The organism is Caloranaerobacter sp. TR13 (assembly GCF_001316435.1).
GTDB lineage: Bacteria > Bacillota > Clostridia > Tissierellales > Thermohalobacteraceae > Caloranaerobacter.
On record NZ_JXLL01000002.1, the window covers coordinates 1 to 115,343 of the forward strand.

The 115,343-nt window shown below is 29.7% G+C and carries 97 protein-coding genes, 2 tRNA genes and 2 riboswitches (1 of these 101 running past the window's edge); of the genes, 86 read left to right on the forward strand and 13 right to left on the reverse strand.

Translation table 11 applies throughout. The annotated features are described in order from the left end of the window. Window positions 1-190 precede the first annotated feature (190 nt). Window positions 191-267: transfer RNA gene (locus TR13x_RS03215), tRNA-Arg, on the forward strand. A 43-nt stretch (window positions 268-310) separates the two neighbouring features. Here TR13x_RS03215 and TR13x_RS03220 read toward each other — a convergent pair. Then, on the reverse strand, window positions 311-1,327 hold the full coding sequence (locus TR13x_RS03220; RefSeq protein ID WP_054870463.1) for an asparaginase: 1,017 nt from the start codon (window positions 1,325-1,327) through the stop codon (window positions 311-313). A 339-nt stretch (window positions 1,328-1,666) separates the two neighbouring features. Between TR13x_RS03220 and TR13x_RS03225 the strand changes: the two genes are divergently transcribed. The 8 genes from TR13x_RS03225 to TR13x_RS03260 all read left to right on the forward strand — a co-directional run bounded on the left by TR13x_RS03225 (window position 1,667) and on the right by TR13x_RS03260 (window position 11,257). After that, the gene (locus TR13x_RS03225; RefSeq protein WP_054870464.1) at window positions 1,667-2,530 is read left to right on the forward strand and encodes a CPBP family intramembrane glutamic endopeptidase; all 864 of its coding nucleotides are present in this window, start codon (window positions 1,667-1,669) and stop codon (window positions 2,528-2,530) included. Window positions 2,531-2,896: 366 nt separating this feature from the next. Beyond that, window positions 2,897-3,604 carry a DNA alkylation repair protein gene (locus TR13x_RS03230; RefSeq protein ID WP_054870465.1) on the forward strand — a complete coding sequence of 236 codons (708 nt, stop codon included), beginning with the start codon at window positions 2,897-2,899 and terminating at the stop codon, window positions 3,602-3,604. A 567-nt stretch (window positions 3,605-4,171) separates the two neighbouring features. Continuing rightward, window positions 4,172-5,341: a class I SAM-dependent rRNA methyltransferase gene (locus TR13x_RS03235; protein ID WP_054870466.1), complete on the forward strand. Its 1,170-nt coding sequence runs from the start codon at window positions 4,172-4,174 to the stop codon at window positions 5,339-5,341. A gap of 425 nt (window positions 5,342-5,766) precedes the next feature. Next, window positions 5,767-7,296 (forward strand): glutathione ABC transporter substrate-binding protein, encoded by a 1,530-nt coding sequence (locus TR13x_RS03240; protein ID WP_054870467.1) that lies wholly within the window; start codon window positions 5,767-5,769, stop codon window positions 7,294-7,296. Between the two features lie 149 nt (window positions 7,297-7,445). Continuing rightward, complete coding sequence (gene nikB, locus TR13x_RS03245) at window positions 7,446-8,372, forward strand: nickel ABC transporter permease (RefSeq protein WP_054870468.1); 927 nt, start codon at window positions 7,446-7,448, stop codon at window positions 8,370-8,372. A gap of 32 nt (window positions 8,373-8,404) precedes the next feature. Next, on the forward strand, window positions 8,405-9,277 hold the full coding sequence (locus TR13x_RS03250; RefSeq protein ID WP_054870469.1) for an ABC transporter permease: 873 nt from the start codon (window positions 8,405-8,407) through the stop codon (window positions 9,275-9,277). A 19-nt stretch (window positions 9,278-9,296) separates the two neighbouring features. Continuing rightward, complete coding sequence (locus TR13x_RS03255) at window positions 9,297-10,292, forward strand: ABC transporter ATP-binding protein (protein ID WP_054870470.1); 996 nt, start codon at window positions 9,297-9,299, stop codon at window positions 10,290-10,292. Beyond that, the gene (locus TR13x_RS03260; RefSeq protein WP_054870471.1) at window positions 10,292-11,257 is read left to right on the forward strand and encodes an ABC transporter ATP-binding protein; all 966 of its coding nucleotides are present in this window, start codon (window positions 10,292-10,294) and stop codon (window positions 11,255-11,257) included. The genes TR13x_RS03255 and TR13x_RS03260 overlap by 1 nt, the downstream gene beginning before the upstream one ends. A 24-nt stretch (window positions 11,258-11,281) precedes the next feature. On the opposite strand, the gene TR13x_RS03265 is transcribed toward TR13x_RS03260, so the two are convergent. Beyond that, the gene (locus tag TR13x_RS03265) at window positions 11,282-13,366 is read right to left on the reverse strand and encodes an ATP-dependent helicase (RefSeq protein WP_152912102.1); all 2,085 of its coding nucleotides are present in this window, start codon (window positions 13,364-13,366) and stop codon (window positions 11,282-11,284) included. A 228-nt stretch (window positions 13,367-13,594) separates the two neighbouring features. After that, a complete protein-coding gene (locus TR13x_RS03270) occupies window positions 13,595-14,815 on the reverse strand; it encodes a NupC/NupG family nucleoside CNT transporter (protein ID WP_054870472.1) in 1,221 nt (406 codons plus the stop codon). A 502-nt stretch (window positions 14,816-15,317) separates the two neighbouring features. On the opposite strand from TR13x_RS03270, the gene TR13x_RS03275 reads away from it, so the two are divergent. The 7 genes from TR13x_RS03275 (at window position 15,318) to yihA (ending at window position 22,785) form a co-directional block, all read left to right on the forward strand. Then, window positions 15,318-15,401, forward strand: a tRNA-Leu gene (locus TR13x_RS03275). A gap of 260 nt (window positions 15,402-15,661) precedes the next feature. Continuing rightward, window positions 15,662-16,948 (forward strand): trigger factor, encoded by a 1,287-nt coding sequence (tig, locus tag TR13x_RS03280; protein ID WP_054870473.1) that lies wholly within the window; start codon window positions 15,662-15,664, stop codon window positions 16,946-16,948. A 24-nt stretch (window positions 16,949-16,972) separates the two neighbouring features. Next, on the forward strand, window positions 16,973-17,557 hold the full coding sequence (gene clpP / locus TR13x_RS03285; RefSeq protein ID WP_054870474.1) for an ATP-dependent Clp endopeptidase proteolytic subunit ClpP: 585 nt from the start codon (window positions 16,973-16,975) through the stop codon (window positions 17,555-17,557). A gap of 19 nt (window positions 17,558-17,576) precedes the next feature. Further along, window positions 17,577-18,854, forward strand: coding sequence for an ATP-dependent Clp protease ATP-binding subunit ClpX (clpX, locus tag TR13x_RS03290; RefSeq protein WP_054870475.1), 1,278 nt, complete (start codon window positions 17,577-17,579; stop codon window positions 18,852-18,854). A gap of 121 nt (window positions 18,855-18,975) precedes the next feature. Beyond that, window positions 18,976-19,803: a CPBP family intramembrane glutamic endopeptidase gene (locus TR13x_RS03295; RefSeq protein ID WP_054870476.1), complete on the forward strand. Its 828-nt coding sequence runs from the start codon at window positions 18,976-18,978 to the stop codon at window positions 19,801-19,803. Window positions 19,804-19,853: 50 nt separating this feature from the next. Continuing rightward, the gene (gene lon, locus TR13x_RS03300) at window positions 19,854-22,208 is read left to right on the forward strand and encodes an endopeptidase La (RefSeq protein WP_054870477.1); all 2,355 of its coding nucleotides are present in this window, start codon (window positions 19,854-19,856) and stop codon (window positions 22,206-22,208) included. Continuing rightward, window positions 22,198-22,785: a ribosome biogenesis GTP-binding protein YihA/YsxC gene (yihA, locus tag TR13x_RS03305; RefSeq protein ID WP_054870478.1), complete on the forward strand. Its 588-nt coding sequence runs from the start codon at window positions 22,198-22,200 to the stop codon at window positions 22,783-22,785. Before lon ends, yihA begins: the two co-directional genes overlap by 11 nt. Window positions 22,786-22,807: 22 nt before the next feature. Here yihA and TR13x_RS03310 read toward each other — a convergent pair whose 3' ends face one another. Next, window positions 22,808-23,665 carry a DMT family transporter gene (locus TR13x_RS03310; protein ID WP_054870479.1) on the reverse strand — a complete coding sequence of 286 codons (858 nt, stop codon included), beginning with the start codon at window positions 23,663-23,665 and terminating at the stop codon, window positions 22,808-22,810. Window positions 23,666-23,735: 70 nt separating this feature from the next. After that, entirely contained in the window at window positions 23,736-23,897 is a 162-nt protein-coding gene (rd, locus tag TR13x_RS10890; protein WP_082394764.1) for a rubredoxin, read from the reverse strand. 248 nt (window positions 23,898-24,145) lie between these two features. On the opposite strand from rd, the gene TR13x_RS03315 reads away from it, so the two are divergent. Then, window positions 24,146-24,532, forward strand: coding sequence for an ATP-binding protein (locus TR13x_RS03315; protein ID WP_054870480.1), 387 nt, complete (start codon window positions 24,146-24,148; stop codon window positions 24,530-24,532). Between the two features lie 51 nt (window positions 24,533-24,583). Here TR13x_RS03315 and TR13x_RS03320 read toward each other — a convergent pair whose 3' ends face one another. Together TR13x_RS03320 and TR13x_RS03325 are read right to left on the reverse strand one after the other, a co-directional pair. Next, window positions 24,584-24,790: an ATP-binding protein gene (locus TR13x_RS03320; RefSeq protein WP_054870481.1), complete on the reverse strand. Its 207-nt coding sequence runs from the start codon at window positions 24,788-24,790 to the stop codon at window positions 24,584-24,586. A 74-nt stretch (window positions 24,791-24,864) separates the two neighbouring features. Then, the gene (locus TR13x_RS03325) at window positions 24,865-25,737 is read right to left on the reverse strand and encodes an AraC family transcriptional regulator (RefSeq protein WP_242851710.1); all 873 of its coding nucleotides are present in this window, start codon (window positions 25,735-25,737) and stop codon (window positions 24,865-24,867) included. Window positions 25,738-25,950: 213 nt separating this feature from the next. Here TR13x_RS03325 and yiaY point away from each other — a divergent pair, with 213 nt between their 5' ends. The 20 genes from yiaY (at window position 25,951) to TR13x_RS03425 (ending at window position 47,753) form a co-directional block, all read left to right on the forward strand. Further along, window positions 25,951-27,105: an L-threonine dehydrogenase gene (gene yiaY, locus TR13x_RS03330; protein WP_054870483.1), complete on the forward strand. Its 1,155-nt coding sequence runs from the start codon at window positions 25,951-25,953 to the stop codon at window positions 27,103-27,105. A gap of 167 nt (window positions 27,106-27,272) precedes the next feature. Further along, the gene (locus TR13x_RS03335; RefSeq protein WP_082394766.1) at window positions 27,273-27,818 is read left to right on the forward strand and encodes an HD domain-containing protein; all 546 of its coding nucleotides are present in this window, start codon (window positions 27,273-27,275) and stop codon (window positions 27,816-27,818) included. Window positions 27,819-27,836: 18 nt separating this feature from the next. Beyond that, complete coding sequence (locus TR13x_RS03340; protein WP_054870485.1) at window positions 27,837-28,235, forward strand: secondary thiamine-phosphate synthase enzyme YjbQ; 399 nt, start codon at window positions 27,837-27,839, stop codon at window positions 28,233-28,235. 59 nt (window positions 28,236-28,294) lie between these two features. Further along, window positions 28,295-29,182 carry a hypothetical protein gene (locus TR13x_RS03345; RefSeq protein ID WP_054870486.1) on the forward strand — a complete coding sequence of 296 codons (888 nt, stop codon included), beginning with the start codon at window positions 28,295-28,297 and terminating at the stop codon, window positions 29,180-29,182. A 144-nt stretch (window positions 29,183-29,326) separates the two neighbouring features. Beyond that, window positions 29,327-31,006: a formate--tetrahydrofolate ligase gene (locus tag TR13x_RS03350; RefSeq protein WP_054870487.1), complete on the forward strand. Its 1,680-nt coding sequence runs from the start codon at window positions 29,327-29,329 to the stop codon at window positions 31,004-31,006. Between the two features lie 15 nt (window positions 31,007-31,021). Next, on the forward strand, window positions 31,022-33,067 hold the full coding sequence (locus tag TR13x_RS03355; RefSeq protein WP_054870488.1) for a urocanate hydratase: 2,046 nt from the start codon (window positions 31,022-31,024) through the stop codon (window positions 33,065-33,067). 79 nt (window positions 33,068-33,146) lie between these two features. Beyond that, a complete protein-coding gene (gene ftcD / locus TR13x_RS03360; protein ID WP_054870684.1) occupies window positions 33,147-34,043 on the forward strand; it encodes a glutamate formimidoyltransferase in 897 nt (298 codons plus the stop codon). Window positions 34,044-34,047: 4 nt separating this feature from the next. Next, on the forward strand, window positions 34,048-35,331 hold the full coding sequence (gene hutI, locus TR13x_RS03365; protein ID WP_054870489.1) for an imidazolonepropionase: 1,284 nt from the start codon (window positions 34,048-34,050) through the stop codon (window positions 35,329-35,331). Then, window positions 35,316-35,933, forward strand: a complete 618-nt coding sequence (locus TR13x_RS03370; RefSeq protein ID WP_054870490.1) for a cyclodeaminase/cyclohydrolase family protein — start codon at window positions 35,316-35,318, stop codon at window positions 35,931-35,933. The genes hutI and TR13x_RS03370 overlap by 16 nt, the downstream gene beginning before the upstream one ends. A 223-nt stretch (window positions 35,934-36,156) precedes the next feature. Next, window positions 36,157-37,419: a nuclease-related domain-containing protein gene (locus tag TR13x_RS03375; protein ID WP_054870491.1), complete on the forward strand. Its 1,263-nt coding sequence runs from the start codon at window positions 36,157-36,159 to the stop codon at window positions 37,417-37,419. 228 nt (window positions 37,420-37,647) lie between these two features. Further along, a complete protein-coding gene (locus TR13x_RS03380) occupies window positions 37,648-40,716 on the forward strand; it encodes an AAA family ATPase (RefSeq protein ID WP_054870492.1) in 3,069 nt (1,022 codons plus the stop codon). 72 nt (window positions 40,717-40,788) lie between these two features. Continuing rightward, entirely contained in the window at window positions 40,789-41,808 is a 1,020-nt protein-coding gene (locus tag TR13x_RS03385) for a molybdopterin-binding protein (protein WP_054870493.1), read from the forward strand. An 8-nt stretch (window positions 41,809-41,816) separates the two neighbouring features. Continuing rightward, on the forward strand, window positions 41,817-42,584 hold the full coding sequence (gene yqeC / locus TR13x_RS03390) for a selenium cofactor biosynthesis protein YqeC (RefSeq protein WP_054870494.1): 768 nt from the start codon (window positions 41,817-41,819) through the stop codon (window positions 42,582-42,584). Continuing rightward, window positions 42,581-43,159 carry a molybdenum cofactor cytidylyltransferase gene (mocA, locus tag TR13x_RS03395; protein ID WP_054870495.1) on the forward strand — a complete coding sequence of 193 codons (579 nt, stop codon included), beginning with the start codon at window positions 42,581-42,583 and terminating at the stop codon, window positions 43,157-43,159. The genes yqeC and mocA overlap by 4 nt, the downstream gene beginning before the upstream one ends. A gap of 5 nt (window positions 43,160-43,164) precedes the next feature. After that, window positions 43,165-43,971, forward strand: coding sequence for a selenium-dependent molybdenum cofactor biosynthesis protein YqeB (gene yqeB, locus TR13x_RS03400; RefSeq protein WP_054870496.1), 807 nt, complete (start codon window positions 43,165-43,167; stop codon window positions 43,969-43,971). Next, on the forward strand, window positions 43,971-44,792 hold the full coding sequence (locus TR13x_RS03405) for an XdhC family protein (RefSeq protein WP_054870497.1): 822 nt from the start codon (window positions 43,971-43,973) through the stop codon (window positions 44,790-44,792). The genes yqeB and TR13x_RS03405 overlap by 1 nt, the downstream gene beginning before the upstream one ends. A 10-nt stretch (window positions 44,793-44,802) precedes the next feature. Beyond that, window positions 44,803-45,678, forward strand: a complete 876-nt coding sequence (locus TR13x_RS03410) for an aminotransferase class IV (protein ID WP_242851711.1) — start codon at window positions 44,803-44,805, stop codon at window positions 45,676-45,678. Continuing rightward, entirely contained in the window at window positions 45,656-46,156 is a 501-nt protein-coding gene (locus TR13x_RS03415; protein ID WP_242851712.1) for an HAD-IIIA family hydrolase, read from the forward strand. Before TR13x_RS03410 ends, TR13x_RS03415 begins: the two co-directional genes overlap by 23 nt. Before the next feature lie 200 nt (window positions 46,157-46,356). Continuing rightward, window positions 46,357-46,443, forward strand: a riboswitch (cyclic di-GMP riboswitch). Window positions 46,444-46,532: 89 nt separating this feature from the next. Beyond that, complete coding sequence (locus tag TR13x_RS03420; protein WP_054870499.1) at window positions 46,533-47,138, forward strand: HD-GYP domain-containing protein; 606 nt, start codon at window positions 46,533-46,535, stop codon at window positions 47,136-47,138. Window positions 47,139-47,246: 108 nt separating this feature from the next. Continuing rightward, window positions 47,247-47,753, forward strand: coding sequence for a flavodoxin (locus tag TR13x_RS03425; RefSeq protein WP_054870500.1), 507 nt, complete (start codon window positions 47,247-47,249; stop codon window positions 47,751-47,753). A 26-nt stretch (window positions 47,754-47,779) separates the two neighbouring features. Here TR13x_RS03425 and pepT read toward each other — a convergent pair whose 3' ends face one another. Then, window positions 47,780-49,006: a peptidase T gene (gene pepT, locus TR13x_RS03430; RefSeq protein WP_054870501.1), complete on the reverse strand. Its 1,227-nt coding sequence runs from the start codon at window positions 49,004-49,006 to the stop codon at window positions 47,780-47,782. 234 nt (window positions 49,007-49,240) lie between these two features. Here pepT and TR13x_RS03435 point away from each other — a divergent pair, with 234 nt between their 5' ends. The 7 genes from TR13x_RS03435 to TR13x_RS03460 all read left to right on the forward strand — a co-directional run bounded on the left by TR13x_RS03435 (window position 49,241) and on the right by TR13x_RS03460 (window position 56,043). Further along, a complete protein-coding gene (locus TR13x_RS03435) occupies window positions 49,241-50,503 on the forward strand; it encodes a DNA polymerase IV (RefSeq protein WP_242851713.1) in 1,263 nt (420 codons plus the stop codon). A gap of 41 nt (window positions 50,504-50,544) precedes the next feature. Further along, entirely contained in the window at window positions 50,545-50,787 is a 243-nt protein-coding gene (locus TR13x_RS03440; RefSeq protein ID WP_054870502.1) for a hypothetical protein, read from the forward strand. A gap of 85 nt (window positions 50,788-50,872) precedes the next feature. Next, the gene (locus TR13x_RS03445) at window positions 50,873-52,591 is read left to right on the forward strand and encodes a glycosyl hydrolase family 18 protein (RefSeq protein ID WP_054870503.1); all 1,719 of its coding nucleotides are present in this window, start codon (window positions 50,873-50,875) and stop codon (window positions 52,589-52,591) included. A gap of 80 nt (window positions 52,592-52,671) precedes the next feature. Continuing rightward, window positions 52,672-52,839: an aspartyl-phosphate phosphatase Spo0E family protein gene (locus tag TR13x_RS10895; protein ID WP_082394769.1), complete on the forward strand. Its 168-nt coding sequence runs from the start codon at window positions 52,672-52,674 to the stop codon at window positions 52,837-52,839. A gap of 125 nt (window positions 52,840-52,964) precedes the next feature. Further along, entirely contained in the window at window positions 52,965-54,005 is a 1,041-nt protein-coding gene (locus TR13x_RS03450) for an acyl-CoA dehydratase activase-related protein (RefSeq protein WP_054870504.1), read from the forward strand. Then, window positions 53,962-55,056, forward strand: coding sequence for an acyl-CoA dehydratase activase-related protein (locus TR13x_RS03455; RefSeq protein WP_054870505.1), 1,095 nt, complete (start codon window positions 53,962-53,964; stop codon window positions 55,054-55,056). Before TR13x_RS03450 ends, TR13x_RS03455 begins: the two co-directional genes overlap by 44 nt. A 15-nt stretch (window positions 55,057-55,071) precedes the next feature. Then, a complete protein-coding gene (locus tag TR13x_RS03460; RefSeq protein ID WP_054870506.1) occupies window positions 55,072-56,043 on the forward strand; it encodes an acyl-CoA dehydratase activase in 972 nt (323 codons plus the stop codon). 176 nt (window positions 56,044-56,219) lie between these two features. On the opposite strand, the gene TR13x_RS03465 is transcribed toward TR13x_RS03460, so the two are convergent. Next, complete coding sequence (locus tag TR13x_RS03465) at window positions 56,220-56,960, reverse strand: CAP domain-containing protein (RefSeq protein WP_054870507.1); 741 nt, start codon at window positions 56,958-56,960, stop codon at window positions 56,220-56,222. Window positions 56,961-57,138: 178 nt separating this feature from the next. Between TR13x_RS03465 and sigI the strand changes: the two genes are divergently transcribed. The 28 genes from sigI to TR13x_RS03605 all read left to right on the forward strand — a co-directional run bounded on the left by sigI (window position 57,139) and on the right by TR13x_RS03605 (window position 95,121). Further along, on the forward strand, window positions 57,139-57,846 hold the full coding sequence (sigI, locus tag TR13x_RS03470) for an RNA polymerase sigma-I factor (protein ID WP_054870508.1): 708 nt from the start codon (window positions 57,139-57,141) through the stop codon (window positions 57,844-57,846). 4 nt (window positions 57,847-57,850) lie between these two features. Next, entirely contained in the window at window positions 57,851-59,113 is a 1,263-nt protein-coding gene (locus TR13x_RS03475) for an anti-sigma factor domain-containing protein (protein ID WP_054870509.1), read from the forward strand. 460 nt (window positions 59,114-59,573) lie between these two features. Beyond that, window positions 59,574-60,851 (forward strand): MFS transporter, encoded by a 1,278-nt coding sequence (locus tag TR13x_RS03480; RefSeq protein ID WP_054870510.1) that lies wholly within the window; start codon window positions 59,574-59,576, stop codon window positions 60,849-60,851. A gap of 139 nt (window positions 60,852-60,990) precedes the next feature. Beyond that, window positions 60,991-61,076: riboswitch (cyclic di-GMP riboswitch) on the forward strand. A 76-nt stretch (window positions 61,077-61,152) separates the two neighbouring features. Further along, on the forward strand, window positions 61,153-62,877 hold the full coding sequence (locus TR13x_RS03485) for an HD-GYP domain-containing protein (RefSeq protein ID WP_054870511.1): 1,725 nt from the start codon (window positions 61,153-61,155) through the stop codon (window positions 62,875-62,877). A gap of 225 nt (window positions 62,878-63,102) precedes the next feature. Further along, window positions 63,103-64,722, forward strand: a complete 1,620-nt coding sequence (locus TR13x_RS03490) for a methyl-accepting chemotaxis protein (protein ID WP_054870512.1) — start codon at window positions 63,103-63,105, stop codon at window positions 64,720-64,722. A 360-nt stretch (window positions 64,723-65,082) separates the two neighbouring features. After that, window positions 65,083-66,816, forward strand: coding sequence for an ABC transporter ATP-binding protein (locus tag TR13x_RS03495; protein ID WP_054870513.1), 1,734 nt, complete (start codon window positions 65,083-65,085; stop codon window positions 66,814-66,816). Continuing rightward, window positions 66,816-68,609: an ABC transporter ATP-binding protein gene (locus TR13x_RS03500; RefSeq protein WP_054870514.1), complete on the forward strand. Its 1,794-nt coding sequence runs from the start codon at window positions 66,816-66,818 to the stop codon at window positions 68,607-68,609. The genes TR13x_RS03495 and TR13x_RS03500 overlap by 1 nt, the downstream gene beginning before the upstream one ends. A gap of 141 nt (window positions 68,610-68,750) precedes the next feature. Continuing rightward, window positions 68,751-69,614: a DegV family protein gene (locus tag TR13x_RS03505; RefSeq protein WP_054870515.1), complete on the forward strand. Its 864-nt coding sequence runs from the start codon at window positions 68,751-68,753 to the stop codon at window positions 69,612-69,614. Between the two features lie 136 nt (window positions 69,615-69,750). Beyond that, entirely contained in the window at window positions 69,751-70,947 is a 1,197-nt protein-coding gene (locus TR13x_RS03510; protein ID WP_054870516.1) for an MFS transporter, read from the forward strand. A gap of 116 nt (window positions 70,948-71,063) precedes the next feature. Further along, window positions 71,064-71,480 (forward strand): hypothetical protein, encoded by a 417-nt coding sequence (locus TR13x_RS03515; protein WP_152912106.1) that lies wholly within the window; start codon window positions 71,064-71,066, stop codon window positions 71,478-71,480. A gap of 137 nt (window positions 71,481-71,617) precedes the next feature. Then, complete coding sequence (locus TR13x_RS03520) at window positions 71,618-73,093, forward strand: TIGR02677 family protein (RefSeq protein WP_054870518.1); 1,476 nt, start codon at window positions 71,618-71,620, stop codon at window positions 73,091-73,093. Window positions 73,094-73,104: 11 nt separating this feature from the next. Beyond that, window positions 73,105-74,262, forward strand: a complete 1,158-nt coding sequence (locus TR13x_RS03525; protein ID WP_054870519.1) for a TIGR02678 family protein — start codon at window positions 73,105-73,107, stop codon at window positions 74,260-74,262. After that, the gene (locus tag TR13x_RS03530; protein WP_054870520.1) at window positions 74,255-78,346 is read left to right on the forward strand and encodes a TIGR02680 family protein; all 4,092 of its coding nucleotides are present in this window, start codon (window positions 74,255-74,257) and stop codon (window positions 78,344-78,346) included. Before TR13x_RS03525 ends, TR13x_RS03530 begins: the two co-directional genes overlap by 8 nt. 2 nt (window positions 78,347-78,348) lie before the next feature. Further along, window positions 78,349-79,659: a TIGR02679 family protein gene (locus TR13x_RS03535; RefSeq protein ID WP_054870521.1), complete on the forward strand. Its 1,311-nt coding sequence runs from the start codon at window positions 78,349-78,351 to the stop codon at window positions 79,657-79,659. A 249-nt stretch (window positions 79,660-79,908) separates the two neighbouring features. Beyond that, entirely contained in the window at window positions 79,909-80,187 is a 279-nt protein-coding gene (locus TR13x_RS03540; protein ID WP_054870522.1) for a cupin domain-containing protein, read from the forward strand. Window positions 80,188-80,394: 207 nt separating this feature from the next. After that, window positions 80,395-81,399: a LacI family DNA-binding transcriptional regulator gene (locus TR13x_RS03545; protein WP_054870523.1), complete on the forward strand. Its 1,005-nt coding sequence runs from the start codon at window positions 80,395-80,397 to the stop codon at window positions 81,397-81,399. 151 nt (window positions 81,400-81,550) lie between these two features. Further along, entirely contained in the window at window positions 81,551-82,804 is a 1,254-nt protein-coding gene (locus TR13x_RS03550; protein WP_054870524.1) for an ABC transporter substrate-binding protein, read from the forward strand. 65 nt (window positions 82,805-82,869) lie between these two features. Beyond that, the gene (locus tag TR13x_RS03555) at window positions 82,870-83,763 is read left to right on the forward strand and encodes a carbohydrate ABC transporter permease (RefSeq protein ID WP_054870525.1); all 894 of its coding nucleotides are present in this window, start codon (window positions 82,870-82,872) and stop codon (window positions 83,761-83,763) included. Window positions 83,764-83,765: 2 nt separating this feature from the next. Beyond that, window positions 83,766-84,827: a carbohydrate ABC transporter permease gene (locus TR13x_RS03560; RefSeq protein WP_054870526.1), complete on the forward strand. Its 1,062-nt coding sequence runs from the start codon at window positions 83,766-83,768 to the stop codon at window positions 84,825-84,827. A gap of 28 nt (window positions 84,828-84,855) precedes the next feature. After that, a complete protein-coding gene (locus TR13x_RS03565; protein WP_054870527.1) occupies window positions 84,856-85,944 on the forward strand; it encodes an ABC transporter ATP-binding protein in 1,089 nt (362 codons plus the stop codon). 35 nt (window positions 85,945-85,979) lie between these two features. Then, window positions 85,980-87,323, forward strand: coding sequence for a glycosyltransferase family 4 protein (locus tag TR13x_RS03570; RefSeq protein WP_054870528.1), 1,344 nt, complete (start codon window positions 85,980-85,982; stop codon window positions 87,321-87,323). A 16-nt stretch (window positions 87,324-87,339) separates the two neighbouring features. Further along, complete coding sequence (locus TR13x_RS03575; protein WP_054870529.1) at window positions 87,340-88,263, forward strand: glycosidase; 924 nt, start codon at window positions 87,340-87,342, stop codon at window positions 88,261-88,263. 5 nt (window positions 88,264-88,268) lie between these two features. Continuing rightward, the gene (locus tag TR13x_RS03580; RefSeq protein ID WP_054870530.1) at window positions 88,269-91,421 is read left to right on the forward strand and encodes an alpha-mannosidase; all 3,153 of its coding nucleotides are present in this window, start codon (window positions 88,269-88,271) and stop codon (window positions 91,419-91,421) included. A gap of 52 nt (window positions 91,422-91,473) precedes the next feature. Then, window positions 91,474-93,156, forward strand: coding sequence for an alpha-glucosidase (locus tag TR13x_RS03585; protein WP_304438587.1), 1,683 nt, complete (start codon window positions 91,474-91,476; stop codon window positions 93,154-93,156). A 4-nt stretch (window positions 93,157-93,160) separates the two neighbouring features. Beyond that, on the forward strand, window positions 93,161-93,346 hold the full coding sequence (locus TR13x_RS03590) for a hypothetical protein (protein WP_054870532.1): 186 nt from the start codon (window positions 93,161-93,163) through the stop codon (window positions 93,344-93,346). Window positions 93,347-93,548: 202 nt separating this feature from the next. Beyond that, complete coding sequence (locus tag TR13x_RS03595; RefSeq protein ID WP_161802923.1) at window positions 93,549-93,785, forward strand: hypothetical protein; 237 nt, start codon at window positions 93,549-93,551, stop codon at window positions 93,783-93,785. 361 nt (window positions 93,786-94,146) lie between these two features. Further along, complete coding sequence (locus TR13x_RS03600; protein ID WP_054870534.1) at window positions 94,147-94,644, forward strand: DUF134 domain-containing protein; 498 nt, start codon at window positions 94,147-94,149, stop codon at window positions 94,642-94,644. A gap of 138 nt (window positions 94,645-94,782) precedes the next feature. Continuing rightward, a complete protein-coding gene (locus TR13x_RS03605) occupies window positions 94,783-95,121 on the forward strand; it encodes a DUF5320 domain-containing protein (RefSeq protein WP_054870535.1) in 339 nt (112 codons plus the stop codon). 29 nt (window positions 95,122-95,150) lie between these two features. Here TR13x_RS03605 and TR13x_RS03610 read toward each other — a convergent pair whose 3' ends face one another. After that, entirely contained in the window at window positions 95,151-96,029 is an 879-nt protein-coding gene (locus TR13x_RS03610; RefSeq protein ID WP_054870536.1) for a DMT family transporter, read from the reverse strand. 205 nt (window positions 96,030-96,234) lie between these two features. Between TR13x_RS03610 and TR13x_RS03615 the strand changes: the two genes are divergently transcribed. Further along, window positions 96,235-97,005: a helix-turn-helix domain-containing protein gene (locus TR13x_RS03615; protein ID WP_054870537.1), complete on the forward strand. Its 771-nt coding sequence runs from the start codon at window positions 96,235-96,237 to the stop codon at window positions 97,003-97,005. 30 nt (window positions 97,006-97,035) lie between these two features. Here TR13x_RS03615 and TR13x_RS03620 read toward each other — a convergent pair whose 3' ends face one another. The 3 genes from TR13x_RS03620 to TR13x_RS03630 form a co-directional block, all read right to left on the reverse strand. Next, complete coding sequence (locus TR13x_RS03620; protein WP_054870538.1) at window positions 97,036-97,389, reverse strand: P-II family nitrogen regulator; 354 nt, start codon at window positions 97,387-97,389, stop codon at window positions 97,036-97,038. 18 nt (window positions 97,390-97,407) lie between these two features. After that, entirely contained in the window at window positions 97,408-98,580 is a 1,173-nt protein-coding gene (locus TR13x_RS03625; protein WP_054870539.1) for a cation:proton antiporter, read from the reverse strand. Window positions 98,581-98,870: 290 nt separating this feature from the next. Continuing rightward, a complete protein-coding gene (locus TR13x_RS03630; RefSeq protein ID WP_054870540.1) occupies window positions 98,871-99,674 on the reverse strand; it encodes a methyl-accepting chemotaxis protein in 804 nt (267 codons plus the stop codon). Between the two features lie 1,156 nt (window positions 99,675-100,830). Here TR13x_RS03630 and TR13x_RS03635 point away from each other — a divergent pair. The 13 genes from TR13x_RS03635 to TR13x_RS03685 all read left to right on the forward strand — a co-directional run. Continuing rightward, complete coding sequence (locus TR13x_RS03635; protein WP_054870541.1) at window positions 100,831-101,868, forward strand: RNA polymerase sigma factor RpoD/SigA; 1,038 nt, start codon at window positions 100,831-100,833, stop codon at window positions 101,866-101,868. A 13-nt stretch (window positions 101,869-101,881) separates the two neighbouring features. Further along, window positions 101,882-105,064, forward strand: a complete 3,183-nt coding sequence (locus TR13x_RS03640; RefSeq protein WP_054870542.1) for a DEAD/DEAH box helicase — start codon at window positions 101,882-101,884, stop codon at window positions 105,062-105,064. A 188-nt stretch (window positions 105,065-105,252) separates the two neighbouring features. After that, window positions 105,253-105,840 carry a restriction endonuclease subunit S gene (locus TR13x_RS03645; RefSeq protein WP_255351307.1) on the forward strand — a complete coding sequence of 196 codons (588 nt, stop codon included), beginning with the start codon at window positions 105,253-105,255 and terminating at the stop codon, window positions 105,838-105,840. 14 nt (window positions 105,841-105,854) lie between these two features. Further along, window positions 105,855-107,390, forward strand: coding sequence for a type I restriction-modification system subunit M (locus TR13x_RS03650; protein WP_054870544.1), 1,536 nt, complete (start codon window positions 105,855-105,857; stop codon window positions 107,388-107,390). A 30-nt stretch (window positions 107,391-107,420) separates the two neighbouring features. Next, the gene (locus tag TR13x_RS03655) at window positions 107,421-108,719 is read left to right on the forward strand and encodes a restriction endonuclease subunit S (protein WP_054870545.1); all 1,299 of its coding nucleotides are present in this window, start codon (window positions 107,421-107,423) and stop codon (window positions 108,717-108,719) included. A gap of 103 nt (window positions 108,720-108,822) precedes the next feature. After that, entirely contained in the window at window positions 108,823-111,984 is a 3,162-nt protein-coding gene (locus TR13x_RS03660; RefSeq protein ID WP_054870546.1) for a type I restriction endonuclease subunit R, read from the forward strand. A gap of 9 nt (window positions 111,985-111,993) precedes the next feature. Beyond that, window positions 111,994-112,725: a M48 family metallopeptidase gene (locus TR13x_RS03665; RefSeq protein WP_054870547.1), complete on the forward strand. Its 732-nt coding sequence runs from the start codon at window positions 111,994-111,996 to the stop codon at window positions 112,723-112,725. Window positions 112,726-112,840: 115 nt separating this feature from the next. After that, a complete protein-coding gene (locus TR13x_RS11405) occupies window positions 112,841-112,951 on the forward strand; it encodes an ATP-binding protein (RefSeq protein ID WP_369813263.1) in 111 nt (36 codons plus the stop codon). Window positions 112,952-113,024: 73 nt separating this feature from the next. Then, window positions 113,025-113,930, forward strand: coding sequence for a hypothetical protein (locus TR13x_RS03670; RefSeq protein WP_054870548.1), 906 nt, complete (start codon window positions 113,025-113,027; stop codon window positions 113,928-113,930). Window positions 113,931-114,053: 123 nt separating this feature from the next. Further along, a complete protein-coding gene (locus TR13x_RS11335) occupies window positions 114,054-114,176 on the forward strand; it encodes a hypothetical protein (protein WP_255351304.1) in 123 nt (40 codons plus the stop codon). 139 nt (window positions 114,177-114,315) lie between these two features. Further along, window positions 114,316-114,540: a hypothetical protein gene (locus tag TR13x_RS03675; protein ID WP_054870549.1), complete on the forward strand. Its 225-nt coding sequence runs from the start codon at window positions 114,316-114,318 to the stop codon at window positions 114,538-114,540. Between the two features lie 109 nt (window positions 114,541-114,649). Continuing rightward, entirely contained in the window at window positions 114,650-114,856 is a 207-nt protein-coding gene (locus tag TR13x_RS03680) for a hypothetical protein (RefSeq protein ID WP_054870550.1), read from the forward strand. Window positions 114,857-114,867: 11 nt separating this feature from the next. Further along, window positions 114,868-115,343, forward strand: the beginning of a protein-coding gene (locus TR13x_RS03685) for a hypothetical protein (protein ID WP_054870551.1). Its footprint extends 1,465 nt past the window's final position; 476 of the gene's 1,941 nt are visible here — the first part of the coding sequence; it begins with the start codon at window positions 114,868-114,870; its stop codon lies beyond the right edge, outside the window.

Genomic DNA, 115,343 nt, shown 5'->3' on the forward strand with positions numbered 1-115,343 from the left:
ATGAAAGTTGGCTTTTTAGCCAACTTTTTTTTATAATCCATAATCTATTCAAATCCAAGATTTTGTTCATATAATTGTACAAATATGGTTAATATATTATTGTAATGCTGTTTAGTTTTTTGTAAAATAATATTTGTTAATAGATTTAAATATTTAACATTTACCATTTAAAATTTAAAATTGGCTTCCTGCGCCCTTAGCTCAATTGGATAGAGTAGTTGGCTTCGAACCAATTGGTTGGGGGTTCGAGTCCCTCAGGGCGCACCAAAAATACTAAAAGCCTGGTTTTATCAGGCTTTTAGTATTTTAATTAGTTTATATTAGTGTATTTTTTCAACTTAAATTCTATCCTTGTTTCACCGACTATTTCTTGTTTATGATTTTTGATTTTTAAGACATAATATTTTTCGAGTTTCTTTAATTCTTCGTTTGTTATAATTCTTAATTGCCTTAATGTTTCTAATACTACTGCTGATAGGATTTTTGAGTTCCCGTCTTCAATTTTAAAAGCTATTCCTATTCCTTTATTTTTTAATCCAATTGCATAGTAAGCAGAAGCTCCTGATTTAGCAAATAACCTGTCTCCACAAACTTTCATTAAATCAGTACAAATTCTATTTGTTCCTCCAACCATTTCAGGATACTGAGTCATTGCATTTATAATTTTTCTAACAACATTTTCTCTATCAGAATTAAAAACTTCAGGTTTAGATAACTTGGCAAAGCCATGAGCAAATTTATATAATGGCATAGCATGAACGACAGCACCACATCCATCCACAGCTGTTACTATTTCATCTTCATCGTATTCACATATTTCAGATATAGTTTTCATTATTCTTTTTTGTACAGGATGTTCTGACTTGTAATATGAACCTAAATCTTCACCATAGTATTTAGCTGTGATAAGCATACCAGCATGTTTGCCTGAACAATTGCAATGTATATTTTCAGGTTTTAATCTATTGCTTTTCAATTCCTCTGCAGCATAATCAGCTATAGGATAGTGTGAACCGCATTGAAGATATTCTTCATTTAAACCTGCTTTTTTTAAAATACTTCTTACTGCATTGACATGAAAGCTTTCACCACTATGAGATGCACAAAATATAGCTATTTCTTTATCTGTTATTCCATATTCTTTGATTGCACCACTTTCTAAAACGGGTATAGCTTGTATGGGTTTAGCAGACGAGCGAGCAAATGTTACTCTTTTAGGATCACCGTAATAGTAAAGTATTTTTCCTGTATAGTCAACTACTGCAATATGGCCTATATGAGTAAGGTCTATTATATTCCCCCTATAAGTTTTTGCTATTATCGACATTTATAGACCCCCTTATAATCAAATATACTTTAATTGTATCATATTATTTTATAATTTATAGGAAATTATAATCAAATCTTTCAATATTAAAATCAAGGTTGATTTTATTGAAACTTTGTCTGACATGTTTACACATGCCAGAGCTGTTATAAACTTTATTAAATTGTGGATAATTTAAATATAATTTCCGTTATAATTTTCAACAAAATCTACATTATAGTTGATTTTAAATCGAAGATTTTGTTTTAAAAAAAGATTGACATTCAGTATACGATTTTAATAAAATATAGATTAAGTTTAAGATTTTACCATTTATTATTGTGTTTGGGGGGCAATTAAATGAAAAAATATTTAAAAATGTTTGGTAGTGTTTTATTATTAATAAGTTTATATGTTATACCTCAATTTATTGCAGGAGCTGTACTAGGGGTAGTTATTGCGCTTAATAATATTGAAAAAGCTCAAGATCCAGCTTTTTTACAACAGATGATTAATACAAATATTCAATATGCAATGCTTTTAGGAATAGTGATTTCTACACTAATATTCTTTATTGGATATAATAAGATGAAAGATAAAATTAGAAACTGTAATTTTACATCAATTAGCTTTAAAAATATTAGTTTTGCTGTGCTTATTGGATTTTTGTTTAATATTTTTATCAGTTTAATACTTATGTTAATTCAAACAAGTAAAACATTTATGAATTCATCAGATATTCAGGAAGTTTTTTCGAATTATGCTGAAAATGTAGGCTTTTTGATGGATGGCAATATTGTAACTGTTCTTTTAATAATTGGGATTTTGGTACCTATTTTTGAAGAAATTCTATATAGAGGATTAATATATAAAAGATTGGCTGAAGATATTAATATATGGGCAGCTATAATTATACAAGCTATTTTGTTTGGATTAACTCATTTTAATTTAATACAAGGATTATATACGTTTGTATTAGGTATTATATTGGCGTTAACTTATCATTGGGTAAAGTCAATATGGGCACCGATTATTATACACATAACTTTTAACTCTGCTAATTATGTTGTGAAATTTATACTATCATTAGTGGAGAATAGTACAGTAGGTATTATTATTACCTCGATAATCAGTTTTGCATTTATTTTAATTATACTATATAAAATCAGAAAAAATTACATTGGGAAATATGATGAAACAAGTGAAGTTACAGCTATTGCTTAAGTTTAAATTAAAATAGAGATGAAGCATTCATCTCTATTTTAATTTCATTTAGCTATAATAGTTACATCTACAACTTTATCCCAATTGTACCGGGGATTATTGTAGAAGTTATCTTAGTTTTGTATGTTATTTTGAAAGTTGATATATATATATAAACTTCATACAGTATAGTTCACTAGAAAATAAAAATCTCCTTATAGCTATACTTTGCTAGTAACTATAATATGTAAGATTTTGTTGATAAGATATACAGAGTTATCATAAATTCTTGAAGGCATTAGATATTAAATCTAGAATATAGATAATATTGAAAATTTGTATTTCGTGTAGATAGACAAATTTATATGTTATAAATAGGAGGGTTATATGGATAAGGTTAAAGCTATTAAAAATGAGTTATCAAAATATATTGATGAAGAAAAAGCAAAGTATCTACCCAATTTTTTTAAAGCTTTCCCTGGGGGGTATGGCGAAGGGGATAAATTTATAGGAGTAGCTGTGCCAAATCAAAGAAAGGTGGCGAAAAAGTTCAAAGATTTATCTTTAAATGAGATACAGAAGCTATTAAATGAAGATATACATGAATATAGATTAACAGCATTATTTATATTAGTTCATAAATTTCAGAAAAGTGATAACATAGGGAAAAAAGAAATAGTGGATTTTTATATAAAAAATATTAATAGAGTAAACAATTGGGATTTAGTTGATTCAACAGCTTATAAAATTTTAGGTCCATATTTAATAGATAAAGATAAGTCTTTACTATATGATTTTGCAAAAACAGATCATCTCTGGAAACAGAGGATTTCGATTGTTACTACTTACTATTTCATTAAGAATGGGAAATATGAAGACACATTAAAAATTTCAAAACTACTATTAGACCATAAGCATGATTTAATTCATAAGGCTGTAGGTTGGATGTTAAGAGAGATAGGTAATAGAGATAAAGAAGTAGAAGTAGAATTTTTAAAAAAATATTATAAAAAAATGCCAAGAACTATGTTGAGATATGCAATAGAAAAATTTGATAAAGAGGAAAGAACTAAATATTTAAAAGGGGAGATATAGCGTTAGAGTTAATAAAGCCAGGTAATCAATCTTTTAATTGATAACCTGGCTTTTTATGAATAGAATCTGAAGTAGCTATAACAACTTTGTAACGACTTTGGTGGAGTTTTTTCAGCCAAACTTTCAACCTACCCTTCTATATAACTTCTAGAGTTTAAAACTTCTTAAAACTTTATTTAAAAAATTTTTTCTTGAAGTTAAAATAGAATCTTACTTAAATTAGATAAAACTTAAACTTTTGTATAAGTTATAAGTTGCTATAAGCTACTAGATTCTATTCTTTAAAGAAGAATATTTAATTATATTCTTCTTATTCTATATATACCAATAAAAACATATCTTAAACATTAATTTAGAATTATTTTAATGAAAATGCAATTTTGAGACAATGAACCAGGTTCGTTGTTTCAGTTCTTTGTTAAATAAAATTAAAAATGGAAGGCAAATGACGAATAGCGAAAGTCGAATGACCAAAATGGCGTTTGGCCATTTTCAAATATATTTACAACTATCGTTAAATAATATATGATAGAAATGTTCTAAATTAAAGTTAATGGAGGACTGAAAATGGCAAAAGTAATTTTGAAAAAACATAGAGATAAGAGAATATTAAATGGTCATTTATGGGTTTTTGATAATGAAATTGAACGAATTGAAGGAGATTACGAACCCGGTGATATTGTAGATGTATACAATAGCATAGATAAATTTTTAGGAAGAGGTTACATTAATCCAAAGTCTAAAATACGAGTGCGTATTATGACACGCAAACAAGAAGAAATAAATAGAGAATTTTTCAAAAAGAGAATTGAAAACGCTTGGGAGTATAGAAAAAGATTGGTTGATACATCTAGCTGTCGTGTCATATTTGGAGAAGCTGATTTTATTCCAGCTCTTATAGTTGATAAGTTTAGTGATTACTTAGTAATTCAAACCCTTGCATTAGGTATAGATAAATATAAAGATATGATTGTTGAACTTCTTGATGAAATTATCAAACCAAAAGGGATATTTGAAAGAAATGATGTTCCAGTAAGGGAACTAGAAGGATTAGATCAGAAAAAGGGATTTTTAAAGGGACCATTTGATACTAAAGTTGAAATCGTTGAAAATGGAATAAAAATGATTGTTGATATAGAAAATGGACAAAAAACTGGATATTTCTTAGATCAAAGAGAAAATAGAGCTGCTATTAAGCTACTAGTTAAGAATGCTAGAGTATTAGATACATTTACACATACAGGAGGATTTGCATTACATGCAGCACACTATGGTGCTAAAGAGGTAATAGCTGTTGATATTTCAGAACATGCAATAGACTATGTACAACAAAACGCAAAATTAAATGGATTTGAAAATAAAATTCAAGGTGTTGTAGGTAATGTTTTTGATGTACTAAGAGATTATCATAAAAATAAAGAAAAATTTGATGTAGTAATATTAGATCCACCAGCATTTTGCAAGTCACGTTCTGCTTTAAAAGGAGCATATCGAGGATACAAAGAAATTAATTTAAGAGCAATGAAGATAATTAAACCAGGCGGATTTTTAGTTACTTGTTCATGTTCTCACTACATGACACCAGAATTATTTATGGAGATGATTCAAGATGCAGCAAAAGATGCTAAAAAGACATTAAGACAGATAGAAGTGCGTACTCAGGCAAAAGACCATCCAATACTATTAGGTTCAGATGAGTCATTATATTTAAAATGTGTAATTGTGCAGGTTATATAGAGCCAACGAATTTAGTTCGTTGGCTCTATATTTTAGCGACCGTTGGTCGCTTTTTATTGTTAATTCAATATTATTGAAATTTTGTGAAAAATTAAATAAAGTTAACAAATTAAATGTTAAATTTTTTTAAAAACAGCTTACAAAGCAGTAAAAATACACATTCTTGCGAAGTGCGCTAAAATACTGGTAAAGAAAACCATTGAAAATCCAATAAGCATATTGTACTATGTTAATTGTCGATTTAATACCAACCTTGCCGAATTTGTTAACTCCTCTATCATTTTAATTGTTTGAAAATTTAGCTTCTTAAAAAAATTAAAGGTTCCAATTTTCATTGTGTCATAACAGAATGTGTTATAAGTTTTGTCTCTAAAGCGAGGGAGCCCTCGATGAAAAATCTATAAAAAATAAAGGAGGAAAACGTTATGCTAAGAAACAAAAAACTGATTTTAGTAGTAACTTCAATTTTAGTATTAGCCCTTGCTTTAGCTGGATGCGGACAAAAACCAGCTGAAGATGCTAAGGTACAAAAAGATACGATAGTAGTTGCACAAAGTGCAGATGCAAAATCATTAGATCCACATGCAACAAACGATTCAACATCAGCAAATGTAATGACTCAAATTTATGACACATTAGTTTATGCTACAGAAGACATGGAATTACAACCAGGATTAGCTGAAAGTTGGAACCAAGTAGATGAGACAACATGGGAATTCAACATTAGAAAAGGTGTTAAATTCCACAATGGTGAGGAATTAAAGGCAAGCGATGTTAAGTTTACATTAGATAGAATGATGCAATCAAGCAAAGTAAGCCATATAATAGAAGCGATTGATTCAGTAGAGGTAGTTGACGATTATAAAGTTGTTATAAAAACTAAAGAACCATTCAGTCCATTGTTAGCACACTTAGCTCACAGTGCAGCATCAATATTAAATGAGAAAGCTGTAAAAGAAGCAGGTGAAAATTACGGACAAAATCCAGTTGGTACTGGTCCATTTAAATTCGTAAGCTGGGAAGCAGGAGATAAAATAACTTTAGAAAGATTTGATGATTACTTCAGAGGACCTGCTAAGATTAAAAACATAGTATTTAGAGTAGTTCCAGAAGGAACAAACAGAACAATAGGATTAGAAACAGGAGAAATTGATATTGCATATGGTATAGAGCCAATCGATAAGGATAGAGTAGCAAATCACGAAAAATTACAATTAATTGAAGCACCATCATTAGCTATGTACTATATCGGATTTAACGTTGAAAAAGCTCCATTTGATAACAAACTTGTAAGACAAGCTATAAGTTACGCTATAAATCCAGATGATATAATTGAAGCCGTTTTAAGTGGTTCAGGATTTAAAGCTAATTCACCAATTGCTCCAGGAGTATTTGGATATAACGATAAATTAAACAGATATCAATACAATCCAGAAAAAGCAAAAGAATTACTTAAAGAAGCAGGGTATGAAAACGGATTTAAAACTAAACTTTGGATAAGTGGTTCATTAGCTAACCAGATAGCACAAATTGTACAAGCTCAATTAAAAGAAGTAGGTATAGATGTAAGTATTGAATCTTTAGAGTGGGGAACTTATATAGATAAAACTGCAAAAGGAGAACAAGAAATGTTCTTCTTAGGATGGGGAACAGTTACTGCAGATGCTGACTACGGTTTATATCCATTATTCCACAGCTCAGCAAAAGGTTCAGCAGGTAACAGATCATTCTATTCAAATCCAGAAGTTGATAAGTTATTAGAACAAGGTAAAGTTACAACAGATGTTGAAAAGAGAGCAGAAATATACAAAAAAGCTCAAGAGTTAATTATGGATGATGCACCAATATTCCCATTATTCTACAAAGTTCAAAATGCTGGAACACAAAAATTCATAAAAGGATTTAAACTTCATCCAGCAGGACACCACAAACTATATAATGTATACTTTGAATAAAAATTAATTTAAATAAAAATTCACAATGAAAAGTAAAAAGTAGGACCAAACTTCGGTCCTGCTTTTACTTTCAAGAGGAATAATACAAAATTTTGTGACAAATCAAATAATAACGACAATTGCAATGATATTTCGGAAGGAGGAATACAATGCATAAGTATATACTTCGTAGATTACTTTTGCTTATACCTGTTATTTTAGGTGTAACTTTTATAGTATTCTCAATAATGTATTTAACACCTGGAGATCCAGCTCAAATTATCCTTGGAGAAAGTGCGCCACCTGAAAAGGTTGCACAATTAAGAGAAGAAATGGGACTTAATGATCCATTTATTATACAATATTTCAGATTTGTAAAAAATGGTTTAAAAGGTGATTTCGGTAGGTCATATTCTACTAGAAGACCTGTTTTTTCAGAGATATTTGCAAGATTCCCAGCGACTTTAAAACTTACTATAGCAGGAGTATTGGTTGCAATAATAATAGGTATTCCTGTAGGTATTATTTCAGCAACCAAACAATACTCGCTATTTGATAATGTTAGTATGATTGGTGCATTACTTGGAGTTTCAATGCCTAACTTTTGGTTTGGATTAATGTTAGTTCTTGTATTCTCAGTTATGTTAGGATGGTTCCCTTCAGGAGGAGACAATGGTTTGGCAAGTTTAGTACTTCCAGCAATAACATTAGGTACAAGTGCAGCGGCATTAATTACTCGTATGACACGTTCTTCAATGCTTGAAGTTATAAGACAAGATTATATAAGAACAGCAAGAGCTAAAGGTGTTTTAGAGAAAAAAGTAATTAACAAACACGCTTTGAAAAACGCATTAATTCCAATTATAACAGTTGTAGGTTTACAGTTTGGTTATTTACTAGGTGGTGCTGTTTTAACAGAGACAGTATTTTCATGGCCTGGAGTAGGTAGATTATTAGTTGATGCAATAAGACAAAAAGATACTCCAATGGTATTGGCTTCAGTTGTTTTCGTATCAGTAACATTCAGTTTTGTAAACTTGATGGTTGATATCCTATATGCATACGTAGATCCAAGAATAAAGTCACAGTATAAATAATTTTCAATTCACAATGTGAAGGAGGTTAAAGGATGGCAGCGGCTAAGAAAAATAAGAAAAGAAGCCAATGGGCAGAAGTTTGGAGAAGGCTTAAGAAAAATAAAATGGCAATGGTAGGACTTGCTATTTTAACAATAATAGTTTTAATGGCTGTGTTTGCTGATGTTATAGCTGATTATGATAATGTTGTTATAAAACAAAACTTAAAAGAAAGATTACAAGGACCTAGTGCAAAACACTGGTTAGGAACTGATGAATTTGGCAGAGATATTTTTGCAAGATTAATACATGGTGCTAGAGTTTCTTTAAAAGTAGGTATTATAGCGGTAGGCATATCTATAATTATCGGAGGTATATTAGGTTCAATAGCAGGTTATTACGGTGGATTAGTTGATAATATCATAATGAGAGCAATGGATATATTTTTAGCTATACCAAGTATATTATTAGCAATTGCTATAGTATCAGCTCTTGGTCCAAGCTTAATGAACTTAATGATTGCTGTTGGTATTTCATCTGTTCCTTCTTACGCAAGAATAGTTAGAGCTTCAGTATTATCAATTCGTGACCAAGAGTTTATAGAAGCTGCAAAGGCTATAGGTGCGAATGACTTAAGAATAATATTAAAGCACATTATTCCTAACGCATTAGCGCCAGTTATAGTACAAGGTACATTAGGGGTTGCAGGTGCTATTCTTTCAACTGCAGGTCTAAGCTTTATCGGTTTAGGTATACAGCCGCCAGCACCAGAATGGGGAGCTATGTTAGCAGGTGGTAGAGCTTATTTAAGATACGCTTGGCACGTAACTACTTTCCCAGGTTTAGCTATAATGATTATAATATTAGCATTAAACTTCTTAGGTGACGGATTAAGAGATGCTTTAGACCCAAGGCTAAAACAGTAGTAAGAAGGGAGTGTTATGGATGAAGGAAAATAGAGAACTATTAAATATAAAGAATTTAGTTATACATTATATAACTGATGATGGAACAGTTAGAGCTGTTAATGGTATAGATATAAAGCTTAATAAAGGTGAAACATTGGGATTAGTTGGTGAAACAGGAGCAGGTAAAACTACTACTGCTTTAGGTATAATGAGATTAGTTCCAAATCCTCCTGGAAAAATACTAGAAGGTGTAATAGAGTTTGAGGGCCGTGATTTATTAAAAATTTCAGAAGAAGAGATGAGAAATATCAGAGGTAACAAAATATCAATGATATTTCAAGACCCAATGACATCTTTAAATCCAGTAATGACAGTTGGAGAGCAGATAGCTGAGGTTATTGAAATACATCAGAATGTTTCAAAACAAGAAGCTATGGAAAAAGCTGGAGAAATGCTTGAGCTAGTTGGAATACCAAAAGCTAGACTTAATGATTATCCACATCAATTCTCAGGTGGTATGAAACAAAGGGTTATCATAGCTATAGCATTAGCTTGTAATCCACAATTACTAATAGCAGATGAGCCTACAACAGCACTTGACGTTACTATTCAAGCTCAAGTATTAGATTTAATGAACAATTTAAAAAATGAATTCAATACAGCAATGATATTGATAACACATGACCTTGGAGTTGTTGCAGAGGTTTGTGATAAAGTAGCTATTATGTATGCAGGCGAAATAGTTGAAACAGCTTCATTAGAACAATTATTTGAAAATCCAAAACATCCTTATACACTTGGATTATTTGGTTCAATTCCAAAATTAGATGAAGAAGTAGATAGATTAAAACCGATAAAAGGATTAATGCCAGACCCAACAAATCTTCCATCAGGATGTAAATTCCATCCAAGATGTCCTTATGCAAAAGATGTTTGTGCAAAGCAAGAACCAAAGATTACAGAAATTGAAAATGGACATAAGGTTAAGTGTTTGATATACGAGGGATTAGTAGATGCTGAGGAGGTGAAATAATGGCAGATAGAATTTTAGAGGTTAAGAATCTTAAGAAACATTTCAAGACTCCTAAAGGATTATTGCACGCTGTTGATGGCGTTAATTTCTATATAGAAAGAGGAAAGACTCTTGGAGTAGTTGGAGAGTCTGGTTGTGGTAAGTCTACAACAGGTAGATTAGTTTTAAGACTATTAGAAGCTACAGACGGAGAAATATTATTTGAAGGTCAAAATATAAGAAACTTCAATAAAAAGCAGCTTAGAAAACTAAGAGAAGAAATGCAAATTATCTTCCAAGACCCGTTTGCGTCACTTAACCCAAGGATGACAGTAAGTGAAATAATAGCAGAACCACTTATTATACACAAAATTACTAAAAACAGAGCTGAATTAGATAAGAAAGTTTCAAAGCTAATGGAAACAGTTGGTCTTGCAGAAAGACTAGTTAATGCATACCCACACGAATTAGATGGTGGTAGAAGACAAAGAATCGGTATAGCAAGAGCGTTAGCGTTAAATCCTAAATTCATAGTTTGTGACGAGCCAGTTTCAGCATTAGACGTTTCAATACAAGCACAGGTTTTAAATCTAATGCAAGATTTACAAGATGAACTTGGGCTTACTTATATGTTCATAACTCATGACTTATCAGTAGTTAAACATTTCTCTGATGATATTGCAGTTATGTATTTAGGTAAGCTAGTTGAAAAAGCAGAATGTAAGGAATTATTTGATAGACCATATCACCCATATACTAAAGCTTTATTATCTGCTATACCAGTACCAAGCATTAAGAAGAAAAGAGAAAGAATCATTCTTAAAGGAGAGGTATCTTCACCAATTAATCCGCCACCAGGATGTAGATTTGCAAAGAGATGTCCTTATGCTAAGGACAAGTGTTTCAATGAAGAGCCTAAATTAGTAGATATAGGCAATGAACATTTTGTTGCATGTCATTATGTAAAAGAGATAAATAATATTTAAAAACATAAAGCGGCATTTGCCGCTTTATGTTTTTAGTAAGTTTTTTTCCATACAAATTCTTGTAGATAACTGTTTTATACCCGCTTTTTCAAAGTCTATTATAATATTCTCATCATCTATAAATTTTATAATTCCTATACCAAATTTTTTATGCACTACAGTAGCACCAACTTTATAATCATGCCTTAATGGTTTACCTATAGCTTCTATTTCTTGAACAAACCTTGAAGGAAGTACTCTTTCTCCATTTTTAAAGTTAATAGTTATCAAATTAAGATTTCTTTTAGCTCTAGTAATTCCTACATAAAATAGTCTGCGTTCTTCTTCGAAAGGCTCAATAACATTTAATTCTAATGCTTCAATACTGCTAGACGAAGGGAATTCACCATCTATTAGATCTATAATATATACATTTTCAAACTCTAATCCTTTTGCTGAATGTATAGTTGAAAGGGTTACTGCATTATTTTTATTAAATTTCGTATGTTGTAACATTTCAGCTAAGCTATTTAATCTTGCTAAAAATTCATTAATAGAATTAGTTTCTTTAGCAATTATTTTTAGTATTGATATTATAGTGTTTGAATATTCGAATGAATTACCATATTTTCTTGAATTATTTATAAGAAATTCTCTGTATTGTAGTTCGTTTTCTATAAAACATATTGCATCATAAGCCTTTAGTTTGGATAAGTATTTGAAGTTAGATTTCAATCTGATGTAATTTCTTTTTTGAAAGTTTTTTAATTCTGGTAGATTTATCAGACTTTCAAAAATATTTTCATTTGGCTTTGCTGATTTTATATATTCAACACTTTTCTTAGTAATATAACCATTCATTTTATAGTAGATTTTTTGAAAAGAATTTATATCAGTATTGTCTAAAGAAAGCTTCAAGAAAGAAATTATGTCCTGACAAACCCAATGTTTAAATACATGTAATTTCTTTGTATCCTTTATATAGAATGAAATATTATTTCTTTCTAGCTTGTCTATTAAGCCTACCGAAGATATATTATTCCTAAAAAGTATAGCAGTAGTAGATAAATCCTCAATTTTTTTTAATTGTCTGATAATGTATTCTATTTGATCAAATTCATCATTTAATTTAATAATTTTTATCGGTTCATTTTCTTCATTTCTGGTATATAAGTTTTTCTTAAATCTAATTTTATTTAATTGTATAAACTTGTTACTGATGTCTACTATAGTTTTAGTTGAACGAAAGTTTTCTTCCATAAAGAACATTTTAGCATCAGGATAATCTATATTTTTAAAATTTAATAGTTCATGAGGTGTAGCTCCTCTAAATCCATAAATAGACTGGTCATCATCAGCCACTACAAATAAATTATTTTTAGGATGTGCAAGTAGTTTGATTAATCTGTTTTGAATTTTTGATGTATCTTGCCCCTCATCTACTTGTATATAAGGATATCTTTTTCTGCATTGAGCTAAAATAACTGGATTATTTTCTAATATATTTAGAGAAAGGGTAAGCATATCGTCAAAATCTATAAACCCTGTCCTTTTTTTATAGTTTTCATATTCTATAAATATATTGTATAGATTTTTTATACCAGAATTATTGAAACTGTTAATGTCTTCTGGTTTAATCATCATGTTTTTTATATAACTTATAGTATTTATCAAATCTTCTAGTTTTTCTTCATTAATTTGTATTTTATTAATTTTATAGTAAATTTCTTTAAGTAATAAACTTTTATTTATTTTAGAATTATTACCTTCTAAAAGTTCATATTTTATTCCTTTTATTTTAGAAAAGTATCTTATGACTGAATAGGAGAAACTGTGTATTGTAGAAAAATTAGGCTTTACATTTGAGACATTGCCGAAAGTTGATACAAATCTATTTTTCATATCTAAAGCAGAGGCTTTACTGAATGTAATAGTTAGAATATTATTTGGATTAACTTTATGATTTAATATTAAGTTCATAGTTCGGCATATAAGGACTGTGGTTTTACCTGCACCGGGAACAGCTAGAACGATTGCTGGTCCTTCTTTATGTAAAACAGCTTCCTTTTGTTGCTTAGTAAGGCATATTCCAAATTTTTTATCAAGAAGCTGAAAAAATCTATTTTGCAACAGAAGTTCCTCCTTAAAATAAGATTACCTTTCATATTTTAACATATTTTATAGGGAACAGAGAACAGGGGACAGTGGACAGGGGAAAAATATAAAATTGAAAATGTAAAATGCAAAATTAGAAATTGGGTACTTGGTACTGGGTAATATGTATGAGCGTTATTTTTTCAATTCATTAATTAATATAAAAAACTAAAGCCCTGGATAACCAGGGCTTTGTATACTATATTAGATTAATATACCTGCAATTGTAGCTGTCATAAATGCAGCAAGTGAACCGCCTATTAAAGCTTTAATACCTAACTTAGCTATATCAGAACGTCTTTCAGGTGCTAATCCACCGATACCACCGATTTGAATTCCGATTGAACTGAAGTTAGCAAAACCACAAAGAGCATATGTTAATATGATAATAGTTCTTTGACTTAATACACCATCTTTGATTAAATTTGATAGATTTGCGTAAGCAAAGAACTCGTTTATAACGATTTTTTGACCTAATAGATTACCTGCTTGAATTACATCGCTCATAGGTACACCCATGATAAATGCTAATGGAGCAAATAATCTACCTAGTATCCATTCTAAGCTTAAGAAATCAAGTCCTATTATGCCACCAAACCAGCTTAATAATGAGTTTAGTAAAGCAACCATAGCTATAAAAGCAAGTAACATAGCTCCAACGTTTAAAGCTAATGATAAACCTTCACTAGCACCTCTTGCAGCAGCGTCTATAACATTTGCATCTAATTCTTCTAATTTAACATCAACTTGTCCTTTAGTTACCGGCGTTTCTGTTTCTGGAATCATTATTTTAGCGATAACAAGGCTGGCAGGTGCAGACATTATACTAGCAGCTATTAAGTGACCTGCATCAACACCCATTGAAACGTATCCTGCCATAACTCCACCTGCAACAGTAGCCATACCACCTGTCATAACTGTTAATAACTCTGATTTAGTCATTGATTTAATGTATGGCTTGATTACAAGAGGAGCTTCTGTTTGTCCAACAAATATATTTGCTGCTGCTGATAAAGATTCAGCACCACTTGTACCCATTAATTTAAGCATTACTTTAGCTAATAATGATACTACAACTTGCATTACGCCTAAGTGATATAAAATAGTCATAAGTGATGAGAAGAAAATTATTGTAGGTAATATTTGTAGAGCAAATATAAAACCAAAACTTTCTATATTTAGTAAATTGCCGAATAGGAAAGCTGTTCCTTCTTTTGTGAAATCAAGTAATTTTGTTACTAAATCGCTTAAGAATGTAAAAGCAACTTGACCAGGCGTCCACTTTAGAACTAAAAGAGCAAAGATAAGTTGAAGAGATGTACCTATTAATACAAGTCTCCAATTGATCTTTTTCTTATTTTCAGATAATAAGTAAGCAATAAAAATCATTACGAAAACACCTAAAAAACTAATTAATTTTTCCATTTGTATCCCCTTTCTAACTTTTATCTTTGGATTTTCCAGAAAATAAGAAACGCTTTCCCATTATAGCATAACCCTAATGGGTTTGCAAAGAAAAAATTTTAAATGTAAAAAAACTTTTTTAAATAAAATTGAAAGCGAAAAATAGCGACAAGCATTATTATAGCAAACGTTTTAACTAAAGGGAATAAGTAATTTATGGAAATGGGTACTTGGTGCTGGGTACTAAATACTTGGTACTGGAATTAGAGAATAGGTGCCAGGGTACAGAGGGCAGGAGAAAACTAAGTAGGGGACAGAGGACAGGAATAAAAAATTGAAAATTGGAAATGCAAAATTATTTGGTTATTCATTTTTCGACAGTCGAATGACGAATAGTGAATTACGAATTAAGAATTAAGAATTAAGAACATCGAATAGTGGGCAACAAAATAGCAAAAAACTATTGACAATGTATATAATAGTATGTATAATTAATTTTGTCGGCAAAACGCTTATGGATTACGCGGGTGTGGCGGAATTGGCAGACGCGCTAGACTTAGGATCTAGTGCCTTTGGCGTGGGGGTTCGAGTCCCTCCACCCGCACCACTGACATAAAGTAAAAAGCCAATGGGTGAACCATTGGTTTTTTTCGTATTTTCAAAAAAAGTATTTTATACAAAATAAGACAATAATAGACATTGAAAAAATTTTTATGATATAATATAGTGGTTCAAGACTGATTTCCTATGGATTAGAACAAATGGATTATAAAAATGGCATCAAAAGGCGATAATTACTAATTAAGGACAGAAAATGAAAACTACATAAAAATATTAAACAACTAAAAGAAATGAGGAGGAGCGAAAATGAATTCAGAAATCATTAAAAAAGAGAATTATAATGTAACTTTAAAAATTGAAGTTGATGAAAAAAAATTTAAAGAGGGAGTTCAAAAAGCATATTTAAAGAACAGACATAAGTTCAATATACCAGGTTTCAGAAAAGGTAAAGCTCCAAGAGCAATTATAGAAGCAAGATATGGAGAAGGAATATTCTATGAAGATGCTATAAACATTGTTTTTCCTGAAGCATATAATGAAGCAATAAAAAAACACAACTTAGAGCCAGTAGATAGACCAGTAATTGACATAGAGCAAATTGAAAGTGGTAAGCCTGTAGTATTTACAGCAGAAGTAATAGTTAAGCCAGAAGTTAAGTTAGGTGACTATAAAGGTATAGAAATTGAAAAGATTGAGTATAATGTTACAGAAAAAGATGTTGAAGATGAATTAAAATCAATGCAAGAAAGAAACGCTAGATTAGTAGAAGTAACAGATAGACCAGCAAAAGAAGGAGATATATTAACAATTGATTATGAAGGATATGTAGATGGAGAGAAATTTGAAGGCGGAACAGCATATAATCAAATATTAGAAATTGGTTCAGGCAGATTTATACCTGGTTTTGAAGAACAATTAGTTGGCAAGAATAAAGATGAAGAATTCGAAATAAATGTGAAGTTTCCAGAAGAATATCATGCAGAAGACCTTGCTGGTAAAGATGCTACATTCAAGATAAAAATACATGAAATTAAACAAAAAGACTTACCTGAATTAGATGATGAATTTGCAAAAGATGTTAGTGAATTTGATACTTTAGATGAATTAAAAGAAGATATTAAGAAAAGATTAGAAAAACAAGCTAAAGAAAGAGAAAAAGCTGAAAAAGAAAATAAAGTAATAGAAAAAGTTGTAGAAGCAGCAGAAGTTGATATACCAGAAGTAATGATTGAAAATGAAGTAGATTATCAAGTAAGAAATTTTGAGTTTACTTTAAGATATCAGGGATTAGATTTAAATAAATACTTAGAATTAACAAATACTAAGATAGAAGATTTAAAAGAAAAGTTCAGACCAGAAGCTGAAAAGACAGTGAAAACAGAATTAGTTTTAGAAGCAATAGCTAAGAAAGAAAACATAAAAGAGACAGAAGAAGATTTAGATGAAGAATTAAAGAAAATTGCTGAACAATACGGACAAGATTTTGAAAAATTCAAGAAAAATATAAGACAAGAAGAGTTAGAATATATTAAAGAGGGTATAATTAAAAGGAAAACAGCTGAATTTTTAGTAGAAAATGCTAAATTTCAGTAGACTTTTAACCAGGAGGGATAGTCTATGGCATTAGTGCCAGTTGTTGTTGAACAGACTAATAGAGGCGAAAGATCATACGATATTTATTCCAGACTATTAAAAGAAAGAATTATTTTCATAACTGATGAAATTAATGATACAACTGCAAGTTTAGTAGTAGCTCAGTTGTTATTCTTAGAAGCAGAGGATCCTGATAAAGATATTCAGCTTTATATAAATAGTCCAGGAGGTTCCATAACTGCAGGTTTTGCAATTTATGATACAATGCAGTATATTAAGCCTGATGTTTCAACAATATGCATAGGAATGGCAGCTAGTATGGGAGCATTTTTACTTGCAGCTGGAGCTAAGGGTAAGAGATTTGCACTTCCTAATGCTGAGGTTATGATACATCAGCCTTTAGGAGGAACTAGAGGTCAGGCTGAAGATATAAGGATACATGCTGAGAGAATAATTAAAATGAGAGAGAAGATAAATAAAATTTTAAGTGAAAGAACAGGTCAATCATACGAAAGAATTTCAAGAGATACAGATAGAGATTTCTTTATGTCAGCACATGAAGCAAAGGAATACGGATTAATAGATGATGTAATAACTTTTAGGAAATAACATTAAGAGAGGTGTCATAATGTCAAGATTTGAACAAAAACAGCTGAAATGTTCTTTTTGCGGAAAAACTCAAGACCAAGTTAGAAGACTAATAGCAGGACCTAATGTATATATTTGTGATGAGTGTATTGAGTTATGCCAAGAAATAATTGATGAAGAATTTGAAGAAATAATGGAATTCGATTTAAATGAGCTTCCTAAACCAAAGGAAATAAAAGAAATATTAGACCAGTATGTAATAAAGCAGGACAGAGCAAAAAGAGCATTAGCTGTTGCAGTGTATAATCATTACAAACGCATAAACCGAAAGATTACTGACCAAGATGTTGAATTACAAAAGAGTAATATTGTATTAATTGGTCCTACAGGTTCAGGTAAGACACTGCTTGCTCAGACTCTTGCTAAAATCTTAAATGTTCCTTTTGCTATAGCTGACGCTACTTCTTTAACTGAAGCAGGATATGTTGGAGAAGATGTTGAAAATATTTTGCTTAAATTAATACAAGCAGCAGATTATGACATTGAAAGGGCAGAAAAAGGTATTATTTATATAGATGAGATTGATAAGATAGCAAGAAAATCTGATAATCCATCAATTACTAGAGATGTTAGTGGTGAAGGCGTTCAGCAAGCACTTCTTAAAATTTTAGAAGGGACAATTGCTAGTGTTCCTCCTCAAGGAGGAAGGAAACACCCTCATCAGGAGTTTATTCAAATAGATACTACTAATATCCTATTTATAGTTGGTGGAGCATTTGATGGTATAGAAAAGATAATACAAAGAAGAATAGGTAAGAAGTCTATGGGCTTTGGAGCTGAAATACAAAGTAAGGAAGTAAAAGATGTAGGAGAGCTGTTAAAACAAATTGAGCCAGGGGATTTATTGAAATACGGACTTATTCCAGAGTTCGTAGGAAGAATACCAGTTATAGTTACATTAGAGCAGCTTGATAAAGAAGCATTGAAAGATATTCTTACTAAGCCTAAAAATGCTATTGTTAAGCAATACAAAGAGCTGTTTAAAATGGATGACGTTGAACTTGAATTTGATGATGAAGCATTAGAAGTAGTGGCTCAAAAAGCTATTGAAAGAAAGACTGGTGCTAGAGGTTTAAGGGGTATCTTAGAAGAAATCATGCTAGATATTATGTATGAAATACCTACTAGAGATGATATTAAAAAATGCATTATCACTAAAGATACTATTTTAAATAAATCTAAACCTACTTTTGTTTTAGCTGAAAAGAAGAAGAGAAGGACTAGAAAAAAGCAAGATAATAAAGAATCTGTGTCATAAAATGTCCGCTTATGCGGGCATTTTTCATATTTTAATCCTCCCTAAGTGATAAAACTTATTTTTAATTGAAAGTTGTATTATTTTTGATAAAATATTATTGTATACCATTGGGGGGATTGATGTGGGAGTATTGTCGTATGTAAAATTTATTTTTACAATATTTTTGATAGTAATTCTTTTAAAGCAGTATGTAGAAATGTGGATTTTTTTAGATAAATTAAATCAAAAACTGCTTAAATATGTACTGCCTATTTGTGAGATTTTTCTTCTACTTTTTTATGATGGACTTTTCTTATTCCCTTCTGTTATTGTATTCTTAATTTTAATATATAGATTTAATATATTGGATAATAAGACATTTAAGACTTTTTATCCTATAAATAAACTTAAGTTTAATATAAATATTAACTTTATTTTACAGGTTGTATTTATATCACCATTTTTATTTTTCATACTTCAAGCAATAACTAGTTTTATTTTAGATAGCAGTGGAAATAATTTGATTTATCAAAAACAATTTATTGACTATTTAATGTTTTTTGTATTAACATCTATAATAGCCCCAGTAGTAGAAGAGTTTACTTTTAGAGTATTGATATATGACAATTGGCTTTCAAGCTTATTTAATAAAAAGATTGTTGCAGTATTACTTTCTTCTGCTATTTTTGCTTTCACTCATTTTGACTATAAAACATATATTTATACGTTTGTAACAGGCATAATATTATGTTTTATTTATGATATTTACGGGTATTTATGTTCAGTAACTTTACATATGCTTTTTAACACATATTCATTTTTAGGAATGTTAGGTATTAATATAGAGTGGAAAAGCCTTTTTATGGTATCTTTAGTTTCGTTATCTATATTAGCTATAAACTATAGTGTGAAAAAGAAAAATAGATTCTTATGGACTAAAAATTTTGCAGAAAAGAAAGAATATAGTTAGATAGATGTAAGTTATATATTACTGATTTGACACCTAAAGGAGTTGATGCTATGGAAGAAAACAAGGTAGTAAACAGAAAAAGAGTAATACCTCTTATACCATTAAGGGGGCTTTCTGTATTTCCATATATGGTAATGCATTTTGATGTTGGTAGAGATAAGTCTATTAATGCTTTAGAACAGGCTATGGTAAATAATTCACTTATTTTCCTTACATCGCAAAAAGAAGCTAAGGTAGATATGCCTTCAACAGAAGATTTTTACCATGTAGGAACAGTATGTAAGATTAAGCAGATGTTAAAACTACCAGGAGATGCTATTAGAGTTTTAGTTGAAGGAATTAATAGAGGCAGAATTACTGAGATTTTAAAAGAAGATCCATATTTCGAGGTAGAGATAGAAGAACTTATTTACGATACTGAAAAAGAAAAGGATATAGAAACAGAGGCTATGATGAGGCTTGTATTAGAAGCCTTTGAGGAATATGTTAAAGTAGGTAATAAGGTTTCTCCAGATGTAGTGATTACAGTTTCTGAAATTGATGAACCAGGAAGATTAGCAGATGTTATAGCGTCTTATATTCAACTAAAACCAGAGGATAAACAAAAAATACTGGAAGCTTTTAACCCTTATGAAAGATTGGAAACTCTTTATATAATTTTGAAAGAAGAAATAGAAGTATTAGAAATCGAAGAGAAAATATATCAAAGAGTGAGAAAGCAAATAAACAAATTGCAGAAGGAATATTACCTTAAAGAACAGTTAAAGGCTATACAAAAGGAATTAGGCGAAGAGGATGGAATAGAAGCTGAAGTTGAAGAGTATAAGAAAAAAATAAATAAAATAAAAATGCCAAAAGAAGTAAAAGAAAAGGCACTAAAGGAAGCAGACCGATTATTAAGATTATCTCCAGCCTCAGCAGAGACTGGTGTTATAAGAAATTATTTAGAGTGGATTATTGAGCTTCCTTGGGACAAGAAGACTAAAGATAGAATTGATATTAAGAAATCTAGAGAAATATTAGATGAAGACCATTATGGTCTTAAAGATGTTAAAGAGAGAATTCTTGAATATCTAGCTATAAGACAGTTAGCAAAAAATATGAAAGGTCCTATTTTGTGTTTAGTTGGGCCTCCTGGAGTTGGAAAGACTTCAATTGCTAAATCTATAGCTAAGTCTTTAAATAGAAAATTTGTCAGAATGTCTCTTGGTGGAGTAAGAGATGAAGCAGAAATCAGAGGGCACAGAAGGACATATGTAGGGGCTATACCAGGTAGGATAATATCTTCAATGAGAAAAGTAGGTTCAAAAAATCCTGTATTTTTATTTGATGAAATAGATAAATTAAGTAGTGATTTTAGAGGAGATCCAGCATCAGCATTATTGGAGGTTTTAGACCCTGAGCAAAACAGTACATTTACTGACCATTATTTAGAAGTACCTTTTGATTTATCAAAGGTTATGTTTATAACAACAGCAAATACAACATCTACAATTCCAAGACCATTGCTTGACAGAATGGAAGTTATAAGAATATCTGGTTATACAGAAGAAGAAAAAGTACAGATAGCAATAAAGTATCTATTGCCTAAACAGATGAAAGAACACGGTTTGAAAAAAGAAAACATAGTAATATCAGAAAATACTATAAGAGATATTATAAATAAATATACAAGAGAAGCTGGTGTTAGAAATCTTGAAAGAAATATAGCGAATATATGCAGAAAAGTTGCTAAAAAGATAGTAGAGGATAATGTAAAAACTGTAAGAATAAATAGTAGTAATCTGCATAAATACTTGGGTATTGCTAAATTTAGATATGAAAAAGTAGCTGATGAGCATCAGGTCGGAATAGCAACAGGTCTAGCTTGGACTGCATTTGGTGGAGAAACTTTATCTATTGAAGTTAATTGTATGAATGGAACGGGTAAATTGCAGCTTACAGGACAGCTTGGAGATGTAATGAAGGAATCAGCAATGGCAGGTATAAGCTATATTAGGTCAAAGGTTAGCGAATTAGGAATAGAAGATGATTTTTATAAAGAAAAGGATATACACATTCATGTTCCAGAAGGAGCTATTCCTAAAGATGGACCATCAGCAGGTATAACAATGGCCACTGCTGTAATATCTGCTTTATCAAATATTCCAGTTAGAAGTGATGTAGCCATGACAGGTGAAATTACCTTAAGAGGTAGAGTATTGCCTGTAGGTGGAATAAAAGAGAAGGTTTTAGCAGCACATAGAGCAGGTATTAAAAAAGTTTTATTGCCTTGGGATAACAAAAAGGATATGGAAGAAATACCTGATAAAGTTAAGAGAAGATTAGAATTTGTATTGGTTAAGAATATGGATGAAGTATTAGAAAATGCTTTAGTGAAAAAGGATGATGGCGATGAAGATTAGAGATGTAAAATTACTAATTACAGCAGTAAATGAGGATCAGTATCCAAGTGAAGGAGTAGCAGAAATAGCTTTAGCTGGAAGGTCTAATGTAGGAAAGTCTTCACTTATTAACGCTTTGATTAATAGAAGAAATTTTGCGAGGACTAGTTCTCAACCTGGAAAAACACAAACAATAAACTTTTACAGTATAAATGATGAGTTTAGATTAGTAGATTTACCTGGATATGGATATGCTAAGGTTTCGGTAAAAGAGAGAGAAAAATGGGGTAAGATGATAGAAAATTATCTAACAAATAGAAAATCATTAAAAGAAGTTTTTCTTCTTTTAGATATTAGACACGCTCCAGGTCAGCACGATAAGATGATGTATAACTGGATAAAATCTTTTGGCTATAAGGGGATAATTATAGCTACTAAAGCAGATAAAATTGCTAAAGGTAAGTGGCAAAAGCACATATCAATAATAGCAAAAGAATTAGGAGTAGAAGATAGAAACTTAATAATACCATTTTCTGCAACTAAGAAGATAAATGTAGAGAAGGTATGGGAGACTATTGAAAGTTTGTTGACAAAGTAAGAGGGACCTAAAGAGTCCCTCTTTAACTTTTATTAAATTTTATTTCGCTAACAATCATCCCTGTAAGAATAAGTATGCTTCCTAAAATTGCTTTAGTTGTCATAACTTCATTAAGAAGTATATAAGCGAATATAGCAGAAAAAACAGGTTCTGCTGTGTATATTAAGGCAGTATGTGTAGGCGATGTAAATCTTTGCATAGTATTTTGAATTATATATGCTCCAGATGTAGCTAGAACACCTGTAATAAATATAGCAATCCATATATCTAAAGATTTAGGGATAATGAAGTTTTCTGTAGACAGAGAAAAAATCAAACTTAACATTCCTACAATTCCTATTTGTATAACGGCTAAAGCTATCGAATCAACTTGGGAAGTATATTTTCCAACCAGTATTATATGAAAAGCAAATGCAAAAGCACATATTAAAGTATAAAAATCACCTATATTGAGAGATAAGTTCGTATTAAGAGTCATAAATCCGAGTCCTAATATCGCTAGTAATACTCCAATTATAGTAGATGTATTTGGTATTTTTTTAAGCAAAATTGCAGAAAAAACTGGGACTAATACAACCGAAAATCCAGTTATAAAACCAGATTTAGATGCTGTTGTATATAATAAACCAACAGTTTGGAATGCATATCCAGCAAATAGAACTATACCAATGATAGAACCTAAAAATATAGTCTTTTTGTTTAAATTTTTTATATTATTGAAGAATATTAGAGAAGAGACTACAAAAGCAAGAATAAATCTGATAGTCAAGAAATTATATGTAGGAATATCTTCAAGAGCATTTTTTGTTATTACAAAAGTAGACCCCCAAACGATTGTAACTAATAAAAGAGCTAAATCAGCTTTAAGTTGTTTAGACATATAAGCCCCCCTTAAAACTTACTTTATAAATTATAACACAAAAAAAGCTTCCAAAAGGAAGCTTTTAGGATTATTCAACCTTTTCAAACATATCTTTACCAACGCCACATATAGGGCACATCCAATCATCTGGTATATTTTCGAAAGTTGTTCCAGCATCAATACCGTTATCAGGGTCTCCTTTTTCAGGATCATATACGTATCCACAAGCTACACATACATATTTATCCATAATAAAAACTCCTTTCAAATATTTTTGATTCAAATATTTTCAATATACTCAATACCCTGATATAATAATATTAAACATGATAATTAAAACTGAAATTGATAAAATCTAAAATACACTTTCCGAAATTTATAATAAATTTTTTTGAAAAATTTTGATTAACTGTTTGTCCAACGGGGTATAATATTTTTTGTGTAAATTCAATAATATTATTATAAAAATATATAATATTAGATGGGTGTGTGATTTTATTGAATTTAATAATCAATGAAGCTATTTCTAGCGACTTGTATAAGGTTAAGAGTATTTTAGACGGAATAATAAGTGAAGTTGACAGAATTATTTGTGATGAAAGTATTATTTTTGATGTAAAACTTATTTTAAATGAACTTATAATAAATAGTATAGTCCATGGGAATAAACAGGATGAATGCAAGATAGTCAATGTTTATTTAGCAATACAGGATGAATTAATTAGGATTGAAGTAACTGATGAAGGTACAGGCATTGACTATAATATAGATGAGTATGATCCTATGGATTTAAAAATTGGTGGAAGAGGACTTGTAATAGTTGATGGATTAAGTGATGAATTATATATTGAAAAAAATAAAGTTATATCTATTAAATATATATAAATTATAAGCGGCCAATGGCCGCTTTTTTCTTCAGATATTTGTGCTATATGTCTATTTTTCAACCATTTCAACTGCTCTATGAGGACAATAGTTTACACACTTGCCACAACCAATACAGATATCAGGATCTACTTCAGGAGTAGATACTTTAAAAAATCCTTCTTTTTTTTGCTTAATAGCATTAACAGGACATGCTCTAACTACAGGGCAAAATGGTGATTGATCACATCTATTTGGGTTAATTACTGCTTTTTTCATATTATAATCCCTCCTTCTATATACCCCTTATGGGTATATTATAACATACGATATAGAATATTTAAAGAGGGAAATCAAAATATATTATTTGAATTAATTAAGTTTTTTTGATAGTAGTTTTTTTTGTATTGTTTTGGTGTCAGACCATATTTACTTTTAAATAATTTTATAAAATGAGAAATATTTTCATATCCTACACTATATGCTACTTCTGTAACATTATACTCTTTTAAAAGTTCTTCTGCTTTGGATAACCTGATGTTTTTCAAATATTCTTTTGGTGAAATTCCTATTATCTTTTTAAAATACAAAGAGAAATTTGATTCAGACATATTTAAATTCCACGCTATATCCTTTATATTTATGGATTTGTTATAGTTTTCTTCCATATATCTAATAGCTTTATAAATGGGATTTTTATATTCTGTGTTTAATATTAGACTAGCGCCTTTTATTTTAAGTAAGTTATAAATAACTTCCTGAGCGTATAAATCTATTAAGAATTCTTTATTTTTATCAGAACTATTGTAAGTTTTTATAATCTTTGATATACAATTTTTTATCTCATTGTCACTTGTAGCAATAAACAAATCATTATAAATTAACCTATCTGTTTCTATTTCTAAATCTAGAGATATTTTATTGCTTATGTTATAAATTAAGTTACTGTTTAGTTCTAAAACTAGTGCTTTGGTAGGAATATTTATTTCCATTTCGACACTAGAGTGGGGAGGTAACAAGATAAATTGGTTACTATTGTATTTAAAAGTGTAATCATCATTAACCTTAACTTTTTTTTCACCTTCAATTATTGTGCAGAGTCTGTTGTATTCATATGATTTGTATTTGCCCTTATATTTTTTAGTAAAATCATAATAAAAAATTCTTAAATAGTCTGTTTCGAATCCATCTAAAATTTCTAAATTCCTATCAAAGCTGTTCAACATGTTATCACCTCTATTGTTACAATTCTGATAAATTAAATTATATCATAAAACAAGCACTATGTTAATTATTTATCAATATATGTTTATTATATATATTTTTTTTAAAATTTAGCTTATTTTTTAAAATTTTGAGTTAGTTTTTTAACAATGAATATTGTATTATCAAATTGTAAAGAATATTTTCAAGATAACGATTTTTAAGGAGGATAAAGGATGGATAAGACTTTCAGATTTTTTATGCCACCTGTAAGTTTAATGGGTCCTGGTTGTCTAAAAGAAGCAGGAAAAGAAATAAAATCTCTAGGACTCAAGAAAGCTTTAATAGTAACTGATAAAGTATTAGTAGAAATTGGTTTAGTAAACAAATTAACAGAAGTATTAGACACAGAGGGAATAGAATACGTTATTTATGATGGTACTCAACCTAACCCAACTGTTAAAAATGTAGAAGATGGTTTAAAATTATTAAAAGAAAATGACTGCGATTTTATTATATCTTTTGGTGGAGGTTCTCCTCATGATTGTGCTAAAGGTATAGGGCTAGTTGCTACAAATGGAGGTTCAATTAAGGACTATGAAGGTGTAAATAAATCAACTAAGCCAATGTTACCTTTAGTAGCTGTAAATACAACCGCTGGAACAGCAAGTGAAATGACAAGATTCTGCATTATAACAGATGAAGAAAGACACATAAAAATGGCTATTGTGGACTGGCGTACAACACCTAACTTAGCAGTGAATGATCCTTTATTAATGTTAGAAATGCCTAAATCATTAACTGCTGCTACAGGAATGGATGCTTTGACACATGCAGTAGAAGCTTATGTATCAACTGAAGCTACTCCTGTAACTGATGCTTGTGCGTTAAAGGCCGTTGAACTAATTTCTCAATACTTGAGAAAAGCAGTTGAAAATGGTCAAGACCGTGAAGCAAGAGATAAAATGGCTTATGCTGAATTTTTAGCTGGTATGGCTTTTAATAATGCAAGTTTAGGTTATGTTCACGCTATGGCTCACCAGCTAGGAGGTTTTTATGACTTACCACACGGAGTATGTAATGCGGTATTATTACCTCACGTACAAGAATATAATGCTAAGGTAGTACCTGAAAGATTAGCAGATATAGCTAAGGCTATGGGAGAAAATATAGAAGGTCTTTCAGCAAAAGAAGCAGCTGAAAAAGCTATAGAAGCAATCAAAAAATTATCTGCTGATGTAGGTATTCCATCAGGATTAGAGGAATTAGGAGCTAAAGAAGAAGATATAAAAACACTTTCAGAAAATGCATTAAAAGATGCATGTGGATTTACAAATCCAAAGCAGGCAAGTTTAGAAGAAATTATGGAAATATATAAAAGAGCAATGTAATAAGAGAATAAAAACTGAGGCAATGAACCACTAAGACAATGGATTAGGTTCATTGCCTTATTTTTTTGGTTCTTTTTTCTTCTAACTAAGGGCAATAAATTTGCATTTTAATAGTTGGTATGGGTATTATTTATATATAAATACGCAATGAAGGAGCGATAATTATTATGATTGAAAGAGCTATTGAAGTAGCAGCTAAGGCCCATAAAAATCAAACTAGGAAATGTACAGATATTCCATATATTACTCACCCATATACAGTAGGTATGATGCTTTTAAAAGAGGGATTATCTGAAGAGATAGTTGCTGCTGGTATTTTACATGATACTGTAGAAGACACATCTATTACATTAGAGTTTATACAGAGCGAATTCGGTGAAAAAGTGGCTAAAATTGTAAAAGGATGTTCAGAACCTGATAAAACATTACCATGGGAAGATAGGAAAAAGCATACTATTGAATATCTAAAAACTGCTTCATTTGAAGAACAAGTTGTTTCATGTGCAGATAAATTACATAATATTAGTACTATGTACGAAGCATATAAAAAAATGGGTGAAAAAGTATGGCAGCGATTTAAAAGAGGAAGAGATAAACAAGAGTGGTATTATAGAAGTTTAGTAGATGTGTTGTGTACAGAAGAAAATCTAAATAGGGGTATAATTCTTTTTAAGGAGTTTAAGAATATGGTTGACAAGATGTTTAGTAAATAACTTAAAGGAGTGGTTTGTTTGATAAAAACTTTACAGATAAAAACAGAAAAGCATACAGAGTTTATAGATATAACAAGAAAAGTACAAGAAATAGTAAAGAATTCAAAAGTTAAAAGTGGAGTTTGTTATATTTTTATACCACACACAACAGCTGGAATGACAATAAATGAAAATGCTGACCCTGATGTAAAGTTTGATATGCTGATGGAGCTTAATAAAATAATACCATTTGATGATAACTATAAGCATATTGAAGGAAACTCTTCAGCACATATAAAAGCTAGTTTATTAGGTTTTTCAGAAACAGTTTTTATAGAAGATGGGAGGTTGCTTTTAGGTACATGGCAGGGTATATATTTGTGTGAGTTTGACGGACCAAGATTCAGAAAGGTTTACGTAAAAATTATTGAAGATTAATTAAGAAAAAACATTAAAAATATAAAGATTGGGATATACTAACCTTGAGGTGATTTAAGTTGAGAAAGACAGTAAAGTTTAAAAGAGTATTTTTTGTTTTAATACTTATTCTGATAATTTTACCAGTTAGTATATCCTGTAGTAAACAACAAGAAAAACCGTCGCCCAAGACAAATAAAGATGAAATACCTACTTCATTGAAGGGAATGGTAGAAGATGTAGAAAATATATTTAAAGAAATAGAAAAGATAAAAGAGGAGAAAGAGAAGGCAGCAGAATCTAAAAAAGAAGATAAAAAGAAGGAAGACGAAAAAGATAAACAGCAGAAAGATAAAAAGCAAGATGAATCAAAAGACAAGATGGGACAATCAGAGAAAAAATCTGAGGAAGGAAAAAAAGAGACAGATATAGAAGAGAAAATAAAAAAAGCGTGGGAAGCTGTAAATAAAGTAATTGTTAATGTTCATAAAAAATGGAATGATTATGAGTTAGATGTTGTAAAAGATGGTATAAGAGAAGAAGACATAAGGAAATTTGAAGAAGCTCTTGATAATTTGACAATATCAGCAGATGTTAAAAATGAAATTAACTCTTTATTTAATACGAATAGTGTAACTTTGCGTCTTTCGAACTTTTTAAATATGTATAAAGGAAATCCTGATGGCGAGATTGAAAAATTAAAATACAATATTAGGCAGATACATTTATATGGAGAAATTAATGAATGGGCTAAGGCTATGGATATGTCAAAATATCTAGAACCTATTTTTGAAAGACTTAGCCAAAAAATAAAATTAGACAAAAAAGATGAAAAGCTTAAAGAAAAACTAAAAGCTTCTATACAGGATTTAAAAAGTGTTATAGATAAGAAGAATGTTGAATTATTAAAAATCAAAAGAGATATAGCACTTCAAAATTTAGATGCATTAAAAGAAGCAGCTAAGTAAAAGCCAAAGACTATTTTGTCTTTGGTTGTATTTTTTGTACTAAAATATCAGAAAATTTGAAATAAAGATTAAAATTAGACGAATTAGCGACGACAAAATATTATAATTACAATTAGAGTTAAAAAAAAGGAGAGGGTGGGAAAAATGGTTAAAGTACCGAGTGATATTGAAATCGCACAAAATGCTAAAATGCAGCCAATTACAGAGGTTGCAAAAAAATGTGATATTTTAGAGGATGAATTGGAGCTATACGGAAAGTATAAGGCAAAAGTATCATTAGATGTATTAAAAAGACTAGAAAATGAACCAGATGGAAAGCTTATTTTAGTTACAGCAATAAATCCAACTCCAGCAGGAGAAGGAAAAACTACAACAAACATAGGTTTAAGCATGGGATTAAATAAGATAGGTAAAAAAGCTATAACAACACTTAGAGAGCCTTCATTAGGTCCTTGTTTTGGTGTAAAGGGAGGAGCAGCAGGTGGAGGATATTCTCAGGTTGTTCCTATGGAAGATATAAACTTACATTTTACAGGAGATATTCATGCAATAACTACAGCACATAACTTATTAGCAGCATTACTTGATAACCATCTACATCAAGGAAATAAATTAAATATAGACCCTAGAAGAATTGTTTGGAAAAGGGTACTTGATATGAATGACCGTGCTTTAAGAAATATTGTAGTAGGACTAGGTGGAAGAGCAAACGGAGTTCCTAGAGAGGATGGATTTGATATAACTGTTGCTTCTGAAATTATGGCAATCCTTTGTTTAGCAACTAGCTTAGAAGATTTAAAAGAAAGAATAGGCAATATGATAGTAGCATATACATATGATAACAAACCAGTAACTGCAAATGATTTAGATGCAACAGGAGCATTAACAATATTACTTAAAGATGCTATAAAACCAAACTTGGTACAAACATTAGAAAATACACCTGCATTTATACATGGAGGGCCATTTGCAAATATTGCACACGGATGTAACAGCATTATGGCTACAAAACTTGCATTAAAATTAGCAGACTACGTTGTAACAGAAGCAGGATTTGGTGCTGATTTAGGTGCAGAAAAATTCTTTAATATTAAGTGTAGATTTGCAGGGTTAAAACCAGATTGTGCTGTAATAGTAGCTACTGTAAGAGCACTTAAGAATCACGGAGGAGTACCAAAGGATAAATTAAATGAAGAAAACCTTGAAGCTTTAGAAAAAGGTTTTGGAAACCTTGAAAAACATATAGAAAATGTTCAAAAATTCGGTGTTCCAGTTGTAGTAGCTATTAATGAGTTCCCATCAGATACAGAAAAAGAATTAAACTTATTATTCGATAAGTGTAAAGATGCTGGAGCAGAAGTAGTATTATCAAAAGTATGGGCAAAAGGTGGAGAAGGTGGAATTAAGCTTGCTAAGAAAGTTGTAGAAACTATAGAAAATAAACCTTCTAATTTCAAACCTTTATATGATGTTAATTTACCAATAAAAGAAAAAATTGAAATAATAGCTAAAGAAGTTTATGGTGCAGATGGAGTTGACTTTACTAAGAAGTGTGAAAAACAAATTAAACAGATAGAAGAGTTAGGCTTAGATAAGATGCCTATATGTATGGCAAAAACTCAGTATTCATTATCAGATGACCCAACATTAAAGGGAAGACCTACAGGCTTTAGAGTAACTGTTAGAGAAATAAAAGTATCTGCTGGAGCTAAGTTTTTAGTAGCTTTAACAGGAGATATTATGACAATGCCAGGATTACCTAAAGTACCTGCAGCTAACAACATGGATATATCTAAAGATGGTGAAATAACAGGACTATTCTAATTAAGGGGTGTTAGTATGATATCAAATATTGATATTTCCAAGGCAATGACTATTAAACTAGAAGATATGTTTGAGAAATTGCCAGAAATGCCAAAATTCGTTGAAGGTATAAGAAGAGCACCTAAAAGAGAGTTTGTTTTATCACAAAAAGAAACCGAGTTAGCATTAAAAAATGCATTAAGATATATACCTGAAAAGTGGCATGAAAAACTTGCGCCAGAGTTTTTAGAAGAACTTTTGACTAGAGGTAGGATTTACGGTTATAGATTTAGACCTGAAGGAAATATAAAAGCAAAGCCAATAGATGAATATAAAGGTAATTGTATAGAAGGAAAAGCGTTTCAAGTTATGATAGACAACAATCTTGATTTTGATATAGCTCTTTATCCTTATGAGCTTGTTACCTATGGAGAAACAGGACAGGTTTGTCAGAATTGGATGCAGTATAGACTTATCAAAAAATATCTTGAAGTAATGACAGAAGATCAAACATTAGTAATAGAGTCAGGACATCCTTTAGGTCTTTTTAAATCATCACCAGAGGCGCCAAGAGTAATAATTACAAATGCTTTAATGATAGGTATGTTTGATGACCAAGAAAATTGGCATAGAGCAGCTGCGTTAGGAGTTGCAAACTATGGTCAAATGACTGCTGGTGGATGGATGTATATAGGACCTCAAGGTATTGTTCATGGTACTTATAATACAATACTTAATGCAGGTAGAATAAAATTTGGTTTATCAAACGATGCAGATTTAAGAGGACGTTTGTTTGTAACTTCTGGTTTAGGTGGTATGAGTGGAGCTCAAGGTAAGGCAGCTCAGATAGCTAATGGTGTAGGAATTATTGCTGAAGTTGACTATTCAAGAATACAGACTAGATTTAGCCAAGGATGGGTAAGTAAAATAGTAGACAAACCAGAAGAAGCATTCAAATTAGCTAAAGAATATATGGATAGAAAAGAAGGTATTGCAATAGCTTTTTATGGTAATGTTGTAGATTTATTAGAATATGCAGTTGAAAATAATATAGATATAGATCTTCTTTCTGACCAGACATCATGTCATGCAGTATATGATGGAGGATACTGTCCACAAGGGCTAACATTTGAAGAGAGAACAGAGCTTCTTAAGACCAATAAAGCTAAATTTAGAGAATTAGTAGACAAATCTTTAAGACGTCATTTTGAATTAATAAAGACTTTAGTTGATAGAGGAACATATTTCTTTGACTATGGCAACAGTTTTATGAAAGCTGTATATGATGCAGGAGTTAAAGAAATATGTAAAAATGGTGTGGATGAAAGAGATGGATTTATATTCCCATCATATGTAGAGGACATAATGGGACCACTTCTATTTGACTATGGATATGGCCCGTTCAGATGGGTTTGCTTAAGTGGTAAGCGTGAAGACTTACTTAAAACAGATAAAGCTGCTATGGAATGTATAGATCCAAACAGAAGATTCCAAGATAGAGATAATTATATATGGGTAAGAGATGCAGATAAGAATAATTTAGTTGTAGGTACTCAAGCTAGAATATTATATCAAGATGCAATGGGAAGAATGAAAATAGCTCTTAAATTTAATGAGATGGTAAGAAAAGGTGAAATTGGACCTGTAATGATTGGTAGAGACCACCACGATACTGGAGGAACAGATTCACCATTCAGAGAAACTGCTAACATAAAAGATGGTAGTAACATAATGGCTGATATGGCTACACAATGTTTTGCAGGAAATGCCGCAAGAGGTATGAGCCTTGTAGCACTTCATAATGGTGGTGGAGTAGGAATAGGTAAAGCTATTAATGGCGGTTTTGGATTAGTTCTAGATGGTAGCCAAAGAGTAGATAATATAATTAAAAGAGCAATGCCATGGGATGTTATGGGTGGAGTAGCAAGACGTGCATGGGCTAGAAATGAAAATTCTATTGAAACTTGTATAGAATACAACAAAATGAATGAAGGAACAGATCATATTACAATACCATATATTCCTGATGAAGATTTAGTAAAAGGTCTTGTTGACGAAGCGTTTAAGAAAATGAATAAATAATCTGTATGAGGGGCGTTAAGTCCCTCATACTACTGATAAGAATTGAACTGAACTTAAGGAGGAGATAGGTTTGGCAGCAATGAAAAAGATAATAGAATGTGTACCCAATTTTAGTGAAGGTAGAGATTTAGAAAAGATAGAGAAAATAGTAAATCCGTTCAGAGGAAAAGATGGAGTTAAACTTTTAGATTATCAAAGGGATGAAGATCATAATAGATTAGTTGTAACAGTAGTTGGTGAGCCAGAGCCTTTAAAAGAAGCAGTTATTGAAGCTATCGGAGTTGCTACTCGTCTAATTGATATGACAAAGCATGAAGGACAACATCCAAGAATGGGAGCTGTAGATGTTGTACCTTTTATACCTGTTAAGAATGTTAGTATGACAGAAGCTATCGAATTGTCGAAAGAAGTGGCTAAGGAAGCTGCCCAAAAGTATAATTTACCTATATTCTTATATGAAAAATCAGCTACAAGACCAGAAAGACAAAATCTTGCTAAAATAAGAAAAGGCGAATTTGAGGGTATGGAAGAAAAACTTAAGGACCCAGATTGGAAACCAGATTTTGGTCCAGATAAAATTCATCCAACAGCTGGAGTAACTGCTGTAGGAGCAAGGATGCCTTTAGTTGCATTTAATGTTAATTTATCTACAGATAATTTAGAAATAGCTAATCAAATAGCTAGAAGAGTTAGACATATAAGCGGCGGATTAAGATATTGCAAGGCTATAGGAATAGAACTTAAAGACAGAGGAATTGTTCAAGTTTCAATGAACATGACAGATTATACTAAGACAGCACTTTATAGAGTTTTTGAACTTATAAGAATAGAAGCGAGAAGATACGGTGTAAATATAGTTGGAAGTGAGATTATAGGTCTTGTACCAATGGAAGCGTTAATTGATACTGCTGTATATTACCTTGGCATAGAAGACTTCTCTATGGAGCAAGTTTTAGAAGCTAGGATAATGGAGTGATTACATGAAAGGTAATATTATTATAAAGAATGCCAACGAGCTTATTACTTGTAGTGGTTTTAAAGCTAAGCAAGGTAAAGAGATGTCTGATTTAAAGATAATTAATGACGGGGCAGTAGTAATAGAAGATGGAATAATTAAAGCTGTAGGAAAGACAGAAGAAATACTTAGACAATATAATGAAAAAGACTATGAAGTAATAGATGCGATTGGAAAAGCTGTGTTACCTGGTTTTGTAGATTCTCATACTCATTTTGTATTTGGAGGATATAGAGCTGAAGAATTTTCTTGGAGGCTTCGAGGAGATAGCTACATGGAAATAATGAAAAGAGGTGGCGGAATTGTAAGTACAGTTAAAGCTACTAAAGAAGCTTCTGAAGAAGAATTATTCAAGTCGGGATTAAAGAGACTAGATTCAATGCTTTCTTTTGGAGTGACAACAGTAGAAGGAAAAAGTGGTTATGGATTAGACTATAAAACAGAGATTAAGCAGTTAGAAGTAATGGCTAAGCTTGATAATGTACATCCTATTGATATAGCAAAAACTTTTTTAGGCCCTCATGCAGTACCAAAGGATTATAAAGGAAGAGAAGATGAATTTATAGATTTTATGATAGATGAAGTACTGCCTGTTGTTGCTGAAAGAAAATTAGCTGAATTCTGTGATATTTTTTGCGAAAAGAATGTATTTTCTGTTGAACAGTCTAGAAGGTATCTTAAAAAAGCTAAAGAATATGGATTTAAACTAAAAATTCATGCAGATGAAATTGTGCAGCTAGGAGGAGCTGAATTAGCAGCTGAATTAGGATCCGTTTCAGCAGATCACCTACTGCAGGCATCAGATGAAGGAATAAGACAGATGGCTGAAAAAGGAGTTGTTGCTACGCTTTTACCTGGCACTGCATTTAGCTTAAAAGAGCCTTATGCTAGAGCTAGATACATGATAGACCAGAATTTAGCTATTGCATTAGCTACTGATATGAATCCTGGTAGCTGTCATACAGAGTCAATACCTCTAATTTTTGCATTAGCAACACTTTATATGAATATGACTACTGAAGAAGCTATTACAGCACTTACTATTAATGGAGCTGCTGCAATAGACAGGGCTGATAGCATAGGAAGTATAGATGTAGGTAAAAAAGGAGACATTATAATTCTTGAGTTTCCATCATATAAATATATACCATATCATATTGGTGTAAGTACTGTTGAAAAAGTAATTAAAAACGGCGTTTTAGTTTTTAATAAAGAAGATAGGGGGACAGTATTATGTTACAAGATTTAAACCTTAAGGAATTTTTAGAAAAAACAGCTTCTAAATCACCTGTTCCAGGTGGAGGAAGTGTAGCGGCTTTAAGTGCTTCTTTATCAGCTAGTTTGATTGAAATGGTTGGTAATTTGACTATAGGTAAAAAGGGTTATGAAGATGTAGAAGATGAGATGAAAGAGATAGTTAGTATTTGTTTTAAATACAGAGAAAAATTTGTTAACGATATAGATAGAGATTCAGATGCTTTCAATAAAGTAATGGCTGCTTTCAAATTACCTAAGGATACAGAGGAAGAAAAGGCGGCTAGAAAAAAGGCTATACAAGAAAGCTTTAAAACTGCTGCATTAGTACCTCTTGAAGTAGCTGAAGATGCTTTTAAATTATTAGAGTTTGCAGCAAAGGTTGTAGAAAAGGGTAATAAAAATGCAGTTACAGATGGAGCTGTTGCAGCTATGATGGCAAGGACTGCAGTCCTTTCAGCTTTATATAATGTAAAAATAAATTTAGGTTCTATAAAAGATGAGGAATTTGTATCTAAAGTATCAAAACAGGTTGAAAGTTTAGAATCTCAAGTAAATAATATAGAAAATGAAATACTTTCAAAAGTTGAGTTATAAAATAAATTATTTATTTACAGTCTGACTTCGGGCATATAAGCTCGAAGTTTTTTGTGTTAAAAGAAATAAATAAGAAAATAAATAAGATGAAAAAAGAGACTACCGATAAAAGTAGGTAATTACATAATATAAAATTTTAATTTTATAGATGTATAGTTTATGATATAATTTTTTCATTGGTAAATATAAAAAGGGAAAATACAATATAGTAAGAGGTGAAAAAATGATTTGGAAAATAATAGAACTTTTGATTTTGGTAGTTTTTGTTGTAATTAATTATCTACGTCTTTTACCATTACTGTTTTATGCTTTAATGTTTGCTATTTTTATTAGTTTTTTGGATCCTGAAGAAGGAAAAGGAATATTTATATTAATTGTGGAATTGAGTGTTATTAAGCTTATTATTGATTTAGTTATTAAGAAAATTTTAGCTGCGTTAACCAGAAAAAGGAAAAAAATGAAAACTGTTAATCTTATAAAAAGAGAATTGACAAGATTAAATGAAGAATTTAGTAACATATTATCTCATAAAGTACTCAAAGATGACTTTTCAGAAGTGAATGAAGTTATGATTAAAATTGATCAGCAGGTAGATTTTATGGAAAAAGAAAAAGAAGTTATGGATATGCTTTTTAGTACTCCAAATAACATTAAAACAGCGATTGATATTAATAAGTTAGATGAAATTTCAAATAGTGTAGAAAATCTAAGAGATGTCCCAGAAATAGAAAGACTTTATGAACTTATTGAAAAGATTAAAGAGAAAGCAAATAAATTTACTGATTTTGCAAAAGAGGCCTATGAATATATTAATAAGATGTATTTTGCAAGCCGATCAGGGTTAGCTGGAGAAAAAAGGTTAAATGAAGAACTTTTTCTTTATAGGGATGTAATTAAAAACTTAGGAAGTATTCGATTAGAAGTAGAGAATACAACTGTTGAATCCGATAGCATCATTATATCTGAAAATGGCGTGTTTTGTATTGAGGTTAAAAATTATGGAGACAATTCAAATTCAGGAAAAATTGTAATATCAAAGGATGGGGCATGGAAAAGATATAATGCTTCAGGTAAGGAAGTTCCAATACATAATGTAACAGCACAAATCTATAGACATATAGGAATACAGCAAAGGTTTTTAAATGAAGAATTAAAGAAAATTAATGCCGAAGATGTACCATATGTTCACTTTAGACCAATCGTTGTAATTGCTAATGATAATATTGAGATCGAAAACAATTCAGATATTCCAGTTTTGAGGATATCAAACGTATATCATTATATTTTAAATTATAAGGCTGAAGAAAAATTAGATAAAAAATATTGGGATGCTATTGAAAAAATACTTGTAGAAAATAACAAAGGATTAAAACCTTATCCTGTTAAACATTATACTCCACAAATCGTTGAAGCATATGAAGGATTATTATCTATAGCTAACGACTTTGAAAAAATCTATTATTCTGTTTTAGAAGTATTGCATTAGAATAAGTTTAATACCCATTACTTTAATAAGAGAAGCCCTGGTTATTCAGGGCTTTATTTATTTTCCCTCTTCCCTGTTCACTGTTCCCTATTCTCTATTTCTAGTACCTAATACCCAGTACCTAGTACCCAGCACCCAGTACCTAAATAAAAAAAGGATTTTGATATATTTAGTCGAAATATATGAATAAATCTTCGATTTTAATAAATTAAGTGAAAGTGGGATTATATGGCTTTAATACATGTAAAGATGTTTAATACCCCTACTGTAATAAAGGATGGCAAAAAAATAACTTTTCCTTTAAGAAAAGCAGAAGCTTTGTTTTACTATTTAGTAGTAAATAGAGAAGCAACTAGAGATGAGTTAGTTGCACTTTTGTGGGGAGAACTTTCAGAAACAAAAGCAAAAAAGAATTTGAGAAATACGATGTATAAGATAAGAAAATCTTTTGAGATGGATATTATCATATCTCCACAAAAACAGATTGTTATGTTAAATCCTGAAATAGATTTACATGTAGATTTGGATGTTTTTTTATCCGATAGCGATAATGATATTAAAGCGTATTCAGGAGAGTTTTTACAGGGTTTTTTGGTTAAAGACGCTCAAAAATTTGATGAATGGCTGCTAAGTACAAGAGAGAACTTTAAAGATATATATATATCAAAGCTTTATAAAAAAATAAACGAAAGTCAATTTAAAAATGAATATGATTTAGTTGAAAATTATGCAAAATTATTAATCGAAGCTGATGAATTTGATGAAAAGGCACATAGAATTTTGATGAAACTTTATAGCAATAAAGGAGCTTATAATAGAGCTATTGATATTTACAACAGGCTGCTAAAGAGATTAGATGATGAGTTAGGAATAACTCCTGAGTTAGAAACTAGAGAGTTATATGAAAATATTTTATTTAGGAGAAATTTGTACGAAAAGAAAAATTTGAGTAATAAAGAATTTTTTTATGGAAGAAATAAAGAACTTCAATTTCTAGAGAGAAACTATAAGAAATTCATATATGATAAAGATTCAAAGCCAGTTCTTATAATAGGGGAAGCTGGAATAGGTAAAACGAAACTTAAAGATAAATTTTTAAGTATTATAGACAAGAAAGATGTGTATATAATTGAAGCTAATTGTTACCAAGTGGAAGAAGATTATTTACTTAAACCATGGAATACTATACTTGATAAACTTATTAATATTATCCAAATTGAAAAAATAGATATTCCAGTTTTGTGGAAAAATATTATCTCTTCTATATTTCCTGTATTTGCAGATGAATCAATACAGCTTAATATAAATCCAGTTGAAAAAATAGATAGTTTAAAGTATCAAGTTGTTGAAGATGTAATTTTAAGTATTTTTAAAAAAGTTTCTAGAAGAAAGAAAATATTACTTATATTTGAAGATTTACATTGGATGGATGATATGAGTTTATCTTTACTTGGCAAAATAATTTTACATGATGAAAATAATAATATAAATTTATTAGGCACTTTAAGAAATGTATGTAGTTATAAAATTGAGAAGTTTATAGCACTTTTGAGTAAATACAATAGAGTAGAAAAAATTTGCTTAAGTAGGTTTACGAAAAATGAGGTAGAAGATTTTTTAAGCAAAGCTCTTCCAGAGCATAAATTTTCTGAAGAATTAAAAAATAGGATTTATGAAGAAACAGAAGGCAATACTTTTTTTCTAGTTGAATTTCTAAACACAGTAAAAGAAAAAGGTAATATAAACTTTATGACTTCAAAAATTCAAGACATATTAAAAAGCAGATTACTAGATATTTCTGAGGATGGTAGGAAAATAATAAATATCATTTCATTATTTTTTGATGAAGCAAGTCTAGATATCATAAAAGAAGTAAGTGGAAAAAATGAGTTTGAAATTATTGAAATTATCGACGAATTAAAAAACAAATATATAATTAAGGAAATAATTCAAGAAGACAGAATAAGTTATAAATTTACTCATCAAAAATTAAGAGAGTTTATATATTTTGAACAATCTCAGGCTATGAGAAGACTACTTCATAATAAAGTTGGGCTTATATTAGAGGGTAGTTTAAAGAATAATAACAGCGATATGCTCTTATATCCAAAGCTTATATACCATTTTTCTAATGGAGGCAATAAGTTAGCTACTTTAAAGTATAGTATAAAAAATGTCAATAAGTATTTAGATTTCAGCCATGAACTTTTCCCTGAATTAACAAATATGCCAGTTAAGGACCAAGGATATTTGTATATAACAAAAGATAGAGCTGTTAGGTATTTAGACGATATTGAGAAATTACTTGATGAAGTAAAGGAAAGGGAAGGTCTGACTGAAGAGATTACAAAGCTTGAGATAGCGTTTTTCCATATGAAGGGCAGATATTTAATAAAAGAAGGTGAATATGACAAAGGAACTGATTATATTAAGAAAGTTATTAATAGGTCTATTGAGATTGGAGAATACAAGTATGCATTAAAGGGCTATAGACAAATGATATATTATTCTATTCAGACCCATAATAACGATATTATGAAAAAATATCTAGATTTAGGTTTGAAGCTTGCTAGACAGCTTGAATACAAAAAGGATATGGCTATTTTATTAAGGCTTAAAGGTGTAAATAAGATTATGTCTGGTGAATACAGAAAAGCTGAAGAGCTTTTGAAGGAATCTATAAAAATGTTTACAATACTTAATCAGAATGAAGATAGATATTCACTAAATATAGCAGCTGCCTATAACTATATAGGAGAGATAAGAAGACATAACATGAGTTTTTCAACAGCATTAACATTTTATGATAAAGCTATTAAAATTTGTGAAGACAAAAAGGTAATAAGAGGGCTTACAATATTTACGACAAGTGCCGGACAAGCAGCTTATGATATGGGGGACTATCATAGGGCAAGACAGTATTTAAGAAAAGCATTGAATGTATATAACCAAATTGATACACTTTGGGGGCGTTCAACTGCTGAAGGATACATGGCACTTTTATATGTACAAGAAGGCAAGTATAGAGAAGCTTTAGAGTGCTTAAAAAGAGCAGATTCTTTTTCTAAAAAGTTAAAAAGCCCGTATGAATTGGGATTGGTATATAGAGTCAAAGCTGAGATTAGAGGCAAAATGGATAATAATAGAAATTTATATATCATATTTAAAGACTATCTCAATAAAGAGCTTAAATATTATTGTGATAAGGGGATTGAATATTTAACAGAAGTGAAACAATGTTATGAAATAGATATATTAAAAACATTTAAGAAAAGAAATTATAGTGTAAAGAGTTAGAACTTATTTGAGAACTTTTTGTTTAAAAGAAGATTTTGTTCTATTTATATTAGACTGCTAAGGGGGAGTTAAATGATCAAAGTTAAGGTGGAAGATGCAGTTGGTATGGTTTTAGGACATGATTTAACTAAAATTGTTCCTGGAAAATTTAAAGGGGCTGCATTTAAGAAAGGACATATTATAAAAGAAGATGACATAAAAGTATTAAAAGACATGGGGAAAAATCATATTTATGTTTTAGATTTAAAGAAAGGTTATCTGCATGAAGATGAAGCTGCAAAAAGAATAAGTGAACTAGTTGCTGGTGAAGGTCTTTATTTTACTGGTCCTTCAGAGGGAAAGATAAATATTAAAGCTAAGTATAGAGGGTTGTTGAAAGTAAATATAGATGTATTATCCAGAGTTAATAATATAGATATGGTTATACTAGCTACATTACATAATAATACATTAGTAGAAAGAGATACAACTGTCGCAGGAACTAGAATAATACCTCTTGTGATAGAAGAAGAAAAAATTAGAAAGGTCGAAGAAATAGCTAAAAAACATGGGGAGGTTCTATCTATTAGAAGACTAAAAAAAATGAATGTAGGAATTGTAGTAACTGGAACAGAAGTATATCAAGGTAGAATAGAAGATAAGTTTGGGCCTGTTCTTAAAGAAAAGTTAAAAAAGTATGACTGTAATTTAATTGGAATAAAATATGCTCCTGATGACCCTCATATGATAAAAGAAGCTACTCAAAGACTTGTTGACGAAGGATCAAAGGTTATACTTGTATCTGGAGGAATGTCAGTAGACGCAGATGATGTTACACCAAATGCTATTAGAGATATGGCTGATACAGTTATTACTTATGGCTCACCTGTTTTACCTGGAGCAATGTTTATGCTTGCATATGTTAAAGACATTACATTAATAGGAATACCTGCTTGTGGCATGTATCATAAGACTACAATATTTGACTTAGTTTTTCCAAGAATAATAATTGAAGAAAAGTTAACTAAAAAAGATATTATATCGTTGGCTCATGGGGGGCTTTGTCTAGGATGTGAAATATGTAAATATCCTATATGCCCATTTGGCAAGTAGGTGAAATAATGAAGCTATTTAAAGCTTTAGATATAGATTCTCAAATTAAGGAACTTATTTGTTTTGTAGGAGCAGGTGGAAAAACGACTACTATGTTTAAATTGGCTAGAGAGTTAAAAGGTCTAGGCTGTAAAGTTCTAGTTACCACAACGACAGCTATTTTTAAACCTATTAAAGAAGAGTATGACAACCTTATAATTACAAATTCATTAAACTTAAAAGATTTTGATAATATTAATAAAGGCACAGTAACAGTATTGGGCAGAGAAATTTCTAAAGAAAATAAACTCTTGGGATTAGATAAGATATTTATTGAGAAATTATATAATTCAAAGCTGTTTGATCATATACTAGTTGAAGCTGATGGCTCGAAGCGAAAACCTATCAAAGCGCCTGCAAGCTATGAACCTGTATTGCCTTGTAATGCAACCAAAGTAGTTGGGTTGATAGGATTAGATTGTATTGGCAGAAAGATATATGATGACAGTGTTCATAGACCAGAAATATTTTGCCAGATTACAGGTAGTAATATAGGAGAAATTATAGATGAGGAAAAGATTTTTAAAATAGTTGTTTCAGATAACGGGATTTTCAAAAATACAACTCAATATTGTGCTAGGTATCTTATACTAAACAAATGCGATACAGATAGAGAAAAAAGATGTGGAATAAATATAGTGAAGAAGGTAATAAGTAGTAAATACAAGCTGTCTAAAATTTTGATAGGACAAATGAAAGATAACGAAATCACTTATATATGGAGTGATAAAATTTGATTTCAGGCATTATATTAGCTTCTGGTTTTTCTAGAAGAATGGAAAGAGATAAACTATTACTTGATATTAACGGTATGACTATTATCGAAAGAGTTATAAAAACAGTTTGTGAATCTTATGTTGATGAAGTGATAATGATATATAGAAAGAATGAGATAAAGGAAATAGCTAAAAGATATGGTATTAAAACTGTTTTCAATAAAAGAGCGAAATTAGGGCAGAGTGAGGCTGTAAAACTTGGTATTATTTCATCTTCAAAAGATGTAAAAGGTTATATGTTTTTTATGGGAGATCAGCCGTTTTTGAAAGTAGAAGCAATAAATAATATAATAAATGTATTTAAATCGGGAAAGTATCAATTAGTAGTGCCAATTTTTGATGGTAAAAGAGGTAACCCTGTTATTTTTTCAAGAGATTTAAGGCAGCAGTTATTAAATATATCTGGAGATATTGGTGGAAGAGCTGTAATACAAGGTTTAGGTGACAAAGTAGGATTTGTATATTTTAATAATAGAAAAATTGGGATGGATATAGATACTTGGGAAAATTATTTAAATTGTAGGGAGTGGGGTTAGTATTTATGACGGAAGATATAGTTTTTATACGAGGTGGAGGCGATATTGCAACTGGTATTGCCCATAAATTATATAGATGTGGATTTAGAGTATTAGTATTAGAAATAGAATGGCCTACTGTAATAAGAAGGAAGGTTTCTTTTGCCCAGGCAATATTTGATGGTGAAACTGTTGTTGAAGGAGTAAAAGCTGTAAAAGTAACTAATGAAGAAGAAATATTCATGTCATGGAATAATGATTACATACCAGTTTTAATAGATAGTCAATTGAATATCTTAGAAAAAATAAAACCTGATATTTTAGTAGATTCTATATTAGCTAAAAAAAATTTAGGTACAAATAAAAATATGGCACCAATAACAATAGGTGTTGGGCCTGGCTTTAAAGCAGGAGAAGATGTTCATGTAGTTGTTGAAACAAATAGAGGGCATAACCTTGGAAAACTTATTTTTGATGGATTTGCAGAGCCAGATACTAAAATACCACAAGAGGTTATGGGTTATACTTCAGAAAGAGTATTAAGAGCTCCTTGTGATGGTATCATTAAAAATGTTTTTGATATTGGTGATTATGTTAGTAAAGGGCAGATAGTTACATATGTAAATGGAGAACCTGTAAAAGCTTTGATTGATGGTGTGATAAGAGGATTAATTATGAATAATACTTTAGTTAAAAATGGGTTTAAAATTGGTGACATAGATCCAAGAGGAATAAAGGAGTATTGTTTTACAATATCAGATAAAGCTAGAGCTGTTGGTGGAGGAGTTCTAGAAGCAATACTTTACCTTAAGACAAGAAGGGGGAGTTTTTAATGGAGTATAAGGTTTTAGAAAAGATAACTGAACAGGTTAGATTAAATAAAAAAGTGGCTTTAGCTGTCATTACTAGAGTTGAAGGTTCTTCTCCAAGAGAACAGGGGGCAATGATGGCTGTGCTAGAGGATGGTAAAACATATGGAACTATAGGTGGGGGAAAATTGGAATTGGTAGTTACTGAATATGCTAAAAAATGTATAGCAAATGGAAAGAATGAAACATATAGACTTAAGCTTAATGATGAAGAAGGGAGTCTACATATGAAATGTGGAGGGCAAGCAGATGTTTTCATTAAGGTTTTTAAACCTAATTATAAACTTTTAATTGTAGGCGGTGGACATATTGCATTTAAGTTATATGAAATAGGTAAAATATTAGGATTATATACGGTAATATTTGAAGACAGAGAAGAATATTGTAGAAAAGATAGATTTCCTGAAGCAGATGAATTAAAATTAGGAAGTATCGAAGAAAGTTTAAAAAATTATCCTATAGATGAGAATTGTTATATAGTAATAGTTACTAGGGGACATAAGTTTGATGAAATAGCACTCAAGACTGTAATATATAGTAAAGCTAAGTACATTGGTATGATAGGAAGTGTTAATAAAACAAAGTATGTATTTGACAATTTAAGGAGGCAAGGAGTATCTGATGATATATTAGGTAAGGTTTTTGCTCCAATAGGTTTAAAATTAGGAGGACATACACCAGAAGAAATAGCTTTAAGTATTATGTCAGAAATACTTCTTATTAAGAATAATGGAGTGCTAAAGCATATGAAAGAACTTATGATGAAGGATGATAAAGAACTGTGAGGTGGCAAAAATGTCAAATGACTTGTATTTAGGCTTTTGTATTATTAATGATAAAGTTTGCTTGACTGAAAAAGTTAGCATATCTGATTTAATAAATTCACCATCCATATATGAAGTTATTAGAGTTATAGATGGTATTCCTCTATATGTAGAAGAGCATTTGTTGAGAATGAGGGAATCAGCTGAATTACTTGGATTTAGAATAAAAAAGTCAGATGATGAAATATTAAATGAAATAAAAAAATTGATTACTGTAAATGAATTTCCAAATTTAAATATAAAATTGGTATTTAGCAATCTTAATAAAAGTAATCAGCTATTCTTAGCATATTTTATAAAAAGCTATTATCCAGAGAAGGAAGTTTATGAAAAAGGTATACATACAATTCTTTTTAATGTTGTAAGGGAAAATCCGAATGCTAAAATAGTAAATACTAAGTTTAAAGAAAGAGTTAAAAAAGAGCTAGAAGACAAAAATGCATTTGAGGCTCTTTTGGTTAATGAAGAGGGATATATTACTGAAGGCAGTCGTTCTAATATATTTTTTGTTATAGATGACAAGGTATACACAGCGCCAGAAGGTGAAGTTTTACAGGGAGTTACCAGAAAAAGAATACTGAAAGTTTCAAAAGAGATAGGAATAGAAATTATAAAAAAACATATACATATTGATGAGTTAAAAAATTTAGATGGGGCTTTTATGACAGGAACATCTGTAAATATTTTACCGATAAGGACTATTAATGAAATAGAGTTAGATTCTGTTAACAATAAAATAATAAAAGAATTAAGCATAGGTTATATTAATGATATGCAGAAGTATATTGAATCAAGAAAAAATTATTCTAGGAGTGGTTTTACTTATGAAAGCTATATTTTTGGATAGAGATGGAGTTATAAATGATAATAGTAAACATGTAAATAAACCCGAAGATTTAATAATTTATGAATCGGCTAAAAAAGGGTTAAAAAAGTTATATGATGCTGGATATACATTATTTATAGTTACTAATCAAGGTGGTATTGAATTAGGATATTTAACAGAAGAAGATTTAGATAAAATACATAAAAGGCTATTAGAAGAACTTAAGCCGTACTGTGAAATTAAAGATATTAGATTTTGTCCTGATTTTTACAGAAAATCAGAATGCAGAAAGCCTAAACCTGGCATGATTTTAGACCTTGCTGAAAAATACAATATAGATCTAAGTCAAAGTTGGATGATAGGAGATATGGATACAGATATTATTGCAGGTTTGAAAGCTGGATGCAAAACTGCAAAAATAGGGAAGACATATGAAAAAGCACATATAAACGGAAAAGACCTAGATGATGTAGCAGAAAAAATATTATCTCAAGACTAAAAGGCAGCTAAAGGCTGCTTTTTAATTTGTGAATAAACTTAGTTTTTTAATATATAAGATAGCTAAGTTAAATACTATATTGTTTTTGTAGAATTTTGAAAAAAAATTAACGAAAAAAAGAAGGAATTTGTTTATTAGTGTAGAATATGTAAAAATGTGAATTTATAAACAGGTATAAAGCACCAATTTAATATTGAATAATATGATAAAGGCAAACCTATCGAAAGGTAGGGGCGCAAAGTCATGGGTCTAAGGGATTTTTGTCCTACGATTGCCAGACTGCCATATTGTTTTTATATTATTTGACTTAGGCAGAAGGTACCCATGTTGGGTATTTTTTTTATACAAAAGAGTAATGAGGTTTAGGGGGGAAAAAATGGAGTTTGTAATAAACAATAATATTTCTTATGATATCATGAAATGCTTGGTTGCATCACTAGAAGCTAAAGATATTTATACTGGTGGACATTCAAGTAGAGTTGCATCGATGATTTTTGATCTTTGTAAAAAATTAAATTTACCTTCATATCAAATTAGTATAATTTATATAGCAGCTCAACTGCATGATATCGGGAAGATAGGTATTCCTGATTACATATTAAATAAGAAAGATTCTTTGACAAAAGATGAATGGGATAAGATAAAATCTCATCCAGAAATAGGGTATTCAATATTAATAAGGTCAAATAAATTGAAAAATATAGCTAAATTAGTGCTACATCATCATGAAAGATGGGATGGAAAAGGGTATCCACATGGGTTGAAAGAGGAAGAGATTCCGTTAGGTTCTAGAATAATAGCTATTTGTGATACAATTGATGCTATGACATCTAATAGGCCATATAGAGATAGGTTTACATTTAAGGAATGCTATGATGAGATTATTAGGAATAGAGGTATTCAATTTGATCCATTTTTAGTTGATAGTATAGGTGATTTGTGGACTAAATGGGAAAAATATTTAATGGAAAATATTATGTGATATAAAAATAAAAGTTTCTTCTTATTCCTGTTTTTTATCAAAATTAATATTCTATTTCTAATTATCACGAATATAGATAGTACAGATATTAATAAAGAGGTGTTTTAAATGGATGATAGACAATTAAAAAAGCTAGTGCTTTATTATTCTCTGGAAGGAAACACAGAATTTATAGCTGAAAATATTGCAGATAAGATTAATGCAGATATTTTAAAATTAAAGCCTGAGAAAGAAATTAGTACTCATGGGTTTATGAGATATTTTTGGGGTGGTAAACAGGTCGTTTTCAAAGAAAAGCCTAAATTATTTCCTTTTGATAAAAATCCTGATGATTATGACGTAATTTTTATAGGCACACCTGTATGGGCTGGCACTTATGCTCCAGCTTTTAATACATTTTTCGATACCATCAAGCTAAAAGATAAGTATATAGCGTTATTCTGCTGTTATAGTGGCAAAAGCTCAAGTACTTTTGAAAATATGAGAAAAAAATTAGAGGGTAACCAGATACTAGGGGAAATAGGTTTTAAAGACCCATTAAAATATGATAAAGAACAGAATGCAAATAAAGTGAGACAATGGGCTGAAAATATAATTTCAAAGATTAAAAAATGAGCCGAAGGACTACTGTTCTTCGACTATTATTTTTTTGCATATATTTCTACAATTTTTAAAATAACTTCAACTGCCTTTTCCATTGCAAATGTTGGTATATATTCATATCTTCCATGGAAGTTATGCCCTCCAGTGAAGATGTTAGGAGTAGGAAGCCCCATAAATGATAATCTTGCTCCGTCTGTACCGCCTCTGATAGGTACAACTACAGGAGTGACATTTGCAGCTTTCATTGCTTCAATTGCAGTATCTACAACATGTTTTACCTCTTCAATTTTTTCTTTCATGTTATAATACTGGTCTTTTATTTCTATTTTAACAGTACTATTACCGTATTTATCATTTAATTTATTGGCAATTTCCTCTACTAATTCTTTTCTTTTTTCAAAATTATTTCTATCAAAATCTCTGATTATGTAATAAAGTTCAGTTTTTTCAACGCTTCCTTTTATTGAAATTAAATGATAGAAACCTTCATATCCTTGGGTATGTGCAGGGGTTTCAGTTTCAGGAAGCATATTTATAAATTCATTTGCAATAAGCATTGAGTTTTTCATTTTATTTTTAGCACTACCAGGATGTATGTTTATACCGTTTATATATATTCTTGCACTTGCCGCATTGAAATTTTCGTATTCAAGCTCGCCTATTGCACCACCATCTATTGTGTAAGCAAAGTCAGCATTAAATTTTTCTACATCAAAATGATCTGCACCTCTACCTACTTCTTCGTCAGGAGTAAAAGCAATACGAATAGTACCATGTGGTATTTCAGGGTGATTTATTAAGTATTCCATTGCAGTAATTATTTCTGCAATTCCAGCTTTATCATCTGCTCCAAGAAGTGTATTACCATCGGTAGTTATGATGTCTTTACCTATGTAATCTCTTAATTCAGGATAATCGTTAGGAGATAAAATTATATTTTTTTCTTTGTCAAGGACAATATCTTTGCCATCATAATTTTTTACTATTTGAGGGTTAACATTTTTTCCAGGCATTTCTGGACTTGTATCCATATGAGCGATAAAACCTATAGTAGGTATGTTACCTTCTACATTAGCAGGAAGTGTAGCCATTACATAACCATTTTCATCTACAGAAACATTTTTTAAGCCTATTTCTTCTAATTCCTTAGCAAGTTCTTTAGCAAGAACCATTTGACCATCTGTAGTTGGAATAGTAGTAGATTCCTCGTTAGATCTTGTGTCGTACTTTACATATTTTAAAAATCTTTCTACAACTTTTGACATATTAAACCTCCTTTACAAAATTTCAGTTATTCTTAACTTTGTCGATAATCTACATATATATATCTTATCATATTATGAGCATATTACTCTAAATTTTTAAATTTTAAAACAGTTTTTTTAGCTTCTTCCAATATGATTTTTGAAACAAACTTAAGATTATACTTCTAAAAATTTATGTTTGGTGATATAATATAATGCGAACATATGTTCTATAAAAAATAAGGAGGGATTAAAGTGCTGAATAAAAATTCCAAGATAATCATGCATATTGATGTCAATTCGGCATTTTTATCCTGGCAGGCAGCATATAATAAGCAGATTGGTATAGAGGTAGATTTAAGAGAAATACCGTCAGTAGTAGGAGGTAGACAGGAAACAAGACATGGTATAGTGTTGGCTAAGTCTATACCTGCAAAAAAGTTTGGAATAAAAACTGGCGAAAGTATAATGGAAGCAAGGAGTAAATGTAAGGATTTAGTTGTTGTACCACCTAATTATGGGCTGTATATTAAGTGTCATAATGCGTTGATATCTTTACTTAAGGAATACTCTCCTAAAATTTCAGTATTTAGTATAGATGAGTGTTTTTTGGATTTTACGGGTAAGGAAGAGCATTTTAGTGACCCTATAGATGCTGCACATGAAATAAAGGATAGAATATATAGAGAGCTTGGTTTTACAGTAAATATAGGGATTTCAGTAAATAAGCTTTTGGCTAAACAGGCAAGTGAATTCCAAAAGCCTAATAAAGTACATACACTTTTTCCAAATGAGATAAAAGATAAGCTTTGGCCACTGTCAGTTGAAGAACTGTTTATGGTAGGATTAAAGACTAAGATAAAACTTAATAAAATAGGGATATATACTATAGGGGATTTAGCAAATAGTGACTATAATCTTATTTCATCGAAGTTTAAATCTCATGGAAGGTTGATATATAGGTATGCTTGGGGAATAGATTATTCAAACATAAAATATACCAATTATATACCTTTTAAAAGTGTAGGGAATGGAAGTACACTTCCTTTTGATGTAAATGATAGACAAACAGCTTATAAAATACTTTTGAGTTTAACAGAAACAACTACTAGAAGACTTAGGCAAGCAAATATGCAGTGTAGTGTAGTATCTATTGGGCTAAAAACATCTGAATTTAGTTATTCAAGTCATCAGAGAAAGCTACTATCTCCTACAAATTCAACAAATGAAGTGTATGAAGTAACTAAAGTTTTATTTGATGAATTATGGGATGGTTCATATATAAGATATTTTAATGTAAGATTGTCAGATCTTATTTCGAATGATATGACTCAGCTTACGATATTTGATAGAAATGACAGACAAAAACTTGAAAAACTAGATAGGGCAGTAGATTTTATAAGAGATAAATATGGAGACAAGGCAGTAATGAGAGCAACATTTTTACATAGTGGTCTTAAATCTATGTTGGGCGGTTTTGGAGCAGAGGAATATCCAGTTATGATGAGTATGCTTTGATTGTTTGTACGGTATTTCAAATTAAAATGGAGGGATATTTTATGAAGGTATTAAATCATCCTATAGATATGATTGCTATATTTGAATCGGATACTGGGAAAATAACTCCGTTTAAATTCAGATATAAGGATATTTCTGTTAAGGTGCAAAAAATATTAAAGACATATGAAGAAAAGATAGCAGGGAATAGGAGAATAGTTTTTATTTGCATGCATAATGAAAAAGACATATACGAAATCAAATATGAAGTAGATACATTTAAATGGTTTTTGTTTAAGAAATAGATTTGCCTTGAATTTCCTGTGAATTTTTTAAAATATATTGGTATAATGTAAATAGATGTAAATGAGTAAGAGATGGGAGGGTTTTATGCTAAAAAAAGGATTAATATTTGTATCTGTGGTTACTATTATGACAGTTTTATCTGTATTAGGATTATTATACTTTAAGTCATATGAGCCTCAGAATATTGCTAAGGCCTATCTTGAAAATGAAGCTAATATTGTGATAGAAGATATAGCGCTTAAATCAGAAGTATATTCTGTGATAGAAGGCGATAGAATATATATTCCTGTTGAGATTATAAAAGGGTATTTAAATTCAGATGTTGTTTTAGATGAAGATGACAATAGGTTATATTTACAAATTAAGAACCCTGTATTTAAGCTTGAGACAAAAAAGTTAGATAATATGATTAAAAATGGTATAAATTTAAATTTTCTTACAGTTGATATACAAGGTAAACAGTATTTAAATATTCGAGGGCTTGAGAAAATATTTGATATAAATGTAAATTATATTGAAGACACTAATACTTTAATAATAGACAGACTTAAAGATGCTATTAAAGTTGGAAAGATTAAGTCTAATACCTATCTTAGACCTAAAAAATCTTCCTTCAGTTTTGTAATGGACAAGCTTCAGGAAGGTGAAGAAGTAATAGTTTTTGAAGAAAATGAAAAATGGATTAAAGTAAGAACACAAAAAGGCTATGTAGGATATGTTCTAAAGAAGATAATTGATATCAAAGCAGAAAATGTAAGGCTAGATAGAAAAATTAATAATATTAGACAAAATGTAATGATAGATGGAAAAATAAATTTGGTTTGGGACTATGTATATAAATATTCTAAAGATTTATCAAAAGAAAATAAGATAGAAGGACTAGATATAATATCTCCAACTTGGTTTTCGATTGATTCAAATGGGTATATAATAAACAACGGAGATTATAGTTATGTTAACCAAGCACATAAAAAAGGATATAAAGTATGGGCCCTTATAGATAATCAATTTAATAGGGATTTGACAAAACAATTTTTAAAAAGTAGACAAGCTCAAGAGAATTTAATAAAACAGTTAGTTGTATATTCAAGCATATATGATCTAGATGGAATAAATATAGATTTTGAAAATGTATATTATGAAGATAAAGACAGATTGACGGAGTTTGTAAAAAAACTTACTGAGACTTTGAAGCAGCAGAACATAATAGTTTCTATGGATATGACAGTACCTTCAACAAATCCGAATTGGTCTAAGTTTTATGATAGAGAAAAATTAAGTAAAATATTAGATTACTGTATAGTTATGACCTATGATGAACATTGGGCGACAAGTCCAAAAAGTGGTTCTGTAGCTTCAATAGGATGGGTAATAAATGGAATACAAAATAGTCTTAAATATATACCAGAAAAGAAGCTAATAATGGGATTACCTTTTTATACAAGGCAATGGGAAGAGTATAAAGATAATAAAGGAAGGCTTAGAGTTAAATCAAAGGTATTAACTATGGAAGAGGTAGAAAAGATAATAAAAGAGAACAATTTAGAAGTAATTTGGCTTAAAGAAGAAGGACAGCATTATACTGAGTACTTCAGAGAAGGCAAAAAATATAGAATATGGATAGAAGATGATAAATCTATAGAGCTTAAAGCCAAATTGGTTTACAGATATAATTTGGCAGGTGTTGCAAGCTGGAGAAAGGGGTTTGAAAAAGAAAGTATTTGGACAGTTTTAAATGATATTATAAAAGTGAATAATAAAGATATTGGAAATTCTGTTATTAGTTTTAATGGGTTGAATTAAAAGGATATAAATGATATTATTATATAAGTTGTGTGTATTTTTCCACAATTTAGGCAAAAAATGTTAGAAGGGGAATTTATATGGCGTATAAATTAAATGGAGAAAATTTAAAAAAAATAATTGAAAATAAACGCCAAGAACTTAATGAGCTTTTATCTAAAGAAAATGTAGACAAAGAAAAGGTTTTAAAATTAAGTATGCAATTAGATGAATTGATATACGAATATTATTGTATTAATAAAGCATAAGATAGATTAAATATGTTTCTGCTTTTAGTGGAAACATATTTTCTTTTTTTGATATAATATTTTAAGATATGCCGTATAGTGGTATTAGGAAATAATTTAGCTACTTCAGATTGGGGGGAAGGCAATTGAAAATTGGAATTCCAAAAGCACTTTTGTATTATTACTATGGACCTTTTTGGAAGACTTTTTTTGAAGAGCTTGAAATGGAAGTGGTAGTTTCAGAGGACACGAACAAGAAACTTATAAATGAGGGTATAAAGGCATCTGTCCCTGAAATATGTGTTCCTATAAAAATCTTTATAGGGCATTGTATTGATTTAATAAAAAAGGATGTAGATTATATATTTGTACCACGGATGATTTCTATATATAAAGGAGAGGTATTTTGTCCTAAGTTTATGGGACTCCCAGATATGCTTATACATGGAGTAGAAGGAATGGAAGACAAAGTACTTACTTGTCATATAGAATCGAAAAGTGATGATATATCAGATTATAGAAATTATATCGACATTGCTGAAAAACTTGCTTTACCGCATGATAAATTAAAGAAAGCGTGCAGAGTTGCATCAGAGAAATGGTATAGATTTAGAGAGTATAATAAAAAAGGATACCATGTTTTAGAAGCTATTGACATGGTTAATAATAGTGTTAAAATAGAAAGCACAAAAAGATCTGATAGTGATGTGAAATTAGGTATATTAGGGTATGTATATAACATGTATGATAGCTTTGTTAATATGAATGTAATAGACAAGCTAAAAAGTTTAAATGTTGATTTTATAACTTTTGATATGATAGATGAAAGTGAATTAAGAAAATATATCGATGATATGGATAAGGCATTATTTTGGACATTCAGCAATAAACTTTTAGGGGCGGGATATAAATTTTTTAGAGAGAATGAAGTAGATGGTATAATACATATTACAGCATTTGGTTGTGGCCCTGATTCATTTTTAGGAAAACTCTTTGAAATAGAGTCAGATGATACAAAACTACCTTTTATGACTATAAGGGTAGATGAGCATACAGGTGAAAATCATCTACAAACTAGAATAGAAGCTTTTGTAGACATGATAAGAAGAAAAAAAGCAAAAGTAATGCAATGGGGGGATAAGATTGAAGGTAGCATTTCCTTATATGGGGACAGTAGTTGTTTATAAAAAGCTTTTAGAGCTTCTAGGGCATGAAGTTGTAGTTCCTCCAAGACCATCTCAAAAAACGATAGATTTAGGTGTTAAATATAGTCCTGAATTTGCTTGCTTTCCATTTAAGGTTATAATAGGGAGTTATATAGAAGCTTGTGAAATGGGAGTAGATACTATTGTAACAAGTGGTGGACATGGTCCGTGCAGAGCTGGTTTCTATGGGGAAATACATAAAAGAATTTTACATAAAATGGGCTATGATGTAGATGTAATTATATTCGATGCAATAAATAGAGACAAAGATAGATTTATAGAAAATGTAAAGAAAGTTAAAGGCAAAAATTCATGGCTTAAATTAGCCAAGGCAATAAGATTTACTTATGATTTACTGAAGCAAATAGACGTTTTTGATAAGGAAATACATAGAATAAAACCGTACGAAGAAGTACCTGGTTCTGCATACAGGGCTTGGCAGGAAATACAAAAAGAATTTGATTCAGCATATGATAAGAAACAATTGAAAAAGGCTGTTGATAGAAGTAAGGAAATAATAAATTCTATTCGTTTAAAGAAAGTTGATGAAAGAGAGAAAATTAGGATTGGAATAGTAGGAGAAATCTATGTTGTTATGGAGCCATCGATAAATATGGAAATAGAAAAGGTTCTAGGAGAATTAGGATGTGAAGTAGAGAGATCTCAATACCTGTCAGAATGGGTTGATTTTAATCTTATGCCTAGCTTTTTAAAGAAAACACATGAAGAAGAAGTATTGAAAAAAGGTGAAAAATATATAGAGATAATTATAGGTGGTCATGCAAAGCAAACAGTTGGTTTTATTGTTGATTTTAAGGATAGAGGATTTGATGGAGTAATTCATTTAATGCCTTTTGCTTGCTTACCTGAGCTTGTATCTCAGAGTATAATACCTAAAATATCTAAAGAGCATGATATACCGGTGCTTACTTTATCTATAGACGAACAGACTGGTAAAGCAAATAATTTAACTAGAATAGAAGCATTTATAGATTTAATAAGAAACAAAAAACTAGGTAAGTTTGTAGTTTAGAAGGGGGAAAACAAAATGGTTAGGGCTTATATAGGTATTGATGTAGGTTCAGTAAGTACGAATATTATAGTACTTGATGAAAATAATGAAGTTTTATTTAAGTTATATGAAAGGACAAATGGTCAGCCATTAGAAACTATTAAAAAAGGGTTAAAAAAATTAAAAGATGAATTAGGAAAAAATATTGTTGTAAGTGGAGTAGGTACTACTGGAAGTGGTAGACAACTTGCAGGAGTTATGATTGGGGCAGATATTGTTAAAAATGAGATTACAGCTCATGCTGTGGCTACTGTTCATTATGTTCCAAATGTTAGGACAATTTTTGAAATAGGGGGACAAGATTCAAAAATAATCTTAATAAAGGACCAGATGGTTGTGGACTTTGCAATGAATACTGTATGTGCAGCAGGTACGGGTTCATTTTTAGATCATCAAGCAGAGAGATTAGGAATACCTATAGAAGAATTTGGAGAACTTGCTTTGACTTCAAAAAATGATGTAAGAATAGCAGGAAGATGTACTGTATTTGCTGAGTCAGATATGATAGCAAAGCAGCAATATGGATTTTCTAAAGCTGATATAATAAAGGGACTATGTAATGCATTAGTGAGAAATTATATAAATAATTTAGGCAGAGGCAAAAAACTAGAACCTCCATATGTTTTTCAAGGAGGAGTAGCAGCTAATGTTGGTATAAAAGCTGCTTTTGAAAGAGAAGTAGGACATGAAGTAGTAGTTCCTAAATATTATAATGTAATGGGAGCAATAGGTGCAGCACTATTAGCTAAAGAAGCAGTAAAAGAAAAGGGAAAAACCAATTTCAGAGGTTTTGATTCACTTAAAACTAATTTTGTTCCTTCAAGCTTTATTTGTACTGGATGTTCAAACACGTGCGAGGTTATCAAGGTTGAAATGGATGGAACACCTATAGCTATGTGGGGAGATAGGTGTGGTATGTGGACAGAAAAAGTAAAACAGGCAATATAAGTAGCGGACAGGTGACAGTTTGCAGTGGACAGTTAACAATAAATAGCTAACAGCTATCGGGGCTGTTAGCTATTTTCAATTTCTAATTTTACATTTTCAATTTTAAATTTCTTTATCCAGTATCCAGCACCAAGTACCTAGTACCAAGTACCCAGTACCTAGCGACGCAGTCGCTTTTACTTAGGCTTACTTATAAACATTTCAGTAATCAAATTTCCATATTTACTACTTTTTTCAATTCCAACACCTATATGTGTGAAATTAGGATTTAAAATGTTGTCTCTATGACCTTTAGAATTCATAAAAGAATTATGAGCATTCTCTATTGAACGATTTGCTGCAATATTTTCACCTGCTGCTAAAAATTTAATTCCAAAGCTTTTCATCATATCAAATGGACTACCGTAAGTAGGAGAGTAGTGGCTAAAATAATCGTTTTTCTCCATATCTTGAGATTTAATTCTAGCTACTCTAGTAAGCTCCTTGTCTACTTGTAAAGGTTTTAGATTTCTTTTAATTCTTTCATTATTTATTAATGTTACCATTCTCTGTTCTTCATCTGTAAGTCTATAAACTTCCTTAACTTGCTTTTCTTCATTTTCTACAACAACAGGTTTAGCATTATCTGAAGCTACACAGCCAACCTTATTGTTAGGGAGCTTCACCACATACCAATTTCCGAATTTACCTATAACATCTACTATATCTCCTTTTTTAAGTTTTGCTACTACTGGGAAATTAGTCCCTTTACCAGATCTTACATTACAGTCATCAACTGTTATCTTAATATTTTCAATATTTGCAGTATCAAATATTGAAGAAGTTTTACTTTGCATTTGTATAGGTTTCTTACTTGGAGCAGTGCAGGATACTAAAAAAAGTGTTAAAATTAACAATATAGCAAATGTTTTTTTCATTTTAATACCTCCATATAAAAATAGTTTAAATATATTTTTTGCAAAAAAAATTAATTTTATTTAATTTTATAGTGTAAAGTTTCTATAATTAATTATTCCAATTCCTTAGAAAAATAAATTAGTTTACCGAATATATATTAGGGTCACATCTAATTTTGTTCATAAGCGAGGTGACAAAATGCTGTTTAGAAAATCACTAGAAGATAGAGTAGAAAAAGCTAAAAAAGACGCTGAAGAATTAAATAACTTGATTAAGGAATATAAACCATTTATAGCTAGTACAATTCAAAAAAAGACGGGTAAATTTTTAAAATACGGATATGATGATGAACTAACTATTGGTATGATGGCATTTAAAGAAGCTATAGAGTCTTATGATAGAAGTAAAGGTAAATTTTTGAGTTTTGCAAAAATGGTGATTAGTCTTAGAATAATAGACTATTATAGGAAGAAAGAAAAGGATAAAAAAGTTATATTGTTTAATGAAATTGAAAGTAATGAAGAGAATAGCAATATAAATTATAGTTTAGATAAATCTATTACAGTTTTTAGAGATAGAGAAGAAAACGAGATAAGGAAAATTGAGATACAAGAATATAAAAAGGAATTGAATGACTGGGGTATAGATTTTTATGATTTAGTTAAAGAGTCTCCAAAACAAGATAAGGTCAGAAAATTATATAAAGAGATTGCTAAAAAAATAGTCGAGGATACAACAGTATTACAAAGCTTGTTATCTACTAGAAGATTACCAATAAAAGAAATACAGAAAATTATGCCGATACACCGAAAAAAATTAGAAAGAGGTAGAAAGTATATAATAGCAATGGTTATAGTTCTTATTGGCGATTATCAATATATAAGGGAGTATGTAGACTGGAGGTGATAAAGTGAAAGGTATAGTTATGGAAATTCAAGAAGATAAGGTTATTGTATTAACTAAAGAAGGAAGTTTTTTAGAAGTAAACAGAAATAATAGAACTTTAGATATAGGACAGGAAATAATAATAGATACTAATAAAAAATTAAAAAGACAGATAATAAGAAGATTTGTTTCTGTGGCAGCTGCTTTTATTCTATTAATAACAACAGGATATGGAGTTTATGGATATTATACTCCCTACGGATATATAAATGTGGACATTAATCCAAGCGTAGAGATAGCTTATAACTTATATAACAGAGTTATAGATTTGAAAGGACTAAATGAAGATGGTAATATACTGATAGCGAAAATAAAAGATTATAGAAACAAACCAATAGAAAATGTAATTAATGAAGTTATTGATACGGCAGTAGAAGAGGCTTATGTTAAACCTGAAGAGGAAAATGTAATACTTATTACTATAACAGAAAAGAAAGATAAAGTTGATGATGAAAAGATATATAAGTCAATAGATAGTCATATTAAGGAAAAGGTTAAAAATACTCAAGTGGTTCTTATGGAGGGAGATACTAATATATATAAAAAGGCCAATAAAGATAAGGTATCACCAGGGAAATTAATGTTGATTAAAGAAGCGCTTGATTTAAATAAAGATATTAAGTTTGAAGAAGTTGCTAAAAAGCCAGTAAAAGAAATAATGAGAATGATTAAAGAGGCTAAAAAGCAAAAGAATAAAGAAGAAATAGAAGAATTAGAAAGAAAAGTTGGAAAGGAAAAAATAGAAAAATTCAAAAATGAAAAGCAAGAAAGAATGAGATTTAATAAAGACAAATTATATACAGAAATTAGAAAAGATAAAAAAGAAAAGGAAAAAGATAAATTGAAAGAAAAAGATAAGCTAGAAGGAAAAGAGATTGAGAAAGCTAGAAAACATGAAATAAAAAAAGATGAAGAAGAAAAAGAGATTGAAAAAGACAAAATAGAAGAATATATAGAAAAAGATCAAAAAAGATATTCTAAAGAGAAAAATCAAGATAAGCTTGAGAAACCGAAAGAAGAAAAACAAGAGGATTTAACAGTTAGTGATAATGAGAGAGAGCAAGATAATAAAGACAAAGTCGATAAACTGGAAGAAAGAAATAAATCTAAACGTAGAGATGAAAATAAATATAAACATGATAAGAAAGAGCAAAATAAGGAGAAAAAAGATAAGGAAGAAGACAAAGATAAAAATGAGGATGAACAGAAGTATAAAGATGAAGATTAAAACAAATGAGTCAAGGTATTACCTTGACTCATTTGTTTTTAGCAGTTAAATTAATTTTGGAAGGATTAAAAATAATGCTATCAATACAATTATAACAGTAATTATTGTGTATAGCATTTTTTTTCTAATGAAAAATATTTTGGTCACATAATCACCCCTTAAAATTCCATGTATAAGTTGTGGTAAATATTCATATTATAATTTATTTGAAGATAATTAAATATATTACAAATTTTTTAGATACTAGGTGCTAGGTACTGGGTACTGGAATTAGTGAATAGAGAATAGAGGACAGAGGACAGAGAACAGGGATAAGAAACTTAAAATTGAAAATATAAAATGTTAAATTAAAAATATTAATATAAATATTGACATATTTAAACATATAATATAAAATATTTAAAAATTATAAATTAAAATTCAAAACAACAAACAAAGACTTGAAATTTGGGGGGATAACATGGAAAGAGTAGTAAAAAGTAAATCTAATATACTTAGAAATAGGAATTTTATGCTGCTTATAATCGGCAAAATAGTTTCTAATGTCGGAAATTCTCTGCATAATGCAGCTGTTGCTTGGTATATTATGAGTTTAGTTGGTGAAAAAAGTGCTGGATTTTTTATGGGCATATTTGGAATGTGTTCATTAATACCTTTTATAATTTTTGGACCTATTTCAGGTGTGTTTGTTGATAAAGTAGATAGGAAAAAAATTATAGTAGGGACAGATTTTATTCGTGGAGGGCTTATTTTATTATTAGCTTTATTATCTTATTTCAATGTGCTAAATATATGGATTTTATTTGGAATAACAGCAATAAGTGCTTTTTTCGCAACTTTTTTTAATCCAGCAGTAAGTGCAACAATTCCTAATATAGTAGAAGAAAAAGATTTACACAAGGCTAATTCATTAGATGGTATGAGCTTACAGTTGTCTTGGATTGTAGGTGTAGCCATATCAGGATTTTTATATTATTGGATAGGTATCTTTGGAATATTTATTGTAAATGGAATTTCATTTATTATATCTGGAATATCTGAAACATTTATAAATATTCCACCTATTAAAAGAGATATGAATAATATTAATAAAAATGAATGGAGCTTTTGGAAAGATTTTAAAGAAGGGATAGTATTTTTAAAGGGGCAGAAAGCTATAGTTGTGCTACTAGGATTTGCATTAATAATTAATTTTCTATTTAATCCCATTTTTCAGATAGTATTTCCTAAAACAATAAAGTTTACATTAAATCTAACGGCTAAGGAAAATGGCATTTTGAGTTCTGCATTCCCAATTGGAGCAATAATAGGGATGTTTATATTATCGATATTGCCATCTAGAGAAAAATATTATATGTTCATGATAAATGGTATTATAGCAGATGGTTTGATTATGATGCTGTTTGGTATTCCATTGATATTTTTCAAGTTTTCATTCATTTCATCTTTTGGCGTTTATGCAATATTTTTATTTTTAATTTTAATACTAGGAATTGTTAATGCTTTGGTTAATGTGCCTATTAATACGACATTTCAAAAAATAGTACCTGATGAATTTAGAGGCAGATTTTTTGGAATATTGAATACATTAAGTCAGGGGATAGTACCATTAGGGTTAGCTGCACTTGGGTATATTTCAGATAAATTAGCTTCTTCAACTATATTTATTATTTCAGGGATTATAGTTTCATTATTGGGAATATTTATGTTCTTCATACCAGAGCTAAAGGAGTTCTAAGCATAGATAAAATGTGTTTATAAATTATAAAAATGGGTAAAAAAATTATATAAAAAGAAGGAATTTGTAAAAAAACATCGAAACTGATATAAAATAATTATTTGAGTTTTTAGTGGTACAAAAATTGTAAACGATTACACATTGATAAAGGCAAACCTATCGAAAGGTGGGGACGCAAAGCTATGGACCTAAGGTATTATTTACTATGGTTGCCAGGCTGCCAATTTGTAGAAAACACCTACTGTTTTTGTCTTTATCAGTAGGTGTTTTTCATTTACATACACAGGGAGGAGTTGGTCATATGATAAGGTTAATTAAAGTTGATAGTCAGCTCTTGACAGAAGAATATTTGCATGGAGGGATTAGTAGAATTGCTAAATTATTAGATTACGATGTAGCAAAATTAATTGCATTTGATGAAAGTAGTACTTATGCTACATTTGAGAGGGTTTTTATTAGAAAAGGCATAGATTATAATGTAAGTTATAAAGACTCTAAACGTTTAATAAAGCACTTCTCCAACTGTGTTTTCGCGCTATTAATAAAGACTAAACAAATTGTTTTTCTAAGTAAAAATGAAGATGACAAAGCTGATTATTTACCTTTAATTGAAGAAATGGAAAACGAAATTTATATACCGTTATTTTCTGGAAATAGTAAGTCTAGAGAAGTAACAGGTTGTCTATATTTAGGAAGTACAGATAAAACTAAAGTAGTTGATGGTAGTACATTTTTAGATAAAGATATATCTAGAGAATTATCAATTATACAAAATCTATATCAGTTAGAATATATCAAAATATCTAGAAAAAAAAGAATGCTAAATGTAATATATATGATGTCTCAAATAATAAGGGAAAGAGAACCTTATATGGTAACTCATCCATATAATGTGGCACAATGGTCACTAGCTATAGGAAAAGAACTAGGATTTAATGAAAAACGATTAGAAACATTATATCTATCAGCAGTATTACATGATTTAGGTAAAATTTATATAAGTGCAGACATATTAAATAAACCAACAAAATTAACTAATGAGGAATATGAAAAGGTAAAGAAACATTCCATATATAGCTATAGAATTATAAAAAATATGTTTGATTATACAGAAAGTTTTAATGAAATAGCGATTTTTACAAAGCATCATCATGAAAGGTATGACGGTACAGGTTATCCAGATGGATTAAAGGGAGAAGAAATACCTTTGGAAAGCAGGATAATAAGTGTTGCAGATGCAGTAGATGCCATGATGTCAAATAGGACATATAAAAAAGCTAAATCGATAAATCTTGTTATAAATGAGCTTATTAAAAATAAAGGTAAGCAATTCGATCCTAATATCACAAAAATTATGATTGAAATATTGATGAAATCTAAAGCTATAAATGAGCAAATATTATCGGAACCTATTATATGGGGAACATTGTTAATTACAACATCAGAAAAAGAATACTTTGTTGAAGGTACATTAGTTAGAAATGAAGATAAGTATAAATTCATGACTGAAACATTTGACTTTGATAACGATGTAGAAAAATCAAAGATTACAGATATTAGATTGTATTTAGAAAAAAATCAAAATGTAAATGAATATGATGTAAAAATCGAAAAATTTTACAAAAACGAACTTTATATTTCAGAAATTAAAGCAGAGCTTACTGGAGAATCATTTAGTATGCTATGGGATTTAGAAGGATTGTTAATAGATAATACGAAGAAAATCTACAATATAAATATAACTAGAATTGGTGGAAACTTTATGTCATTCTATATTGATGATTCTGAAATAAACAATAATGAAGAAGATAAAATATTAAAAGTAATAATCCGTTTTGAAGATGACTACAACATAGTAGTTTCTGGTAAAATAAACAAATCATATTGTGTAGGTGCCAAAAAATACTATGATTTTAGTTTTATAAATATATCAGACTCAGTAAGAGATAATATTTTTAGGCAGCTATTTAAAAAACAAATAGAAACTAGAAAATCAATAGTTTACTCATTGGCAAATTCTAATTAACGAAACTGTATTTATCAATCATCTCTATATTAATATAGTGCATGTGATTGCCAAAATTTACAATAGGAATATAGTACTAATTTAATTTGTATAAGGTAGCAAGTCAAGCATATATTGTCTTGCTACTTATTTTTGTGTCAATTAGAGGATTTCTATAAACAGTTGTCGAATTAATATTAACTATTGCCAATTTTTAATTAATAAGCAGTAAGGGAAGGTGGATAAATGAGTGATATTAATGTTTTTAAGAAAGTGCTTTTCAAATTAATATCCAAGAAATCAGCTAGGATTACTTTGGTATTTACTATGTTATTAGGTTTTTTAGCTAATTTTGCACTAATATTTTTATTTAAAGTTTCTAATGTATTTATAATATCAGCTGTTAATCTTATTACACTACTAGTACCAGTGTATATAGTGGTAGATGCTTCGCTTATATCTTGCCATAAGGATATTGTAAATTATTTAAATCAAATAACAGAAGGTAATTATAAATTAAGAATACCAGTATTTGGCGATGATGAAGTTGGTAGGACTATAAAAGCTATAAATAATTTGAGTTTAAACTATAGAGATATGTTTGAAAAAATAATTGCTGTTTCAATTAAGACTTCAGAATTAACTAAAAAGTTAAGAGAATTTATGGATATTAATGATGAAAAAGTGTATGAGATATCAAATGCTATACAAAAAGTAGTTAAATATAATAATGAATATGCAGAAAATGTTGGCAATTCAATAATCAAACTAGATGATATAGGAAATTATATAGAAGAGATTGAACATATAGTAGATGAAGCTAATAATTCATCTATAAAGTCTAGAGATGTATCAGAAAAAGGAGAGACTACAATCCAGCAGACTTTTGATAAATTTTATGAAGTACAAAGTACTGTGGAAAATTTATTTAGCATAATAAAAGAGCTAGGAGATAAGTCAAAATTAATAATAGAAATAGTAAATTCTATTAATGATATAGCCAAAAGGACAAATTTATTGGCATTAAATGCAGCTATTGAAAGTGCTAGAGCAGGAGAAGCAGGAAAAGGTTTTGCAGTTGTTGCTGAGGAAATTAGAAGTTTATCTGAAGACACTACAAAATCACTTAAAGAGATAGAAGGCATTGTAATGGAAATATTCGATAATATAAACAGTGCTATATCAACTACAGAAGAGAATAGAAGAGTTACTAAAGAGGCACTTGAAAAAGCCAAAGACTCTAAGAAAGTATTTGATGAGATAAAGTCTAATTCTCATGTTACAGAAGAAAAGGTAAAAGCTTCTTTCAATATATTGAGTGATCTTAAGGAGAACATTTCATACATAATTGAAAATATAGATTCTATATCTCAAAGAACAAATGATACAGTAGCTTGTACAAATGAGTCTTTTAATGCTATGAAATTATTAGAAGATAACATAATGGATTTATCAAAATCTGTAAATAATCTGGATATAATAGCAAAAGAACTTTATAAATATGTAGCAGATGATACTACTGATAAAATATTAAGAAATCAAATTAAGATTTTAAGTAAAATTATTAGAGATGACTTAACTGTAGAAGACTGCGTAAGGATAGCCGATGACTTACATATAGATAATTTTCAGATTACTGATCAAAATGGAGTAATAGTTAGTGCAACAGAGAAAGATAGTATAGGATTGAATTTGTTTGAAATCTATGAGCCTTATAGAGATTTTTATAAAAAAGGTAATACAACAGAATGTTATTTAACTCCGGTGGTTAAAAGAGTAGATGGAAAGTATGCTCGTTTTTGTGCAATGCTTAGAAAGGAAAGAAAAGGACTTATTATAGTTGAATATGAAATAGGTGCTATCTAGTAAATATTACAATTTAATTACAAATATTGATTTTTGGAACAAAATGGTTTACTATTAAAAAGTAACCAAATAATTATGAAAGGGAGGTAGGACTTATGATTAAAATAATAATGGTTTACGGCAGAGAATTACAAAATAATATAACTATCATTATGAACAAGGAAGATAGCCCTACCTTACCTATTAGTGGTGGTCTGAGCTAAATATATACAGTTAGAGTGATATATATGCTTAGAGTGGAAATTAGGCTATAGGGTATTTTCCCTATGGCCTTTTTATATACCACAATAATTTAGCCATGGGTCTTCCTATGGCTTATTATTCTTTTTTGGGGCTATCTGTATAAAAGGGGGAATTGATTTGAAGAGAATATGGAAGTATATAAGAAAATACAAATGGTTTTATTTAGTAGCTATGCTTTCAATGATAATAGCTATGACTCTTGATATGTTTAATCCACGATTAACTAAGATTATAATTGATGATGTTATAATTGGTGGCAAGACTAAAGTTTTAGGGAAATTACTTTTAGCTCTTGTTGGAATAACTTTATCAAGAGCTGTTTTGGGATATATTAAAGAATATCTATTTGATATAACTAGCAGTAAAATAGTTAAAGCACTTAGAAAAGATTTATTTGACCATATACAAACTTTATCATTTTCATATTTTGATGGTATGAATACAGGTGAAATTTTAGCAAGACTTTCTGAAGATGTAGACAATGTGTGGCAGGCTTTAGGTTTTGGTATCATGCTATTTGTTGAACAAATTATTTACTTTATAGTGGCTACAGTGATGTTATTTACATTAAACTGGAAAATAGCTTTATTAAGCCTTGCTACAATGCCATTAATAGCATATCTTGCTGTAACACTAGAAAAACAGATAGGTGAAGTATATGAAAAGATAAGTGATCAAGGTGCTTTATTGAATACAACGGCTCAGGAGAATGTAGCGGGAGTAAGATTAGTTAGAGCATTTGCTAGAGAAAAACATGAGATTGAAAAGTTTTTAAGTCAAAATAAAGAAAATTACAAATTAAACGTGAAACAGGCTGATATCTGGTCTAAATATCATCCTGTTATAGAGTTTTTATCAAATGCGACAAGTGTTTTAATAATAACAGTTGGAGGTCTACTAGTAATTAAAGAAGATATTTCAATAGGAACATTAGTAGCGGCAAATTTTTATGTATTTATGCTTATTTGGCCTATGAGAATGCTAGGATGGCTTACTAATATACTTGGACAATGCAATGCTTCTTTGAAGAAGCTTGATAAAATATTTAAAGAGGAGCCTACCATTAAAAATATTGAAAATCCTATAGTACTAGAATCTGTCAAAGGACACATTAAATTTGAAAATGTATCTTTAGAATATGATGGAATAAAGGTTCTAAAAAATATAAATCTTGATGCAAAACCAGGTAGTACAATTGCGATAATGGGTACTACAGGCGCAGGAAAAAGTTCATTAGTTAATTTAATACCAAGATTTTATGATTGCACTGAAGGAAGAATACTATTAGATGGTGTAGATATAAAAAATATTGATCTTAACTTTTTACGAAATCAAATATCAGTAGTAATGCAGGATGTATTCTTATTTTCAGATACTATTGAAGAAAATATAAAATTTGGAATAAAAGATACCGAAAATGTAGATATAGTCAGGGCATCAAGAGATGCACAAATATATGAGTTTGTTATGGAAATGAAAGATGGATTTAATACGATAATAGGTGAACGTGGTGTTGGCTTATCTGGAGGACAAAAACAGAGAATTTCTATAGCAAGAGCATTGGCCAAAGAATCAAAGATTTTGATATTAGATGATGCAACTTCGGCTTTAGATATGGAAACAGAATATAAAATTGAAAGAGCTATAGAAAATAGAAAAAAATTGACTAAATTTATAATTGCTCATAGGATTTCAGCAGTAAAAGATGCTGATGAAATAATTATATTGGAAAACGGAGAGATTATTGAAAGAGGCACACATGAGGAGCTTCTAAAGAAAAAGGGAAAATATTATGACACATATTTTGAACAGACAAAGGGTCTTTATACAGAGACGCAGGAGGTGATATAATGGCTAAAAATACAGTAAGACAAGATGAAAAGCTTAAAGAAATTGTAAAGATAGATATTATTAAAAGATTATATTCATATTTAAAGCCATATAAAATTCAAGTTTTTCAAGTGCTTGTTTTAATGGGAGCTGTTATTGGAGTCAATCTTATTAATCCATATTTTCTTAGATTAGGTATAGATAAATATATAGTAGATAAGGATATAAAAGGGCTTTTCGTATTGGGAGGATTAATGATTCTAGTTAATATAGTTTCTATGATTTGTTCTAGATGGAGAATTAAGAAAATGGCTAGGGTAACTAATAATATATTAGTTACTATAAGATATCAGCTATATGAGCATATACAAAAACTATCATTTGAGTTTTTTGATAGTCGACCAAATGGAAAGATTATTGCTAGGATTATTGGGGATGTGAACTCTTTAAACAATTTATTTACGAGTAGCGTTACAAATCTAATTCCGGATTTAGTTACTTTAATAGCTGTTGTAGTAATAATGATTTCTATGAATTTAAAACTAGCTTTAGTATCTCTTGTAACACTACCGTTGTTATTAGTGTCTATGTTTTTGATAGAGGTTACTTGTAGGAAGAGATGGCAGTTGTTTAGGAAAAAGAACTCCAATATGAAAGGGTATATTCATGAAAAATTCTCTGGTATTAGAGTTATACAGAGTTTTGCTGTTGAAGATAAGACTAGTAGAGGATTTAATGAGATACTGACAGAACTTAGGATGGCATTTGTCAAGGCAGTAAGATCAAGTGATTTATTTTGGCCATCAGTTGAGATTTCATGGGGAATAGGTTCAGTAATAGTATTTTGGTACGGAGTAAAATTATTAAATACTGGAGAGATTAGTGTAGGGCTTTTAGTTGCTTTCACAAGTTATATATCAATGTTCTGGCGACCGATAATGAATTTAAGCAATTTTTATAATAACTTAATTACAAATATGGCAGCAGCAGAGAGAATATTCGAAATAATGGATATAAAGCCTGATATAGAAGACAAAAAAGGTGCTAAGACTATGCCTAAAATAAAAGGGAATGTTGTATTTAAACATGTTCATTTTAGCTATGATGAAAGTGATGTTGTTTTAAAGGATATAAATTTTAGTGTTAAGGCTGGAGAAACAATAGCATTGGTAGGTCCAACTGGAGCTGGTAAGACAACAATAGTAAACTTAATAGCAAGATTTTATGATGTAGATAGTGGAGAAGTTTTAATAGATGGACACAATGTTTCAGATGTCAAATTAGAAACCTTAAGAAGTCAGATGGGTATTATGCTTCAGGATACGTTCCTATTTTCAGGTACAATAAAGGAAAATATAAGGTATGGTAAACTTAATGCAACTGATGAAGAAATAATTAAGGCAGCTAAAGCTGCGTATGCTCACGATTTTATTATGAAATTGCCAAAAGGGTATGATACGGATATTAATGAAAGAGGAACAAGATTATCTGTAGGGCAAAGACAACTAATAGCATTTGCACGTGCATTACTTGCAGATCCGAGAATTTTAATTTTAGATGAGGCAACATCTAGTATTGATACTCACACAGAAAGGCTGGTTCAAAAAGGGATAGAAAGGCTTTTAAAAGGTAGAACATCTTTTGTCATAGCCCATCGCCTTTCAACTGTGCAAAAAGCAGACCGTATATTTGTTATTGATGATGGCAAGATTAAAGAAATGGGTAATCATAATGAGCTTATGGAAATGAAAGGAATTTATTACAATTTATTTATGTCACAGTTTAAGTTTTTGGATAAGAAGAAGGTAGTGTAATATTTGACAGAAGGTTTTTCCTTCTGTTTTTTTCTATGTTAAATCTATTATATTTGAATATAATTAATTACAATTAATAAATTACTTTAAAGTTTAAAAAGTATATAATATAATAAAACTAAAAATATAAGGGGTGGTTAAATGACAGTTAGGATAATTACTGATAGTGCATGTGATTTACCTAAAAATATCATAGATGAATATAATATTCGTGTAGTACCTATATTGGTTTATTTAGAAGATAAAGAATATTTAGATGGTGAAACACTTAATCCAGTGGATTTATATAATAATATGAGAAATGGTAAAGTCTATAAGACGGCACAAATTCCTCCCGCTACTTTTAAAAAAGTTTTCTTAGAGTATGCAAAGAAAAGTGAAAGTGTAATTTATATTGCTTTTTCATCTGGATTATCTGGTACATATCAATCGGCTTTAATGGCAAAAAATGAAGTGCTCGACGAATATCCAGATTTTGATTTAGAAATAATCGATACGAAATGTGCTTCTGTAGGTTTTGGTTTAGTTGTATATAAAGCTGCACAAATGGCTAAGGAAGGAAAGTCAAAAGAAGAAATAGTTAACGCAATTAATTTTTATTCACAGCATATGGAACATATTTTTACTGTAGACGATTTGGAGTATTTATATAGAGGTGGTAGAGTAAGCCGTACAGCTGCATTTGTAGGTAGTTTACTAAATATTAAACCTATTTTGGACGTAGAAGATGGGAAATTAGTTCCTATTGAAAAGGTTAGAGGTAGAAAAAAAGTATTTAAAAGAATGATTGAAATAATGGAAGAAAGAGGCGTAGATTTATCTAACCAAGTTATAGGTATAAATCATGGTGATGATTTAGAAGGAGCTAAAAAACTTGAAGATATGATTAGAGAAAAATTTGGATGTAAAGAGTTTATTGTAAATATAGTTGGATGTGCTATTGGTGCGCATTCAGGACCTGGGACTTTATCAGTATTTTTCTTAAATGAAAAACTGCCGATGTAAAGCTACTGTTTATTCAGTAGCTTTTTTATGTTGAAAAAAATTTAATATTTACAAAAATATATTTTTGTGATAACATACTGACTTAATAACCAGAAAGGGTTTTTCTAATACTTTACATTTATATGGGGGTGGGGGAATGGGTATAACAAGAAACATAAAGACATACTACATATACTCTATATTTGCAGACCTTTTAATATTAGGACCTATAATAGTATTATTTTTTATTGCAAAAGGGTTGTCTTTTACAGAAATTATGCTGTTACAGTCTATAGCTGCTATTTCAGTAGTCGTGTTTGAAGTTCCTACAGGAGCTTTTGCAGATAAATTTGGAAGAAAGGTTAGTATGCTTATAGGAGCAATATTATGGGCAACTAGCCTTTTAATATATATCTTAGGAACTAAATTCCCAGCTTTTATGCTAGCTGAAATAACCTTTAGTTTAGGGGCTACTTTGAAATCTGGAGCAGATACTGCTTTGATATATGATTCATTAAAATCTATAGGAAGAGAAAGAGAATTTCAGAGTATAGAAGGTTATGCAAGGTCATTAGCTCTATATGCTCAAGCTTTAGGTTCTATTATTGCAGGATTTGTATATAAAGTGAATATCTTTTTACCGTTCTATATTTCTATTGGGTTTATGTTTATAACTGTAATTATTACTTTGAATTTTATCGAGCCTTCAATAGAAGAGAAAAAGGGTAGATATGGCAGTAATTATTTAAAACAGATTAAAGAGAGTGGAATATATATTGTAAGACATGAGAAAATTAAAGCAATAATGCTATTTTCAATGATTTTCTTTATATTTTATAGAGCTGGGTTTTGGTATTTTCAACCCTATATGGAGAGTGTTAAAATACCTGTTGAGTACTTTGGTATAATATTTTTTATTTTCAATATTGTTGCTGCAATAACTTCTAAAAGATGTCACTTAATAATGGAAAAAACTAAACCTAGAACTTTATCATTTATGGCATTTTTGATAATAATATCATTTGCTTTACTAGGAGTTATAAGAGTATGGATAGGTGTATTAGCAATATTGCTGCAGCAAATGGCTAGAGGACTTTACAGACCAGTTACAACTAAATATTTAAACAAGCATATACCGTCAGATAAAAGAGCTACAATACTTTCTTTTCAAAGTTTAGTAACCAATATTGCTGTAGCCGTAACCTTGCCATTAATGGGTATATTGAAGGATTCGACAGATATATTTACTACACATTTAATATTAGCAGGAATAATGCTCGTGTTAGTATTGATGGTAATGAAATATATGAATAAAAGACTAGGAGTAAAGCAAGTAGAGAAAAGTAGTATTTAGTTTTTTAGTATAAATGTTATTGCTTTAAATTTTTAATTGGTATATTATAAATATAACAACAAGAAACCCTTTCAGAATTGTTTTTAAAAAATTGAGAATAGAGAAAGGTCGGGGTTATGGTGAATGAATTATTAAAACAGATATTAGGTGAATTAAAAGATTTAAAATCTGACATTAGTAGTTTAAAAGAGAATCAAGCTAAGATGCAAGAAGATATAAGTAGTTTAAAAGAGAATCAAGTTAGAATACAAGAAGATATAAGCAAAATGCAAGAAGATATAAGCAGCTTAAAAGAAAACCAAGTTAAGATGCAGGAAGATATAAGCGAATTAAAGCAAGGACAAGTAAGACTTGAGACAAAATTAGATGAAGTATCGAATAAGCTTGATGATTTAGAAGCAAAGAACGCACAAAGACATATTGAGGTTAATGGTAAATTAGATAAAATTACTGATGATATTGAATTTATAAAACATAAAGAGTTTGAAAACGAACAAGATATTTTTAAGATTAAGAAAAAATTAGCAGGTTAAAATATTATTTATAGAATTGGCTGGCAGTTATTTTGCCAGCTTTTTTATGTTTAGATTGTATAAAATTAGCAATAATTATATAATAATCATAGAAAAAATTGCTATATTTCTAGAATATAAATAGAAAAGGTGAAGTTATGGAAATAAACGAAAAGCTGTTAAAACAAGTGACAGAAACAAAATATTTAACAGTTGAAAATGCTTGGAGATATAGAGCAATAATCAGATATTTTTATTTACAAGCACAAAAAATGAAATATTGGATATATAAAGAAGAAGTATTTGAAGAATTGAAGAAGCATGTTGTATTTAAGGATTATACAATAGAGCAGTGCAGGCAGGACTTAGATGTTTTAGTTGAGTGGAAAAACTTAAATGCTGTTCAAGATACATCAAAAGCTTCTACAATAGAAGAATTTAAAAATAAACAATTTAGATATCAAATAACAGACTATACAGTTGAAATCGAAAGAATGATATTAAAACTTGAAAACTTGAAAGTTGAAGGTGCTTCATTAGAGCCTTCGCTACTAGAACGTTTTAAAAAAGAGTTAGAAAAATTTAAAGATATGAAAGATAAAGGCATAAAAGAAGTTGGAAGTTGGTGGATGTCGCTAAACGAGGATTTTAAGAGACTAAATCAGAATTATCAAGATTATATCAGACATTTAAACAGTGTCAAAGCAGAAGAGATGATGAAGACTCAGCAATTTTTAGTTTTCAAAGATAAATTTATTGAATATTTAAGAGATTTTGTAAAAGGATTACAGCAAAATTCTTATGCAATAGAATCTATAATTAAAGATATAGATGAGATTACAGAAAAAATAGTGCTTGATAAAATTATTGAGTATAGCAAATCAATTCCTAGATTAGATACAGAAGTGGCAGAAAAGGATATTAAGGAGAATGTTTTAGGTAGATGGACAAGTATCACGGAATGGTTTTTAGGGAATAATTTTCAAGAAAGTGAAGCTTCAAAGTTGTTTGATATTACAAATCAAATAATAAGAAAAATAACAAGATATGCATTTCAGATAGTAGAAAATAGGAATACAGCTGCAAACAGAAAAGAAGAATATAAAAAACTTTGTAACATTTTCCTACAAGCTAAAGATATAGATACAGCTCATATGATATCAGCATATGCTTTTGGAATACCTTATACAAAACATATAAGAATAGATATGCATAGAGAAACAGAAAGCATAAATAGTGGAGTATATGATGAAAAGCCATACGAAGTTATAATAAAACCTAGGGTTAGAACTTACAGAGAAAAGAGAGATAGGACGCCGATTAAAGATAATACAGACAAAAAGAAGAAAATACTAAAGGAAGCTATAGAAAAGCGAAATCAAGAAAGAAAAATAATGGAAGGATATATAATTAACGACCAGATAGATATATCTAAACTTCCTAAAATAGAGCCTTATGTTAGGACAACCATTTTAAAATGGATATCTAGGGCAAACAGTTCCCCGAATGGAAAGGCAAAAACAGAAGACGGACGAATATTTAAAATAATAAAACCAAAAAGTAATGAACGGTGTATTTTAAATTGTGAAGATGGGCAGCTTGAAATGCCGTCTTATATTTTAAAGTTTGAATAGGAGAATGATATATGGATGAGTTAAGAGAATTATTAGATGAATATTGGATACTTAAAGATAAAGACAAAGATAAATATTATAGAATTAGAGATTCTATTCCGAAATTCAGAAATTTTATATCGGAAAAATTAGGTTATCAAATAATAATGACTTCAGATTTAATAAAGTTAGAAAAACTCCCTGGGAAAGCAGAGCCTTGGATGGGAATAAGCACATTTGATAATAGCCTAGAGTATACTTTCTTATGTTTGCTATTAATGTTTTTAGAAGATAAGGAAAAAGAAGAGCAGTTTTTACTTTCACAGCTTACAGAATTTATTCAAGGAGCTTTTCCAGGTGATGAGAAAATAGAATGGACATTATATTCGCATAGAAGACATTTGATTAAAGTATTGAAATTTGCTATAGATATTGGAATTATAAAAGTTAATGATGGGAATGAAGAAAGATTTTATAATGATGAATTAGCAGAAGTACTATATGAAAATACAGGAAATTCTAAATATTTTATGAGAAACTTTTCAGGCAACATACTAAAGTATAGTACATTAGAAGATTTAGAAAAAGACGAATGGTTAGATATGGATACCGATAGAGGACGGATAAGAAGAAATAGAGTATATAGAAGGATAATAATGTCTCCTGCCGTATACAGAGATGGAGAAGATGATCAAGATTATCTGTATATTAAGAATTATAGAAATATGATACAATTTGATTTAGAAAAATACCTGAAAATGGATTTACATGTTCATAAAAATGGTACATTTTTAGTATTAGATGAAGAAAAGAGATATAAGAATTCATTTCCTGAAAGTAAAGCAATTAGTGATATAGTCTTGCAGGTGAATAAAATTATAGTGGCTAAGGTGAAAAAAGGAGAACTTTCAAAAAATACTGAGGACATTATAATCATACTTAAAACTACATTTGACGATCTTATTAAAGAAGCAAAACAGAGATATAGCATGGGATGGAGTAAGGAATATAGAGAGATGAAGTTAGAAAAGTTATCTAAAGAGGTTATAAGCTACATGAAGGATTTTAGTATGTTAATGGAAGATAATGATAGCAATGAGATAATTATATTACCTTTAGTTGGCAAAATTGTCGGGGATTATCCTAAAGATTTTAACAATAAAGAGAAAGGAAATGATTTAGTTGGATAATAATAGGTGGATAATAAGCAGAGCTGGACTAATAAATTTTTGGTACTACGATGATGAGAAGTTTGATTTTTCTGATGGAAAGCTCTTATTAAGAGGTGCTAATGGTTCAGGTAAATCAGTAACAATGCAGAGTTTTATACCACTTTTACTAGACGGAAATAAAAGTCCAGATAGATTAGATCCATTTGGTTCAAGAGCTAGAAAACTAGAAAATTATGTATTAGGTGATGAAGATTTAGGAAAAGATGAGAATATAAGTTATATATACATGGAATTTAAGAAAGAAAAGACAGAGAACTACTTAACTATAGGTATGGGGTTAAAGGCTAAAAAGGGAAAGAGCCTAGATTTTTGGGGATTTGTTATTACTGATGGTAGAAGAATCGGAAAAGACTTCTTTCTATATAAGAAGATTGATCAGAAGGTTCCACTTAGCAAAAAAGAACTAGAAAATAGGATAGGTGATGGTGGCGAAGTAAAAACTAGACAAAAAGATTATATGGCTATGGTTAATAAATATTTGTTTGGTTTTGATGAACTAGAAGATTATGATGAACTTATAAAATTACTTATTCAGCTTAGAACACCTAAGCTTTCAAAAGAATTTAAACCTACAGTAATATATGAAATACTTAATAATTCTCTACAGCCACTTTCCGAAGATGATTTAAGACCAATGTCTGAAGCAATAGAGAATATGGATAACATAAAAAACAAGTTAGAACAACTAGAACTATCTAGTAGAGAGGCAAAGAAGCTTAAGAAAGTGTATGAAATATATAACAGCTTTGTGCTGTTTGAAAAGGCAAGGGATTATGTCAATTCTTATGATGAATTGAAAGGTCTAATAAAAGAAAAGAGTAAACTAGAAGAGAAAAAGAACCATTATGAAGAAGAAATTTTAAATGCTACTGAAAATATCAAGGAACTTGAGATACAACAAAATAATTTGAAGTTAAAGGAAGAAGAATTAAGAAAGCATGACAGTTTTGGACTAAAAGAGAAAATAGTTTTTTTAGAAAGAGAATTGATCGATCTTAAGAAGGAAAGAGACAAAAAAGCCGATGAACTTGAAAGGAAGAAAGATAGAGAAAGAGAACTTTATGTGAAAATTAAAAAATTAGAAGAAGATGAAGCATATAGTATTAATAAAATACGTGAAGATATCGAAGAGTTAGACTCATTAGCCGATGAAATGAAATTTGATGAACAGTATTATATGAAACAAGAATTATTAAAAGATATAAGATGTGAATACAAATTTAATTATGTAAAAGACCAGGTTAAAGCTTATAGGGATAAAGTAATAAAAATAAAAAGAGAGTTAGAAAAGGAAAAAGTTAAGCGAGAGGCTTATGAAAAAGCTTTTGAAGATTTTGAGAAGACAAAAGGAAACAAAAAAGAAGTAGAAAAGAGATTAGAAAGTGCAAATTTATTGTTTTCAGAAACCAAGGAAGAGTTTATAGAACATATTTATAATTGGGAGAAAAATAATAGTATTTTTAAAATAGATAATAATGCATTAAGCAATATTTCTCAAGCTGTTAATACCTATGGAGATAAAACTAGCTTTGATGACATTTTGGCTTTAGTTAGAAAAGAGTATAATACAGTCGAAGATTTATTAAAAGAAGAAAAACAGGATTTAAGTTTAATCAAGAATAAATACATTAAAGAATACGAAGAAAAGTCAAAAGAAATAAAAGAATGGGAAGAAAAAAGAGACCCAGAGCCAATAAGAGAGGAAAAAGTACTGTTAAATAGAGAAAGGTTGAGAAAGAATAAAATACCATTCATTCCTTTTTATATGGCTGTAGATTTTAGAGAAGAGCTTACAGAAGAAGAAAGAGGAAGATTAGAAGAAACGCTATTAGAAATGGGGATATTGGATGCACTGATAATTCCATCTAGATATAGAGATAAGGTTCTTGAAATGGATGAAGATATGGCCGATAAATATATTTTTCCATCGCCCAAGTATCTTACTTATGAGTTGTCTAGCAAGCTGCACATTGAAAAGATTGATATTGATGGGATTACAATAGAAGATGTAGATAATGCTGTAAAGAGTATTTTAATGGACTATACTGATGAAGGCACATATATAAGAGATAATGGAGAATATGGAATAGGAATAATAAGAGGAAAAGTTACAAATAAATACAGGGCAAAATATATTGGCTCAACTGCAAGAAAGCGATTTAGAAAAGAAACATTAGAACGATTGACAATCGAAAAACAAGAAATTGAGTGCAAAATCAAAGAAATAGATAAAAAAATAGAGATAATAAATCATAAACTTAAAAATTTAGAAGATGAATTCAATAATTTTCCAAATAAAAAAGATTTAGAAACTGCATTGCAAACTGTGAGAGAAGAGACTTTAAATTTTGAAAACATATCAAAGGAGTTAGATAAGAAACAGGAAATATTAGACAATACTTATCAGGAATTAAATATAATAAAGCAAAATATACACAAGCTTACACTAAATATTAATCTACTAGTAAATCTAGAGGCATATGAGAATGCAGAAGAATGTATAAGAGAATATATAGATTTATTAAACGAATTAGAGAGAAAACATTTAAAGCTTTTACAAACATTGATAACAAGAAGTAATATTATTGAGAGTAAAGAAGAAATAGACATAGATATAGATAATTTAAGATATGACCTTAATAACATAGATAGAAAAATTAAAGAAAGTGAAGACAGATTAAAAAACTATAAAGAACAGTTAGAATTGACGAATTATAAAGAAATAGAAAGAGAAATAAATGAGTGTATTGAACTTTTAAGAAAGATACCAAATAGAATTAAAGAACTTACAGGAATAAGAGCTAGAGCCGAAACTAAATTAGAGCAGACTATTCAGAAGTTAGATGAGATAAATAAAGATATAGAACTTCAAAAGAAGATAAATAACATTTTTGAGACCGGTTTTAGAGAAGAATATTTGCTAGGGTTAGTTTTTACAGATGATATAGGAGATATTTACAAATTAGCAAAGAGCGTTTATAACGAATTGAAATATTTTGAAGACAAAAATAAAAATAGAGAAGATTATTTAAACAATCTGCATAATAAGTTCTATGAAATAAGACAGTATCTAACTGAATACTCACCAAAAATTGAGATTATCTTTAATAAAGAAATAGATGACCCAGATGTTTCAGAAATTGTTTTAAGACAAAAAAGATATGTGGTTAAGGCAAAGATTAGAGGAAAATATATCGGATTTTATCAATTATTAGATTATATACAAGAGGGAATTGATGAAAACAAGAGCTTGCTTAGAGAAAGTGACAGAAAAATTTTTGAAGATATATTAACAAAAAGTATAAGCAAAAAGATAAGAGCCAAGATTTATCATAGTAAGTCTTGGGTTGAAAAGATGAATAGACTTATGGAAGGTATGAATACTTCTAGTGGATTATCTTTTAATCTTAAATGGAAGAGTAAAGCTAAAGAGACTGAAGACCAATTAGATACAAGTAGATTAGTTGAACTGTTGATGAAAGATGGGAATTTACTTACTGAGGGAGAGATAAATGAGCTATCTGCTCATTTTAGGTCTAAGATTGAAGAGGCTAGAAGAACTGCTTTTGAAACGGGAACAAGACAGACATTTCATCAAATAATGAAAGAAGTTTTAGATTATCGTAAATGGTTTGAGTTTAGACTGTACTTTAAGAGGACGAATGAAAAAAGTAGAGAGCTTACAAATAATGCCTTTTATAAGTTTAGTGGTGGAGAAAAAGCTATGGCTATGTATGTACCATTATTTTCAGCAGTATATGCTAAATATGAGGGGGCCAGAAAAGATTGCCCTAGGATAATATCATTAGACGAAGCATTTGCTGGAGTAGATGAGAACAACATAAGAGATATGTTTAAATTATTAAGTGAATTAGAATTGAATTTTATAATAAACTCACAGATTCTTTGGGGAGATTACGATACTGTTAAATCGCTGTCTATATGCGAACTTCTAAGACCTAATAATGCAAAAGAAGTAGCAGTTCTTAGATATAAATGGAATGGGAAAGTTAGAACTTTAATAGAAAATGTGGGTGTGTAATAATGAGTAAATTAGCAATCCAAGCAGCAAAATATTTTAAAGAGAATAAAGGATTTGAAAGAGTTTTTTTAAAAATAAAAGATAAATACAGGTCATTAGGGAAAATTGGTGGAACGATAATTTTAAATAATCTAACTAAAGAAGAAAAAGATGCTTTATCAGGTTTTTTAGGGATAGGCTTTTATGATAAAACTGATGCTAGAATAAAGATAGAGAAGTTTCAAACTGCATTGGACAATTCAAGGTTTAAAGGAGTAAAACTGGAAGATGTATTAGCAGAATATTTTGGCAGTGCTATAATAAGTAAAAAAGACGAAAAGGAAAAATATAAACTAGAAAGAGAAAGATATTTTGAAGAAATAGTTAAAGAATTTATTGATACTAAATCGTATACTTGGTTAAAATATGTTTTTGAATCTAAAGGTAATGCATATAGAGTAATTACGAAAAGATACGATGAAGATAAACAGTCCTTAAAAGAAGATTTAATAATAACTATGAGAGGTTTAAATAGCTTACCGTTTTTAAAATCTAAAATAAAAGAAAGATTGGCTATATTTGCCTCAAGAGTTACAAAGAATCCTCATGCTTTTGATGAAAAAACAGAAGCAGGAAAACTTTTAATGTATGGTATTAGTTATTTATTATGTAGAGATTATCCCAAAAGTGCAGAAGAAAGAACCGAATATTATTATGAAGTAGGTTTAATAAAAGATGAAATATCTAATTTTACGGTATGCAGCGGACTATTGGCTTATAGAGATGATATGATTTCAGCAGGTTGGAAAGATTTTTATGAAACTTCTGAACCTATGCATGTATCACTATGGAATTTAAGTAAATTAGAGAGAATAATTAGTCCTACTGGTAGGATATTTATATTTGAAAATCCAACTGTTTTTAGTGAAGTTCTTTATAGAACTTTAGAAATTAAGCCACCACTTATGTGCACCTATGGTCAAGTAAAATTAGCCTCTTTAATTTTATTAGATATGCTAGTTAAAGAAGGGGTCAAAATATACTATTCGGGAGATTTTGATCCAGAAGGTATAGTGATTGCAGATAAATTAAAAAAGAGGTATGGAGATAATTTAATCCTCTGGCGATATGATAAAAAAGATTATTTTAAATCAATATCGCGCGAAATAATTGATGATACTAGATTAAAGAAGCTAGGTAATATAAAAAATGAAGATTTAATTCGATTGAGTGAGGTTGTAAAAGAAAATAGATACGCTGGATATCAGGAGTTGATAGTTGAAGATTTGATTAGAGATATAGAGATTACGATTAGTGTAAATGTAACTGAATAGGATGTAAATCGAAAACTTCGGGCATGAAGCTCGAAGTTTTTTATCAATGAAAGACAAATATCGACATTTTTAGATAAAGGAAATTATGCTTAAATCTAGAAATGTTAAGAGGCAAGAAAGAGTTTAAATGATTTAGGTTTCAGAGCCAAAATGCAGGGATAAAAGTAGAAATAATAAATGAGGGGGCAGAGGAATTGGTGCCTAAGTTTTTGAAAAGACATTCAAATAAATAGTCAGGAGGTTTATAATATGGAACCAATTAAAATTAAAAAAATTAGTCTTGAAGAAGCTAAAAAGTTAGGTATTGATTCATGGAGTCATTGGGAATGTGAACCTAGCACTTTTGATTGGGAATATGATGAGCAGGAGACTGCTTACGTTTTTGAAGGAGATGTCATTGTAACTACTCCAGAACAAACTGTGCATATAACAGATAATATGTTAGTTTCTTTTCCAAAAGGATTAAAGTGTACATGGGAAGTGAGGAAAAAGATTAGAAAGGTTTACACATTTAATTTTGAAATATAATTTATGATTACAAATAGTTAATAAATCAACTAAAAATCTCTTAGGGTAGATATGTAATTTTTAAAGTCTACTTTAAGAGATTTTAATTTTATTATAGCTATATTGTTTTTTTTACTTACTGAAAGAAAATATTTAAAACCTCTTGAATTTTCAGAAAAAATAGATTATAATTACAATTGATAACGTTGTCATAAAAGAGGGATGACTATGAGAAATGTAACTATGGCTGATATTGCTAAATTAGCTGGAGTATCTATAAAAACAGTATCAAGAGTAATAAATAACAGCAATGAAGTAAAAGAAGAAACTAGGCAAAAAGTATTAAAGATTATAAAAGAGCAGGGGTATCAGGTGAATATTCTTGCAAAAGGATTAAGGAAAAAACAGACTAATACTATAATAGTCTTTATTGATAAACACAGTGGAGGATATTGGAGTATATGGCATAACGAAATCGTACAGGAAATTATTAAGTACTCCAAAGAGAAAGGTTACAAGATAGTTATTTCACCATCTTCTGGTGAAGGCTGCTTAGACGATGATACAGATGGATTTTATCTTTTGAGAAGTGGCATGGCAGATGGAGCTATAATTTTTGACAACATGGAAAACGATATCAGAATTAATTATTTAAGAGAAAACGATATCCCGTTTGTAATCGTGGGAAAAGACATAAATTACGATGATACAAGCTATGTAGATTTGAATAACTATAAGGCTGGTTACATAGGCGGTAAGTACCTAATAGAGAATGGGTATAAAAAGATATGTTTCATGCTTGGAAGTAGAGATTTTATTGTTAACAATGAGAGAACTAATGGTTTCAAAGAAATATGTAGTAACTATAGTGATGTTGAATTTAATATTATCTTTGATGTTTCAAGTATTCAAAATGCTTACGAATATGCTAAAGAGATTATCCGAACAAATAAACCAGATGCATTTTTTGTATCTGGAGATGAAAGAGCAATAGGAGTTTATAGGGCTATTAAAGAAAGTAATTTATCAATACCTAAAGATATAGCAGTTTTAGGCATAGATAATATACCTTTGTGCGAATATATTTATCCATCATTAACTACTATTGACCAGCCAAAGAAGGAATTTGGATACTATTCAGTAAGTATTTTGATGGAATTAATGAACAATAAAGCAAAGATAACAAAAAGGGTTTTAATAGAACCTAAACTAATAATTCGCGAATCAACTTAAAAAGTTTTTTTAAGCACAAATGACAACGAACGACATAAATATTTTTCACTTTGAGTTGTTTATTCCCTTGATTTATATTGTTTGGCTTCCCGGGTTGGGAGTCGAAATATATATAAATGTACATTTAAAATTTTAAGAAGGGGGAAAAGTCATGAAAAAAGTTATTTCATTAATGCTTGTAGTACTATTAATTGCTACAGCTTTAGCAGGATGTACTACTAAAGAAACTGCTACAACGCAAAAGAAAAAATTAGTTTTTACATCAAGATTATGGTCTGCACCAGAGGAAAAGGAATTCATTATTAATGAAATTATTAAACCTTACGAAGAAGCTAATAACATTGATATTGAGTTTTCAATTGCTACAGATGATGAAATTTTTGATGCAATTAAAGTTCAGCAAGAATCTGGAAATATAACTACAGATATCATAACTGCTCACAGTGGTAAAATGCCAGATTGGACAAGAGCAGGTTATGTTATGGACTTAACAGATGTAGTAAAATCATGGAAAGACCGTACATTCTTTGAAACATTCAAAAGCTCAACACATAAAGATGGTAAGCAATATTTCTTACCAGTAGGTGCAGATGTATACTTAACACTTATCAATAAGAAGGCTTTAAAGTATAAACCAGAAGGTGTAGATATTGACAACTTAACTTGGGAAGATTATGCTAAGTGGGCTGTAAATATAGCTAAAGGTGAAGGTGAAGGAAAAGTAGTTATCACAGGTATTCCACAAAAATCATGGATTTATATGTTTGGTGCATCAGCATTATCTTATGGAGCTGGGTTCCCAGACATAAATTCTCCTGAAGCTATGAAAGCATGGAAAGTATGGGAGAAAATTGGGGATGCAAAAGGATTTATACCAACAGTTGCTAATGTAGAATCAAGTGTTGATCCAATGAAGCGTGAAGAAGGTTGGTTATGTGTATTCCACAATGCTCGTGTAGGTACTGTTTATGCTTCTAACGAAACTAAGTATATAGTAGCTCCAGCACCATCAGGACCTAAGGGAATCGGTACTGTTGCAGGTGTTAGCGGATACGCTATAGTTAAAGGTTCAAAGAATTATGAAGAGGCAGTTAAATTCCTTGAGTATTTAACTAGACCAGACATTCAAACTAAGATAGCTCTAGGAACTGGAGGATTTATACCACCTGTTAAAGAAGCTATTGATCAATTGGGTAATGGAGCAGAAGATGAAGTAATTAAGAAGGCTTTAATGGTTCTTGAAAAAGGAATTCCTTCAGGAGTACCTGCTCATGAATATACAGATTGGGGAGCAGTTAAACAAATATTCGACGATATCTTTGTTGAAGCTATAAATGGAGATAAGAAGATAACTAAAGAATACCTAGATGCTAAACAAGCTCAATTAGAAGCATTGAAAAAATAAAAATTTTATAAAGTGCACATTGGATGTTTAGCATCCAATGTGCATTTTTGTAAAGGGGTGAAATGATGGAAAATTTACAAAGCAGTAATAAAAGCTTGAACAAATGGTTGCCATATATTTTAGTTGTTCCATCGATGCTGTATTATATATTATTTTGGCTAAGGCCTGTTTTAACTTCATTAATAAGAAGTTTTACTGGAGTGGACGGTGGATTAACTCTTCAGAATTATCAATTAGCACTATCAGATCCATTATTCAGAGAGGGCTTTATAAATACAGCTGTAATAGCTGGTGTTTCTGTAACATTAGAGTTTGTAGTAGCTTTAATGCTAGCTTTACTAATTAACAGGAAATTTAAAGGCTCAGGGGTACTATTGTTTATTGCTATGATTCCTATGGCTTTACCACCAGTTGCTGTTGGTGCAATATGGCAGACTGGTTTAACAACAAATGGATGGGTCAATAGTTTACTAATACACTTAGGACTGATTACTGAAAGTGGAAAAATATATTTTATGACTGCTGAAGGATGGAAGAGATTATTATTAATAATTTTAATAGATGCTTGGCAGGTAATACCATCTATTATGATTATTTTATTAGCAGGACTACAAAATTTCCCTAAAGAAATGAAGGAAGCTGGATATGTATTTGGTGGTAATGCATTTACAGTTTTAAGAAAGATTACACTTCCAATATTAAAACCGACTATTGTAACAGCTGTTGTATTAAGATTAATATCAGCTATACAAATTTGGTTGATTGTTGTTATGATTTATGGATTTAACAGAGTACCAACACTAATGGAACGTGTTGTATATTATGGAGATCAGGTATCATCATTACCTAATAGCTTTGAATTAGCATCTACAAATTCGATTATAGTGGCAATTATTGTTTCAAGTGCTGCATTAATTTATTTGAAAGCATCAAGAAATTCAGAAAGTAAAGAGGTGTAAGTATGCCGAATAATAGAAGTGTTAAAAAATTGATTAAAAAGACAACTTTTTTAATACTAATAGCAACTATATTATTTTTTATTTTAACACCTATATTCTTTTTAACATCGCTTTCTTTTTTATCATCTAGAGAAGCTTATCAATTTCCTTTACCTATATTACCTTCTCTAAAAAGCGAATTTGTTGCTCAGAAAAGTGAAAAAGGCTATTTAATAAGTATATATGAACCAAGTACAGGAGAATATGAGTCAATATTAGATACTAACAAATTTGAAAAAATGAGTACTTATTTCAGAAGAGAGTTATCTATATACGTAGCTCCAGAAAAATTAAAAGAAATATTAAGTCAATTAGATAATGGAAAAGTTGAAAAAGTTTATTTTACTATGAGAAAGAGCTTATGGCATAATTATAAGACTTTCTTTAAAGTCACAGGGAATGCAAAAGCAGCACTTATTCGAAGTATACAAACTGCATTAGTAACAATACTAATTTCTCTTATACTAGGTGGGATGGCAGGTTATGCATTTGCTAGATTTAGTTTTAAAGGTAAAGAACAACTACAGTTTGGTATATTATTCGTTAGAATGTTCCCAGCTGTAACTATAGCTTTACCTATGGTTATTTTGCTGGCTAAATATGGTTTCTATGATAGACCTGTAGGGCTCTCTTTAGTCTATTCAGTAGGTTCAATAGGATTAACTGCTTGGATTACTGCGAGCATTTTTATGGGTATAGGTATAGAGCTAGAAGAAGCAGCACAAGTTTTTGGAGCAAATAAATTACAGACATTCTTTAAAATTACGCTACCATTAGCTTTTCCAGGTTTAGCAGCTAGTTCAATGTATGCTTTCATTGGTGCATGGAATGATACAGTATCAGCATTGATTTTAACTCAATCAAAGCCAACATTTGCAGTTGTTGTTTATAAAGCTTTGATAGGTTCAACAGGTAAAATTAATCTTACAGCTGCAGGTGCACTTACAATGGCATTTCCAGCAGTAGTATTTACATTATTTATTAGAAAATATATTAACCAAATGTGGGGTGGAGTTAAAGTATAGTACTAATAATGAGAACAGGAGGGTTATTATGGCTTTTTTAGAGCTAATTAATTTAAGAAAGGAATATCAAAAAGGTGTTGTTGCCGTTAAAGATATAGACTTAAAAATTGAAAAAGGAGAATTTTTAGTTTTACTAGGACCTTCAGGATGCGGTAAGACTACTACAATGAGAATGATTTCTGGGTTAGAAAATGTAACAAATGGACAAATTTTAATGGAAGGAAAAGATATAACCTATTTACCACCGAGAAAAAGAAACGTAAGTATGATTTTTCAAAACTATGCAGTGTGGCCGCATATGACTGTTTATGATAATATAGCATTTGCATTAAAACTTAGAAAAATGCCTAAAGAAGAAATAAAGAAAATAGTCTATGAAGTTGCTGGTATGGCTGATATTACACAGTATTTAGACAGATATCCATCGCAATTATCAGGAGGACAACGTCAACGTGTAGCTGTGGCAAGAGCTATAGCTGTAAAACCTAAACTTTTCTTAATGGACGAGCCTCTATCAAACTTAGATGCAAAACTTAGAGTATCAATGAGAACAGATTTAAAGGAAATACACAACAAAACTAATGCTACTACCATTTTTGTTACACACGACCAGTCAGAGGCTATGAGTTTAGCAGATCGCATAGTGATTATGCGAGATGGAGAGATTGAACAAATAGGAACTCCTAATGAAGTTTATCATGATAGTGAAACTATGTTTGTTGCTAACTTTATTGGTACACCACCTACTAATTTTATTGATGTTGTAATAAATAATACTGAAGAAGGAATTGTAGCTAAACATGAACAGTTTAGTTTGGCTGTAAAAGGTGAGATTAGCAAGAAATTAGAGAAATATATAGAGAAGAAAGTTGTTTTAGGTGTTAGACCTGAGAATTTTGTAATTACTGACGAATCAAATGCTTTATTTAGTATAAAAGTAGATTTTGTTGAGCCACAGGGTTCACATACAATAATTGTTACTAAGATTTCTGGAAAAGTAACAAAAATTGTATCCACAGAAATATTCGTTGTAAAACCAGGAGATAAATTACATTTATCAATAGCAGAAGGAAAATATTTATTCTTTGACCCAGAAACCGAAAAAAGAATTAAGTAGTAATTGATATTTGAATAAAGAAAGGAGAAAAACAGATGAATATAGCATTATGTCATTATCGTGTAGGAGAAACAGATGGAGTATCTTTAGAGATGGATAAATGGAAAAAAGTATTAGAAAAAATGGAACATAAAGTATATATGTTGGCTGGTAGTGAGGGAACAGCTGATGCATATATAATTGAAGAAATGCATATACGATTACCTGAAGATTTAAAAATAGAACGAAATGCTTATGTTGAATTAAAAGATTATAAATCAGAAGAAGAATTAAAAGATTCAATTGAAGCTTTAAGTAAAAAAATTGAAGATAAACTAATCAAATTTATTAAAGATTATAAGATAGATGTATTAGTACCAAATAATATTTTTTCACTAGGAAGAGGTTTATCAACTGCATTAGCATTTAAAAGAGCAATTGAAAAAACAGGAGTAAAATGTGTAAATCATCATCATGATTTCTATTGGGAAAGAGAGCTTTATTCTCATCCTACTTGTAAATATGTAGAAGGGTTATTGGATGAATACTTTCCTCCTAAAATAGAAAATATGAAGCATGCAGTGATTAATACACCAGCTAAAAAAGACCTTAAAGCAAAAAAAGGTCTAGATTCTACAGTTGTTCCAAACGTATTCGATTTTAATGCTCCATTATGGGTGGAAGACGAGTACAATAAAGATTTTAGAGAAGCTGTAGGACTTAAAGAAAATGAAATTTTCATGTTACAGGCAACGCGTGTTGTTGATAGGAAAGCTATTGAACTTGCGATAGATTTAATTGCAGAATTGAATAAACCTGAAAACAAAGAAAAGATGATTGGCAAGACACTTTACGATGGTAGAGTCTTTAAAGAAGATAGTGAATATGTATTAGTAATGGTAGGATTGCACGAAGGGTCAGAAGGGTATGTAGAAAAATTAAAAGAACATGCTAGCAAGAAAGGTATTAAAGTTATAATTAGACCTGACTTAGTTGACCATTCAAGACACATAAAAGATGGAAAAAAAGTCTATTCTCTATGGGATGCATATGTTAAAGCTGATATCATTACTTATCCAAGTATTTATGAAGGATGGGGCAATCAGTTCTTAGAAGGTTTATTTGCTAAGAAACCTATGGTAGTTTTTGAATACAGCGTTTTCTTAGCTGATATTAAGGATAAGGGATTTAATTATATAAGTTTAGGACATAAATATGAAACTTTAGAGAATGGATTAGTTAAAGTTGAAGATAAAATTTTAGAAGAAGCGGCTATTGAAACAATGAAATATTTAACTGATAAAAATTTTAGGGAAAAGGCAGTAGAAGAGAATTTTCAATTAGGTAAGGAGTATTACTCTTTAGAAGCTCTTGAAAAAATATTAAGAACGCTTTTTTAAGGAAGGAGTAAAAGTTGTGGTATTTAAGTTAGAACGAGTATCAGACAAACCTATTTTAGAGCCAAAGCAGCATCATGAATGGGAAAAAGGGGCAGTATTTAATGTAGGAGCTATTAAAGATAACGGATTAGTTCATATGATATACAGAGCTACTGATAAAAATTCAAATGGTAGAATCTGTTCTGACTATATGAACTATTTTGGATATGCTGTCAGCAAAGATGGAATTAATTTTAACAGATTGGAAAAACCGATATTAGGACCTGTTGATGGTCAGGAACAAAGAGGTGTAGAAGACCCTCGAATTGTAAAAATTGATGACACATATTATATGCTGTATACAGGCTTTGGTGGAAGATTTGATGGTGATTTTAGGATATGTATGGCTACAAGTAAGAATTTGATTGACTGGGAAAGATATGGGGTGTTATTAGATGAACCTAACAAAGATGCTTCTTTATTTCCAGAAAAGATAAATGGAAAGTATATCTTAATTCACAGAAGAGCGCCACATATTTGGATTGCTTATTCAGACGATTTGAAGAATTGGACAGATCATAAGATTTTAGCCGAAGTTAAAGAAGAAAATGAATGGGAAAGCTTAAAAATAGGATTGGCTGGACCACCATTTAAAACAGAGAAGGGTTGGGTTTTAATATATCATGGTGTGAGTAAAGAAAGACGTTATTCATTAGGTATTATGCTATTAGATTTAGAAGACCCTTCAAAAGTTATATACAGACAAGATAAGCCTATTTTAGAACCTGAGTTAGATTGGGAGATTAATGGATGTGTTCCTAATGTAGTATTTAGCTGTGGACAGGCTATTATTGATGATGAGCTACTTGTATATTATGGAGGAGCTGATACAGTAACAGGAGTTGCTAAAACTAAAATGTCAGATGTAATGAAATTATTTGATATCGTAACACAGAGGTAATAGTTATGTTTTGGACTATTGAAAAACTAAATCGAAGAATTGAAGAGTTATATAAATACAGATATAGAGAAAAAATTTTAATACCTTTCTTTCTCTGTTGTTCTGATGATCTTAACGAAATAAATCCACCGATTGCAGCTAAAGAAGAATTTACTGGCATCTTAAAGTTAGGTGATAGCTGGGAAGGCAGAGATAAATATTTATGGCTATATGCAGAAGTTGAGATACCTCAATATTGGCAAGGAAAGAAAATTGTGGGAGTATTTGACTTTGGTAAAACTGGCCCTGGTACTAATTCAGGTTTTGAATCTCTTATATATGTAAATGGTAAGCCTCATCAAGGGGTTGATAGTAATCATAAAGAGGTATTCTTTTCAAATGAAATTGCAGGGAAGAAATTAGAATTAGTTTTTAGATTATGGTCTGGGTTGGAGGGTGGTGGAGAACCCAAAAAACTACGTCATACTATACAGTCAGCATTCTTGTCTTGGATGGACGAGAATGTTGATGAACTGTATTTTACATCGAGAGCTTTACTAGATACTATAAAGATTTTGGAAGAGAGTAGGACTGAAAGAATAGACTTATTGAAAGCCTTAGATAAAGCATTTCAAATGATCGATTGGTCAAGCTATGATGTTGACGGTTTATATAAAAGTATTAAAGAAGCTAATGAATATTTACAAACTGAGATTGAAGGAAAAAAGAAGGCTAGTGATATTACCATTACATGTATAGGACATACCCACATTGATGTTGCATGGCTATGGAGACTAAAACACACGAGAGAAAAGTGTGCCAGATCGTTTTCAACAGTGCTTCGTTTGATGGAACAATATTCAGAATACTTATTCTTACAGAGTCAACCGCAGTTATATGAGTACATAAAAGAAGACTATCCTGAAATCTATGAAAAAATAAAAGAAAGGGTAAAAGAAGGACGTTGGGAAGCCGGGGGAGCTATGTGGTTAGAATCAGATACCAACATTCCATCGGGTGAATCATTAGTAAGACAAATATTAATGGGAACAAACTTTTTTAAAGAAGAATTTGGAGTAAATTGTAGTTACTTATGGCTTCCAGATGTATTTGGATATAGCTGGGCACTACCACAAATTTTAAAGAAGTCAGGAATTGATGTTTTTGTAACTACAAAAATCAGTTGGAACCAATATAATAGGATTCCTCATGACACCTTCTATTGGAGGGGTATAGATGGATCTGAAGTTTTAGCTCATTTTGTTACTACTCCTAATATAAACTGGGTTGATGATTTTAATAAGACTGGTGTAATTCATCATACATATAACGGAGTGATTCATCCATCAACTGTTCAAGGAATTTGGAATCAGTATCAGGATAAGGATATAAACAGGAACTTAATATTTTCATATGGATATGGAGATGGAGGCGGCGGTGTCAATCGTCAAATGTTAGAGACCAGAAGATGCTTGGACAAAATACCTGGTTTACCAAAGGTGAAAACAGGTCGTGCTGATGAGTACTTTAGATCTTTAAAAGAGAGATTAGATAATACTGACAGTTATGTTCATACATGGGATGGTGAATTATATTTAGAATTTCATAGAGGAACATATACTACGCAAGGATTAGTAAAAAAGATGAATCGAAAGTTAGAACTTTTTTATAGAGATACAGAAGTAATTTCAATATTTAGTAATGTGATAGATAACAACCTAAAAGACTATCCACAAAAGAAATTATTGGATGGATGGAAAATAATTTTACGAAATCAATTTCATGATATTATAACGGGAACAAGTATTAGAGAAGTTTATGAGGATGCAATCAATGAGTATAAAGAGGCAAATAAAATAGCAGAAGAAATAAAAAATGAAAGTATTGAAAATATTATTGAACAAAAAAACAATAAATATTCAGTATTTAATAATTCTAATTGGTATCGTTCTGATTTAGTAAGAATTCAAGGAGAAAGACATGGAGTCTGGTTAGATGAAAAGGGTAGTAAGCTTGTATCGCAAGTAATAAACGGAGAAACTGTTGTTTATATAGAAAATATTCAACCAATGAGTTTTACTAATATTGAATTTTATGAAGGGAAAAAGGTTATATCTAATATTCCTTTTAAACTATATAAAAATGGTATAAAAACTCCTTTTTATGAAATAGAATGGAATGACAAAGGTCAAATAACTAGAATATATGACATAACACTTGACAAGGAAGTTATAGCTGATGGTGGAAAGGCTAATGTATTACAGATTATAGACGACAGACCTATCACACCTGATGCATGGGAAGTTGAATCATACTATTATACTAAAGCCCATAATAGAGTTGAAGAAGTTGATGAATTGGTATCAGTTGATATAGTTGGGATAGGTGAACTTGAAGCTAGAATTACCTTCAATTGGAAATATAAGAAAACAATAATTAAGCAGGAAATGATACTGTACAGTAAAAACAAAAGAATTGATTTCAAGACTGTTGTAGATTGGAAAGAACATCAGAAGTTATTAAAGAGTTCCTTTGAAGTGAATGTTAGATCAACCCATGCAACGTATGATATCCAATTTGGTAATATTAAAAGACCAATACATTGGAATACTAGTTGGGATTTAGCTAAGTTTGAGGTTGTTGGACATCAATGGGCCGATTTATCAGAGAGGAATTTTGGTGTAAGCTTATTGAATGATTGTAAGTATGGATATGATATTAAGGATAATAGAATAAGATTGTCTCTAGTTCGAGGTCCTATATATCCAGATCCGAAAGCTGATGAAGGAATTCACGAATTTACTTACAGCTTATTACCTCATAAAGGAGACTGGTACGAAGGAAATACAGTTCAGAATGCTTGGAACTTAAACAATCCACTTTTTCTTTATAAAGGACAAGCTAAAGATTCTCAAAAATCTCTATTTAAGATTTCATCTAAAAACGTGTTTATAGATGCTGTTAAGAAGGCAGAAAAAGAAGATTTAGTAGCACTACGTATTCATGAATTTGCTGGAAGTAGTGAAAAAGTTAAAATAACTAGTGATTTTAAGATAGTATCTTGGCAAGAATGTAATCTTTTAGAGGAAAGAGTAGGTGAATTTAGAAACACCGATGTTATTGAAGTAGGCATAAAGCCATATGAGATAAAAACTTTTCTAATTGATTTAAAAAAATGATTCAGAAATTATCTGCTATTATAAAAAACTGAAGGAGTGGGAAATAGACAGCATGTGGTGGAAGAATTCTATTATATATGAAATATTTCCAAGAAGTTTCAAAGATAGCAATGGAGATGGTATAGGGGATATACAGGGGATTATATCTAAATTGGATTACTTAAAGGATTTGGGCGTAGATGCAATTTGGCTTTGTCCAGTATATCCTTCACCTAATAATGACAGTGGATATGATGTAAGTGATTATTATGATATTTGGGATGAACTTGGAACTATGGAAGATATAGAAAAGCTAATTGTAGAAATGCATAAAAGAGATATGAAATTAATAATGGAATTGGTAGCTAATCATACTTCTGATGAACACGAATGGTTTATTGAATCAAGAAAATCTAAAGATAATCCATATAGAGATTATTATATCTGGAGACCAGGTAAAGATGGTAAAGAACCGAATAATTGGCTCTCAGCAAAGTTAGGTGGTTCTGTTTGGACTTATGATGATAATACAGACGAATATTATTTACATCTTTATTCATCTAAGCAGCCTGATTTAAATTGGGAAAACCTAAAGGTACGCCAAGAGGTATATAATATTATGCGTTTTTGGTTTGATAAGGGTGTAGATGGATTTAGGATGGATGTAATAAACAAGATAGCTAAAGCCCCTGGATTACCAGATGTAGAGAGGAAAGAAGGAGACAAAAGAAAATATCTACCTTGTGAAGAATACTATGAAAATTACCCTAAGGTTCACGATTATTTAAAGGAAATGAATAGAGAGGTATTATCGAAATATGAAAATAAATTAGCTATGGGGCAGACTTCTGGTGTTACACCAGAGCAGGCATATTTATATACCGGGGAAGATAGAGGTGAATTGAACCTTTTTCTTCAGTTTGAACATATTGATATTGACAGAGGGTCAAATAACAAGAAATTGCCATTTAATGCATTAGAGTTTAAAAAGAGCTTAGCAAAGTGGCAGACAGCAATGGATGGAAAACTATGGAACACTTTATTCTTTGGCAGTCATGATACTTCTAGACCAGTTTCACACTACGGTAATGATAAAAAGTATAGAGTTGAATCAGCTAAGATGTTGGCAACAATATTATTTACTTTAAAAGGAACACCTATAATATATCAAGGTGAAGAAATAGGTATGACAAATGTTAGATTTGAAAGTATAGAAGATTATAGAGATATAAGAACTCATAATGTATATAGAGAAAGATATTTAGAAGGTGGAGAGAAGTTAGAGGATGTAATGCAAGATATTTGGGAATTGAGCCGTGATAATGCACGTACTCCAATGCAGTGGGATGATAGTGAAAATGCTGGTTTTACAAAGGGTAAGCCTTGGATAAAACCAAATCCAAATTATAAAGAAATAAATGTGCAAAAATCACTAGATGATAGTAATTCAATATTGCACTATTATAAAGAAATTATAAAGCTGCGTAAGAGTAATGAAGTATTGTTATATGGAGATTTTAGATTGATATTTGAAGATGATCCAAACATTTTTGCTTATTTTAGAGAGTTAAATAAAAAGAAAGTGCTAGTTATTACAAATTTCTCAGATAAGGATATAGAAATAAATCTTTCAAGAGAAATAAGAAAAATAGATAATTTTAAACTTTTGATTAGCAACTATGAAGTTAATGAAGCGAATATAGAAAGCATAAAATTAAAACCATTTGAAGCAAGAGTATATGAATTTGGAGTGTAGTAAAATGGGGAAAGTAGTGAATAATCTAACTAACATCTTAGCAGAGAATTTATTAGGAGAAAATGAATTTGAAAACATTAATAAAGAGCAAAGTGATGTGAAAAAATTCATATTATCTATGCTGTTTTTATCAAATGGAAAATACAAAAATGAAACTAAAAAAATATTAAAGGCATATAAAATATTTTGAAAAAGTTTTTGATAAAGTATCTAATGAGTTGAAAAGGGATTGTAGTAACTGGGAAAGTAGATTTATAGATAAAACTATAATAGATAAGAAAAAAGAGATAAGTAGTTGTTTTTTTCTGAGAATACATTAGAAATAGATGAAGAAACTATTTACAGGTTGTTTTATAACCCAAATACCATATACTATCACATGTTTTAGAGCATTGTTTAAAGCTTATAAGCTAGCTAAAGTAAATGAAAGAGATGCAAAAATATTTTTAGATAATATTGTTAATAGGATGCCTGAGGTATATGAAAAAATTGAATCAGGATATTATCTGAGACTATATAATGAAGACAAAGAAGCTTGGAATATATATTATGATATTTTAATCAATAAGAAAACAAGCGATTATAAGGATATTGCTTGGGAAATAGTCAAAGATTGTAAGGTTAATTAAATCCCCTTTTTATATAAGAAGAATACAGGAGTAATCCCTGTATTCTTCTCTATTTACCAATCAAAATGAAATTCTAAAAAATATTGACATATAAAACCAATTATAGTAATATATTAGAAATATCTAAAAACGCCTATTGTGCTTGATTGTACAATAGATATTTTTTTATAATCCGTAGGAAATTATATCTCATATTAAGTTGTGGGTAATTTTAAATATAATTTCAGTAATGGATTTCAACAAAATCTACCTTATATAATTTATTTAAATCGAAGGTTTTGTTCTAAATTAAAAGAACTTTTATTTTAGAACTAATAGTAATATAATAAATAGTATAAACATAAAAGCAGGAGGTAGTTAAATGCCGAGACCTATCAAATGGAGAAGGATTGAAAATCTGCCAGAGTACGAATATTTTGTACCTATTAATGTAGCTAATTGCGAATTGGAAGAAAATATTCTTAAAGTTGAAGAATTAGAAGCTATAAGACTTAAAGATTTAGAAGGATTAGATCAAGAAACATGTGCTAAGAGGATGGAGGTTTCAAGACAAACCTTCCAAAGAATTTATAATGAAGCTAAGATGAAGATAGCAGACAGCTTGGTTAATGGAAAAGCTATAAGGATAAGAGGAGGAAACTATACACAAAATATATGTGTATTTGTTTGCAGTGAATGTGGGACAAAATGGGAAAATAGAGTAGAAGATATTCATGAAGATGAAATAAAGTGTCCTGAATGTGGTTCAAAAGATTTTTACTGTACAGATAAACCTGGAAGAAGTTTTTGTCAAAAAAGGTGTAGAGGAAGAGGAAGAGGCTTAAGAAAACATAGAAGATGTGAGATTAACAATGAATAATTTTGTTACCAATTGACTCTGTATTAATAATTAATGCAGAGTCTTTTTTTAAAAAAAGTTATTGACATATGCCCAAAACAGAATTATAATAAAATTAGAAATGAGCATATGCTAAAAACAATCAAAGGAGGGCTTATAATGCCAAAAGGTGATAGAACAGGTCCAATAGGAGCAGGACCAATGACTGGAAGAAAAATGGGTTATTGTGCAGGAAATGATGCTCCAGGATATATAAGTGCAGGATACGGAAGAGGTTATGGTAGAGGATTTGGCAAAGGATTAGGTAGAGGTTGCGGAAGAGGATTCGGCAGAGGATACGGAAGAGGCTTTGGCTTTGGATGGAGAACTATGTTTTATGATGCACCATCAAAAGAAGAATTAAAGGGATATATAAATGAAGAAGTAAAATTTCTTAAAAGCCAATTAGATAGTCTAGAAAAAAGATTAAAAGAACTTGACGGAAAAGAAGAAGCCTAGGTCTATTAACCTAGGCTTCTCTAATATTGTTATACTTTTTTAATAATAGCTATAACTAAAGACATTATTATAAGTCCACTTCCAATGAGTCCTCTTAATAAAATTGTTTCATGGATAAAGATATATGCAAGAATTAACGTAAATAAAGGCTCTCCTAAAAGGATAATTCCTACACTTTCAGGACTTGCAACTTTCTGAGCTTTTGTTTGAAGATACATAGTTAGTCCTGTGCCGAATACACCGATTATAATAATTACAATAATATTTTTTATTAATAAAGTAAGATTAAGACCTTCAGAAAAAATACTGAAAAACAGACTAGATATTGTAACAATTAGTAATTGTATAAATGAAAGAATGTGATTATCTTTATCATTACCGTATTTATCCAATATGATAATGTAAATAGTGTAGACAAAGGCACAACCTATAACAAGAATATCACCAAAATTCAAATTACCGCCATTCATACCTGATATTAAATAAAGCCCCAAAATAGAAGATACTATACAAATGATAGTCCAAAATGTAGGCATACGTTTCTTCATAAAAGCTTGGAATATTGGTATAAATAATACAGACAATGCTGCTAAGAAACCAGACTTTGAAGCACTTGTACGTTCAAGACCTAATATATATAAACCATACACAGCGAAAATTAGAAGCCCTAAAACAAACCCAATTTTCAAATCTTCTTTTTCTATTTTTAAAATTTTTTTAGGAGAGAATAGAAATAAAGTTAATGAAGCAATAAAAAACCTTCCTAATAATAAATGGAACGGAGGTATTTTATTTATATACATTTTTAAAAGAATTGTACTAATTCCCCACATAAATGAGACAAATGTTAGCTCTAAGTAAGCTATATATTTTGAATTATCTTTTTTTGCTGTTAACAATCTCTCCATTTATATCACTCCAAAAGCAGATTTCTACTGACTTAAACATTATATCATAACTAATAGTATTTAAGATGAAAAATTATATTAGCAATATTACAAAAGTCAGAAAAAAGAAAAAAATCCGACAAAAAATAACAGAAAAATTTTGAAAATTATGATAAAATAATATATGACGATATGTATAACGTACTGTTTTTGGGGGAGTGATTAAATGAAAGATATTGAATTGTTAAGTCCAGGACAGAGACTGAAGAGGATTAGAAAAATTTTAGATGTTAAGCAGGAAGAACTGGCGGGGGAGAAATTTTCTAAAAATTACATTTCTATGTTTGAAAACGATAAAAGAAAAATAAACATAATTAATGCAATTTATCTTTCGGATAAGATTAATAAGTTAGCTAAACAAAAAGGCATTGATATAGATGTAAGTGCTTCTTTGTTTCTGAAAACTGAAAAAGATATGGCTAAGGATAAGTGTTTAGAGGGGATTACATATGTTGAATCAAGAAAAAATATAAGTGTTTATGAAATAAATTCATGTTTATATAACGTTATACTATTGTCAAACAAATATAATTTAGATGAATATAAAGCTAAAGCATTATTTTTAAAAGCCGAAAATGAGCTTTTAAGAAGTCATTTTAGTTGTGCTACTACATTGTTTTTAGAGTCAATAATTTATTATTCTAAAATAGAAGATTATGTATCTATTTCTGATGTATATAAATATGTAGGAATAATATTATATAACGAAGGTAACTTTAATGAAGGATTAATTTACTTAAATTTGGCAGAAAGTATGCTAGTTAGGAGTAAAGAGATAGATAACTCAAGAATGGAAGATATTAAATATCGTAAAGCTCTTATGTTCTATAAATTAGGACAATATGAAATGGCTAGTAGTATTATACAAAAAATAAGTAATATAAATGACAAATTATTAGAACTATCAAACAAGATAAACAGTTTTATAGCTAGTTAAAAAAACAGGGAAATTAAAGCCCCTGTCTTTTTATGCTTTATTTTTTTCTATACCAAAACCGTAACATTCTGATACGGGAACAACAAATACGAAACCTATTCCAGGATTATTTATATAGTCTAATTCCTCATTTATAGCTTGTATCGCTTTTCTTAATTTTTCTTCATCTCTGATAACACTTATAATAGTTTTGTTGTAAGGTCTATTACCTTCTATCATTCTTCTAATGCTTGAGAAAATAGGAACTTCCACATTGTGTTGAAGAAGCACTTTCCCCATACCAACGCTATCGATTACAGTAGCACCTACTCCTATTTCGAAAAATCTTTCAAGAATTGCATCAAGTTTATATATTTCATTTATAACAACAAATAAAGCGTACAACCCCAATACCTCCTTTAATTAGACATTACACTCCTTAGCTTTTATTATAGCATTTTTGGTTGCAATAGGTCCTATAATTTCTGTAATAATTGTTGTAGCTAGAAGTATTGTAATTACAATAGAACCTAGTTGAGTTCCAGGGAACTCTCTGCTTACTATAATTGCTAAACCTACTGCTACCCCTACTTGAGATAAAAGTCCAAAACCTAGATATTTTCTTACACTAAGAGGAGCTTTTGATACCATACCACCAATTGAAGCACCTAACACTTTTCCTAAGATTCTAAATACAAGATATGCAATACCAATTAAACCTATGTGTGGTAATAAAGCAATATCAAGTCTTGAACCAGCAAGTGTAAAGAATGCCGCTATTATAGGTGGTGAAAACATCTCGATTGAAGAGAATGCTCTTCTGCTATTAGAAGAAATATTAGCAACTATAATACCAAGTGTCATTGCTGATAATAATGGAGATAGATTGTATTTTAAAGCAACTCCTATAAGCAATATGATAACTCCTGTTGTGAATGGCAACATTTCATTTTCTTTTTTAGATATCTTAATTAGATAAGCTAAAAGTATACCTGCTATGCAGCCTGCTAGTAATGATAAAACTATTTCAGTAATTGGATGAACTAAAACTTTATAAACTGTAACAACTTCATGTTTGATAAATACTTTTGAGATTGAAGAAGCCACTGCATAAATCATTAGACATATTGCATCGTCAACTGCTACTACGCCCAAAAGGGTACTTGTCAAAGGTCCCTTTGCATTGTATTCTTTTAATACCATAACTGTTGCAGCAGGTGCAGTTGCTGAAGATACTGCTCCTAATATTAGTGCTGTACCGATCCCCTGTTTTAATAGAAGCATTATTGAAGTTACGAGTATAAATGCCCCCATTGATTCACAAGCAGCTATTATAAAAATTGGTTTGCCTAGTTTTTTTATTACAGGTATTTTCAGTTCGCTTCCTATGTTAAATGCGATTATACCTAATGCAAGGTCGCTTAAAAAAGACAACTTTTCTATCATTTCACTATTTACAATATTTAAGCCAGACTTTCCGACTATAAGCCCTGCTATTATATATCCAGCAACAGCAGGAATTTTATATTTGTTCATAAGTTGTCCAAATAATATACCTAAAACTAGTGCAATACCTAGGCTCATAAAAGGATTCATAAATAACCACCTCTTTTGATATGATTTGCATAGAAAATAAAACCAAAATTAATAAATATATCCAATAAATAGAACATAAAAAACGCACTTTTGAAGTAGTGCATTTTAGGCCCACTCATTATAGTACTCCTATTATATAAATAAGTAAAACTTCAAAAAAGGCAGTAATTTATAAAATATTTTGATATTAGGCGATTATTTAGTATTAACTAGGTATGTAATACCTATACTATTTTATTCTAGGTATTGCTATTAAAGTTGATGAAAAAAACAAAAAATGTGACTAGAGGTCACATTTTATAATCCATAGTTTCAGATTTAAGCCTTTCAACAGCTACACTTACAGTTTCTGAAGCATCTAATTGAACTTGTGAAAGTTTTTTAAGGCTATCTATTTCTACATTAATTTTTCTTATTTCATTAGCTAGTTTAATCAGCATTTCATTTATTTCTTTAGCAAAAGTTTCACTGCTATTAGCAAGCTTTTGGATTTCATTAGCTACAACAGAGAAACCTCTTCCGTGTTCTCCTGCTCTTGCTGCTTCAATATTTGCATTTAGACCTAGAATTTTGATTTGTTGAGCTATTTTATTAACATAACTTACTATTTTATCACTTTCTTCTATGTACTTATTTGACACCTCAGCTGTATTTAATAAGTTTTCGCTAACATCATGTATGCTTTTTACTGAAGATGTTATGTCTTCTAATTGTTTTTGAACTACTGAAGAAGTATCAGCAATTACTGACATTTGTGAATTTAGCTTTTCTAAAGTTTTTACTTCTCTTTCTACCAATGTCATTATAAGGTATGCACCTTTAGAATCAATTATCTTGCAACTACCACCAAACTTCTGATTTAATAGCATTGATACTTTTTCAACACCAGTTGCTTCAATAATCATATCCAAAACATTGCAGTTTATATCGTCTATTGAATTAGAATATCTTATACCTAATTCTTTAGCTAATAAAATACCAGGTGCATTTAAATTGGTATCAACAATTATTTCGATACTTATTTCTTCGATTTTTGATAGCGACTTTAGAATAGCTGTTCCACCATTACCAGCTCCAACTATTGCAATTTTCAATACAATCCCTCCTTATTTTTCGCATAAGTGGTACTATTCTACAAAATATATATAAATCCCTTTTAAATTAGAAAAAATTTCTAAGTAAATTATGATATAGAGAATACTAATTTTATATATATTAGTGAAGATAATGTAAAAAATCGATTGATTGACTTAGCTACTAAAATATGGTAACATCAATGTGTGTAATGAGTTATTAGAGTACCTATGAGGAATTGAAACGAACTAATCTTAAATTTCTAATCAAAATAGGATTTGTAATCGTTATTTGTTAAACAGCACTTTATTTCAACCTAAAACAAACCAAAAACAGTAATTTATTTCATCTTAGAAGTATTAGTTAGATTAAATAATTTGACTAAAAAATACAAGATTATTTAATCTGAATTAATGATCAAATTTCTTTATCAACTATTCAAAGATTTATTTCTAAATGTAATATTTCTTGTAAAAACATTTGTTGTACGGATTGTAGAGCTTTTGAGTTTGAATTCAAATGCTAGCAGACTTATTGTTTGCTGTGAAGCTTTTTTTCTGATAATTATTATTTCTTTTATCTACTTTTAAAAATGGCGTAGCCAAAAGTGGTATCCCTAAAAAGCTTTTTGTTGACAATGGTAAGGTTTACAAGAGTCAACAGATGCAGTTTATCTGCGTTTCTTCAGGCACTATTCTTTGTTACGCACGTTCCTAAAGTTCTGAATCTAAGGGAAAAATCAAAAGATGGTTTAGAACTTTTCAAGATCAGTGGATAAATGTTATTCCTTGATCTGAGTTTATCTTCCATAATTAAACTATTTTATGAGGTATGTTTTATGTTTAAATCTTTTTATTATTCTAAATTAAGTAGAGTTATTTTAAGATTAACGTAAACAAAAGCTATCTATTGAAAAAAAGGCGTTTTTTATCGATGATTGTAGAATGATTTTGTTCTAAATTCATCATTTAAGAAGGAATAAGTAAGATATTTGTAGAAAAAACTTAGCATAAATTTCCAGAATTATGTAGTATGAAGAATATTCATAATGTGTTAAAGTTAAAAAAGTTGATTTTTGTTATGGTTGATTACTTTTTGTGATGTTTTCAAATGGTGTTAAATCATCTTTAATTGTGTGAAAATTTTATGCTACCATGGGGTCTAGGGGGCATTATTGTGAAAGTTAAAGAGTTAATTATTAAGTATAGAAAAAATAATAATAGTTTTATTGATGCATTTGAGATATATGACGATTTAGAAAGTTTAATAGGCAAGTCACCAAGCATTGAAATATTTAAAAATGTTATAGCCGTTTTAAAAGATGAATTAGGAAAAGAAATAATAAACATTAATGAGGTTTTAGAAATAGAATTTGAAGAAGATTATACGGTAAATAATGAAAAGGAAGATAATAAATCATACTGGTATAAAAGTTTTAATGAGAATTTAAGACTAATCAAAGAATATAAAAAGACAAAAGACATAAATATTAGAAATCAAATTATTGTAAACAATATAAAATTAATAAAAAAATATGCCTATAAATATTCAGCAAAAAGTTCTCTAGAATATGATGATTTAGTAAATGAAGGTGTTTTTGGCATGATACATGCGATTGAGAGTTTTGATACAAATAGAAATAATGAGTTTTCTACATATGCCGTTTATTGGATAAAACAAAGAATAAGAAGAGCTGTGCAAGATAAAGGTTATATTATAAGATTACCTGTACATTTAAACGAAAAAATAGAAAAATTAATTCGATTAGAAAATAAGTTTGCTATTATGGGACTAGATATTGATGAAAAAGAAATATGCAAAGCTCTTGATATTACAATTGAAAAATATTATGAACTAAAAAAAATAAACAATACTTTTTTAAATTTATCTTCTCTTAATGCTTTTGTTGGAGATGAAGAAGAATCTGAACTGATAGAGTTTATTCCTGCAGATGAAGAAGAATCTTTAGAAGATATTATTATCAAGAAAGAACTAAGTAAAGAGATAGATTTAGTTTTATCAACTTTAAAACCTAGAGAAGAAAATGTTATAAGACAAAGATTTGGATTTGATAATGGTGAGGAAAAAACCTTAGAACAAGTAGGTAAAAATTTGGGGGTTACTAGAGAGCGAATTAGACAAATAGAAACTAAAGCAATAAAAAAACTTAGACATCCAATTAGGTCAAAAAGATTAAGAGCTTACTTAAATTAACAGGGGGGATACAATGGCTAATATTATTGAAAAATTTAATAATTCTGTTTTTGAGTTGTTAATGAATGGTAATTATGATTTATATGTTTTTAAAAACTATACAACAAAAGAATTAATGGCTTTATACCAAGAAATTCCTGATTACATAATAAGAGCTGATATTAGAGAATTTTCCACATATAATGAGATGGATGATTTTTATCGAAATCAAGTGATAAAAATTATTATGGAATTAAACTTTGGAAAAAAGGCAGTTATACCTTATGAACTTATGATAAATATGATTGGCTATATTGATTTAATAAAAGATAAAAAGGTTCTTGTGATTACTAATCCATTCAATATATTAAATGATATTGAAATAAATAGAGAACACATAGAAGATATATATGTAAAAGGAAATGATATCAATAATTATGAAGATGAAGAAATAGATTATTTATTTAAATATTATGATATACATCCAGTGAAAACAGATAATGGAATCAATTTCTGTAGATTATATAGAGATATTAAAGTAGAGATTGATAATATAGATATATATCCAGTACTAGGTTATAAAGACGAAAAGGTCTATGAATATTGTAAAGTAAATGAAATAAAGGATTTAACAGGAAAAGTTATTAATTTAACTTGTGGATTTGTAGATTTAGATACAAAATACAATTTAAATAATTATAAAGAAGCTTTTGTTGATATTTTAGAAGATGAATCAGTATATTTTATTTTAGATGGTTTAGATATTCTGCTAGAAGATTTAGTTGGTTATCTTATTTCTAACAATATCAAAATTAAATATATAACAATTAAAACAGAAAAGCAGTATAGTTTTAGTATTTATAAAGAAAAGGTTAATGAATTAATGAAAAAACATTGGAAATCTGATTTCAGAATTTATAATGCATATAATTTACTAGGAAACAATCCTAAAGAACTTGTAAAAGTTTCTCAAGAGGATATAATTTTAGAGATTATGGAACAGTCAAGGAAAGCTCGTAATGGAGAAAATTTTCATGATGTATTTTTCATAGCTTCTACAGGTGCTGGAAAGTCTTTACTTTATCAACTTCCATCTATAATACTTCATGAGGAGGGACTAGTAACCATAGTTGTTTCCCCTTTGAGAGCATTGATGGAAGATCAATATAAAGAGATGCATAAGTTAAAGTTACGACATGTTACATATATTAATTCAGATATTTCTTACGTACAAAAACAACAAAGATTAGAAGGAATTAAGAAAGGAATTTATTCTCTTGTTTTTGTATCTCCAGAGTTTTTACAAAGAATTTATGATATAAGACAGTTAATAGGCGAAAATAGGAAAGTAGGACTTTTTGTAGTAGATGAGGCCCATTGTGTAACAAGTTGGGGAAGAGATTTTAGAGCTGATTATGGATATTTAGGTAATTATATATACAGATATAGAAAATTAAACTCTACTTTTCCTATATTAGCTTTAACAGCTACTGCAGTGTATGGTGGGATTAATGATACAGTTAATGAAATTAGCAAGGACTTAAGACTGTCAGATGATACTTCAGTGTATATGACTGATGTAAAGAGAAATAATATAGAAATTAATATAAATAGATTAGAAGAATATGATGGTTCATATAGAGAATTTAAAAAGCAAAAAACTATTCAGGTAATTAAGAAATGTATAAGTAATGACATAAAACTACTTGTATATTCACCTTTTAAAACTATTAGCTATGATTTGTATAATTTATTAGATGATGATTTGAAAGATAAAGTTGCAGTTTTTACAGGTGAAACAGGAGGACAAGAAGGAAAAAGAATAATTAGACAGTTTAAAACAGGAGAGATAAAATGTGTTATAGCTACAAAAGCATTTGGAATGGGAATAAACATAAAAGATATAGAAATGGTTTATCATTTTGCTGTTTCAGGTAATGTAGCCGATTATGTTCAAGAAATCGGAAGAGCGGCAAGAAAAAAAGAATTGATAGGAAAAGCAGTTTGTGATTTTAACGAAAAAGATTTTAGTTTTTGGAAAATACTTAAAACCATATCAAGATTTAGAACATGGCAATTAAGACAAATAGTTCAAAAAATATATCAAAAATATAAAGATAGTCAAAAAAATACATTGCTTATTTCTTTAGATGAGTTTAAATTTATTGATTTAAAAGCTGATAACATCAACTTAAGCAATAAAATCAAACAAGCTCTATTTTTTATAGAAAAAGATTTTTATAATAAATTCAAATTTCCAATAATTAGGGTATATCCAGGTGAAGAAAAGTCAACTTATTATGCTTTTATAGATAAAAAGGATATCAAGAGAAAAGAATATGAAGAGAAGTTTGCAAAATATGCTAATATTGTAAAAAAAGAATCCTATGGTACGGTGGTAGAGTTTAATTTGAAGAGGTATTATGAAGAAGAGGTTGGGAATGAAAAGTATGGAAAGATAAAATTTAATTTCTTTAATGAAAAATTGTTAGATGAGATAAAGATTAGTCCAAGATTTTTAATATATATAAAATTGAATTTACAATATAATAAGGCGTATAACAAATTTTGCAGTTATCTTGATTTAGTTAAGGAAATTTATAATGAATTAAGTAAATCTTCAACTTTAGAACAGATAGAAAAACAAATAAAAAAGAAACTTGGCATAGGACAAGATAATGATAAAGTTGAAAAAATATTATATTTAATGACTTCATTACTTACTTCAGATAAAGCTGATAGCAATTCATATGAATTATTTTATAGTAAAATGAATGTAAAAAATAATGAAACAAGTGATGATGAAAATAATGTTGTTTATGTAAAGAAACAGCAAATAACAGATATTTTTGTAAAATCATATAAAGATCTTTTTGTTAAATTGTTTAATCATTCTCAGGAATATGAGGAGTATCTATTACCAGAATTTCTAGCAAGTACACAAGGCACTAGAGTTAGAATGATTCTAGCTTACATGTTAGAACTATTAGAGATAGGAACGTATAAAGTTATAGGAGGAAACTTAGATAATATCAAAATAAAAGTAAATGTACCAGATAAGCTAAATGTAACTAAGTACGTAAATTCTGTTTTACAGAAATGCTATGAGAAAGATAATAGAGAGTATAAAACTTTGAAAAGAATGATAGATACTTGTAAAAATAGCGATGACTACTGGGAATATATAGAAGACTATTTTTTAGGCCGTATCGAATAGTTTATTATAAAAAACACCTACATAAATGTTGTAATTGAAGTAATTATGTAGGTGTTTATATTTTAGTATATAAATGTTATTTTTGAATTAGTACAAAAATAAGTGTTGACATGTTATGGAAAATTTGATATATTTACATTAAATAAAATTGTACTAGGCTAAAAATAACACGAAAGAGGTGAATAAGTATTGGGAATTTTCAAAAGAGAAAAATAGGCGATATTGCAAGTATTACTACAGGTCTTGTTGTTAAAAGAAAACAAGCAGAATTACCTGAAAAAATTATTAAAAAATATAAAATGTTAACACTAAAAAGTTTTGAACAGGATGGTTGGCTTAATGTTGAAGAACTTGAGGAATTTGAAAGCAATGAAATGCTTGATGATAAATATTTGACCCAGGAAGGAGATGTGATTGTCAGGCTTAGCTATCCCAACACAGCTATTGTTATTGATAAAGACCATATAGGATTACTGATACCTTCTCTATTTACGGTTATCAGACTAGAAACAGATATTCTAATACCTGAATATTTAAGCATCTATTTAAACAGCGATAAGATGAAACGTTACTATGCAAAAAGATTAATAGGCTCAGCAATTCAAATAATTAAAACAAGTATGCTGAGAGATGTAGTTGTAATGTTTCCTGATATTAATCAGCAAAAGAAAGTAGTAGAAATTAACAAATTAATATTAAAAGAGAAAAAGTTGCTTTCACAGCTAATTGAAGAAAAAAACAAATATCACAAAGCTATAATTAATAAAATGATGTAGAGGAGGAATTTGGCATGACTATTAAAAAACTTACACAAGAAGAAGTTAACGCAACTTTATGGAGGGCCTGCGATACCTTCAGAGGTAAGATTGATTCATCTATTTATAAAGACTATATACTTGTAATGCTATTTATAAAATACATTAGCGATATCTATAAAGAACATAAAGCAGAATTAATGGCTAAATATGACAATGATGAAGAAATGGTTGCAAGACAAATGAGGTATGAAAGATTTGTACTTGATGAGGTTTCAACCTTTGATTACATATATGAAAGAAGGAATCAGCCAAATATTGGAGAAATTATTAATGAAGCGTTAGCCAACATTGAAGAAGAGAATAAAACTAAATTAAGAGGTGTATTTAAAAACATAGATTTCAATTCTGAATCTATACTAGGAAGTACAAAAGAACGAAATGCCATGCTAAAGCATTTGTTAGAGGATTTTAAAGAGCTTGATTTAAGACCATCAAGACTTGCTGATGAAGATGTTATCGGTAATGCTTATGAATATATGATAGCAAATTTTGCTTCAGATGCAGGTAAAAAGGGTGGAGAATTTTTTACTCCTGCAGAAGTATCAGAACTTCTAGCAAGACTTGTTAACCCACAAGAAAATGATAGAATTTATGATCCAACATGTGGTTCAGGTTCACTTCTTATTAAAGCTTATAAGAAAGTACCTTCAGGCAAGGCGCAGATTTACGGACAAGAAAGAAATGGTCAAACCCATTCTCTTTGTAGAATGAATATGTTCCTACATAATATAGATGATGCCAAAATTGAGTGGGGAGATACCCTTTCAAATCCACTGCATCTTGATAAAGATGGTAAACTTATGAAATTCCAAGTTATAGTAGCAAATCCTCCATTCTCCCTTGATAAATGGGCTATGGGTTTTGCAGGTGAAGGAAGTGACAAAAAGTTTAAAATGGAGCCTTCTTTAGACCCACATAAAAGATTTAGCTGGGGAGTTCCTCCATCATCAAAGGGAGACTATGCCTTTGTACTTCACATGCTTCATTCTTTGGCAGAAGGGGGAAGAATGGCAGTTGTATTACCTCATGGAGTATTATTTAGAGGAGCAAGTGAAGGCAAGATTAGAAAACAAATTATAGAACATAATTTACTAGATGCAGTTATAGGGCTTCCAGCAAACTTATTTTACGGAACAGGAATACCTGCTTGTATATTAGTGTTTAAAAAGAACAGAGATAAAAAAGAAGTTCTCTTTATAGATGCTTCAGGCGATGACTATTATGAAAAGGGGAAAAATCAAAATAAACTTAGAGAAGAAGATATACAGAGAATTGTAGACGCTTATGAAAAATACGAAAACATAGATAAATTTGCTTATGTGGCAACCATTGATGAAATAAGAGAAAATGACTATAACCTTAATATCCCAAGATATGTAGATACATTTGAGGAAGAAGAAATGGTTGATATGGAAGCTGTGGCAGAAAACATTGCTAAGATTAAAAAAGAACTAGCAGAAGTAGAAATGCAGATGGTGAAGTATTTGGAAGAGTTTGGAATAAATTAATTAACAGCAAACAGTGAAGAGGTGATATAGATGCAGCCTGATATTAAAGAAAGGATAGAGAAGATTAAAAGAGGAGAAGTGCCTGAGGGGTATAAGAAAACGAAGATTGGTATAATTCCTGAGGATTGGAAAGTAGATTTTCTTGAAAATCACTCAGATATTAGAGGTAGAATAGGTTGGAGGGGATTAAAACAAGAAGAATATACAGATGAAGGTCCATATCTAATTGCTGGTAAGCATATTAAATCTCCAAATATAATATGGGATGAATGTGACCATATATCAATTGAAAGATATAAAGAATCTATGGAGATTGCATTAGAAGTTGGAGATGTAATTTTAAGTAAAGATGGTTCACTAGGGAATCCTGCTTATATTAGTTATTTGCCAGGTAAAGCAACAATTAATTCAACTATGATGCTTGTTAGAGTAAAATCAAGTAAATTAAACTCGAAATTTCTTTACCATATATTAAATGGAAAACAATTTGAACGTTTGATAAATGAAAAAACTTCTGGAAGTTCAATACCTCATTTATTCCAAAGAGATATGAAAAAGTTTAGAATACAATTACCTAGTTTAAATGAACAACAAAAAATCGCCGAAATTCTCTCCACCTGGGACAAAGCAATTGAGCTAAAAGAGAAACTTATTGAGGAAAAGAAAAAGCAGAAAAAAGGACTTATGCAGCTGCTTTTAACTGACAAGAAAAGATTACCTGGGTTTAAGGGAGAGTGGAAGGAAGTAAAACTTAAAAGAATCTTAAAACCTCGCAAAGAAAAAAGTAAAATAACAGATAAGCTGAAATTATATTCCCTTACAATCGAGGACGGTGTAACACCAAAAACAGATAGATATAATCGAGAGTTTTTAGTTAAATCAAATGATAAACAATATAAGATAACTTATAAAAATGATATTGTTTATAATCCTTCGAATCTTAGATTTGGAGCTATTGCTCTAAACAAAAATGAGATGCCAGTTTTGTTATCTCCTATATATGAGGTATTGTATGTAGAAAATAAGAATAGATATTGTATAGACTTCATAGCACATCTCTTAACCTGGGAAAGAAACATTAGGTATTTTGCTACAAAAGCTGAAGGAACACTTGTTGAACGTATGGCTGTAAAATTAGATGCATTTCTTAATGTTAGTTTTTTGATTCCTCTTGATATAAAAGAGCAGAAAGCAATTTCGAAAATACTTAATGATATAGATAAAGAAATATCACTTCTTATAAAAGAACTGGAAGCTTTGAAACTCCAGAAAAAAGGACTTATGCAGCTACTTTTAACTGGTATTGTTAGAGTAAAAGATAGTGAATAATTAAATAAAAGGAAATATTGAGTAGTGAATGGTGAACAACGAATAAGTTATTCACCGTTCACTATTAGTTATTAACTATTCACTAAAAAAAGAGGTGAATTATATGAATCGAGCTAAAGAATATGATGAAATGAATATATCACAGATTCCAGCATTAGAGGTTCTTCGAAAAATTGGATACATTGTTTTACCACCTGAAAAAGCTGAAATGATGAGAGGGAATTTGTATAACGTAATACTTAAAGATATTCTTTATGAAAAGCTAAAAGAAATAAACGATTTTGAGTATAAAGGTAAACGATATAAATTCTCTGAAAAGAACATCAAGCAAGCCATGCTTGATATTGATGAAGCCCTTACGGATGGACTAATAAAGACCAATGAAAAAATCTATGATTCCCTTATTTTAGGTCGCAGCTATCCCGAAAAACTTTCTGATGTAGATGGCACAAGGTCATTTAATATCAACTATATAGATTGGGAACATCCTGAGAACAATGTATTCCATGTAGTAGAAGAATTCAGTGTTGAAAGGGAAGATGGTCAAGGTCATGTTAGACCTGACATAGTTCTGTTTATCAATGGTATTCCCTTTGGTGTCATTGAATGTAAAAAAGCTTCTATTTCTATTGATCAAGGTATTAGCCAGATGATTAGAAATCAGGGGAAAGAATATATTCCTAATCTTTTTAAATTCATTCAAATTGTTATGGCTACAAATAAAAATGAAACTATGTATGCCACAGCAGGAACTCCTAAGAAGTTTTGGTCTATATGGAAAGAGGATGAAAATACAAGTGAGTATGAATGGTTTAAAACAGAATTAGAAAAGGCAGTAGTGGGAAGAATTCCAACTACGCAAGACAAGAATATTGTTTCTCTTTTTCATCCTAAAAGAGTACTTGAACTTATAAAATACTTTACTCTCTATGATAAAAATGTGAAAAAAATTGCCCGTTATCAGCAGTATTTTGCTGTAAAAGAAATTATTAAAACAATCCAGCAAAAAGATAAAAATGGCAATCGTCAATCAGGTGTAATATGGCATACCCAAGGTTCAGGTAAATCCTTGACAATGGTTATGTTGGCAAGATATATTCTTTCAGAAATGGCAGATGTTCATCCTAAAGTCCTTGTAATTACTGATCGTATAGAACTAGACAGTCAAATTCATAAAACTTTTAACCATTCAAGACTTAAGGCAGAAAGGGCAACTAGTGGGAAACATCTTATTGAACTTATTAATAGCAATAGTGCTGATGTTATAACATCCCTTGTTCATAAATTTGAAACAGCTGCTAAGCATCAAGAGCCTATTAAATCAAAGGATATATTTATACTAGTTGATGAATCCCATAGAACACAATATGGAGAGTTACATATTAAAATGAGAAAGGTATTTCCTAATGCTTGTTATTTAGGATTTACTGGAACTCCTCTTATGAAAAAAGAAAAGAACACAATGGCTAAATTTGGTGGAAGATTTATTCATAAATACACTATCAAAGATGGTGTTGAAGACGGAGCTATTGTTCCACTTCTTTACGAAGGAAGATTAGTTGAACAAACTGTAAACCGTAATGCCATAGATAAGAGAATAGAAATGATTACTAGAAATCTAAATGAAAAACAGGCTGAAGAATTAAAAAAGAAATGGAGCAAGTTTGAAAAAATTGCTTCATCAGAACAGAGAATAAGACTCATTGCCGATGATATTTATATGCATTTTACAAAGTTTTACAAATCAGAAAATGCTCAGTACAAAGCCATGCTTGCAACGGCTTCTAAATTTGATGCTATACGATATCAAGAAGCCTTTGAAGAATATGATGATATCAGTACAGCTGTAGTAATTTCTCCTCCTGATATGAGGGAGGGTTATGAAGAAGTAGACGAAGAACCAAAGGATAGAGTACGTAAGTTTTGGAATAAGATGATGGAAAAATATTCTGACCCAATTAAATATGAAGAATATATAAAAAATGAATTTATATATGGTGATGAAATAGACATCTTAATTGTAGTAGATAAGCTATTAACTGGTTTTGATGCTCCAAGGGCAACAGTTCTTTATATTGACAAACCTATGAAAGAACATACTCTACTGCAGGCAATAGCTAGAGTTAATCGTCTTCATGAAGGTAAAGATTTCGGTCTTATTGTAGATTATAGGGGACTTATAAAGGAATTAGATGCTGCTATGAAGGTATATTCAGGAGCAGGACTTGAAAACTTTGACGGTAAAGACCTTGAAGGCGCCCTTGTAGATGTGATTAGTGTAGTAGGAAAACTACGTGAGTCTTATTCGAATTTAGTTGCTATCTTTAAAGGGGTTAAAAATAAATCCGATAAGGAAGAATATGAACTTATCCTTGCTGATGAAGGTATTAGAAATGACTTTTATAAAGAGCTTTCTCAGTTTGGGAAGTATCTTGGAATTGCCCTTGAATCTGACCACGTTTATAATGCTATTGGTGAAAAAGATATAAACATGTATAAAAAAGAACTTAAATTTTATCAAGAACTTAGAGCATCAGTTAAGATAAGATATTCTGATACTATTGACCATAAGGAATATGAAGCAAAGATGAGAAATCTAATGGATACTTATATTGCAGCAGAAGATGTTATCCAAATAACTAATCCAGTAGATATTTTAAATGAAGAAGAGTTTGAAGACGAGCTTATGAGATTGGGCTCTCCAAGGGCGAAGGCGGATGCTATTAGAACACGTATAGCCAAGCGTATTAATCAAAAATGGGATGAAAATCCAGCTTATTATAAGAAATTTTCTGAGCGCATAGAAGAAATATTAAATGAGTACAAAAATAAACGTATTTCAGAAGCAGAGTATCTTGAAAAAATGCGTAAAGTGATGAAGGATTTTAGGAAAGGTTATTCAGGAACTGTATATCCTGAAAAAATAAAGAATAATGTTAATGCTCAGGCTTTTTATGGTGTAATAAAAGAGGTACTTGAAGAAGAGGAAGTTTATGATGCTCAAAAAGCTGAAGGGGTGCGTGAAAAACCTGAAATATATAATTATGAAAATATTTTAGCTGACATAGCAACTGATGTAGATATAATTATTGAAAAATACAGGAAAGTAGATTGGCATGATAACCCAGATGTTCATAAAAGTATTTCACGAGAAATAGATGGTCTTTTATATATAGCTAAGAAAAAATATTTTCCTGATTTGACTTTTGATCAAATTGATAAAATTATTGAAAATATAAAAACTGTTGCTCTTAGAAGGTATTAGGTGATAAATATGGAAAAACATTCTATAACATACAACAGAAAAACAATTGAATTTGAACTGTATAGAAAAAAAGTAAAAAACATCAATCTCAATGTAAGACCTGACCTATCGATTGTTGTATCTGCAAATGAAAATGTACCATTGGAGTTTATCCTTAATTTTGTTAAGGATAAAGCTCCTTGGATTCTTAAGAATATTAGTTATTTTAAGAATGTGCAGTCAGAAAATACAATAAAAAAAGATTACGTTAGTGGAGAAAGTTTCAAATATCTTGGAAAACAATACAGACTTAAAGTTGAAGAAGTAAATGAAAGAGAATATGAAGGTGTGAAGTATTTTCAAGGATTTATATATCTTTATGTAAAGGATAAAAACAATTACAGTAGAAAAGAAAGACTTTTAAATGACTGGTTTAGAGAAAAGGCTAAGTTAAACTTTAAGGAAAGTTTGGATAGAGTATATAAGGTTATAGAAAAGTATGGTATCAAAAAGCCTGATATTCAAATAAGAACAATGAAAGCAAGATGGGGTTCATGTATTAGAGATAAAAACATAATTATTTTAAACTATGAACTAATAAAAGCACCTAAATTTTGTATCGATTATGTTGTCCTTCATGAGTTAATACATTTTAAATATAAAAATCATGATGCTGACTTTTATGCTTTCCTTACAGCATTGATGCCAGACTGGAAGCAAAGAAAAGAGATTTTAGATGAAGAAGTAGTGAGAGAGTTGTAATTATTGTTTCAATAAAATTTAAAATAGATTTGCTTGTCTCGTTATTGCATACAAGTCAACTATTATTACTTCAAATAAGTCATTTGATGAATAGAATATCATATTCTTTGGTTTAATATTAGCATCATCTATACTAGATAGAATAGTACATCATTGTCATTTAGCTTTAATTAAAGGTGAAAGTTATAGAATGAAAGAACAAAAAGAAAGACTTAAATCTAATTAAATTTTTTTACTTAAAGTAGGGGTTTTTTCGATTTTTGCCGGATTTTCATTGACAACAACAAGGAGGGTTTAATTTGAACTTATGGAGAATGAACATAAAGACTGCTAGTAAAAAAGGCATAGATTCATTTATGTTTTGCCTAGAAAGAGGAATATTGGGTTTTGGATGGCCATTAAAAGATGTAAATGGAAAGAAGATTAAGGATATTGAAGAATATGAAAAGCTTGGGAAAATTCAATATAAAAGCAAAGGACTTTCAACTGCGATAAATGCATTTAAAAAAATTGAAATTGATGATTTAGTTTGGACTCGCCATCAAGGTATTTATTATTTGTGTAGAGTTGAAGGGAAATGGCGATATGAGAGCGATAATGCTAATTACGATGCTGATGTTGTTAATGTGATTCCAGTTAAGTTTATCAAAGTTGGAACTGTTGAAAATGTACCAGGTAAAGTAGTGAATGCTTTTAGGGCAAGGTCCACAATTCAAAAAATACATGGTTATAAAAAGAATAATACGTATGTAAATCCTGCATTAATATTGTCAATGAAAATTTATAATGAAAAAAGCAAAACAGAATATTATGAGGTACCAGAGCTTGATAAAAATGACATATTAGAATCATTATTGCCAGAAGATGTTGAGGAGATTGTAAGTCTGTATTTACAATATGAAAAAAATTATTTGCTTTACTCAAGTAGTAATAAGATTGATACGCAGAAATATGAGTTTGTTATGGTAAGTAGAGATGGCACCCATCTAGCATACGCTCAAGTAAAAACTGGTAATGTTCTATTAGATGGAAGGGAATTTGAACATTTATTAGAAGGGGATAATAAAATATATCTTTTTACTTCTTCTGAAAATTATAAAAACATTAATAATGATAATATTAAAATTATTTCAAAAAATGATTTGATAAACTTTCTGTATAACAACTTAAAAATTATGCCAAATAGGATCAGAATGTGGTTGTAAGATTGAATTGAAGTGAAATATCAAATAGAGAAGTTTATTTTTGTAGATTATAGGTATAAGAAGTACTGACATTAAAAAATATGAAAATGAATATAACGGATTGATCTTGGAAATGGAAATGAAATGATAAAGAAACTTGATGAAGAATTATTTAGGGTGTTAGTAGAAAAGATAAGAGTTGTATCTTTGGTTGAAGTGGAGATTGTTTTGAAGACAGGGGTTGTGGTTAGAGTATGTTATAACTAAATAATCAGCACAGACAAGGGGACAGGTACATTGTTTGTGTTCCCTTGTCTGTAAGTATCAAACAAATTTTAATCTCATATAATCTATATAAAAGGTATCTAGCTTCTAATCTCAAAAATGATAAAATGGGGGATGCTTTTTGAAGGGGAAAAGATTATCTTCATTTTCAAAAAAATCACTAATCATTTTTTATGCAGTAAATTATTTAGTAATGATAGTTACATCTGTTTACATTTTTATTAATTGGCATAATACAATAAGTATATGGCCTCTTGTGGTTCTTACCTATGGTTTGATACTTGCTAAATTTATAAGATATGAGATAGAGCATAAAATAGAACAAGAAAAAGAGAAAAAAGATTAAAGACGGCTCTGCCGTCTTTAAATCTTTTTGAATGGTAAATCAGTTTGTATATCAAACCTAAAATAAGACTACAATATAGATATCCGTATATAGACATAGGGGTGGTTTTTTGCTATACAAAGGAATATTATTTATATTTCTTGGAGTATTTCTAATAATAGAGGAAAGATATGATATAAAAAAGATTGTTAAAGATAGAATATTTATAATAAAAGAGGATTTTGTTTATGATAGTTATTATGAAATTAAACTATTTTTAGGGATACTTTCGATTATTGTAGGGATTTTCTCTATAACAAATTATATTGTGTATTAAAGGGTGTATATATGAAAACAAAAAAGCTTTTAATAACTATACTTTTATTACTAACTTTCATTTTGTTTTATAACAACTTAGTATTAGCAGAAAACAGACCTAAATTAATAATGATTATATTAGATGAATTAGATTTTGATTTGGTCGAAAAAATTACTCAAAACGCTAATAAAGCAGTAGGACTTATGAATACAAAAACAGGATATTTTTATAAATCAAAGGATAGAGAAAGCTACTTTCTAACTATTGCGACAGGTAGAAGAGTTAAAGTAAGATCAAGTTTATATAAGGGAATAAGAAAAAATAAAGACGGCAGTTTATATATAAATGGATTCAAAGATATAATTAGAGATTTAAAGCAAAAATATTTAGTTTTTTCCCGGGAAATTTCTACATTTGGTGACTTTTTTAGTAAAAGAGGTGTTAAAGTCGGGTATATTGGTAATGATTCTTCTTCGCTTATTGCTGCAAATATAAATGGGTATAT

Bases quoted from the DNA above. Each gene is read 5' to 3' on its own strand.
- TR13x_RS03370 (WP_054870490.1), top strand. From the start codon at position 35,316: ATGTTACAAGATTTAAACCTTAAGGAATTTTTAGAAAAAACAGCTTCT.
- clpX (WP_054870475.1), top strand. From the start codon at position 17,577: ATGTCAAGATTTGAACAAAAACAGCTGAAATGTTCTTTTTGCGGAAAA.
- nikB (WP_054870468.1), top strand. From the start codon at position 7,446: ATGCATAAGTATATACTTCGTAGATTACTTTTGCTTATACCTGTTATT.
- TR13x_RS03545 (WP_054870523.1), top strand. From the start codon at position 80,395: ATGAGAAATGTAACTATGGCTGATATTGCTAAATTAGCTGGAGTATCT.
- TR13x_RS03250 (WP_054870469.1), top strand. From the start codon at position 8,405: ATGGCAGCGGCTAAGAAAAATAAGAAAAGAAGCCAATGGGCAGAAGTT.
- TR13x_RS03640 (WP_054870542.1), top strand. From the start codon at position 101,882: ATGGCTAATATTATTGAAAAATTTAATAATTCTGTTTTTGAGTTGTTA.
- TR13x_RS03650 (WP_054870544.1), top strand. From the start codon at position 105,855: ATGACTATTAAAAAACTTACACAAGAAGAAGTTAACGCAACTTTATGG.
- TR13x_RS03660 (WP_054870546.1), top strand. From the start codon at position 108,823: ATGAATCGAGCTAAAGAATATGATGAAATGAATATATCACAGATTCCA.
- lon (WP_054870477.1), top strand. From the start codon at position 19,854: ATGGAAGAAAACAAGGTAGTAAACAGAAAAAGAGTAATACCTCTTATA.
- TR13x_RS03460 (WP_054870506.1), top strand. From the start codon at position 55,072: ATGGTTAGGGCTTATATAGGTATTGATGTAGGTTCAGTAAGTACGAAT.
- hutI (WP_054870489.1), top strand. From the start codon at position 34,048: ATGAAAGGTAATATTATTATAAAGAATGCCAACGAGCTTATTACTTGT.
- TR13x_RS03565 (WP_054870527.1), top strand. From the start codon at position 84,856: ATGGCTTTTTTAGAGCTAATTAATTTAAGAAAGGAATATCAAAAAGGT.
- TR13x_RS10895 (WP_082394769.1), top strand. From the start codon at position 52,672: ATGGCGTATAAATTAAATGGAGAAAATTTAAAAAAAATAATTGAAAAT.
- TR13x_RS03445 (WP_054870503.1), top strand. From the start codon at position 50,873: ATGCTAAAAAAAGGATTAATATTTGTATCTGTGGTTACTATTATGACA.
- TR13x_RS03560 (WP_054870526.1), top strand. From the start codon at position 83,766: ATGCCGAATAATAGAAGTGTTAAAAAATTGATTAAAAAGACAACTTTT.
- TR13x_RS03440 (WP_054870502.1), top strand. From the start codon at position 50,545: ATGAAGGTATTAAATCATCCTATAGATATGATTGCTATATTTGAATCG.
- TR13x_RS03355 (WP_054870488.1), top strand. From the start codon at position 31,022: ATGATATCAAATATTGATATTTCCAAGGCAATGACTATTAAACTAGAA.
- TR13x_RS03535 (WP_054870521.1), top strand. From the start codon at position 78,349: ATGAGTAAATTAGCAATCCAAGCAGCAAAATATTTTAAAGAGAATAAA.
- TR13x_RS03420 (WP_054870499.1), top strand. From the start codon at position 46,533: ATGGAGTTTGTAATAAACAATAATATTTCTTATGATATCATGAAATGC.
- TR13x_RS03350 (WP_054870487.1), top strand. From the start codon at position 29,327: ATGGTTAAAGTACCGAGTGATATTGAAATCGCACAAAATGCTAAAATG.
- TR13x_RS03515 (WP_152912106.1), top strand. From the start codon at position 71,064: ATGGTGAATGAATTATTAAAACAGATATTAGGTGAATTAAAAGATTTA.
- yqeC (WP_054870494.1), top strand. From the start codon at position 41,817: ATGAAGCTATTTAAAGCTTTAGATATAGATTCTCAAATTAAGGAACTT.
- sigI (WP_054870508.1), top strand. From the start codon at position 57,139: ATGCTGTTTAGAAAATCACTAGAAGATAGAGTAGAAAAAGCTAAAAAA.
- TR13x_RS03410 (WP_242851711.1), top strand. From the start codon at position 44,803: ATGTCAAATGACTTGTATTTAGGCTTTTGTATTATTAATGATAAAGTT.
- TR13x_RS03580 (WP_054870530.1), top strand. From the start codon at position 88,269: ATGTTTTGGACTATTGAAAAACTAAATCGAAGAATTGAAGAGTTATAT.
- TR13x_RS03655 (WP_054870545.1), top strand. From the start codon at position 107,421: ATGCAGCCTGATATTAAAGAAAGGATAGAGAAGATTAAAAGAGGAGAA.
- TR13x_RS03490 (WP_054870512.1), top strand. From the start codon at position 63,103: ATGAGTGATATTAATGTTTTTAAGAAAGTGCTTTTCAAATTAATATCC.
- TR13x_RS03220 (WP_054870463.1), bottom strand. From the start codon at position 1,327: ATGTCGATAATAGCAAAAACTTATAGGGGGAATATAATAGACCTTACT.
- TR13x_RS03615 (WP_054870537.1), top strand. From the start codon at position 96,235: ATGAAAGATATTGAATTGTTAAGTCCAGGACAGAGACTGAAGAGGATT.
- TR13x_RS03570 (WP_054870528.1), top strand. From the start codon at position 85,980: ATGAATATAGCATTATGTCATTATCGTGTAGGAGAAACAGATGGAGTA.
- TR13x_RS03320 (WP_054870481.1), bottom strand. From the start codon at position 24,790: ATGAAAAAAGCAGTAATTAACCCAAATAGATGTGATCAATCACCATTT.
- TR13x_RS03665 (WP_054870547.1), top strand. From the start codon at position 111,994: ATGGAAAAACATTCTATAACATACAACAGAAAAACAATTGAATTTGAA.
- TR13x_RS03600 (WP_054870534.1), top strand. From the start codon at position 94,147: ATGCCGAGACCTATCAAATGGAGAAGGATTGAAAATCTGCCAGAGTAC.
- yihA (WP_054870478.1), top strand. From the start codon at position 22,198: ATGAAGATTAGAGATGTAAAATTACTAATTACAGCAGTAAATGAGGAT.
- TR13x_RS03480 (WP_054870510.1), top strand. From the start codon at position 59,574: ATGGAAAGAGTAGTAAAAAGTAAATCTAATATACTTAGAAATAGGAAT.
- TR13x_RS03590 (WP_054870532.1), top strand. From the start codon at position 93,161: ATGGGGAAAGTAGTGAATAATCTAACTAACATCTTAGCAGAGAATTTA.
- yiaY (WP_054870483.1), top strand. From the start codon at position 25,951: ATGGATAAGACTTTCAGATTTTTTATGCCACCTGTAAGTTTAATGGGT.
- TR13x_RS03425 (WP_054870500.1), top strand. From the start codon at position 47,247: ATGGATGATAGACAATTAAAAAAGCTAGTGCTTTATTATTCTCTGGAA.
- ftcD (WP_054870684.1), top strand. From the start codon at position 33,147: ATGAAAAAGATAATAGAATGTGTACCCAATTTTAGTGAAGGTAGAGAT.
- TR13x_RS03415 (WP_242851712.1), top strand. From the start codon at position 45,656: ATGAAAGCTATATTTTTGGATAGAGATGGAGTTATAAATGATAATAGT.
- TR13x_RS03520 (WP_054870518.1), top strand. From the start codon at position 71,618: ATGGAAATAAACGAAAAGCTGTTAAAACAAGTGACAGAAACAAAATAT.
- TR13x_RS03310 (WP_054870479.1), bottom strand. From the start codon at position 23,665: ATGTCTAAACAACTTAAAGCTGATTTAGCTCTTTTATTAGTTACAATC.
- TR13x_RS03605 (WP_054870535.1), top strand. From the start codon at position 94,783: ATGCCAAAAGGTGATAGAACAGGTCCAATAGGAGCAGGACCAATGACT.
- TR13x_RS03585 (WP_304438587.1), top strand. From the start codon at position 91,474: ATGTGGTGGAAGAATTCTATTATATATGAAATATTTCCAAGAAGTTTC.
- TR13x_RS11335 (WP_255351304.1), top strand. From the start codon at position 114,054: ATGATAAAGAAACTTGATGAAGAATTATTTAGGGTGTTAGTAGAAAAG.
- TR13x_RS03325 (WP_242851710.1), bottom strand. From the start codon at position 25,737: ATGTTGAACAGCTTTGATAGGAATTTAGAAATTTTAGATGGATTCGAA.
- TR13x_RS03610 (WP_054870536.1), bottom strand. From the start codon at position 96,029: ATGGAGAGATTGTTAACAGCAAAAAAAGATAATTCAAAATATATAGCT.
- pepT (WP_054870501.1), bottom strand. From the start codon at position 49,006: ATGTCAAAAGTTGTAGAAAGATTTTTAAAATATGTAAAGTACGACACA.
- TR13x_RS03465 (WP_054870507.1), bottom strand. From the start codon at position 56,960: ATGAAAAAAACATTTGCTATATTGTTAATTTTAACACTTTTTTTAGTA.
- TR13x_RS03335 (WP_082394766.1), top strand. From the start codon at position 27,273: ATGATTGAAAGAGCTATTGAAGTAGCAGCTAAGGCCCATAAAAATCAA.
- TR13x_RS03405 (WP_054870497.1), top strand. From the start codon at position 43,971: ATGGAGTATAAGGTTTTAGAAAAGATAACTGAACAGGTTAGATTAAAT.
- TR13x_RS03380 (WP_054870492.1), top strand. From the start codon at position 37,648: ATGGCTTTAATACATGTAAAGATGTTTAATACCCCTACTGTAATAAAG.
- tig (WP_054870473.1), top strand. From the start codon at position 15,662: ATGAATTCAGAAATCATTAAAAAAGAGAATTATAATGTAACTTTAAAA.
- TR13x_RS03230 (WP_054870465.1), top strand. From the start codon at position 2,897: ATGGATAAGGTTAAAGCTATTAAAAATGAGTTATCAAAATATATTGAT.
- TR13x_RS03225 (WP_054870464.1), top strand. From the start codon at position 1,667: ATGAAAAAATATTTAAAAATGTTTGGTAGTGTTTTATTATTAATAAGT.
- TR13x_RS03240 (WP_054870467.1), top strand. From the start codon at position 5,767: ATGCTAAGAAACAAAAAACTGATTTTAGTAGTAACTTCAATTTTAGTA.
- TR13x_RS03260 (WP_054870471.1), top strand. From the start codon at position 10,292: ATGGCAGATAGAATTTTAGAGGTTAAGAATCTTAAGAAACATTTCAAG.
- TR13x_RS03525 (WP_054870519.1), top strand. From the start codon at position 73,105: ATGGATGAGTTAAGAGAATTATTAGATGAATATTGGATACTTAAAGAT.
- yqeB (WP_054870496.1), top strand. From the start codon at position 43,165: ATGACGGAAGATATAGTTTTTATACGAGGTGGAGGCGATATTGCAACT.
- clpP (WP_054870474.1), top strand. From the start codon at position 16,973: ATGGCATTAGTGCCAGTTGTTGTTGAACAGACTAATAGAGGCGAAAGA.
- TR13x_RS03540 (WP_054870522.1), top strand. From the start codon at position 79,909: ATGGAACCAATTAAAATTAAAAAAATTAGTCTTGAAGAAGCTAAAAAG.
- TR13x_RS03375 (WP_054870491.1), top strand. From the start codon at position 36,157: ATGATTTGGAAAATAATAGAACTTTTGATTTTGGTAGTTTTTGTTGTA.
- TR13x_RS03510 (WP_054870516.1), top strand. From the start codon at position 69,751: ATGGGTATAACAAGAAACATAAAGACATACTACATATACTCTATATTT.
- TR13x_RS03500 (WP_054870514.1), top strand. From the start codon at position 66,816: ATGGCTAAAAATACAGTAAGACAAGATGAAAAGCTTAAAGAAATTGTA.
- TR13x_RS03235 (WP_054870466.1), top strand. From the start codon at position 4,172: ATGGCAAAAGTAATTTTGAAAAAACATAGAGATAAGAGAATATTAAAT.
- TR13x_RS03550 (WP_054870524.1), top strand. From the start codon at position 81,551: ATGAAAAAAGTTATTTCATTAATGCTTGTAGTACTATTAATTGCTACA.
- TR13x_RS03625 (WP_054870539.1), bottom strand. From the start codon at position 98,580: ATGAATCCTTTTATGAGCCTAGGTATTGCACTAGTTTTAGGTATATTA.
- rd (WP_082394764.1), bottom strand. From the start codon at position 23,897: ATGGATAAATATGTATGTGTAGCTTGTGGATACGTATATGATCCTGAA.
- TR13x_RS03255 (WP_054870470.1), top strand. From the start codon at position 9,297: ATGAAGGAAAATAGAGAACTATTAAATATAAAGAATTTAGTTATACAT.
- TR13x_RS03270 (WP_054870472.1), bottom strand. From the start codon at position 14,815: ATGGAAAAATTAATTAGTTTTTTAGGTGTTTTCGTAATGATTTTTATT.
- TR13x_RS03505 (WP_054870515.1), top strand. From the start codon at position 68,751: ATGACAGTTAGGATAATTACTGATAGTGCATGTGATTTACCTAAAAAT.
- TR13x_RS03385 (WP_054870493.1), top strand. From the start codon at position 40,789: ATGATCAAAGTTAAGGTGGAAGATGCAGTTGGTATGGTTTTAGGACAT.
- TR13x_RS03555 (WP_054870525.1), top strand. From the start codon at position 82,870: ATGGAAAATTTACAAAGCAGTAATAAAAGCTTGAACAAATGGTTGCCA.
- TR13x_RS03485 (WP_054870511.1), top strand. From the start codon at position 61,153: ATGATAAGGTTAATTAAAGTTGATAGTCAGCTCTTGACAGAAGAATAT.